Below are 111,552 nucleotides of genomic sequence, written 5' to 3' on the forward strand. Positions count from 1 at the left end.
TGGCCGGCCGACTCTTGACCGACGAGGCCCGTGTCGCCTGAAGGGAACTACCGGATGGTTGTGCGAGCGCGGCGCCGAAGCTGGCGCGTGGCATTACGCCGGGACTGGCAGCTGTACTCGCTCGCCGTCGTCCCGCTGGCCTTCTTCGTCATCTTCCGGTACCTGCCGATGGCCGGGAACGTCATCGCATTCCGCCGCTACCGGCCGGGCGGGGACCTGTTCGGCACGAAGTGGGTGGGGCTGCACTACTTCGAGATGTTCTGGGACGACCCGACGTTCTGGAAGGTCTTCACCAACACCCTCGTCATCGGCGGGCTGACGCTGCTGTTCACGTTCCCGCTGCCGATCGTGCTGGCCCTGCTGCTCAACGAGGTCCGGTCCCGCTTCTTCAAACGGTTCGTGCAGACCGTGTCCTACCTGCCGCACTTCATGTCCATCGTGGTCGTCGCCGGCCTGGTGTTCCAGCTGCTCGCCCTCGACGGTGCGGTGAACGCGGGCATCAAGGCGGTCGGCGGGGACGCGATCCCGTTCCTGCAGCAGCCCCAGTGGTTCCGCTCGGTCTACGTCTCCTCCGAGGTCTGGCAGACCGTGGGCTGGGGCACGATCCTGTACCTCGCGGCACTGACCACGGTGGACGACCAGCTGTACGAGGCCGCGCGGATCGACGGGGCCGGGCGATGGCGCCAGACGTGGCACGTGACGCTGCCCGGCATCCGCCCGACGATGATGACCCTGCTGATCCTCAACGTCGGCACGTTCATGGCGGTCGGGTTCGAGAAGATCCTGCTGCTGTACAACCCGCTGACGTACCCGACCGCTGACGTCATCTCCACCTATCTCTACCGGGTCGGCGTGGTGTCGGGCAGCTTCAGCTACGCCGCCGCGATCGGGCTGTTCGAGTCGGTGATCGGGCTGACGCTCGTGCTCTCGACCAACTTCATCTCGCGCCGCGCGGTCGGGGCGAGCCTGTGGTAGCCGTGGGCCGGTCGTACCGGGTCTTCCAGGTCGTCAACGCGGTGATCCTCACCGGGGTCGTGGTCCTGACGCTGTTCCCGTTCGTCAACGTCATCGCGCGGTCGTTCAGCGGGGAGGCGTACATCCAGCGGGGCGAGGTGAACTTCTGGCCGCGCGGGTTCAACACGACGACCTACGAGCGCGTCATGAGCGACCCGGTGTTCTGGCGCAACTACGGCAACACGGTGCTCTACACCGTCGTGGCCACCGTGATCGCCATGCTGCTGACCACCACCTACGCCTACGTGCTGTCCAAGCCCGGGCTCAAGGGCCGCACCGCGCTCATCGGCATCGCGGTGTTCACGATGTTCTTCAACGGCGGCCTGATCCCCAACTACGTCCTGGTCAGCTCGCTCGGCCTGCGCAACACCCTGTGGGCGATCGTGCTGCCCAACGCGATAAGCGTCTTCAACCTGCTGGTGATGAAGGCGTTCTTCGAGGCGATGCCGGCGGAGCTGGAGGAGGCCGGCGCCGTCGACGGCCTGAGCACCTACGGCAACCTGCTGCGCATCACGCTGCCGCTGTCGAAGGCCGTCATCGCCACGATGACGCTGTTCTACGCCGTGTCGTTCTGGAACTCCTGGTTCTCGGCGTTCCTGTACCTCGACGACGCGAACCTGTTCCCCGTCACGATCTACCTGCGCAACCTCATCGCCGGGGCGACCGGCGGCACGGACATCTCCATGGCCAGCGACCTGACATTGCAGATCGCCGCCAACATCCAGGCGGTCACGATCGTGCTGACCGCGCTGCCGATCGTCATGGTCTACCCGTTCATCCAGCGCTACTTCGTCACCGGGGTCACCCTCGGCGCGGTCAAGGGCTGACGCGCCGCCCCGCCAGTAGGACCGAGGAGTCCAGATGAAGCTCTCCAGACGCGCCGTGCTCGGCGCCGCCGGGGCCGCCGCGTTCACTACGCTCGCCGGGTGCTCCGGCGACGACGGCGAGACCGACAACACCAAGGCTCAGGACTACAGCGCCAACCGCGAGGGAGCCATGGACTCCTACGCGGTCGGCCAGCAGTTCAAGGCCAGCGCCCCGCTGACGTTCCCGATCATGATGCTCAGCAACGCCGGCTACCCGTACAAGGAAGACTGGCTCTTCTTCAAGGAACTGACCAAGCGCACGAACGTCACGCTGCAGTCCACGGTGGTCCCGGGCAGCGACTACAACCAGAAGCGCAGCGTCCTGGTGTCCTCCGGCAGCGCGCCGACAATCATCCCGAAGACGTACCACCCGGATGAGGAGGCGTACATCGCCGGCGGCGCGATCCTGGCGGTCAGCGACCACATCGACCTGATGCCGAACCTCAAGGAACAGATCACCAAGTGGAACCTGGAGCCGGACCTCGCCGCCTGGCGGCAGGAGGACGGCAAGTACTACCTGCTGCCGGGCACCCACGAGGAGGTGTGGCAGGACTACTCCCTGGCCGTGCGGACCGACATCCTGCAGCAGCTGGGGCTGTCCATCCCGAAGACGTGGGACGACTTCCACCAGATGCTCAAGGCCATGAAGCAGGCCCACCCCGACGTGTACCCGCTGTCGGACCGCTGGAGCACCCCGCCCCAGCCCGGCGGCAACAACCTGCTGCAGCTCATCGCGATCGCCTACGGGTCCAAGGCCGGCTGGGGCTTCCAGCACGCCAACTGGGACCCCAAGGCCAAGAAGTTCGTCTACACGGGCGCCCAGGACGGGTACAAGCAGATGCTGCAGTACCTGAACACCCTGGTGAGCGAGAAGCTCGTCGACCCCGAGAGCTTCACGCAGTCCGACGACCAGGCCAAGCAGAAGTTCGCCAACGGCAAGTCGTTCGTCATGAGCTGCAACGCGCAGACCCTCGTCAATGAGATCCGCAAGAGCATCGCGACGATCCCGGGCGCGACGGTCCTGAAGATCCCCGTGCCGCTCGGGCCGAGCGGGGCCGTCCTCGACGCGTCGCGGCTCGAGTCCGGCGTGATGATCTCGGCCAAGGCCCGCGAGAGCAAGAACTTCGTGGCCCTCATGCAGTTCATCGACTGGCTGTGGTACTCGCCCCAGGGCAAGATGTTCGCCAAGTACGGCATCGAGGGCCAGACCTACACCGGCAGCGTCGACGACGGCACGTTCAAGCTCGCCCCGGACGTCAACATCGCCGGGCTCAACCCGGCGGGCACGAAGAACCTGCAGACCGAGTACGGCTTCTTCAACGGTGTGTTCGTCTACGGCGGCACCACCAAGCTGCTCAACTCCCAGTTCTCCAAGGAGGAGCAGCAGTTCCAGGAGGAGATGAACAAGCGCAAGCCGATCGAGCTGGCGCCGGCGCATCCGCTCAGCGCCGAGGAGCGCGAGCAGGTGACGCTGTGGGAGACGGGGCTCAAGGACACCGTCTACCAGCAGACGCTGAAGTTCATCCTGGGCACCCGGCCGCTGTCCGAATGGGACGCCTACGTCGGCGAGCTCAAGAGCAAGAACATGGACAAGTACATCGAGGTGCACAACACCGCCTATGAGCGGTACAAGAAGGCGCACGGCTGACGTGCTCGTTCCGGAAAGGCCCGCGGGCCGGTTCTCCGACGCCTGGCGCCGCTGTGTCGGCGCCGGGCGGTTCGACCTGGCCCTGCGCAGCGACTACCGCGACTCGCTCGCGCTGGTGCAGCAGGAGATCGGCTTCCAGTACATCCGCCAGCACGGGCTGCTCAGCGACGGGGCCGGGATCTACCAGCCCTACACGCGCGGCGGCTCGCCGGGCCTGGCGTACACGTTCACCTACGTCGACCAGATCGTCGACGCCTACCTGGCGCTCGGGGTGCGGCCGTTCATCGAGCTCGGCTTCACCCCGGCCGCACTGGGCTCCGGCCCGCAGACGGTGTTCTGGTGGCAGGGCAACGTGACCCCGCCCGCGTCGCCGGCCGAGTGGGCGGCCCTCGTGCGGACCACGATCACCCACCTCATCGACCGCTACGGCCTCGACGAGGTCCGCACCTGGCCCATCGAGGTGTGGAACGAGCCGGACCTGGACGTCTTCTGGCCCGCCGGCGACCAGGACGACTACCACCGCCTCTACGAGCTGACCGCGTGCACCGTCAAGGAGATCGACGCCTCCCTGCAGGTGGGCGGCCCGGCACTGTCGCCGGGCGCCGACGCCGAGTGGCTCAAGCGGTTCAGCGCCTTCATCGAGGACCGCGCCGTCCCGATCGACTTCGTGAGCCGGCACGCCTACACGTCCGGCCCCTCGCAGCCGGTCCCGTTCGGCACCTACCAGACGCTGATGCCGGCGGCGACGCTCCTCGACCAGTTCGCGGCGCCCCGCCAGGAGCTCGCCGGCACCGCGCTCGCCGGCCTGCCGGTCCACATCACCGAGTTCAGCTCCTCCTACCGCCCCGACAACCCGATCCACGACACCGCCTTCCACGCCGCCTACCTCGCGCCCGTCGTGGTCGCGGCCGGCGACCTCGTGGACTCGTTCTCCTACTGGACGTTCAGCGACGTGTTCGAGGAGGCCGGCGTGCCGGCGAGCATGTTCCACGGCGGCTTCGGCCTGCTGACCCACCGCCAGATCAAGAAGCCGACCTTCCACCTGTACTCCTTCATCTCGCGCCTCGGCCGCGACGTCCTCGCCCGCGGGGACTCCTTCGTGGTGACCCGGGACCCGGCCGGGCACATCGCGATCCTGGCCTGGGCGCCGGTCGACCACACCGGACGGTCCTTCGTGGACGGCCACCGGGTGCGGCTGTCCGTGCCGGTCGGCCCGGGCTCGTCGGCGTTCATCGCGCGGTCCTCGGTGGGGGAGGAGGCGGGCAACGCCCGGGCCGCGTGGGCGGCGATGGGGCGCCCGGCCTCGCCCCGGCCCCGGCAGGTGGACGCGCTGCGCGAGGCCGCCGAACCGGTCCGGACCTATCGGAGCGTGCCCGTCGCCGGCGGGCGCGTCGAGCTGGACCTGGTGCTCGGCCGGCACGAGGTGACGCTCGTCGAGGTGAGCCCGGTGGTCGACGAGACCCCGCCCTGGTCCGACGACGCCCGGCTGTTCGGGAGGGCCGGATGAGCGCCTTCGGGGAGGGCACGCTGTCGCGGGGCTCCGCCCTGGTCTACACGCTGCTGGTCGTCGAAGGCCTGTTCCTGCTCACCGCGGCGCCCGGGTTCGCGCTGTTGCTGCTGCTCGACCGCGACGGCAGCAACGTCGCGTTGTTCGCACTGTGCGCCGTGCCGCTCGGACCGGCCGTGTCCGCCGCCGTCTACGCCCTGCACCGGCGCCGGTCGGACCTCGCCGACCTGCATCCGGCGGCCGCGTTCTGGCGCGGGTACCGGCTCAACGCGGTGGGCGTGCTGAAGGTCTGGCTGCCGACAGTGGCCCTGCTGGCGGTGCTGGCCGTGTCACTCGTCAACCGGGCGGCCTCGGGGGTGCCGCTGTGGTGGTCGGCCCTGCTGCTGGTCATCGGCGCGGCGGTGGTCCTGTGGAGCGTCAACGCCCTGGTCATCGCCTCGCTGTACGTGTTCCGGACCGGCGACGTGGCCCGGCTGGCCGCGTACTTCCTCGGCCACCGCCCCGGGGTCGCCCTCGGCAGCGCCGGGCTGCTGCTGACCGCCGGCGCGATCACGGTGTTCGCCTCGGAGGCGGTGGCCCTGCTGCCCGCCTCGCTGCTGGTCGGCGGCCTGTTGCTGGTGGCCCGGCCGATGTGCGTCGAGATCGAGCAGCGGTTCATCGACCGGGCGGCGCCGGCCTCGGCGGCGGACAGGCGGCCGGCCGGCGGCGGCCTCGCATGAACGCGCGGATGGCCGCGTTCCGGGAGCGGCTCGGGGGCTTCGCGTTCGGCGGGGACTACAACCCGGAGCAGTGGGACCCCGCGGTGTGGAAGGAGGACGTCGAGCTCATGCGCCGGGCCGGCGTCAACCTGGTCACCGTCGGCGTCTTCGCGTGGGCCTCCCTGGAGCCGTCGCCCGGCGAGTTCACGTTCGGCTGGCTCGACGAGGTGCTCGACCTGCTGCACGCCGCCGGGATCAGCGTCGACCTGGCCACGCCCACGATGGCGCCGCCGGTGTGGCTCTCCCACGGACACCCAGACGTGCTGCCGGTGATGGAGGACGGCGAGACCTTCGGCTTCGGCAACCGGCTGCACTTCGACCCGACATCGCCCCGGTACCGTTCGCACGCGGTCCGCATCGCCGACCGGCTGGCCTCCAGGTATTCGCAGCACCCCGCGCTGGCCATGTGGCACATCAGCAACGAGTACGGGCCGACCTCCTACGGGCCCCACGCCGCGGCCGCGTTCCGGGTCTGGCTGCGCCGGCGCTACGCCGACCTCGACGCGCTGAACGACGCCTGGTACACCCGGTTCTGGGGCCAGCGCTACACCGACTGGGAGCAGGTCGCACCGCCCGAGGTGCCGCGGTCGTGGTCGAACCCGGCCCGCCGGCTGGACTTCAAGCGCTTCATCTCCGACGCGCTGCTCGAATGCTTCATCGCCGAGCGGGACGCCGTGCGACGGTACCGCGACGACATCCCGATCCTCACCAACTTCATGCGCTTCTACCGGCACGCGGACTACTGGCGGTGGGCGCCGCACGAGGACGCGGCCGCCCTCGACATCTACCCCGATCCCGGCCGGCCCGGCTCGCACGTGTCCGCGGCGCTCAACTTCGACCTGATGCGGTCGCTGCGCGGCGAGCCCTGGGTGCTGATGGAGCAGGCCGCCTCGGCGGTGTCGCAGTGGAAGGTCAACAACGTGAAGCGGCCGGGGCGGATGCGGCTCGGCTCCTACCAGGCGATCGCGCACGGCGCCGACTCCGTCCTGTTCTTCCAGTGGCGGGCCGGGCGCGGCGGGCACGAGCGGTTCCACTCGGCCATGCTGCCGCACTCGGGCCCCGCCGCCCGGACCTTTCTCGAGGTCGCCGCGCTGGGCAACGAGCTGCCGCTGATCGCGGCCGTGGCCGGCGCCCCGTCGTCGGCCGACGTCGCGGTGCTGTTCGACTGGGACGCGTGGTGGGGCCTCGAGGTCACGCACGGGCTGCCGCGCAACGACTTCGACTACACCGCGATCGTCGAGAGCGCGTATCGGCCGCTGTTCGAGGCGCACTACGCCGTCGACCTGGTCTCGTTCGGCTCCGACCTCTCGCGCTACCGGATTCTTGTCGTACCCAACGCGTACCTTGTCGATGACGGGTTCGTGGCCGCGGTCGAGGCGTTCGCAGCGGCCGGCGGGACCGTCGTGGTGTCCTTCTTCTCCGGTGTCGTCGACGTGAACAACCAGGTGCGCCAGCCCGCCTACCCGGGCGCGTTCCGGCGGCTCATCGGTGCATACATAGACGAATACTGGCCGGCGCGGGAGGGGGAGACGTTCGAGGTCGAGTTCGCCGACGGCACCACCGCGATCGCCGACTGGTGGCAGGACAGTCTCCACCCGGAGACGGCCACGGTGCTGGGCACCTACACGACCGGCGACCTGGCCGGGCGGCCCGCGCTGATCCGCAACGACCACGGCTCCGGCTGCGTCGTCTACATCGGCACCCGCCTGGAGCCCGCCGCGCTGCGCGACACCCTGCTCAGCGCCGTCCGCGCCGCCGGCGCCGCCCCGGTGGTGGAGGGCGCCCCGCCGTACGTCGAGGCCGCCCGCCGCGACCGCTACCTGTTCCTGCTGAACCACTCCGACGCCCGCGCGGCCACGGTGACGGTGCCCGGGCCGGGCCGCGACCTGCTGACCGGCGCGGCCGTGACGGACGCCGTCGACCTGCCGCCCCTCGGCGTGGCCGTGCTGGAGCTGTCATGACCGCCCGCCGCCGGCCGCCCCCGGCCCCGCTCCCAGCGGGACCGGCCCGCCCGCCGCATGCGTTCGCGCCGATCCGCGTGAGGCCGGCGCGTGCACGGGCCCGGACCGTGCCGGCGTCGGCGACGGCCGGCGGGGCGGCGCCGTTCGTGCACGTGCGGCGCGCGGCGGGGCTGTCCGTGCGCGTGCGGGGTGGGGCGGCGACGTTCGTGCGCATGCGGGGTGCGGCGCGGCTGTTCGTGCGCATACCGGATGCGGCGGGGCTGTTCGTGCGCGTGTGGGGTGCGGCGGCGTCCCCGATGTGGATCGGAGTGATGGTCGGCGGGCCTGCCGGGTGCCGGCCGGGGCTTGCGGTGGCGGGCGGTGGGTCCGGGCGACCCGCGGCCATGGATGCGGAGGCGGCGGCATGAGCGGTACGGAGCGAAGCGGGGTGGGCGCTCATCGGTGTTGCAGGGTGGAGCTTGCGGAGGCGACGGCATGAGCGGGGTGCATCCGGCGTGGCTCGGGGGGTTGGGCGGTGGGTCCGGGCTCGGCGACGACGTCGTGCTGACGCGGGACCCGCTGTGCGGGCTGGAGGCGGAGGCGTACACGATCGCGCGGTCGGGTGGGGTGACCACCGTGGTCGCGGCGGACGAGGCCGGGCTCATGTACGGGTCGTTCCACGCGCTGCGGCTCGACGGGGAGCTGGCCGCGCAGACGCACCGGCCGTTCGTGGCTCGGCGGATGGTGCAGCACTGGGACAACGTGTTCGTGCACCCGGTGATGGGGCAGGTCGAGCGCGGGTACTCCGGCGGGTCGCTGTTCTGGGAGGACGGGGCGCTCACCGACGACCTGGACCGGGTCGGCGACTATGCGCGGCTGCTCGCGTCGGTCGGGATCAATGCCGTGTCGCTCAACAACGTCAACGTCCACGCGGGGGAGGCGCGGCTGCTGACGGATCGGCTCAGTGAGGTGGCGGCGCTGGCGGCGCGGTTCCGGCAGTACCATATCCGCGTCTATCTGTCGGTCTCCTTCGCCGCGCCCATGGTGCTCGGCGGGCTCGACACCGCCGACCCGGCCGACGAGCGCGTCAAGGATTGGTGGGCGACGGCGACGCAGCGGGTGTACGCCACGATCCCGGACTTCGGCGGCTACGTCGTGAAGGCCGACTCGGAGGGCCAGCCCGGACCGTTCGCGTATGGCCGGACCCACGCCGACGGCGCCAACGTGCTGGCCGCCGCCCTGGCCCCGTTCGGCGGGGAGGTCTACTGGCGTGCGTTCGTGTACAACCACCGCCAGGACTGGCGCGACCGCAGCACCGACCGCGCCCGCGCCGCGTACGACCACTTCACGCCGCTTGACGGCGAGTTCGCGGCGAACGTCGTGCTGCAGGTCAAGCACGGCCCGATCGACTTCCAGCCCCGCGAACCCGTCTCCCCGGTCCTGCTGTCCATGCCGCGTACCAGCCTGGCCGTGGAGTTCCAGGCCACCCAGGAGTACACGGGCCAGCAGCGCCACGTGTGCTACCTCCCGCCGATGTGGAGCTCGGTGCTGTCCACTGTGGCCGGTGCCGTCGACGCCGTGGTCACGGTCTCCAACGCGGGCGACGACCGGTACTGGACGAACCACCCCCTGGCCCAGGCCAACCTGTACGCGGCGGGCCGCCTGGCCTGGGACCCGGCCCTCGACCCGACCGCACTGCTCGACGAGTGGATCGGGCTCACCTTCCCCCCGGCCGCCGCCGGCGTCGTGCACGAGCTGATGCGCGACTCGTGGGCCGTGTACGAGGGTTACACGTCCCCGCTGGGCGTCGGCTTCATGGTCCACCCCGGCGACCACTACGGCCCCGACGTCGACGGCTACGAGTACAGCCGCTGGGGCACCTACCACTTCGCCGACCGCGACGGCGTCGGCGTGGACCGCACCCGGGCCACCGGCACCGGCTTCACGGGCCAGTACCCGCAGCCCCTGGCCGACGAGCACGAGTCCCTGGCCACGTGCCCCGACGAGCTGCTGCTGTTCTTCCACCACGTGCCGTACACCCACGTCCTGCACTCCGGCAAGACCGTCATCCAGCACATCTACGACACCCACTTCCAGGGCGCCGCCGCGGTCGCCGAGATGGTCGGGCGCTGGGCCGCCCTGCCCCCGGAGACGGTCGGCGAGGACCTCCACGCCCGCGTGGCCGACCGCCTGCGCGAGCAGGAGCGCTCGGCCAACGAATGGCGCGACCAGATCAACACCTACTTCCACCGCAAGTCCGGCATCCCCGACGCCCAGGGCCGCCGCATCTACTGACGCCCGGCCGGCCGCCGGTCCAGCCACCGCAGGATCGCCTGGTTCGTCTCCTCCGGCATCTCCTGCTGGATCCAGTGGCCGCAGTCGAGGCTTACCACCTCCACCCCGGGCACGAAGTCGGCCAGCCGCTCCGCGCGCACGATCGGGTCCCGGTCGCCGTAGATCATGAGTGCGGGCGACCGGACGACCGGGTCGGCGCCGGCCAGCAGATGCCAGTTGCGATCGAGGTTGCGGTACCAGTTGATGCTGCCCGTGAAGCCGCTCGACTCGAAGGCGGCGACGAAGACGGCCAGCTCGCCGTCGCTCATGACGGGCTCACCGACGGGCGTCTCGGCCAGCGCGAGCTCGATCATCACCATCCCCGGCGACGGCGGCCGCGGGGCGGTGGGCCGGCGGAACAGGTTGCGCAGGAACCGGCCCGGGTGCGCGTCGAGCACCGCGTCGGCGACCCCCGGCCGGCGGTTGAAGTGGACGAAGTAGAAGTCGTCGCCGAGCCCGGCCGCCATGGACTCCAGCCACGGCCTCTCCCCGCGCTCCTGGTACGGCAAGCTCAGCGCGACCACGCCGTTGACCCGGTCGGGGTGCAGCAGGGCCAGGCCCCAGACGACGAACGCGCCCCAGTCGTGCCCGACGAATGTCGCGTCCGCGTAGCCGTAGTGGTCGAGGAGCGCGACGAGGTCACCGGCCAGGTGCTCGATGTCGTAGTCGGTCACGCCGGCCGGGCGGGACGAGTTGCCGTAGCCCCGCTGGTTGGGGACGATGACGTGGTAGCCCGCCGCGGCCAGGGCCGGCACCTGGTGGCGCCAGGAGAAGGCGTGCTCGGGCCAGCCGTGGCAGAGCACGATGGGCCGCCCGGCATGCTCGCGGCCCGCTTCGAACACCTCGAGCTGCACGCCGTTGACGTGGATGATGCCGGGTTCGGGAAAGTCGGTCATGCCGCCATCGTGGCGAGGTAAACAGGCCACCCCCTGACCGGTTTGCCGTGCGAGTGTCGCCGTATGCGAGCCGACCGGCTGATGGCCGTCCTTCTCCTGCTGCAGCGGCGCGACCGGGTGACGGCGGCGGACGTCGCCCGGGAGCTGGAGGTGTCCGAGCGCACCGCCCGCCGTGACCTGGACGCCCTGGCCATGGCCGGCGTCCCCGTCTACTCCACCCAGGGCCGCGGCGGCGGCTGGCGCCTCGTGGGCGGCGCCCGCACCGACCTGTCCGGCCTGACCGCGGCCGAGGCCCGCGCCCTGTTCCTGGTCGCCGGACCGGCCTCGGCGGCGACGCCCGCGGTGCGAGCGGCGCTGCGCAAGCTGGTGCGGGCCCTCCCGGAGCCCTTCCGTGCCCAGGCCGAGGCCGCGGCGTCAGCGGTGCTCACGGACCCGCAACGATGGGGTTCGAGCCGCGTCGAGCCCCGGCCGCCGCACCTCCTCGACGACCTGCAGGACGCGGTGATCCGGGGCACCCAGGTCCGGCTCGGCTACGCCGACAGCACCGGCGCCGCAACGGAGCGGACCGTGCATCCGCTGGGCATCGTCGCCAAGGGGCCGTTCTGGTACCTCATCGCCGACACCCCCGCCGGCCGCCGAACCTTCCGCATCGACCGGGTGTCCACCGCCGTCCCGACCGGCGACCCGGTCCACCGCCCCGCCGGCTTCGACCTCGCCGCAAGCTGGCGCGCGATCGCCGACGAGGTCGAGCGCCGGCGCACGCCCCTGGAGAGCCGGGCCACCTGCGCACCCGACGGCCTGGCCCGGCTCCGGATGATCCTCGGCGACCGCCTCGACGTCGGCGGCCCGACGGCCGACGGCCGCGTCGAGGTCGTGATCCGCGGCTACAACGAGTACGCCCTCGCCAGCGAGCTGGCCGGCCTGATCGAGTGGCTCGAGGTGACCGGCCCGCCCGGCGTCCGCGCCCACCTGGCCGCGATCGGGGCCGCGCTCGCCGCCCGGTACGCCTGAGGCCGCCCTCCGGAGCGGCTCGAGCCGGTGCACCGGTATTCCTCAGTGCTCCCGCCGCAGCCGGGCAGTGACATGGAGAAATCGAATCTGCGGTTCGCGGCCACGCCTCGGCGCGCCAGGTCGGGAACGATCTTCGGAAGCGCTCCAGTACGCTACCCGCAGCCGGAGCCCCTGACGAATGATCAAATCGTTCGGAGGGCGGATCCCCGAGGTCGAAGGCGCCATCGTGTCCTGATGATGAAGACCGCCGGTTTCGTGAATGATCCCGAAGATATGTTGACTATTGAAGTGTTGCTGGAGCCTCGATGACGAATCCCCGCCCGCCGTCGGCCGACGATCTTGAATACCCGCAGACGCTCGCCGCTCGGCCCAAGCGTCCATCCGGGGAGCGCGGCCGGTTGCGCCAGGACGAAGCGCCGCATGTGATCTTCGAACTCCTGAAGGCTCGCGCACCGCTCGCCGGGCCGACCTACGCACCTCACCCCGCAACCGGCCCCGATCCGGTCAATGGGCCCGGAGAGGTGCGATCAAAGCCGACGTCATCGCGGCCTGCGCAGCCGAAGTGGCTTCGCTGGCCGGTGATCGCGGTCGTCCTCCCGCTCGTCGCGGGCGTCGCGGTCGCTGCACGGCCATGGGATCGCGGGTCCGGGTCGAACTCGACACAGGCGCATGCTGTCGTCTCCGCGGTTGCCAATCCGCGAGCGAATCAATCGGCGCCGTCGACTCCCCTGGCGGTGCCCGGGCCCGTCCACGGATTTGCCGGCATATATGAGGGTGAATTCAGGAACCTGGTAATTGCCGGCACCCGCCGGTCCCCCTATTCAAATTATGTCTCACTAGCCGAGACCGACGTGAAGAATTGCATGAACGTCGGTCTGGACGAGCGAATGATGCCGGGTATGTTCGGCGCCTGTTACTCGGGCCTGTGGAACGGGGAACCGAGCTTGACAGGGCAGGTGACAGGCGGGCCGGTGTACTTCAGGAATGCGAACATCGGTGGGCGACTGGCCGTTTACGGCGTTGAGAAGGACGGATCATGTCTGACGCAGGACTATGCCGCGGTGGTTGAGGGGCAGGGTAGGCCGACATACAGCGGGACATGGAAGTGTGGCAATGCGACCCGCGACCACGCGGACTTCAGGCTGATTCAGATGTCTCCCTCGAGTTAGGTCCGTCTGCGGGGGCGATGCCGTGAGGCCGCCGCTGGCGAGCGCTACCTCCAGGGAATCTGCGGCGAGCGGTAGAAGTTGATGCCCAGCGCGCGCCACAGCGGAGCCTGCGCGGCCAGCCGCAGCCGGAACGCCGACCAGTCGTGGGTCGACGGCGGCGACCAGGCCAGCTCGGCCAGCGCCGGCAGCCGTGGGAACGCCATGTACTCGATGTCCGCCGACGTCCGCAGCGTCTCCGTCCACAGCGGACCCTCCACGCCCCGGATGGCCGACGGCGGCGCGCCGAGGAGGTACGAGCCGGGGTCCCAGCCGTACGCGTCGCGGACCTCGATGAGCGCGGCCCAGTCCTGGCCCAGCGGTGTCGACGGGTTGTACTTCATGTCCAGGTAGGCCAGGTTGGCCGGCGACAGCACGACCCCGGTGCCGCTGCGCGCGGCCGCGGCCACCGCCGGGTTGTCGTCGGTCGTGTCCCAGTACTGCGCGACGGTCGTCGGCAGCGGGGTCGCCGCGACCACGTTGTGCCACGCCTGGACCTTCTTGCCGTGCGCGGCGACGATGCCCTGGACGCGGTTCATGAACGTCACGTAGTCGGCCGGGCTCGTCGAGTGGGCCTCGTCGCCGCCGATGTGCAGGTACGGGCCGGGGGTCAGCGCGGCCAGCTCGCCGATCACGTCGTCCAGGAACCTGTACGTGATGTCCTTGTTCACGCACAGCGTGCTGAACCCGACCTCCGTGCCCGTGTAGAGCGGCGGCGCCACACCGTCGCAGTTCAGCTCCGCGTACGACGCCAGGGCCGCGTTGACGTGGCCGGGCATGTCGATCTCGGGGATGATCGTGACGTACCGGTCGGCCGCGTAGGCGACGAGCGCGCGGTACTGGGCCTGCGTGTAGTAGCCGCCCGGGTCCCCGTCGACGGCGGTGCTCCCGCCGAACGTGGCCAGCCGCGGCCAGCTGTTGATGAACAGGCGCCAGCCCTGGTCGTCCGCCAGGTGCAGATGCAGCGTGTTTATCTTGTACAGCGACAGCTGGTCGATGTACCGCTCCACCTGCGCGACGGTGAAGAAGTGCCGGGCCACGTCGAGCATCGCGCCGCGGTAGGCGAAACGCGGCGCGTCCGTGACGTGGCCGGCGGGGACGCTGCGCCCGGCGAGCAGCTGCCGCAGCGTCTGCACACCCGCGAAGAGCCCGGCCGCCCGCCCGGCGGTCAGCGTCACGCCCCGCCCGTCGACGTCCAGGCGGTAGCTCTCGTCGCCGGTGTCCGCCCCGGCGAGCACCAGCGCGATCGTGTCGCCGCCCCGCCCGGGCCGGACGATCGGCAGCGGGCGGCCGGTGGCCGGGCGCAGGACCCCGGCGAGGTACTGCGCCACCCCACGCGCGGAAGGCCCGGCCGAGATCGTCGTGCCCCGGCCGATCGTGAAGCGCCCGGCCGCGGTGTGCGCGGACACCGGCGCGGGCACGATGTCGGCGTAGCCGGTGCCGGTCGTCGCCGCGACCGGCTCGGCGACCACGGCGGTGGACACGCCCGCGGCGACCAGGCCCGCGAGCACCAGCCTGAGCAGCATGGCCGCCTCCCGACTGTAAACAAGGCTTCTAAATCGACAATCGTCACCATATGACCGGGCCCGGGGCCGCGCAAGGCCGAGACGTCCGGGAACCGTCCCGGCCAAGCATCGCACCGGGTATGCGATCGTTCACGGGGATCTGTTGCGTGCTCCTCCTCGCGGGCTGCGCCCCCTCCGCCGAGCCGGCCGCTGTACGACGCCACACCCGGCCCGGGCCGCCGGCTGGTCGTGGTGGCCGGGGTGCAGCACGGCTCGGACCTGCTGACCCAGGCCGCCGAGGGCACCGCGAACGCCGCCAGGGCCGTCGACGACTTCCTGCGGACCGTGCGCTGAGCGGGCCGCACCTCGTCCCGCCGCGAATTTCCGGTACGCGTCGCTTGACGGTGTCGACTATCCTTCGCGCCGTTGATCTGGATCGCTCGATGCACGGGGGAAAGCGGATGCCACGTCACACGTCGTTCCTGGCCGTCCTGGTGCTGGCCGGAGTCGGGACCTCGGGCTGCCTGGGGATGCCGCAGCCGGATCCCCACCCGGTGCGGCCCACCACCACCTCCTCGAAGGCCGCGCCGTCGCCGAGCCCGGCCCCGGCCAAGGACGACGTGGTCGCCGCGCTCAACCGGCTCGCCGGGGCGCAGTTCACATACCACGTCAAGAGCAACCTGCCCGCCGACACCAAGGGCACCGCCACCGGCACCGTCGACGCCACGGGCGGCTTCGACCACGCCGGCAAGGTCTTCGAGGAGACCGTGACCGTCGCCGGGACCGGCACCGACGACGGCACCCATCACCGCATCGTCGTGGGCACCGACTCCTACGTGCTCACCAAGGAGAACACGAAGTGGGTCCACCTCGACCTCGGGCGGCTCAAGAGCCAGACCCTGTACGGGATCGACATGGAGGACCCGATCGGCCTGGTGGCGTTCACCGGTGCCGTGACGGAGGCGAGCGCGGGCGGGCCGCACGAGTACAAGGGGCAGTTCAAGCCCGGGGCGAAGTACAACTTCCTGCCGGTCGGGCGGCCCAGCATCGTCGCCATCTACGGCGGCACCGCGCCGTTCACCGTGACCACCGATGACCAGGGCAACATCACGAGCCTGCACATCGTGCTGGACGTGAAGGACCAGACCATCGACATGACGACGACGTTCGCCGGCCACGGGCAGCCGCTGGCCACCAAGCGGCCCGCCAAGAACAAGACCGCCGAGGCGTCCGACATCTACTACGGCTGAGGCGCACCCGGCCCTTTCCTACTTGTTCTATATATTTACATGACTCGAACACCGGGCTCACCGTTGCGGGCCCGGTGTTCGACGATTGTGGATGGCATGCGTAGATTTCCTGCCGTCCTGGCCATCGCCGCGCTGGCGGCCACCGCCGGCCTGGCCGCCTCCGGCGGCCCGTCACCGGTCGCCGCCGCCGCCGCGACCCCGCCGAACATCGTGTTCGTCCTGGTCGACGATCTGGCGTGGAACCTGGTGCAGTACATGCCGAGCGTCAAGCGCCTGCAGTCGGACGGCACGACGTTCACCGACTACACGGTCGCCGACTCGCTGTGCTGCCCGTCCCGGTCATCGATCTTCACCGGGAAGTTCCCGCACGACACGGGGGTCTTCACCAACGAGAGCCCCGACGGCGGCTTCGCCGTCTTCCACGACCGCGGCAACGAGGCGCACACCTTCGCCACCGCGCTGCAGGCCCAGGGGTACACCACCGCGTTCATGGGCAAGTATCTCAACGGCTACCTGCCCAAGGATCTGTACACGCCGCCGGGCTGGACCGAGTGGTACGGCGCCGGCAACGCCTACGGCGAGTACGACTACAACCTGAACGAGAACGGCACCCTGGTGCACTACGGCGACACCGACGCCGACTACCTGACCGACGTCGTGGGCGCCAAGGGCCGCTCGTTCATCAAGCGCACGGCCGCGGCGCACAAGCCGTTCCTGCTGGAGATCTCCACGTTCGCCCCGCACGCCCCGTTCACCCCGGCCCGCTCGGACCTCGACAAGTTCCCCGGCCTGACCGCCCCGCACACGCCGGCCTGGGACACCCGGCCCACCGGCGCGCCGGCCTGGCTCGCCGGCAACGGCCCCCTGACGGCCGCCGAGATCGAGAAGATCAACACAGACTACCGCAAGCGCGCACAGGCCGTGCAGGCCGTCGACCGCATGATCACCGGCCTGCGGCAGCAGCTCACCGACTCCGGCGTCACCGGCAGCACGTACGTCGTGTTCAGCTCCGACAACGGCTTCCACATGGGCGATCACCGCCTGGTCGAGGGTAAGCAGACAGCCTTCGACCACGACGTGGTGGTCCCCCTGGTGATCGCCGGCCCGAACGTCCCCGGCGCCGTCAGCCGCCCCCAGGCCGTGCAGAACATCGACCTGGCCCCCACCTTCCAGCGCATCGGCGGCGCCCCGGTGGCCGGCGACGTGGACGGCCGCTCGCTGCTCACCCTGGCCTCCGGCGGTCAGACCGCTCCGTGGCGCACCGCCTCCCTGATCGAACACCACGGCCCCGGCGCCAGCCCCGACGACCCGGACGTCCAGGACGCCCGCAACGGCATGCCGACGACCTACGCGGCCCTGCGCACCGCCACGTACACGTACGTGGAGTACGACGACGGCGAACACGAGTACTACGACCGCACCACGGACCCGTACCAGCTGACCAACGCCTACGACACCCTCCCCGCCGCCCGCCGCACGACCCTGCACGCCGACCTGAACGCCCTCCAGCACTGCCACACGGACACCACCTGCTGGGCCGCCGGCCACACGAGCTGACCGGCCCCCACCCGCCGGGCCGCTCGTCGCACTGCCGGGCGGCCCGGCCGGACGCCGGCGGCGGCTATGGGCCAGGCGCGCCGGCGGCGGAGCCGGGAGGCGCAGCGTTGGCCTAGAGTGCGGTGGGTGGATCTCTCGCATCTCGGCGTGCCCGTCCGTCCGATGGTCCGGGTCCACGGCGGGTTCGCCAACCGGATGTACCGGCTCGACACCGAGCAGGGGTCGTTCGCCGTCAAGGCACTCAACGTCCTCGACCGGCGGGTGGCCTACCGCGCCGAAGACGTCTTCCGGTTCGAGCGGGCCGCCTTCGCCGCCGGCATCCCGATGCCCGAGCCCGTCTCGATGGGCCCGGACACGCTCGTGCACCGCTGGGTCGAGGGCGAGAAGGTGCCCGAGGCCCCCGTGACCCGGCAGTACGCGTTCGCGATCGGGGAGATCCTCGCCCGCGTCCACGCCCTCGACGTGCCCTGGAGCGACGCCGAGGAGGAGGAGCCGGTGGCCCGGGACTGGCCCGAGCTCGCCGCGCGGGCCGCGGCGACCGGCCAGCTGTGGGCGGGCGAGCTGGCCGCCCGGGTCGAGACGTTCCAGGCGATCGCCGACCTCGTCGAGGGCTGCGAGCGGCCCGGGCCCGTGGTGCTGACCCACCGTGACATCCAGCCCTGGAACCTCCTCGCGCGGGACGGGAAGCCGGTCCTGCTCGACTGGGAGCTCTCCGGGCGGCTCGACCTGGCCGGCGAGCTCGGCTCGACAGCGCTCGGCATCGCCAAGGGGCCCGGCTTCGACGACGTCCAGCCGGCCGTCTTCGCCGCGGTCCTCGACGGGTACGTCGCCGGCGGCGGGGTGCTGCCGCCGTGGGGGCCGAGCTGGTTCGTGTACATGATCGGCGGCTGGCTGGGGCACACGCGGTGGAACATCCGCCGCTGCCTGGACGGCGCCGAGACCGGTGTCGAGGCCGGCAGCGGGCCCGGGCTCGCGCTGTCGCAGGCGTCCGCCCAGGGCGGCGTCCGCGGCCTCCCCGACCTCTTCGACCGCCTGCCGCACCTGCTGCACCTGCTCCGGCCCGACGGTGGATGACGTGGTCGCGGCCGGGGTGCCGGCGCTCGCCGGTGCCGTACGGGCGGGCCACCCGGGCCGGGTGCGCTACGGCAGTATGTCGGCGTGACCCTCACGCGCGTCGTCCCGGCACGGCAGGGCCGGGACGCGCAGGTGCGGGCCGGGCTCCTCGCCGCGGCCCTCGGGGTGGTGTACCTGCTGCTGCCGCGCATGGGCACTGACCTGTCGGCGCAGGTCGCGCGGGCCGACTTCTTCGCCGCCCACGCCGGCAGCTCGGTGGACCTGCGCTGGTACGGGGGAGTGGACCAGTTCGGCTACAGCCTCGTGGCCCAGGCGGTCATGGCCGCCATCGGCGTCCGGGTCACCGGGGCGGTCACGCTCGTCGCGGCCGCCGTCACGCTCGCCGCGCTCCTGCGCCGCACCGGGGCGGTCCGCCCGGTGCCGGCCGCGCTCCTCGGGGCGGTGGTCCTGGCCGGCAACCTCGTGTCCGGGCGGGTCACCTACGGCCTCGGCGTCCTCTTCGGGCTGCTGGCCCTGCTCGCCCTGACCTGGCCGCGGGCCCACTGGGCAGCCGCCGGCGCCGCCCTGCTCGCGTCGGCCACCAGCCCGGTCGCCGGGCTGTTCGTGGGGCTCGCCGGGGTGGCCCTGGTCATCGCCCGCCGGGTCCGGCCCGGCCTGCTGGTCGCGGTGCCGGCGGCCGTCCCCCTGGCGCTGTCGGCCGTCATGTTCGGCAACGGCGGCTGGATGAACATCGGCCACTGGGAGGTCGTGCGGGCGGTCGTGACGAGTCTCGTGGTCGCCGCGCTGGTGCCGCTGCGCCCGGTCCGCGCGGCCGGTGTCCTGTCGGGCGCCGGTGTGCTCGCCGCGGCGCTCGTGCACACGCCGGTCGGCCTCAACGCGACCCGTCTGGTGGTGATGTTCGCCCTGCCGGTCCTGGCCGGATACGCGACGGCCCGCGGGCTCGACCGGGCCCGGCTGATCGCGGTGCTGGCCGCGGTCTGCTGCTGGCAGCCGCCGGTGGTGCTCGGCGACGTCGCCGACATCGGCAACCCGGCCGCCGACCCGGCCTACTTCACGCCGCTGCGCGCCCGGCTGGGCGAGGCGCCGCTGACCGGGCGGGTCGAGATCCCGCCGACCCGCGACTCCTGGGAAGCGGCCTCGATGGGCGCGGTCCCGCTGGCCCGGGGCTGGCTGCGCCAGGCCGACATCGGCCGCAACCCGCTCTTCTTCACCACCGTCCCCGGTGCGGGCGGCACCGGCGTCCCGCTGACCGCCGACACCTACCGGGCCTGGCTGGCCGACCAGGCGGTCCAGTTCGTGGCCGTCCCGGACGCGCGGCTGTCGTGGCCCGGGCAGGCGGAGGCGGCACTGGTCCGCGCGGGCCTGCCCTACCTGACCCCGGTCTGGTCCGGCGCGCACTGGCGCCTCTACGCGGTGGCGAACCCCCGCCCGATCGTCGGGCCGCCCGCCGCCCTGGTCGATCAGACCGCGGCGACGCTGACGTTCGACGCCCCGGCGGCCGGCGCCGTCCCGATCCGCGTGCGCCACCATCGCCGCCTCCGCGCAACGGGCGGCGCGGCGGTGCTGCCCGACGGCGACTGGACGGTGGTCCGCGTCCCGGCGCCCGGCCGCTACACGCTCGTCAGTGACCGAACGTCTTCATGAGGTTCAGGAACCCGGGCCCCAGGATGATCACGAACATGGCCGGGAAAATGCACAACAACACAGGCAACAGAATCTTCACAGGTACCTTCTGCGCCATCTCCTCGGCCCGCTGGCGCCGCTTCATCCGGGTCTCCCGCGAATGCTCGCGCAGCACGTCGGCGATCGGGATGCCCAGCTCCCCGGACTGCAGCAGCGCCGTCAGAAACGTGCGCAGCTCGCGGATCGTGGTCCGGTCGGCCAGCGCCCGCAGGGCTGTCGCCCGGGCGCTGCCGATGCGCATCTCCTGCAGCGTGCGGGTGAGCTCGGCCGCGACCGGGCCGGTCGTGTAGGTGGCCACCTGCGCCATCGCCGCGTCCAGGCCCAGGCCGGCCTCGACGCCGATGACCAGGGCGTCGAGCGCGTCCGGGAGGTGCTTGAGCATCTGCTCCTGGCGCTTCTGGGCGGCGTTGAGCAGCAGCAGGTCGACGAGGTACGCGCCGATCGCCGCGCCCAGCGGCACCCCGGCCACCAGGCCCGCCACCCCGGCCCAGGCGGTGCCGAAGAACAGGCCGGCGGCGACCCCGCCGCACAGGCCCAGGCTGCGGGCCCGGATCAGGCGGGCCAGGGGCCAGGCCGGCGGGCTGCCCGCGTACTCGAGCCAGCGCTGCAGCCGGCGCACCGCGCGCGGGCCGGTCATCGCGGGGCCGGCCGCGCCGAGCGGGCCGTCGGCGAGGCGGGCCAGCAGCGGGGCCGGGCCGGCGGTCAGCCGGGCGGCGGCCAGCGCGGCGGGGAGCCGGCCGAACGGGGTGAGCGCGGCCATGACCCGCTCCCGGGCCGTCGGCGGCAGCCCGACCGCCACGACCATGAGCGCACCGGCGGCGGCCAGCGTGACGATCGCGAGGACGGCCGGCACGTCAGACGTCGATCCGGATCACGACGCGCAGCCACAGGGCACCCGCGCCGAGCGAGAGCACCGCGTACACCAGCAGCGCGATGCCGATCGGCTCACTGATCAGCGGGCGGATGTACTCGCTGCGGAACACCAGCAGCCACGCGCCGATGACGATCGGCAGGGCGAACAGGATCGCCGCGGACAGCCGGCCCTCCGCCGACAGCGTCCGGACGTGTCGCTGCAGCTGGGCCCGCTCGCGCATGGTGTCGGTCGTGGTCTGCAGCACGTCGGAGAGGCTGCCGCCGACCTCGCGCTGGATGCGGATCGCCATGACGAGCCAGATCACGTCGTGGTTGGCGGTCCGCTCGGCCAGGCGCTCCAACGCGTCCTCCAGGCGGCCGCCGAGGCGGGTCTCGCTCAGCACCCGCCGCAGCTCGTCGGCGACGACGCCGTCGCCCTCGTTCGCCGCGGCCTGGATGGCGTGCTGCAGCGTGAAGCCGGAGCGCAGCGAGCTCACCGCCAGGCGCAGCGCGTCCGGCAGGTCCTGGGCGAAGACGGCCTTGCGGCGGGCGACGCGGGCCCGCAGCACCACACCGGGCAGCACGGCCCCGGCCAGCAGGGCGAGCGGCAGCGCCACGAACCACGGCACCTCGATCATGAGCGCGGCGAACGTGACGACGACGAGCGCGGCCCGGGCACCTACCCACTGCCACTCGGTCAGGGGCACCGCCGCGTGCTCGAGCCGGGCCCGGGTCCGCAGCTGCCAGTCCCGGCCGGGCGCCGTCGCCGCGCGCCGCAGTGCCCCGGCCGGCTTGAGCCCGGACCGGCGCCCGAGCAGCCGGCGGCGGCCGAAGCGGCGCAGCTCGTGCAGGCGGCGCTGCATGGGCGTGCGGAAGATCAGCGGCAGGGCGATCCAGGCGGCCAGGAACGCCGCGGTGGCCACGGCCGCCAGGGCCAGCCGCGCGGTCACCGCCGGCCCTCGGTGAACGTCCCGGCCGGGACGGTGACGCCGTGGATGAGCAGCGAATCCAGGAGCCGGGGCCGGATGCCGGTGGCGGCCAGGGCGGCACTGCCCTGGTCGTAGAGGAAGATGTCCTGGAGGCTGATGATCTCGGCCTCCATGCCGACGATCTCGCTGATGTGGGTCACCCGGCGGCTGCCGTCGCGCAGCCGGCTCACCTGGATGACCAGGTGGACGGCGGAGGCGGTCTGCTCGCGGATCGCCCGCAGCGGCAGGTCCATGCCAGCCATGAGCACCATGGTCTCCAGCCGGGCCAGCGCGTCGCGGGGCGAGTTGGCGTGCAGTGTGGTCAGCGAGCCGTCGTGGCCGGTGTTCATCGCCTGGAGCATGTCCAGCGCGGCGGCGTCGCGGACCTCCCCGACCACGATGCGGTCCGGGCGCATCCGCAGCGCATTGCGGACCAGGTCGCGGATGCTGATCACACCCCGGTTCTCGAAGTTCGGCGGGCGCGACTCGAGCCGGACCACGTGCTCCTGGCGCAGCTGGAGCTCGGCGGCGTCCTCGACCGTCACGATCCGCTCGCCGCCGGGCACGAAGCCGGACAGCACGTTGAGCATCGTCGTCTTGCCCGAGCCGGTGCCGCCGCTGACGATGATGTTGGCCCGGCCGCGCACGCAGGCCCGCAGGAAGTCGGCCGTGCTGCGGGTCAGGGTCCCGAACCGGACCAGGTCGGTGACGGACAGGGGCTGGACCGCGAACTTGCGGATCGTCAGCGACGAGCCGTCAAGGGCGATCGGCGGCACCACGGCGTTGACCCGGCTCCCGTCGGGCAGCCGGGCGTCGACCATCGGGCTCGCCTCGTCGACCCGGCGGCCGACCCGCGAGCAGATCCGGTCGATGATGCGGCGCAGGTGGGCCTCGTCGTCGAACTCGACCTCCGCGGGCTGGATCCGCCCGGCCCGCTCGATGAACACCGAGTGGGGCCCGTTGACCATGATCTCGCTGACTGTCGGATCGCGCAGCAGCCCCTCGATCGGGCCGTGGCCCAGGATCTCGTCGGTGACCTCCTGGGTGATGCGGGCCCGGTCGGCGCCGGCGAGGGGGGTCTCCTCGCGGGCCAGGAGGTCGGCGAGGGTCTGCCGGACGCGCTGCTCCAGGTCTTCGGCGCCGTCGGCCTGCCCGCCGTACAACGTCGGGCCGAGAATCTCGGCGAGCGCACGCTGCATCCGCGGGCGGACCTCGGCGACGGGGTCGGCCGCCGTGCGCGCGTTGAACCGGTGGCGCTCGACCGGCGCCGCCACCACGTCGGCGCTCGGCTCGATCATCGGCGTCGGCCAGGCACTCTCACCCTGCGTCCGCTGCGCAATCCGATCCGACAGGCTCATGCCTGTACCTCCGCAGGCTCCGGCGCCGCCCTGAGCTCCACCCTGTAACACTGATGAGCGGCCACTCCGCTTCGCTCCGTACCGCTCATGCCGGCACCTCCGCAGGCTCCGGCGCCGGCCTGAGCTCCACCCTGTAACACTGATGAGCGGCCACTCCGCTTCGCTCCGTACCGCTCATGCCGGCACCTCCGCAGGCTCCGGCGCCGGCCTGAGCTCCACCCTGTAATACTGATGAGCGGCCACTCCGCTTCGCTCCGTACCGCTCATGTCGCCTCGCTCCGGGCGGTCTTCTTGCTGACGTTGCGCCGGCCGAACAGGAGCGCGCCGCGGCGGACCCGCTCGGGCTCGCGGTCGATGCCGGCGCAGCGGTCGGCGAGGCCGCGTACGGCCCGGCTGACCGGGTGGCCGGGGTTCTCCAGGATCAGCGGCGTGCCCTTGTTGACCGACGTCGGCACGTCCCGCGACGAGGGCATGTGGGTCGACAGCGGCGCCCCGACCGCCTCCTCGACGTCCTCGATGCTCAGGCCGACCTGCGAGTCGGCCCGGTTGAACAGGATCAGCCGCTGGTCCGGCGGGTACGTGAGCAGGTCGAACATCTCCACCGTGAGCCGGATGCTCTTGAGGGTCGGCAGGTCGGGGGTGACGACCAGGACGTACCAGTCGGAGCTGTCAAGCGCCGCGAGGACCTGCTCGGTGACGGCCGAGGAGGTGTCGATGACGATGAAGTCGTAGAGCGGGCGGGCGGTGGTCAGCAGCTCGGTGACCAGGTCCCGGCTGATCTGGTCGGCCGAGGCCGGGTTGGCCGGTGCGAGCAGCGTGTCGCAGCCGGGGATGTAGTGGGTGATGAGCGAGCGCAGGCCCGACTCGTCGAGGCGGCCGGTCATCGGCACGGCGTCGGCGATGCCGCGGGCCGGGGCCAGCTTGAGCATGATGGCGACGTCGCCGAACTGCAGGTCGAGGTCGATGAGCAGCACCCGGCGGCTGCCACCGGCGGCGAGGGCGACGGCCAGGTTGGTGGCCACGACGCTCTTGCCACAGCCGCCCTTCCCGGCGAAGACCGTGATGACCTTGGCGGTACTGTCGGCCGTTCGCGCCGGCCGCACGGTCGTCTGCATCGCCTTGCCCACCTCGATCGCGCGCAGGCAGGCGGCCCGGATGTCGGTCTCGTCGTCGCGCACGACCTCGCGGATCCCGGCCCGCAGGGCGCTCTGCAGCAGCGCGTTGGTGACCCGGGTGCGCACCAGCACGATGCCGAGCTCGGGCCGCTGGACCCGCTGGTAGGCGCTGAACTCGAGGACCTCGTCGAGCTCGACGGCGGCGCCGAAGACGACGAGGAGGCAGTCGGGGTGGCCGTTGAAGTACCGCTGCAGCTCGATCATGTCCGGCACTGTCTGGTATCCGGAGCGGAGCAACTGCTCGGCGTAGCGCTCCCGTTTGATGGCGTCCGGTTCGACGTAGATCTGCACGTGTCGTCGGTCCCTTCACCGGAAGAGGCGGTCGGTGTCGACGCGCCCGCCGGGCGCGACCCAGGTGTCGGGGCTCAGCAGCGCCGCGTAGAGCGTGCCGGTCTTCGTCGCCAGCACCACCCGCTGGGCGTCCTCCTGCTCGACCGCGAGCGTCAGCAGCACCGTGGCGTCGGAGTTGTTCGGGTCGAGCGGCTCGGGGGCCTCCGAGCCGACGGGTCGCACGCCGACGGCGAGGACCCGCACCCGGGACAGCAGGACGCGGGTGGCCATCCGGGTCGCGGAGACGACCGGCGACGGCCCGGTGCCCTCCGGGTCGCCCGCGGTGAGGAAGACCGTCACGTCGGCGCCCGCGCGCACGTAGTCGGCCACGGCGCCCTCCAGCTTGACCGGCACGCTTACCGCGAGCATGCCGTCGGGCACCGACAGGCCGCCGGTGACGACGGACGTCCGGTCGAACATGCCCCGCATCAGCAGCTGGCCGCGCTCGACCGGCGCGGTGAGCACCAGCGCCTCGATGGCCGGTCCGATCGAGGTCAGGGCGTCTGCGGGTACGGTCGATGCCGGCATCACCACCAGATCGGCCAGCCCGTTGTCGCGCAGTGCCTTTGCGGCGGTGCCGGCCGCCACCCGCTTCGCGGCGACGTAGACCCGCACCGGTTCGCGATCGGCCACGGCGCGCTCGTCGGCCCGCCGGGCGTAGGCGGCCATGAGCGCGACACTCAGGCACGCGAGACCGAACGCCACGAGAGCGAGCAGCAGCCGGCGACGCATCCTTGTGTCCTTTCCGTCACCCGGACCGGGCGATGACCTCGACGCCGCGGTCGGCGCCCGCCGCGGCGGTGGCCGAGGCGAGCGCCCTGATGTTGGCGGGCGTGAGCCCCTTGGTGAAGTAGCCGTTGACGCAGTTGGTGAGGCCCAGCAGCGTGCAGTTGTTCGCCGCCACCATCGGCGCCTGGTAGACCGGCGGCAGCGTCGCGAAGTAGTAGCCGGTGACGACGAACGCGGCGAACCCGGCGACGTGGAAGGTCGGCGGCACCGAGACGGACACCGAGTCGTAGATCGGCACCAGCAGCGGCTCCCGGGCCGTGTACGCGGCGGCGATCGCACTGCGGCACGGGGCGGTGCCGGCGGGCAGGATGGTGCCGACGGGGAGGTTGTCGCCGACCGACACGGTGTTGAGCAGGCAGCTCGTCGCCGACGCGGTGAGCCAGGCCAGGCCGCCCAGGGTGATGCCGGGGCAGAGCGACACGAGGGAGCGCACCGGCACCACGCCCTCCTGCACGGGCCCGGTGACGCCCTTGGCCGGCGGGACCGTGCCGGGCGTGGTGACGTGCTGGGCCACCGGCGCGACGGGGCCGAAGACGGTGCCATTGGTGGTGATGGTGTTGTAGGAGCACTGGGCGATGCCGAAGGCCATCACCGTCGCCCCGGTCTTCATCGGGCCCCACTGCACCCGTGAGCAGCTCTGCGGGTAGGCCGCCTTCGCCCCGACCGCGCCCGCGAAGTAGGTCGGGGCGGCGCTCGACCCGCCCGGTCCGCGGCTGTACGTGGTCGCCTTGACGAAGTTGCCGCTCGCCGGATCGCTGCCCAGGCACGGGCGCAGGTTCGTCGTCGAGCGGGCCGAGCCGGCCGGGCACGCGGTGAGCGCGTTGAAGGAGCCACAGACGCTGATTTCGGCGGTACCGTCGCGGGCGTTGCCGGTCGCCGCGGGGAGCCCGGCGGTGCGGGCGGTGGCGCTGGTGCAGCCCGTGTTCGCGATGCAGAACTGGGCGGCGGCCCAGGCGGCGCCGTCGGCACCGTTGGCCAGCTGCCCGCGCTCGTCCAGTGCGGCGCCGACGTCGATGACGATCGTCGCCAGGCCGAGCAGGACGCCGGCCGACAGCAGCACGGCGAAGACCGTGACCACCGCGCCGCGGTCGCCGTCCCGGTCGGACGCGGACCCTGGCCTCAGCCGACGCACGCCATGATTCCCGTCGCGCTCATCGACGACCAGCCGATGCTCTTGCCGAAGAGCCCGGCGATGCTGCTGATCTGCGTGGCCGGGGTGAAGGTGGCGGTGACCACCACCTTCGCGGAGACGTTCGTGGCGGCGCCGGCCGGGCACGCCACCGTCACGGTGGCCGTCGCCTTGCCCGAGCCGCCCATGACGTTGTCGACCTGGGTCTGCGCGGACAGGCCCACGGCCTCCGCCCGGGCCCCTTCGCGGGCGGCCTGGTTGAGCAGCAGCCGCTGGTTGTAGGCCCGCCCGAAGTCGACGATCGCGAAGACGATCAGCAGCAGGACGGGCAGCACGATCGCGAACTCGACAGCGGCCGCTCCGGTGTCGTCACCCCGCAACGCACCGACGCCGCCCCAGCGACCGGACCAGAGGCCCGGCCGGCTCGGGCGGCGCGGCGGCGGCATTTCGGCAGACGACCCCGGTCAGACCTTGGCGGCGATCTGGTTGAACAGCGTGCTGAGGTTGTTGCCCAGCAGCGTGACGGCGGTGACGATGACCACGGCGATCAGGGCGACCAGCAGGCCGTACTCCACCGCGGTGGCCCCGTCCTCACCCCGCGCCCGCACGGCGGCGATACGAGCAGCCATCCAGTTGCTCACCTCGTTGAACATCCTTGCTCCCTCCGACGCCGTGGACCATTCCGTGGCCAGTCGCAGAGAGTATCGGCGCGACTACTCTAGGCTTAAGGGGAAGTCGCGATCAGACGGGGAACAGATGTTGGGCACTCGAGATGAGCCGTCCGAGCACGTCGCGCAGCTGCTGCGCCAGGCGCGCAAGTCGCTCGGGCTGAGCCTCGCCTTCATCACGCGGATGGACGGCACCACCCAGCACGTCGAGGTGGTCGAGCCGCGCGTGCCGCCCCTGCTGCGCGACAACCACCTCGCCTTCCCGGACGAGACGACGATCTGCCGGGCCATCCTGGCCGGCCGCCTGCCCGCGCTCATGCCCGACATGCGCGACATTCCGGAGGCGATGGCCCTGCCCGCCGTGCGCAAGATGCACCTGCGCGCGTTCGTCTCCGTCCCGATCCACCTCGCCGACGGCACCTTCTACGGCACCCTGTGTGCGGCCGGCTTCCGCCCCGCCACCGGGCTCGGCCCCGAGCACGAGCAGCTCATGCGCGACCTGGCCGACGCGACCGCCGAGATCATCGAGCCCGGCGCGCGCGGCCGGCTGGCCGAGGACGCGCTGCGGGCCCGGATCGAGGTCGCGACGGCCGAGGAGGCCCGGCTCCTGCTCGACCCGGTGGTCCACCTGACCGGCCGCCGCCGGATCGGCGCCTGCGCGGCCGCCCTCGGCGGCGAGCACCCCGAGCCCCTGGAGGCGCTCCTGGCGGCGGCCCGCAACCTCGGGGAGCAGGACCGGATCGCCGTGCGGGCCCTGCGCCGGGTCGGGTCGATCCTGCCCCGCACGGCCGGCTACGTGGCGCTGCCGGTCGCGGCGGCCACGCTGCGGCACAAGCCGTTCGTGCGCACACTCGCCGCCCTGCCGCTGGGCCGGATCGTCCTGGAGTGCGCGGCCGACGAGCTGGCCGACGACCCGGAGGCGGCGGCGCACGCGCTCGAGCCGCTGCGCGCGGCCGGACTGCGCCTGACCGTGCGCACCGCCGGGCCGGTCGCGCTCGGCCACCTCCAGCCGGAGCTGGTCAAGCTCGAGTCCCCGGCCGCGGCCGCGGCCGGCCCGCTGATCGAGGAGGGCCCGGTCCGCCCCCGCCTGGTCGCCGCCGGCGTCGACAGCGAGGCCGACGCGGCGGCGCTCCCGGACCTCGGCGTCCAGCGCGGCCAGGGCCGCCTGTTCGGGCCGCCGGTCCTGCCCGAGCTGCTGCGCGACAGCTACTGAGCCCCGCCGCCGGACGCCGGCGTACACCGTGGAGGATGGCCGGCGCTCACAGGTGCCCGGCGCGGTGGCGTTTCAACGAGCGGGCGGCCAGCGAGACGATCAGATTGACGCCGCCCAGGAGGGTGCCGAGGTAGATCGCGGCGGGGACTGTCTGCCGGGCGTCGGCGACCCGGTCGGCTGGGGAGTCGACCGCGTCGATGTGGATGCGGTCGCCGTCGAGGCGGATCGGCACGCCCTGGTACACCGTCACCTGCACCGGGGTGCCCGGGACGTAGCTGTCGATGCGGTGCAGGGACACGGTCATCGTCAGCGGCCGGCCGTCGACGTCGACGAGGGCCTGCCGCAGGCTGAGCGCCGTCATGGTGCCGGCGACCGTCGCGCGGCAGGAGGTACCCGAAAAGATCTGGGTGGCCGCACACACCGGGGCCTGCTCGGCTCGGCGCTGCTGGGCCTCGGCCTGGCGCTGGGCGATGAGCGCCACGCCGGCGACGGCCCAGCCCAGGGCCAGGACGGCCAACGAACCCCACACGGGCAGCACGATCGGGCGCCGCTTGAACACCCGGCCAGTGTGGACCATCCGCGCAACTACGCCGGGCGGCGCCCCCAGGCCGAGATCAGCGGGGCCAGTGTGAGGTCGAGCTCGCCGGCGTCGACGGCGGCCAGGTGCGCGTCGATCTCGGCGTCGTCGGCCAGGCCGGCGGCTAGCAGCTCGGGCCGGACCATGCGCACCGTCGACGCCTCCAGCCGGTCGCAGGCCGGCCCGCCGACCGGGAAGCAGCCGGCCGCCGCCACATCGACCAGGCCGGCCGCCCGCAGGGCCCGCGGCAGGGTCCGGCCGTAGCGCAGGTCGGCACCGCGGCGGGTCATCAGCTCCCGGACGGCCCGGCGCAGGCGGTTCGCCCGCTGCTGGGCCGGGCCGGTCTCGTCGAGGCAGGCCAGCGGCTGCAGTTCGGTGTCGGCGTCCTCGACGAGCAGCCAGCCGCCCGGCCGCAGCGCCGCCACCATCGCCGCCAGCGCCCGGGCGCGGTCGGGCAGGTGGACGAGCACGAGCCGGGCGTGGACCAGGTCGAAGGTGCCCGGCGCCGGCGGCGGGTCCGCGACGACATCGTGCCGGAGCATCTCGTATCCGCCGCCATGCGGGTCCAGCCAGGCCGGGTTGATGTCGGTGGCCAGCACGTACCCGGCCGGTCCGACGGCCGCGGCCAGCGCGGCGGGGACGCTCGGGCCCCCGGCGCCGACCTCCCAGCAGCGCGCGCCCGCCCGCAGCCCGAGCCGCTCGAGGTGCCCACGGGTGACGGCGTCGAACAGCTCGGCCAGCCGGGCGAACCGCTCGCCGGCCTCGGTCCGGGCGTTGTCGAGCAGGTAGCGGTGATCTGGCATAGCCCACATTCTGCTCCGGTGCCGAAGCCGCCGGGCCCGCCGCCCCGCGGATACGCCACCGGCGATCGACGGCGGTGTGCTGCACTAGGGCATGCAGATGCGTCCGGCGGAGTTGGCGGCGATCCGGGCCGGGGACGTCGACGTGGCGTTCCGGCGGTGGGACCGGCCGCGGGTCAAGGCCGGCACCCGGATGCGGACCGCCGTCGGGCTCGTCGAGGTCACCGCCGTCGAGCGGGTGCCGGTGCGCTCGCTGACCGCGGCCGACGCGCGCCGGGCCGGGGCGGTGTCGCTGGCTGCGCTGCGGCAGGCCCTGGATCGGGTGCACGCCGAGCGGCCGGTGTACCGGATCGGGCTGCGCTATGCGGGCGCCGATCCGCGGCAGGCGCTGCGCGAGGCGGTGCCGGACGCGGAGGAGATCGCCGCCCTCGTCGCCTGGCTCGACCGCCTCGACCGGGCCGCGCCGGCGGGGCCGTGGACGCGGGCGACGCTGCTGCTGATCGACGAGCTGCCGGCCACCCGGGCGCCCGACCTCGCGCGGCGGATGGGGCGCGAGACGCTGCCGTTCAAGCAGAACGTGCGCAAGCTCAAGGAGCGCGGCCTGACCGAGTCGCTCGACATCGGCTACCGGCTCTCGGCCCGCGGCGCCGCCGTGCTGGATCACGAGGGCCATCCCCGGGCGGTGCGCGGCACGCCGGTGCGGGCGCCGGGCACGCCGCTGCCGCGCCTGGGCGCCGGGGCGACCCGGGCGCTCACCGCCCGCGGCCTGGTCAGCCTCGAGCAGGTCGCCGAGCTCGGCGCGGCCGAGGTCGGGGCGCTGCACGGCGTCGGGCCCTACGCGCTGGGCAACCTGCGTGCGGCGCTCGACGCGGCCGGGCTGGCCTTCCGCGCCTGACGGCACCGCCGCGGCCCCCGTGGTGCCGGCCCGCGGCGCCGCCGCGGCGACGTCGCGGGCCGGTGGGCGTTCAGGGCAGGAGCTCGATGTAGCCCTCGGTGCCGTGCACCCGGATCCGCTGCCCGTCCGGGATCAGCCGCGTGGCCCCCACGACGCCGACGACGGCCGGCAGCCCGTACTCCCGGGCGACCACGGCCCCGTGCGTCATCACCCCGCCGACCTCGGTCACCAGGCCCGCGATCGCCACGAACAGCGGCGTCCAGCTCGGGTCGGTGTAGGCGGTGACGAGGATGTCGCCGGGTTCGACGACGGCCGCGGCCATGTCCAGGATGACGCGGGCCCGCCCCTCGACGGTCCCGGCCGAGACCGGCAGGCCGAGCAGCGCCCCGGCCGGCAGGTCCCCGCGGTGATATGACCCGTTGAGCCCCTCGCCGTCGGAGGTGAGCACCCGCGACGGGGTGAGCGCCTGGAAGGTCCGGAACTCCTCCCGGCGCCCGGCGATGAGCCCGGCGTCGGCCCGCCCGGTGCGCACCACGTCCCGCAGCTCCGCGAAGGTCAGGAAGAAGATGTCCTCCGGATCGCCGATGACCCCGCGTGCGGCCAGGCGCCCGGCCTCGTCGAGCAGGGCCCGCTTGTAGATCCAGTAGCGGCTGACCATGCCGTACTTCGGGTACTCCCGGTAGCCGATGAACGTCCGCACCAGCTCGATCTTCGCCTGCGTCCGCTCGGCGTCACCGTCCGGCAGCGCGCGCAGCCGCTCGACGACCTCGCCGGCCTTCGCGAGCGCCTCCAGCCGCCCCTGCTCGAAGCGCCGCCGGCTCTCGCCCGGCTCGAAGTTGCGCACGTTGCCCAGCAGCAGCGGCACGAGCGTCGAGGGCCGCTCCCGCCACCGGGGCCGGGTGATGTCGATCTCCCCGGCGCAGCGCATCCCGTACCTGTCGAGCCACGCCTCGATCGCCGCCCGCACCGGCTCGGGGAGCCGCTCCAGGAAGTCGTCGCCGGCGTCCTCCAGCACCGCCACCGCACCGGGGTGGGCGCGGACCACGTCGGCCACGTCGAGCAGCGCCAGCCCCATCTCCGAGGTGACGTTGTCGGGCACCGACTGCGAGAGCGTGTCGGCGACGTTCTTCTCACCGAGCCGCGCCTCGATGTGCTCGTTCAGCCACCAGGTGGCCTCCATCGCGGACATGTACACCCGATGGCCGCGCCGGTCGAACAGCACCCGCCGCAGCTCCTGGATGTCCGCCTGGATGAAGTCGAGCAGGTCGGCCCCGGTCTTCCCGCGGATCTCCAGGGCCGCGGCCGCGATCGACGCGTCGGTGGCCGCGATCAGCTCGGCGACGATGGCGGGGTCGGTCTCGATCGGCTCCGTCGGGCCGCCCAGCAGCGGCGGGGGAGCGGCCGCGTCCGGCCGCTCCCGGATGTACCCGTCCCGCTCGAGCACGCTGCGCAGCGCGTCGCCGGTCAGCGGATCGCCCTTGCCGATCAGCTCGAGCAGCGCCGCCCGGCCGCCCGGCGTCGCCACCCGCTGCGTGACGTCGACGAACAGCCGCCCGCCCGCCTCGGCCATCGGCGCCGGCGTCGTCATCTGCCAGAACGACAGCCCGAGCGGCTTCATCGCGTCGGTCATCATCTGCTGATGCCCCACGGAGAGGTACACGTGGTGCTCGTCGTCGCCGGTGGCCGGGACCGGGAACAGCGTCGTGATGGGCCGGCTCTGCACCACCTGGAACCCGTCCGCGTCCAGGCACCACTCGATGTCCTGGGGGCGCCCGAAGTACGCCTCGATCCGCCGCCCGAGCCGCACGAGCTCGGCCGTCTGCGCCTCGGTCAGCACCGCACCCGGGGCGTCGGGGTCCACCCGCCCGGACACGAGCGCGTCACCGAGCCCGTGCACGGCCTCGACCCGGGCCACCGTCCGGTTGCCGGACAGCGGGTCGGCGGTGAACAGCACCCCGGCCGCCTGCGCCTGCACCATCCGCTGCACCACAACCGCCATGCGCACCGCACCGCTGTCGATCCCGTTGTGCTCGCGGTAGGCCACGGCCCGCTCGGTGCCCAGCGAGGCCCAGCACCGGCCCACGTGCTCGACGACGGCGTCGGCGCCCACGACGTTCAGGAACGAGTCCTGCTGCCCGGCGAACGACGCGGTGGGCAGATCCTCGGCCGTGGCACTGGACCGCACCGCGTACGCCACACCGTCCTCGACCCGCTCCCGGATGGCCGCCGCCACCTCGTCCGGCACCGCCGGGCCGTCGGCGCGCGCGAAGGCCGCCGTCGTCACGCAGAACCCGGGCGGCACCCGCACCCCCTCGATCCGCCGCAGCGCCCCCAGATTCGCGCCCTTGCCACCGACAGCGCCGATGAACGTCTCGTCGACCTCGTCCAGACCCAGCACGTACCGCTCGCTCACGTGACCCCCGCGTCCTCGCCCGTTTGTGGTCCGGCCGACGATTCTGCTGCGCCACCCGGGTCTTGTGGCAAGCCCCCTGACCTGCTATATGTTAAATATGGCAGGGAGTTGCATCTCCCTGCCTTTGTCATTTCCCCGCCCGGTCCCGACGGCGTCGCGCTCGCGTCGGCGCCCGGCCGGGGTACGCCGAGCCGGTGGCGAGCTCGCGGACGGGCAGGTGCAACGACTCGGGCGGCCGGACGATACTCGGCCGACTCGTCGGCATATCGAGCATTTCGGCGGCATTGCGCGGCGTTTCGGCGGTTCCATACCGGTTCTGCGCTGCCGACGATGCACTGGTGGACGCGCATGCAGAAGACGTCATCGAGGTCGAGCGGTCGAAGGCGGCCACCGGGGCCGTCCACACGGTGACGCTCGCCGGTGGCCGGCCGGTCACCGTCAACGTTCCGCCCGGCGTCAAGGAAGGCACGCTGCTGCGCCTGCCGCGGCAGGGGCCGGGCGGGGCCGATGCGTTCGTCCGGGTGCGGCTCACCCGGCCCGCCGGCCCGTGGCGCGCGATGCTCGGCTCGCGCGGGGCCAGGGTTGCTCTCGTCGCGGCGGCCGCTGTCGTCGTGGCCGGGGTCGCGGTCGGCGTCGCGGTCAGGGCCCAGCACTCCACGGACGGCACGGCCCAGCCGGCGGCCGAGCCGCAGCTCAGCGCGAGCGTGGTGGCCGATCCGCTCGGCGACCTGCGGGACCGGGACTGCCTGCACAACGAGGGCACCGACAGCGAGCCGGTCATGGACCGGGCGGCCTGCACGAGTGGCAACTACCGGGTGCTGAGCCGGCACCCCGGCACTGTCGACGACGCGATATGCGACCTGGAGGCGGGCACGACGCACAGCTACGTGTCCAAGAGCTACTGGGTGTACAGCACCGGCGTGAAAACCCTGAACACCGCCCAGTCGTCGGTGCTGTGCCTGGAGCAGGTCGGGTAGCCGGCTACGACGCCGAGAGATTGAGCTCGTAGTGGCGGATGATGTCGACCACCTCGTCGGCGGCTGCTGTCAGCTCCGCGATCTCGGTGTCGGTGAAGGTGTGAGCCTCGCCGCTCATCGCGCAGTGGGCGCCCAGGATGTGCCCGGACGGCAGCCGCAGCGGGATGCCCGCATAGGAGCGGACCAGGCCGACCTGCACGACCGGGTTGGTGCCGTGGACCGGGTCGTCGCGGAGGTCGTCGACGACGTACGGGGCCTCGTCCAGGACGACCTGCGGGCAGAAGGTGAACTCGTTCGGGCCGCCGCCCGAGCTGACCAGGTCGTGCTCGGGGTCGGAGGCGGCCAGGGTCGCGGTGGCCGTGTCGAGGACGGCCTGGACGGCGGCGATCGGGACGTTCAGCCGGCCGGCGCTGCGCCGGCAGACCACCTGCAGGCGGTCGTGCAGGTCGGGGTTGAACAGGTCGTAGGCGGCCAGGCCGCGCATCCTGCCCAGGTTGGCGATCTTCTCATTGGACCGGTTCATGATCCTCGGGTCACCTCTACTCGGCTTGCGCAATCGTGGTCGGGTTGTCGAGTTCGCGCTCGCGGGCGCGGATCAGGTCGTGGACGGCGGAGAGCCGGACGAACGTCGCCGCCCGGATCGCGAGGCTGCGGCCGCACAGGGCGGTGACCGGGTCGGCCGCCAGCATCGCGGCGACCAGGCGGTCCAGGGACTCCGGGTCGCTCTCGCGGCCGGAGAGCCGGGCCTTGGCCAGCAGGTCGCCCCACAGCTGCTCGGCTCCGGCGCCGTAGAGGTTGTGCAGCGCCTCGCGGGCCTCGGTCAGGTCGGGGCGGGACATCTCGTACGGCCCGGTGTTCACAACGGTCACTACTGCCTCGCAATCCGCGCGGGCCCGGAGGCCGGTGATCAGTACGTGAACCTGGCGACCATGTTGTTGAGCCGGTCGGCCAGTCCGGACAGGTCGTCGGCGGCGCCCTGGCTGGAGTGGGCCGACGTCGAGGTGGCCGCCGTCACCTGGGCGACCGCCGAGAAGTTCGACTGCACCTCGCCGGCCCCGCGGGCGGCGTCGGTGATCGAGCGGGTCATCTCGTTCGTCGTGGCCGACTGCTCCTCGACGGCGGCGGCGATCGTGTGGCTGAACTCGGTCAGCTGCCCGATCACCTCCTCGATGCGCTGCATCGCCGCGCTGGCACCGTCGCTGCCGGCCTGGATGGCGCCGATCCGCTTGGTGATGTCCTCGGTGGCCCGGGCCGTCTCCTGGGCCAGGTCCTTGACCTCGCTGGCCACGACCGCGAAGCCCTTGCCGGCGTCGCCGGCCCGGGCCGCCTCGATGGTGGCGTTGAGCGCGAGCAGGTTCGTCTGCTCCGCGATCGACGTGATCAGGCGGACGACCTCGCCGATCTCGGCGCTTGACTGGCCGAGCGTGGTGAGCTGCCCGGTGGCCGTGCGGGCGATGTCAAGCGACTGGTTGGCGACGTCCGCGGCCCGCGAGGACGTGGTGGCGATCTCCTGGATCGAGGCCGTCATCTCCTCGGCGCCGGCCGCGACCGACTGGATGTTCACGTGGACCTCATCGGCGGCGCGGGCGGCCATCGACGCCTTGCCCGAAGCCTCGTCGGCCCCGACGTTCAGGTCGCCGCTGACCTTCGACAGTTCACCGGCGGCGCTGGAGAGCGTGTTGGCGGTACCCGCCAGATCTCGAACTGTCGCCCGGACGGACTCCATTGCCGAATCGAGGTCGCGGCTCATCTGGCCGAACTCGTCGTTCGTCGTGAGCCCGCTGGACACGGTGAGGTTCCCGGCGGCCAGGGCCGTGATCGCCGCGCGCACCCGGTCGACCCGGTGGCTGGTCTGCCGCGTGATCATCACGGCGGCCACCGTCATGCCGGCCAGCAGGACGATCACGCCGATGACGATGGAGGTCTTCGTGCGGGTCTCGGCGCTGTTCGCGGCGGCGGCGCGCTCCGAGAGCAGGCTGGCCTCCTCGTCGTACATCGCCGCCGTCAAGGTGCGGATCTGGTCCATCAGCGCCTTGCCCGCGTTGGTGAGCACGATCTTCTGTGCGGCCTCGAAGCCCTCCGCCCGGCGCGTGTCGATGACCTTCTTGAGGGAGGCCAGCCGGGCCGTGATCAGCGGGGCCAGCTGGTCCAGGCGCTGCTGCTGCCTGGGGTTGTCGGCGGTGAGCGAGCGCAGCTTGGCCTGCTCGGCGTCCACCTGCGGCAGCGCCTTCGCGTACGGGTCGAGGTACGCGTCCTCCCCGGTGATCACGTAGCCGCGCTGGCCGGTCTCGGCGTCCTTGATGCTGGAGTTGAGCGCCTCGACCTGCCCGAGCACCTCGTACGTGTGCTTCACCTTGCCGTTGGTCGCGACCAGCGAGTCGACGGACAGGTACGCGACAGTGCACACGGCTCCGAAGACCAGCGCGATGCCGACGAAAATCAGCATCAGCTTGCGGCCGATGGTCATGCTCGTCATGTCCGGCTCTTCGGACTGCCGGGCGCGCGGCTGAGAGAAACTCCGCAACCGCTTTCCACCGAAACGCACCCGACAACCGGCGCCGGCGGGTGCTAGCCTCGCTTCGCCACTTCGTCCTGGAGGATGGCGCGCGGGTGCTGGACGTGCCGTGCGGCAGCGGCCGGCACAGCATCGCCCTCGCCGGCCGCGGCTACCGGGTCACCGGCCTCGACATCTCGGCGGAGGCGATCGGGCACGCCCGCTCGCGACCGCGGGCACCCGCGAGTTCGTGGCGGCGCCGGCCCGCACGGTGCGGCCCGGCGGCGGCCTGGTCGTCGACTTCAGCGCGGCCGCCGAGTCGGTGCTGCCCGGCTTCACCGGCGCGCCGACCGGGTCATGCACACCGGCGACATCACCGTCGAGGCGCGCACCGAGTACGACCCGGTGGACAGCCGCATGCTCAGCCACTACCGCTTCATCCGCGGCGCCGAGGTCCATGCGGCGACGGCGGCGCACCACGTGTACACCAGCGGCCAGATCGGCGACTTCCTGACGGACGGCGGGTTCGGCGAGATCCGCCGCTTCGCCGGCCCCGACGGGTCACCGTTCACGCTCGGCTCACCCCGGCTCCTGGTGACGGCCCGCCGGGTCGAGTAGCCGGACGCCCGTCCGCTCCTCGGAGACCGCCCACAGCCGCCGGGCGGTCTCCGGGTCGCGGGCCGCCGCGGACGGCGGCACGACACCGGGCGCGCCGCGCATCTCGCCGAGCCCGGTCGGCCCGATGAACTGGCCGCCTTCGCCGCTCGTCGCGGCGAGCACGATCGGCCGGGCGCCCTGCTCCGCGCTGACCGCCAGCAGCGGGTTGCCGAGCTTCATCAGCGCCCACCGGTACAGGCCCGGCTTGACCGTCGCCTGCAGCCCGGTCGCCGCGTATCCGGGGTGAGCCAGCACGCTGCGCACCGGCGAGCCCGCGGCCGTCAGCCGCCGGTGCGGCTCCAGGCCGAAGATCGCGTTGGCGAGCTTCGACTGGTTGTAGGCGCCTGTCGCGCTGTAGGCGCGGGCGCCGTCGAGGTCGTCGAAGTCGATGCGGCCCTGGCGGTGCAGGGTCGAGCTGACGGTGACGACGCGCGGGTCCGCGCCGGCGGCCAGCCGGTCCAGCAGCAGCCCGGTGAGGGCGAAGTGGGCCAGGTGGTTGACCGCGAACTGCAGCTCGTACCCCTGCGCGCTGAGCGTCCGCGGCGGCGCCATCACGCCCGCGTTGTTGATGAGCACGTCGACCCGCTCGACCCCGCCGGCGAACGCCCGGACCGAGTCGAGGTCGGCCAGGTCGACCACGCGTACCTCGGACGACGAGCCGCTCGCCAGCTGCGCCTGCGCGGCCCGGCCCCGGCCGGGATCGCGCACGGCCAGGATCAGGTGCGTGCCGTCCACGGCGCTGAGGAGCCGGGCGGTGGCGAGGCCGAGCCCGCTGCTCGCCCCGGTGATCACGAATACGCGTCCGGTCGTCATGCGCACCATCATGGCCGTCGACTTCTGCGCCGATCACCACGACCCGGTGAAGACGCTGGCGGTGGTCCGGCTGATCCAGCGTACGCCGGCCCTGCGCGCCCGGACGCTCGAGCGGCAGTCCCGCTGGCAGGCCGATCTCGCGGAGGTCCTGGCCGAGCGGCTCGGGCTGCCCGCCGACGACCTCTTCCCGGACCTCGCCACCCGGATGGCCCTCGCCGCCTTCGACGCCGCCATGGAGCGCTGGGCCCTCAGCGACGGCGCCGCCGACCCGCGCGCCCTGACCGAGCGGGCGTTCGCCCTCCTGGAGCCGGCCCTGCGGCGCTGAGGCGCCGGGGGCGGTCGCCCTAACGCAACCTCAAAGCGATCTTTGGTCGGTCTTTGGGCGTTGACCCGGCGGCAGTGATGGGCTTAGTTTTCACGCACATCGATCGTCGATGAAAATTCCGACCGCCAACGGAATGCTTCAGGGAGGCTTCGCCATGCCCATCAGGCTCACTTCGCCACGTCCGATCCTGGCCGTGGCCGCGCTGGTCCTCGGGACCGCACTCGGCGCGGTCGCGGTCACCGCGGCGACCACCGGCCAGGCCGGCGCGGCCGCGAACAGCTGCGGGAACGTGTTCGACGACTTCAACTACGCCTCGTCGAGCGACTCCGGGTTCACCGGGCACGGCTGGGTGCCCCGCGGCAACGCCGGCGGCCCCGGCGTGCCCGGTGCGACCTGGTCCCCGGCCCAGGTCACGTTCCCGACGTCGGGCGGGCAGAAGGTGATGCAGCTGACCGCGTCGACCGACGGCACCGGCGCCGGCACCCGCCAGGCCGAGGTGCTCTCGGCGCAGAAGCGCTACTTCGAGGGCACCTACGCCAGCCGCATCCGCTTCACCGACGCGCCCACGAGCGGCAACGACGGCGACCACGTCAACGAGACGTTCTTCGCGATCAGCCCGCTCAACGGCGACCTCGACCCGACGTACAGCGAGCTCGACTTCTCCGAGTACCTGCCCAACGGCGGCTGGGGGGAGGCCGGGCCCATCAACTACCAGACCAGCTGGTACACGTACCGCCCCGACCCGTGGTACGCCGACAACACCCACTCCCAGCAGCAGCGCAGCTACGACGGCTGGCACGACCTGGTGGTGCAGGTGTCCGGCGGCCACGCCAGGTACTACATCGACGGCACGCTTGTCGGCGACCACTCGGGCAAGTTCTACCCGCGCCAGACGATGACCGTGAACTGGAACCTGTGGTTCATCGATACGGCCGCGCACACCGGCGGCACCGCCACGTACGTCCAGCAGGTCGACTGGTTCCTGTTCGCCCGCAACCAGGTCCTGTCCCCGTCCGCCGCGACGGCCCAGGTCGCCGCCTACCGTGCGGCCGGCAGCACCTTCACCGACACCTTCGACACCGCCCCGGCGTGCGGCGCGAACGGCAACACCGGCGCCATTGTCGGCAATGGCAGCAACCGCTGCATCGACATCCCGTCGGCCAACGCCGCCGACGGCAACCAGCTGCAGATCTGGGACTGCAACGGCACGAACGCCCAGCAGTGGACCTTCAACGCCGACGGCTCCGTGGGCGCCATGGGCAAGTGCATGGACGTCTCCGGCGGCTCCACCGCCGACGGCGCCACCATCCAGCTCTGGACGTGCAACGGCACCGGCGCCCAGAAGTTCACCCTGACCGCCGCCGGGGACCTGGTGAACCCCCAGTCCAACAAGTGCGTGGACGTCGAGAACGTGGCCACCGCCAACGCCTCGAAGCTGCACCTCTGGACCTGCAACGGCGCCAGCAACCAGAAGTGGCACCGCTGACCGACGCCGACCGACCGGGGACCCCACCGCGCGACCGGTGGGGTCCCCGCGGCGCGGGGCCGGCGCGGGGCCGCTATTCCCTATTGAAACGATCGGGAATGCCGACTATGGTCACGGCGTGCACACACCGAAGACCATTTCTCGCCGGGCCCTGCTGACGGCCGCTGCCGGCGCGGGTGCGGCCACCGTCCTGACCCCGTCGCCGGCCGGGGCGGCCGGGCCCGGGGTCGACACGCTGCTCGAGTGGTACGACGTCACCGCGGCCGCGGTCGGCGTCATCACCGGGCCGCAGCAGGTGACCAACAGCCGGACCTGGGCCATCGCCTGGATCGCCGCCGGGCGCGCGATCGCGGCCGCCCGTCCCGGGCCGGAGGCGGAGCTCGCGCTCGCCGGTGCGGTACACGAGACGCTGCTCGTCACCAATCCCGCGGCGGCCGCCACCGTGGACGCCGCGTTCGCGGCCACGCTGGCCCGGCTCGACGTCCGGCGTCCGGAGCGGGCCGTCGCCGCCGGTGCCGAGGCCGCCCGCGCGGTGCTGGCCGAGCGGGCCGGGGACGGGCTCGACCTGGCCTCCGTCAACCGGCCGTTCACGCCACCGCCGCCCGCGCCCGGGGTCTGGCAGCCGACGCCGCCCGCGTTCGCCGCGGCCGTGCAGGCCGGGCAGGGCGACGGGCGGCCGTTCCTGGTGCGCGGCGTCGATCCGCTGCTGCCGGGGCCGCCGCCGGCCCTCGGCAGCGACGTCCACCTGCGGGACCTGGCCGAGTCGCGGGCGGTCGGGGCCGCGGACAGCGCCGTGCGCACGCCGCAGCAGACCGCGGTGGCCCGGTTCTGGGCGCAGACCTCACTCAACGGCTTCACCGGCGCGCTGCGCACGACCGTCGCCCCGGGCGGCTCGCACGCCGCCGGCCGCCGTCCGCTGGCCCGGCGGGCCGAGCTGATCGCGGTGTTCCACGCGGCGACGATCGACGCGCAGATCACGACGTACAAGGCGAAGTACCGCTACCTGGCCTGGCGCCCGGTCACCGCGATCCGGACCGGCTCCGTCACTCCGGACCCGGCCTGGACGCCGCTGCTCAACACGCCGGCGCACCCGGAGTACCCGTCCGGGCACACCACCTACGCGGGCGCCGCCCAGGCCGTGCTCGACACGCTCGCCGGGCCGCCGCGCGCACCGTTCACGCTGACCAGTCCGGTCGCGGCCGACGTCACGCTCACCTACCGCCGGTGGTCGGAGCTGACCCGGGACAACATCGACGCCCGGGTCTGGCAGGGCGTGCACTTCCGGCACACGGACGAGGTCGGCGCCGCCGTCGGGCGGCGGGCGGCCCTGGCCGCGCTCGAGCGCCGGCACGGCGGGCCCCGCTAGGCGTCATCGCCGCGGGTCTATCAAATTGTGATGCAACTTCCGGGCCGGTTCGAGGATCGCAACGGTATGCGCATCATCGCGGGGATCTGCTGTGTCCTGCTCCTGGCCGGCTGCGGCCCGGCGGCGGACGAGCCCGGTGCGGCCCGCCCGTCGTCGACGCCGAGCCGGGCCGCCGCCGCGCCCAGCCCGACCCGCGGCCTGTGCGGCGACGCCGCGCTCGACGACAAGCAGGTGACGTTCCCCGGCCCGACCGGCACCTACCTCGCCGGGTACGTCCTCGGCGCGGGCGACGTCACCCTCGTGCTCGCCCCGCAGGCCGGCGCGACCGGCTGCTCGTGGCTGGCGTGGGCGCGGGAACAGGCGGCGGCCGGGTATCGCGTGCTCGCCTTCGACTTCAACGGCGAGGGCCGCTCGCGCCGGGCCGACACCGGCCGCAACTCCGGTGACGTCGCCGCCGCGGCCGCCTATGCGCGGGCCGGCGGTACCGGCAAAGTGGTATTGATCGGGGCGTCTCGCGGTGCGACGGCGACACTTGTCGCGGCGGCGGCGCTGAACCCGCCGCCGACCGCCGTCATCAGCCTCTCCGGCCCGGCGACCTACGGGGGCGAGGACGCCGCGCAGGCCGTGGCCCGGCTGAGCGCCCCGGTCCTGTACGTGGCGGCGAAGGGGGACAGCGCCTTCGCCGCGAACGCGCAGACGATGTACGACGCCACGCCCGGCTCGGCCCGCCGGCTGGTCCTGGTCGAGGGCGCGCTGCACGGGACCGGCCTGCTCACCATCGCTGACGTCGGCGCGGCGGAGGCGGCCAAGGCGGTCGGCGACTTCCTGCGGACCACCACTCGGGTGACGTGATCTTCGGCTGATTCTCAGGATCGGCCGGGCAGGATGCGGGCGTGGATCGACGGACACTGCTCCTGGCGGCCGGTGCCGCCACCCTCGGCGGCTGTGGGGAGCCGCCCAGGGCGCCGGTGGCGGCGCCATCCCCGCAGCCGGCCGGCAGCCCGGTCCCCTCGAGCCCGGCCGCTTCGAGCCCGGCGCCGCGGACGCTGCCGGCCGAGGTCGACAGCGGGCCGCGGGACGTGGCGGCGGTCGCGCTGACATTCCACGGGCAGGGCGAGCCGGGCGTGGTCGGCGGGCTGCTCGACGCCCTCGCCGCCGCGCAGGTCAAGGCCACGGTGCTCGCGGTGGGGACGTGGCTGCAGCAGCAGCCGCAGCTGGCCCGCCGGGTCGTCGCCGACGGCCACGAGCTCGGCAACCACACGCTCAACCACGCCGACATCAAGAGCATGAGCGACGACAAGGCGTACGCCGAGATCGCCGGCTGTGCCGAGGCGGTGCGCTCGGTGTCGGGGCAGATCGGCCGGTGGTTCCGCCCGTCGCAGACGCAGCACAGCACGGCGCGGATCCGGGCGCAGGCGGCCCGGGCCGGCTACGCGACATGCCTGTCGTACGACGTCGACTCGCTCGACTACACCGACCCGGGCCCGGACGCGGTCGTGCGCACCACGCTGCAGGGCGTGCGCAACGGGTCGATCGTGAGCCTGCACTTCGGCCACGCCGGCACCGTCACCGCGATCCCGAAGCTCCTCGCCGGCCTGCGCGACCGCGGCCTGCGCCCGGTCACGGCCTCGGAGCTGCTCGCATGACCGCGCGGCTGGTCACGGGGCGGATCGTGGCTGTTCTCGTGCTCGTCGGGTCGCTCGTCGCGGCCTGCTCCGCGGCGAAGGCCCAGGACGAGCAGCCCGCCGGGCCGGGCGACGACAACGCCCCGGCGAACATGACCGGCATGCCCGGCATGAGCGGTGGCCCGGCGCCGAGCGGGAGCGCCGCGACCAGGCCCGGGGACGGGCTGGCCGGGATGCCGGCGCTGCTCGACCCGCACGACGTCTACGCCGCGGACCGGCCCAACGCGCTCTCCGACCAGGTCCGCAACGACCCGTCGCGGGTCTACGTGCCGAACCTGGGCAGCAACACCGTCTCGGTCATCGACCCGGCCACGTTCAAGGTCATCAAGACGGTCCCGGTCGGCGGCGGGCCGCAGCACGTCGTGCCCGCGTGGGACCTGCGCACCCTGTGGGTGAACGACAACACCGGCAACCAGCTGGTGCCCCTCGACCCGGCGACCGGCACGTTCGGCAAGCCGGTGAAGGTCGACGACCCGTACAACCTGTACTTCACGCCGGACGGCAAGTACGCGATGGTCATGTCCGAGGCCCGCCACAAGATCGTGTTCCGGGACCCGCACACCATGGCGATCGTGAAGGAGCTGACCGTCGACTGCGCTGGCGTCAACCACGCCGACTTCTCGCCGGACGGCCGCTACTTCATCGCGACCTGCGAGTTCTCCGGTGATCTGATCAAGGTGGACGTCGTACAGCAGAAGGTCATCGGGCAGCTGCACCTGCCCGACGACCACGCGATGCCGCAGGACATCAAGATCTCGCCGGACGGCGGCACCTGGTACGTCGCCGACATGCACACCTCCGGCGTGTGGATCATCGACGGCGACCAGTTCACGGTGCGCCGGTTCCTCGCCACCGGCGCCGGCGCGCACGGGCTCTACGTCAGCCGGGACTCCAAGCACCTCTACATCGCCAACCGCGGTGAGGGTTCGGTGTCGCTGCTGGACTTCGCCACGGGCGCGCTGAGCGCCAAGTGGAAGATCCCCGGCGGCGGCAGCCCGGACATGGGCGGCGTCTCGGCCGACGGCACGGTGCTGTGGCTGTCCGGCCGCTACAACGGCGAGGTGTACGCGCTGTCAACGACCGACGGGCACCTGCTCGCCCGGATCAAGGTCGGCACCCAGCCACACGGCCTCTGCGTCTGGCCCCAGCCCGGCCGCTACTCCCTGGGCCACACCGGCATCCTGCGCTGACGCCGCGAACGTCTTGCGGTAGGCGCGCGGTGGCACACCGCGGCGGCGCACGAACTGCTCGCGCAGCGTCGCCGCGGTGCCGAACCCGACCCGCCGGGCGACCTCCTCGATCGAGAGGTCGGCCGTCTCCAGCAGCTCCTCGGCACGGTGCAGCCGCTGGCTGAGCACCCAGGCGTGCGGCGTCGACCCGGTCGCGGCGCTGAACCGGCGGGCGAAGGAGCGCTGGCTCATCAGCGCCCGGGTCGCCAGGGTCTCCACGGTCAGCGGGCGGTCGAGGTTGGCCCGGGCCCAGGCCAGCACGCCGGACAGCCGCTCGTCGTCGCAGCCGGCCGGCACCGGCGCCGACACGAACTGGGCCTGGCCGCCGTCGCGGTGCGGCGGCACGACCATGTCCCGGGCGATCGCGTTGGCGACGGCCGCGCCGTACTCGCGGCGCAGCAGGTACAGGCACATGTCGACGCCCGCGGCGCCGCCCGCGCCGGTGACGACCCGGCCCTCGTCGACGTAGAGCACCTCGGGCAGGACGGTGACGGCCGGGAACCGCTCGGCCATGGCGCCGGCCCACCGCCAGTGGGTGGTGGCCCGCCGCCCGTCGAGCAGCCCGGCCGCCGCCAGCACGTAGGTGCCGGTGCAGTAGCCGGCGACGATGGCGCCCCGCGTGTGGGCCTCCCGGATCGCCGCGAGGGCCTCCGGCGGCGGCTGCAGCTCGAACGCGTCCCACGACGTGACGAGCACCAGGTCGGCCCGGGCCAGCCGGTCGAGGCCGTGCTCGATCAGCATCTTGAGCCCGCTGTCGGTCGTGACCGGGCCGGGCCGGTCACCGCACACCGTGAAGTCGAACCCGGGGCTGCCGCGGTCGCGCCGGTCGAAGCCGAAGATCTCGCTGACGATGCCGATGCCCAGCGCGCCGGTGCCGTCGGCCGCATAGGCGGCCACGCTGCGAAAGGGGGTACCCACCGAATCATGATGGCAGAAAACCCGCGATCGTATGCAGGTCTGCCACTGGTGACCATGTATCGCCGCGGCGCAGGCTGAGGGCATGTTCGTCATCGACTGCCCGGCTCACCGTTCCCGCGTCGTGCTCTCCGAGCGGCGCATCCGCTGCCTGCGCAACACCGACGCAGGCATCCTGCTCGACCTCGAGTGCTACTGCGGTCACATCGAGCGCATCCTCACCGGCCGCGCCCGCCACGCGCGCGTCTAGGGGCTGGACTCCGGCTGCAGGTAGATGTGCCGGGCCGCGGGGACGAAGTCCCGGATGTGCGCGCGGGCCCGGTGCAGGGCGGCGGCCACGTCGGCGTCGGCGGGCAGCCCCACGCGGGCGGTGACCATCAGCTCGTCGTGGGCGAGCCGGACGACGTGCAGCTGCCCGACCGTGCGGATGTCGGCGGCCAGCAGCGCCAGCTCGATGCCGTCGGTGTCGGCGGGTGCGGCCGGGGCGAGCACGGCCAGGCCGACGAGCCGGGCCGCGAGGAGCAGGTCCACGCCGGCGATCACGGCGGCGACGGCGCCCGCCGCGACGGTGTCCAGCAGCCGGGTGTGGCTCATGTGGCAGGCCGCGACGCCGGCCAGTGTCGCGAGGGTGGCGGCCGGCGCGGCCACGTGCACCGCGACCGTCAGCGAGGTCCGGATTCGCGGATTGTGCCGGAGGTAGGCCCGCCACGATGCGCGGTTGCGGTCCCGGTTCGCCGCCCGCAGCACCACGGCCGCGGCCCCGGCCTGCACCGCGAACGCCAGGCCGAGCGCGGCGCGGGCGGCGCCGGACGGCTCGACGCACGGGATCGGCCCGGCCGGGGTGACGGCCGCCCAGACGACGGACAGCGCGGCCAGGGTGGACCCGGCCACGCTCGCCGTCAGCGGCAGCAGCAGCCGGTCGCGCCGGGGCACCGGCACCGGCGCGGAGGAGCGCGGCAGCTGCGTGACGAGTGCGGCCAGCGCGAGCGCGGCGACCGCGACGATCATCGTGGCCGCGGTCGCCGCGTATGCGGCGAGCAGCAGCGCGATGGCCGCGGTGGCGCAGCCGAGGCTGACGCGGCGAACTGTCCCGAAGGTGCGCACCCGCCCATCTTGGACCGACGCCGCAAAGGTGCCAACGACCGCCGGGCGGGCCGGGTTGCGCGGCCGGCGGCGGGCCAGCCGTGCGGGCTCATCCGATCCGGCAGACCTGGTCCGCACCGGCGGTGATCGATGCGGATCGGCCCGCTCCGGCGGCCTGAGCGGTTTATGGTCCTGCGCATGCACTTAGCCCGATACGTCCGCAATGTTCGACCCCGGTGGCGGTGGCGCCTGCCGATCCTCGCCGCCGCGCTCACGGTGCTCGCCGGCGTGCCCGCGATCGCCGTGGTCGCGCCCGCCGCGCTGCCGGCCCCCTCGTTCGACGGCCCCGTGTATTCGGTGGCCTACCGGGGCGACGTCGTGTTCGTCGGCGGCCAGTTCGCCGCCGCGGTCGTCGCCGGGCGCCGGATGCCGCGCCAGCACCTGGCCGCGTTCGACGCGCGCACCGGCCGGCTGCTGGACTGGGCCCCGCCGGCCGACGGCACGGTCCAGGCCCTCGCCGTGGCCGGCGGCACCGTGTACGCCGCGACGGACTCCGGCCTCACCGGTCTCGACGCCGGCACGGGTGCGGCGAGCGGGTTCAAGCACCGGGTCGCCGGGCGGGTGACGACGCTGGCCGCCGGGGCCGATCGGCTGTACGCCGGCGGCCGGTTCAGCGCGGTGGACGGGGTGAAGCGGGGCAACCTGGCCGCGTTCACGCTCGCCGGCGGTGCCCTCGACCCGGCCTGGACGGCGGGCGCCGACGATGCGGTGAACGGCCTTGCCGTCGACGGCCCGCGGGTGTACCTCGGCGGCCGTTTCCACCGCGTGAACGGCTCGAGCGCCCTGCGCCTGGCCGCCGTCGACGCCTCCACCGGCGCACTCGACCGCGGCTTCCGGCCGAACCCGCCCGCGGAGATCCTCGGCGTCGCCACCGAGGCCCGGCCCGGCGAGCGCGGCGGGGCGGCGGTCGCCGCGGCGATGGGCGGCCAGGGCGGCCGGGCCGCCGGATACAGCGCGGCCGGTGCCGTGCGCTGGCAGCGGGTCTTCGACGGCGACGTCCAGACGGTCGCGATCCTCGACGGCGTCACCTACCTCGGCGGGCACTTCGACGCCGCCTGCACCACGACCCGCAACGGGGCCCACGGCATCTGCACCGACGGCGCCGCGGCCCGGGTCAAGCTCGCCGCCGTCGACCGGTCCGGCCGGCTGCTGGACTGGGCGCCCCAGGCCAACGGCATCGTCGGCGTGCGCAGCCTCGCGGCCGGGGCGGCGACCGGCACCGTCACCGCCGGCGGCGAGTTCACCACGATCGGCGGCATCGTGCAGAAGCGGGTCGCGATCTTCGGCTGACCCGCTCAGCGGTCCACGACGTTGCGCAGCGGCGCTCCGGACCGCAGAGCCAGCAGGTTCTCCGCGATGAGCGCCGCCGCGCCGATCGGGCGGCCGCCGGCGGCGTGCGGGGTGATGATGACGTTCGGCTCGTCCCACAGGCCCGAGGCGGCCGGGAGGGGCTCGGTCTCGAAGACGTCGAGAGCGGCGCCGGCCAGGCGGCCCGCGCGCAGGGCGACCAGCAGCGCGGTCTCGTCGACGGTGGCGCCGCGGCCGACGTTGACGACCCAGGCGTGCGCGGGCAGCAGCGCGAGCTGCTCGGCGCCGAGGGCGTGGGCGGTCTCGTCGGTGGCGGGCAGGATCATGACGAGCACGTCGGTCGTCGCGAGGACCGTGGGGAGATCGGCGGTACCCACGACGGGAAATCCACTGCGATCGCCGGGCGTGCGGGCGATGCCGGTGACGGTGGCGCCCAGGGCGGCCAGGTGCGGTGCGAGCGTTGCGGCGATCCCGCCGAAGCCCCAGATGGCGACCCGGGCCCCGCGCAGGGTGCGGAACGTGCCGGTCGGGGCCACGGGCTGCAGGCCGCCCAGCTCGCCCGCCCAGCGGTGGCCGACCTGGGCCCGGACCAGCAGGTTGAGCCGGCGGGCGGCCGCCAGGATCAGGCCCAGCGTGTGCTCCGCGACGGTGAGGTCGTGCAGCGAGCGGCCCGACGTGACCACGACGTCCGGCGCGAACCCGGCGGCCACGACCGCGTCCGGCCCGGCGGCCAGCGTCTGCACCCAGCGCAGCCCGGCCAGCCGCTGTGCGGCGTCGCGCAGCTGGTGGCCCGGGTTGCCCCACACCACCAGCGCCTCGGCGTCGGTGTGCTCGGCGGGGATCGGGTCGGCGACGGCGTAGCGGACCGCGGTGACGTCCGCGGGCGCCTCGAGGTCGAGCTCGACGCTGTCCGGCAGCAGCAGCTTCATGCCACATATCTAACGCGGGCGCCGGCCCGGTGATCTCGACGGGGCGTGCACGAACACGCGAATCGCCTGTCGTGCCGCGAAGCGGCACCGCCGGTCAGAACCGGGCTGCTGCTGATCGCACACGCCGCGTACCGGGGCCAAAGCGGTCCGTGTGGGGCGATCACGATCACACGTCAGATAACGGACGGACCCTCGACGAACTGGCCTCCAGCCGGTAGCACTACCCGGTACGCATTCAACGGGAGGCACGAAACACCATGACCACACCACCCCAGCAGCAGCCGCCGGCCCCGGGTCAGCCGGCTCCGGGCCAGCCGCCCCAGCCGCCGCAGGCGCCCCTCGCGGCTCCCGGTCAGGCCCCGGCCGCGCCGGCCAAGAAGGGCATCAAGGTTCCGCGGCTGGTGATCTCGATCGTCGTCCTGATCGTGCTGGCCGGCGTCGGCTGGTACCTCAGCCGGGACGACGCGCTCAACGCCAAGACCGGTGACTGCCTGCACCAGAAGGGCGCGAACGACCTCGCGATCGTCAAGTGCGACAGCAGCGACGCGAACTTCAAGGTCCTCGGCCGGGTCGAGGACAAGACCGAGTCCGAGACCAACGCGGACGACATCTGCGCCCAGTGGGACGCCACCACGGCCACCTACTGGGAGGGCAAGTCGGGCCAGAAGGGCACCGTGCTCTGCCTGCAGGCCAAGTAAGAACCCTGCGGTTGTACGTCCGGCCGGGCGGCGCTGTGCACAGCAGCGCGGCCCGGCCGGTGGCCTGTCAAGATCCCTTCGTCCGATCGGGCGCGTCGGATTGCCGACGTCCGGATCGATCTTCACGCCCGTCCTCCTCTCGACCGGCACGGCAATGAGGAGGAAACGATGGGCACAGCAACGACATCGGCGCGGCGGTGGTTCGGGGCCGCACTGTCGGCGGCGCTGACGGCGGCGGTCCTGACCGTGGGCGGCGCACCGGCCACGGCCGCGGTGACGCCGTGCACGGGGACCAACAACACCGACACCGCCATCCCGGACCTGGGCTCTGTGGACGACCCGATCGCCCTGTCCGGCTGCGCGAGCACCGCCTCGGCCGCCAGCACCGTCGAGGTGCACATCGTGCACACCTACCGCGGTGACCTCGTGGTGACGCTGGTGGCGCCGGACGGTTCGGCCTACGTGCTGGCCAATCGCCAGGGCGGCAGCGCCGACAACATCGACCAGACCTTCACCGTCAACCTGTCGGCGGAGAACCCGAACGGGACCTGGAAGCTGCGGGTGCAGGACGCCGCCGCCAGCGACACCGGGTACGTCAACACGTGGAGGATCGACGCGGCCTTCGCCCCGCCCGGCTGCGCCGGCACGAACGCCACCGACTTCGCGATCCCCGACCCCGGCACCGTCGAGAGCGCCGTCACCCTGGCCGGCTGCCCCGCCGGCACCGCCTCGAACGTGAGCACCGTCGAGGTGCACGTCGTGCACACCTACCGCGGTGACCTCGTGGTGACGCTGGTGGCGCCGGACGGTTCGACGTACGTGCTGGCCAATCGCCAGGGCGGCAGCGCCGACAACATCGACCAGACCTTCACCCTCAACCTGTCCAGCGAGACCCGCAACGGCACGTGGAAGCTGCGGGTGCAGGACGCCGCGGCCAGCGACACCGGGTACGTCAACACCTGGACCATCACCACCTGATCACCTCTCCGGGTGAACCGGGCCCGCCTGCGCACACCGTGTGCGTCGGCGGGCCCGGCCGTGGTTGCTGCAATGGCGCAATGGCGACGGTCGATCATTTCTCCCACGGCGCGCTGAACCCGGCGTTCGCCTTCGGGCTGGCGTTCCTCGGCAGTGGGCTGGCGCTGAGCTGCGCCGCGCGTGGCCGGGCGGCCGGCTCGGCGCACCGGAAACGCTGGCTCACGCTTGCCTCGATGTCCCTCGGCGGCGGCATCTGGATCATGCACTTCATGGCGATGCTGGGCTTCGACGTCCCCGCCTCGCCGGTGCGGTACGACGTCGGCCTGACCGCGGTGAGCGTGCTGATCGCCGGCGTCGTGGTGTTCGTGGGCCTGTTCGTCGCCGGCACCGGCCGTCCGACACCGGTGCGCCTCATCTCCGGGGGCGTGTTCACCGGCCTCGGCGTCTCGGCCATGCACTACACCGGCATGGCCGCCGTCCGTGTCGCCGGCACCCTCACGTACCAGGCCAACCTGGTGCTGGCCTCCGTCCTGGTGGCGATCGTCGCGGCGATCGTGGCGCTGTGGCTGTCGGTGGTGGTCCGCGGCCGCGGCCAGGTGTTCGTCGCCGGCGGCGTGATGGCGTTCGCGGTGTGCGCCATGCACTACACCGCGATGGCCGCCGTCCGGGTCGACCTGGACGGCCACTGGCCCGACTCGGTCCACGGCGTGACCCCGATCAGCCTCGAACTGCCGATCACGCTGCTGGCCTCGGTCACCGTCGTGATCCTGGCGTTCGTCGCGCTGCACACCGTCTCCGCCGAGGACCGCAACCACCCCGTCGACCTCACGCCGATCCGCCCGCCCGGCAAGTGGCTGGCGAAGCACGCCCCGGCCCGCTGACCGGTCCACCGGTGGCCGCGGACGCCGACGGGTGCGATCATCCTCGCTATGACGGGGGCACCGCAGACTGCGGACGAGGACATGCGGGCGCTCTTCGGGCCGTCGGTCGCGGTGTTCGCCGCGCTGCGCGGGCCGGAGCACGCGGTCGAGGAGGCGAACCCGGCGTTCGCCGCCACCATCGGTGCCGCCCCGGCGACACTGCAAAGCGAGCTCGACGAGGTGTACCGCACCGGCGAGCCCCGCACCGCCCACGACGTCCGGATCGGTGAGCTGTCCTTCGACTTCACCTGCGAGCCGCGCCGCGATGCCGGGGGCGCCGTCACGGGCGTGCGGGTGATCGGGGTCGACACGACCCAGGTCCGGCAGGCCCAGTGGCTGATGGCCGAGCACCGCGCCCTACTGGAGCAGATCGCCCGGCAGGCGCCGCTGGCCGAGGTGCTCGACGGCATGGCCCGCTGCATCGAGCAGCTCGCCCCGGAGGAGGTGCTCGTCTCCGTCCTGCTGGCCGACGCCGACGGCCGGCACCTGCACCACGGCGCCGCGCCGAGCCTGCCCGCCTTCTACAACGAGGCCATCGACGGCATCGCCACCGGTGACGGGGTCGGCTCCTGCGGCACCGCCGCCCACCGGCGCGAGCCCGTGATCGTCAGCGACATCGCCGCGGACCCGCTCTGGGCCGACTTCCGCGACCTCGCGGGCCGGGCCGGGCTGGCCGCCTGCTGGTCCACCCCGATCCTCGGCCGGGACGGCGGCCTGCTCGGCACGTTCGCGATGTACCACCGCGCGCCGCGGGTGCCGCAGGAGTCCGACCTCGCCCTGGCCCGGGTCTTCGCGGGTACCGCAGCGCTGGCCATCGAGCGCGCCGAGGCCGACCGCCGCGCGGCCGCCGCGGCCGAGCTCGCGGCCCGCGTCCGCACCGCCGCCGCGGCCCTGGCGGCCCGCCCCCGCCCCGAGCACTGCCAGCTCGGCGGCGCCGACGGCTGCACCGCCGCGGCCGAGCTGAAGATCGCCGACTCGTGGGGCGACTCGGCGTGGGGCTGCCCGGAGCACGTCGAGGAGGCCATCCTGCACGTGCGCTCGGTCTTCATCGCCAGCGAGGACCTCGGCGGCCTGGTCGCCTACGTCAACCGGTGAGACACGAGCCCTAGCCCGCGCAGGGCGCCGGGGTCGCCCGCCGCGAGCACGACCGGCGGCCACTGCAAACGGGCCGGCGGCGAGCCGGGGTGCGGGTCAGCCGGACGCGGTCGCGACAAGCGTCGCGCGGGCCAGGGTGTGGCCGAGCATCAGGAAGCCCAGCATCGCCGGTGTCGCGTCCGGTGCCACGCCGATGTCCTCCACGTCGAGCGCGTGCACGGTGATGAAGTAGCGGTGCTCGCCGTGGCCCTCCGGCGGGGCGGCGCCCACGTACTGCGGCAGCCGGGCGTCGTTCGGCAGCTGCACCGCCGGCGGGGCGATCCCGGCGCCGGCGGGCAGCGTGGTCGTCGTGGCCGGCAGGTTGGCGACGGCCCAGTGCCAGAAGCCGGAGCCGGTCGGGGCGTCGGGGTCATACACGGTGACCGCGTAGCTGCGGGTCCCGGCCGGCGCGCCGCCCCAGCTGAGCTCGGGAGACACGTTGTCGCCGGGGAGCGTGCCGCCGGGCGCGACAGTCGCGCTGGTCAGGGTGAAGGCCGGGACCTCGGGGATGCGGGCGAAGGGATCGTTGCCAGTCGTCATAGTCGATCACAGTACATATAATCGATTATTTGCGGTAGTGTGAGGACCGTGACACAGCCCTCCGAGCGCATGTACGCGTCGCTGCGCACGGCCATCCTGCACGGGCGGTTCGCGCCCCAGGCCGCGCTCAAGCCGCAGGAGCTGGCCAACGAGCACGGCGTCAGCCTGGCGGTGGCGCGGGAGGCGCTGCTGCGCCTGGTCGGGGAGGGGCTGGCCGAGCGGCTGCCCAACCGGGGGTTCGCGGTGCCGGCGACGGGAGCGCAGCGCTGGCAGCGCATCGCCGAGGCCCGGGCCACGATCGAGCCGGCCGTGCTGGTGCTGGCCATCGAGCGCGGCGATCTGGAGTGGGAGAGCCGCGTCCGGGCCGCGCACCACCGCCTGGCCGGGACGCCGCCGTACGAGCGCGAGGGCGACGCCCACTACAGCGACGAATGGGCCGAGGCCCACCGCCGCTTCCACCGCACGCTGCTGGAGGGCTGCGGCAACGACGTCCTGCTGGCCACGTTCGACCGGCTGTGGCTCGACAGCGAGCTGGCCCGCCGCTGGTCCGCCCGGCGCACCCCGGGCCGCGACCACCGCGTCGAGCACCGCGAGATCGAGGCCGCCACCCTGGCCCGCGACGCCCCCGGAGCCGCCGAACTGCTCCGCCGCCACGTCGGGCGCACCGCCGAGGCCCTGGCGTGAGAGCCCGCCCGGCCACCAACGAGGCGGCCCGCCGCTTCTACGAGGCCGGCGGCTGGCACCCCGACGGCACCACCCGGACCGAGGACTTCGACGGCGAGCCGGTCGAGGAGCTGCGCTACCGCCGCCGATCTACCATCGCGGAGTGACCGAGCGATTCATCGACGTCCCCGGCGGCTACCTCTACAGCCGCACCACCGGCACCGGCCCCGACGTGGTCCTGCTCCACGCGGGCGCGGCCGACTCCCGCATGTGGGACTCGACCGTCGAGTGGCTCGCGCCTATTGCCCGGGTCACCACGCTCGACTTCCGCGACATGGGCCTGTCCTCCCGCGCGACGGCGCCCTACCGCGAGGTCGACGACATCGCCGCCGTCCTCGACGCCGCCGGCATCGAGCGGGCGGTCGTGGCCGGGGTCTCCGACGGCGCCCGCCGCGCCGTCGCGTTCGCCTGCGCCCACCCGCAGCGGGTGGCCCACGTGGTCGCGGCCGGCGCCGTCTTCGGCGAGTTCCCCGACCCGACGCCGCAGGAGGCGGCCGCCCGGGCCGAGCTGCACGCGCACTTCGCCCGGATCGTGCCGCTGCTGGAGTCCGAGGGCATCGCCGCCTACGCCGCCGCCGACATCGCCATGTGGGGCCCGGCCCTGGCCCCGGCGGACCGGCGCAAGATGGAGGCGCTGCAGATCGCCAACGCACACTGGATCGAGCTGCCCGAGTCCCTGGGCGCCGACCTCGACCCGCCGGTCACCGCCCGCTTCGCCGAGGTGACAGCTCCGATGGACGTCATCGTCGGCGGCCACGACCTCGCCGGCACCCGCCTGTGGGCCCGCCGCCTGGCCGCCGGGGCGCCGAAAGCGACGCTCGTCGAGCTGCCCGGCGCCGACCACTTCCCGTTCCTCTCCGCCCGCCCCGACTTCGAACGCATCCTGCGCGCCGCCCTGGCGGTCTAGCGGCGGCGGGCGTCCTTGACGTCGCCGCCGGGTTGGGGCAGGTTCGGAGCGGTCCCGTGCCCGCGCAACCGCTAGGAGCACCGCATGTCCGCAATCGGGTACTGGGTTGCCCTCGACTCGCCGGTCTCGACCGAGCGGATCGCCCGGCTCGGCTACGACTACGTCTGCCTCGACCTCCAGCACGGCCTCATCGGCTACGACGGGATGGTCCGGGGCCTCATGGCGATCGACGCCGCCGGCCTGTCCAAAGGGTACGTCCGGGTCGGCGCGAACACGCCCCTGGAGATCGGGCGGGCCCTGGATGCCGGGGCCGTGGGCGTGATCGTGCCGCTCGTGGACACCGTCGAGGACACGGTGCGGGCCGTCGCGTCCTCGAAGTACCCCCCACACGGCTTTCGCTCCTACGGCCCGATGCGCTCGGGGCTGCGGATCGGGCCGGTCCCGGCCGCGGCCGACGCCGCCGTCGAGTGCTTCGTGATGATCGAGACGCCGGCCGGGCTGGCGAACGTCGAGGCGATCTGCGCGGTGCCGGGGCTCACCGGCGTGTACGTGGGGCCGTCGGACCTGTGCCTCGCGGTCGGCGGCGCCTACCCCGGCGACCCGGCCGTCGCGGACGTCTTCGCGGCCGCGCTGACCCGCATCCGCGCGGCCGCGGCCGCCGCCGGGGTCGCCGTCGGCATCCACACCTCCGGCGGTACCGATGCCGCGGGCCGGCTGGCCGAGGGATTCACGTTCGCCTCCATCTCCTCGGACCTCACCCACCTGGAGCAGGCCGCCGCCGAGCACCTGCGCGCCGCCCGCTGACCCGGCGGCCGGAAGGCACCGGCCCCGGCGGCCTCGTCCGGATCTGAGGGAACCTTTGCCCGGCCCCGGGAGTGGAAGGGGTGACAGGGGAGGGCAGGCGTGATCGAACAGCTCTACGGGGCGGCGTTCCAACGGCTCGTCGTGCAGTTGTACGCCGTCACCGGCGACCTCGGCGAGGCGCAGGAGGCGGTGCAGGAGGCGTTCGTCCGCGGGATCCAGGCGGGGCGGCGCTTCGAGCGTCTCGACAACCCCGAGGCGTGGCTGTGCCGGGTCGCGATCAACGTGAGCCGCAGCCGCCACCGCCGCCGGATCTTCCTCGACGGGCTGCTGCGCCGGGCCGGGCCGCCGCCGGTCGTGCCCGACCACTCGCCGGAGCACCTGGCGCTCATGGCGGCGCTGAAGCGGCTGCCGGTGCCGCAGCGGCACGCCATCGCCCTGCACTACCTCGTCGACCTGCCCGTCGACGAGGTCGCCGACGTGCTCGGCGTGTCCCTGGGGACCGTCAAGTCGCGGCTGTCCCGGGGCCGGCGCGCCCTGGCCGCGCTGCTCGACGACGTACGCCCGCTGACGACCGAGGGGAGCCACAGTGCCTGAGGAGTACCCGTTCCGGGCGGCCGTGGTCGCGACCGCCGTGCGCCCACCGGCGTTCGACGAGCTCTACGCCGAGGCCCGGCTGCGCCGGCGGCGCCGGCAGGCGCTGATCGCCGGTGTGTTCGTCATCGTCGTGCTGGCCGCGATCGCGCTGCCTCTCGCACCGCGGGGCGGCCAGGTCATCCCCGAGGTGCCCCCGACCGCCGACGCGCCCCGGGTGAGCCGCGTGCTCGCGCTGTCCACCAGCACAGTCGTCGCCGTGTCCTACCGCGAGTGTGACTCGGCGCTGGCGGTGACCACCGACGGCGGCCGCACCTGGAGCGACTGGCAGTACACCCCGCCGCCGGCCACCTGCACCGGTCCGCGGTCCGGCCCGATCGAGATCCTGCCCCTGGACGAGCACACGTTCCTGCTGACCCGCGAGGACGAGCAGCCCGGCGGCACGTTCCAGCGCCACCAGGACCTGAGCGTCGACGGCGGCCGGACCTGGCGGCCGCTCGCCGAGACGGCCCGCGACGTCACCGCCCTGCCGGCCACCGCCACGGTTGTCGACTGCGGCGCGAACCAGTGCTTCGGCCACGGCAACGACATCTTCGCGATCGACCCGTCCGCGGGCACCGTCTACCGCCTGACGGCGCGGCCGGGCGGGCTCGCCATCACCGGCTACACGGCCGCCGGCGGCGTCCTCTGGGCCGTGCTCAACAGTGGGCAGGCGCTCGCCTGGAGCACCGACCGCGGGGCGAACTGGCACGTCGAGCCGACCCCGGAGATGCACGGGGCGGAGGGGGTCTTCGCGGCCGACGCCGACCACGCCTGGCTCCTCTACCTGACCGACGACGGCAAGCCGCCGCACATCCGGTACACCACCGACGGCGGGCGCGGCTGGCAGGACACGGCGACCAACCTGCCGGCGGCCGTGATCGATGCGGTGCCGCTCACCGGCACCGCCGACGGCGCACTGCTGAGTGGGGGATGGGTGTCGCGCGACGGGGGCGCCACCTTCACCGCGCTGCCGATCCCGCCGGGTCCCGACACGCCCGTCTTCAGCGCCGGCCGTGGGGTGATGGTGGCGCAGTCGGGCGGAAAGGCGTACCTGACCGGTGACGGCGATCGATGGGTCACGGTGCCGCTGCCGTAGGACGTAGGCTCGGGCGATGCGGTGGAAGCTGGCATTCGGCGCGCTCGCCCTGATCGTGGTGGTGGCCGGCGGGTACTTCGCGTTCCGGCCCGGCCCGGCGGCCCGCCCGGCGGCCGCCGACCAGTCGGCCGGCTCCTCGGGCTCCGTCGCCGCGCCCGGCCCGGCTCCGGCTGACCCCGGCGGGCGGGCGGGTATGGGGGCGGCCTCGGCGAGCGCGAGCCCGGCGGCGGTCTGCGGCACGAAGGCCAACGTTCCCGGCGGGCGCGACCCGGCCGGCGGGTGCTTCCCGGGCCCGGACAACACGGGCGTGCCGGCCGGGGTGACGCTGACCAGGTACACCGGGCCGTGCTCGATCACCAAGGCCGGGACCGTGATCAGCGCGAAGCAGGTCACCTGCGACCTGGAGATCCGGGCGGCGAACGTCACGATCGAGAAGAGCCGGGTCGACGGTACCGTCAACGGCGCGGGCGTGGCCTTCACGATCACGGACTCGGTCATCAACGCCTCGCCCGACGGCATCCGCCAGACCACCGGCGTCGGCGAGTCCAACTTCACCCTGCGGCGGGTCGAGGTGCTCGGCGGCAACCGGGGCGTGTACTGCGCCTCCAACTGCACCATCGCCGACTCCTGGGTCCACGGCCAGAGGATCAAGGACGACTGGCACGCCTCGGCCGTCCGGATGGGCGAGCGCACCACCGTCACCCACAGCTCGATCGTGTGCGACGCCCCGATCCAGCCCGACCCGGAGGGCTCCTGCTCCGGCTCGCTGACCGGCTACGGCGACTTCGGCCCGATCCGCGACAACACCATCCGCGGCAACCTCTTCATGGCCACCCCGACCGCCGCATACTGCGCGTACGGCGGCTCGACCAAGGGCAAGCCCTACTCGGGCCAGACCGCCCGCATCGTCTTCGACAACAACGTCTTCCAGAAGGGCACCGGCAGCGTGAGCTGCGCGATCTACGGCCCGGTCGGCGACTGGGACCCGGCCGCACCGGGCGGCGTGTGGGCCAACAACCGCTTCGACAACGGCACTGTCATCCCGAACAAGGCGTCCTAGTTGCTGTAGACCCGCGCGGGCTCGACCAGCACGGCGGTCCGCCGCTGCTCCACCATCACCCGGTCGTACTCGTCCCAGTCGTCATGCGCTCCACCGGCCGCGGTGAACACCTCGCGCAGCAGCAGCCGGAGCCGCTCAGCGTCCACCCCGTCGGCCGGGTCGTCCGGCCCGATGAGCGTCACCGAGCCCTCGACGGTCGCCCACTCCCAGCCGGCCCGAGCCGTGACCGTCGCCTGCGGCCGGTCCCGGAGGTTGCCGAGCTTCACCCGGCCGTAGGTGACGAACCCGACGACCGGTACCCCGGTCAGCGGATGCGCGAGGACCCCCGCATTCACCACCGACGCCTGCACGGTCCCGCCACCGCGCAGCGTCGAAACGACCACCAGCCCGTGGTCCCGAGCCGCAAGCGCGGCAAAGCTCTCAAGCGTCGTCGCACCCATGCACGCAGGATAGCCAGCCACGGACCGCCGCCGGCACCGCGCCACCGCCCGGGCGGGCGGCACGATCGCCGAGGTTCGTGCGGGCGCGGCGCTAGCGGCGGTGCGGCACCGAGATGCTCTGCTCCCGCACCAGCGAGTCGACGGCCTCCTGGGTCGAGCGCAGCCGGTCCATGGTGGCGTTGATCTGCTGGATGCTCTTCACCGCCTCGCCGGTCTGGGTGCGGATCTGCTTGATCTGCACGCCGATCTGCTCGGTGGCCTGACCCGTCTCGGTGGAGAGCTCCTTGACCTCGCCGGCGACGACGGCGAAGCCCTTGCCGGCGCTGCCCGCGCGGGCCGCCTCGATCGTCGCGTTGAGGGCGAGCAGGTTGGTCTGGGCGGCGATGCTGGTGATGAGGTTGCCGACGTTGCCGATCTCGATGCTGCTCGCGTCGAGCTTGCCGATCGTCGCCGCCGCCTCGTCCGCCCGCGCGGCGGCCGCCGTGACCGCCTGGCTGAGCTCCTGGCTGACCTGGGCGAGCTTCGCCGCCGAGCCCGACAGCTGGGCCAGCTGGTGCTCGGCGGTGGCCATGAGCGTCTTCTCGTTGTCGATGTCGAACAGGGCGCCGGCCACCCGCAGCGGCTTGCCGGTGTGGTCGCGCTTGGTCGCGCCGGTGGCCCGGAACCAGCGGTAGCTGCCGTCCTTCAGCGCGAGGCGATACTCGATGTTGTACGGGATGCGCCCGGTCCGGTCGTTGAGGTGGTTCATGAACGCGGTGACCACCCGGTCGACGTCGTCGGCGTGCAGGCGCGAGGCCCAGCTGGACAGGATGTTGGGGAAGTCCCGCTCGTCGGTGAAGCCGAGCATCCGCCGGAAGTCCTGCGACCAGTTGAACGTGTTGTTCGGGTTCACCGGGTCCTCGGCCACGACGTCCATGTCCCACAGCCCGATCCCGGCCGCGTCGGTCATCAGCTGGAAGCGCTCCAGCGCGGCCGACTCGTTGGCCCGCAGCGACGTCACCTCCGCCCGCAGCGCATCCCGCTCGGCGGTCACGGCGGCGAGCTGCTCACCGTCCCGCGGCGAGTACCCGGTGTCGGCCGCCGCTTTCGAACCCCGTCCCCACGCCATGTCGCCACCCCATCGCCGATCGCCACCAGATGCTCTCAGCCCATCGGCCGGTCCGGGACCGAGCTGACCTTTACGGCGCGACCGCCGCCGCGCGGGTGCGGGATCGTCGCGGCCCGGGTGCCCGGGCGGGGCGGCCGGTGCGGTTGAGGTTCGTGCGGCCTCCGGGGGAGTAGGTCGCGGCCGACTGGGTACCCCTGTGATGTACGGAGAGACGGACAAGACAGGGAAGGAACTCCCCCGTGACTGCCAACTCCCCCAACATTGCGGCACTGCAGGGCCAGGACGTGTACGACCGGGAAGGCGCCAAGGTCGGCACCGTCGGCCAGATCTTCGCGGACAGCGCCGGCCAGCCGGCGTGGGCGAGCGTCAACACCGGGCTCCTGGGCATGCACCACACGCTGGTGCCGCTCAACGGGGCCAGCCCCCGCGAGGACGGGCTGCAGATCGCGTTCGACAAGGCGACCGTCAAGGCGGCGCCCAACGTCGACTACTCGGCCGACGAGCCGCTGACCGGTGACCAGGTGCAGGAGCTGTACCAGCACTACCAGCTGCAGTGGGACGCGACGAGCACCGAGGACTACGAGCGCGGCTACACCGCGGGCGCCGAGCAGACCCGCGACTCCTACGAGCACACCGAGTCCGGTGCGTACGACAGCACGGCGCCGCAGGGCACCTACGAGCGGACCGTGCCGGGCGCGTACGACAACACCGCGCCGCAGGGCACGTACGAGCGGACCGCGCCGTCGGAGGACTCGGCGTACCGGGCTCCCCAGAACGACCCGGGCTACCGGGCCGCGCAGGAGCGCGACGACGAGCTCCTCGACACCAGCACGGAGCAGGCGCGCATCGACCGGGCCGCGCCGAGCGAAGAGGAGCGTCACCGCCTCATCTGATCGACCGCGACAGTGCCGCTCCGGGCTCCCGGGGCGGCACCGTCGTGTTCAGACGGCCGTCGCGGTCAGCGAGGACACGGCGGACAGGCGCAGCAGCGGCCACGACGGCGCCGTCCCCGGCTCGAGGCGCCAGCCCCGCCGCTCGGCGGTGTCGAGGACCCCGTCGGCGTACGCGGCGAGCCGGACCACAGGCATCCGCCCGGACCGGTCGGCTATCGCCTCGCGCACCTCGGCCGCGTGCTGGTCGACGGCGGCCGCGAACCAGCTCGCGCCCGCACCCAGCCCGGCGACCGCCGCCTGCACCCGTTCGCCCAGCTCAGCGAGGCGGGCCCGGGCCTGTGGCGCGAACGCCGGCTCGTGCATCTCGTCCATGGGCGACCAGCTTAAGAACGGATCATTACGGGAAGGTTGCGTGCGTGATTTCATGTTGTACTGCAACCGTGACCGAAGGTTGATGCGTAGGAGCTGATCAATGGGGAAGGTGATCCACCGTGCAGGGGCATGGGCGGGGGCGGACGCTGGGTGGCCGGTACCACCTCGATGACGTGCTGGGCGTCGGCGGCATGTCGACGGTCTGGCGCGCCCATGACCCGGTGCTTGGCCGCGACGTGGCGGTGAAGCTCCTGTCCGGGCGCCACGCCACCGACGCCGAATCCCGGCAGCGGATCCGCATCGAGGCCCGGGCCGCCGCCGCCCTCGCGCATCCGAACATCGCCCAGGTCTACGACTTCGGCGAGACTGTCGAAGACGGGCAGCGCACGCCCTACGTGGTGATGGAGCTCGTGCCCGGCCTGACCCTGGAGCGCCCGGCGGGCTCGCCGCTGCCGCCGCAGCGGGTGTTCCGCATCGGCGCCGAGGTCGCCGCGGGCCTGGCCGCCGCGCACGCGATCGGGCTCGTCCACCGCGACGTCAAGCCCGCGAACGTGCTCCTCGGCCCGACCGGTGCGAAGGTCGTCGACTTCGGCATCTCGGCCCCCGCGGGCGCCGGCGAGTCGGGCGACGAGCTGCTCGGCACGCCCGAATACCTGGCCCCGGAGCGGTTGACCGACGATCCGGTCACACCCGCATCTGATGTGTACTCCCTCGGCGTGGTCCTGTACCGCCTGCTCACCGGCCGCCTGCCCTGGCCCGCCTCGATCCCGGCGGACCTGCTGGAGGCGCACCTGTGCACCCCGCCCGCCCCGCTGCCCGAGCTGCCCGGCCTGCCGCCGGAGATCGCCGACCTGTGCCTGCGCTGCCTGGCGAAGTCGCCGGCCGAGCGCCCGTCCGCTGTCGCTGTCGCAACGGCCCTGGCGGCCGCGGCCGGTATCCGCACCGTCGCCGACGAACCGGCCTACGAGGCCGCGCCGCCGGCCGCCGACGGCGGACCGTCCACCATCCTGGTCCGCCCGCCCGGAGCCGACGCGCCCCTGGCCGTCGCCGACTCGTCTTCGGCCGTCGCCGACTCGCCCCTGCCCAGGGCTGACTCGCCCCTGGCTGTCGCCGACTCGTCTGCGGCCGTCGCCGACTCGTCTGCGGCCGTCGCCGACTCGTCTGCGGCCGGCGATGGTTCATCTGCGGCCGGCGCCGGTTCCCCGCCCCCGGCCGCCGGGGACCGCCGTCGCCGCGTCTACGCGCTCGTGGCCGTGGCCGTCGTGGCCGGGGGCGCGCTCGTCGCCTGGTCACTGGTGCCGGAGCCGGGCGGGCGGGCACCGGCCGCCATCGCCGGCACCTCACCGTCCGCCGCGGGCGGCCCGGCGCCCGGGTCGAGCGCGCAGCCGGGCGCGGGGCCGGCGGGCGGGGCGGCCACCGGTACCGCGGCCGCCGCGAGCCGCCGCCCACCGTCCGAGTCCGCCGCCGCCGACACCGGCACCGGCACCGCGGCCGCCGCCACCACTGCCACCACGACGTCGGCGGCCACCGGGGCACCCCCGGCACCGAGCGGGCCGCCGCCGCCGACGCCGGGCCGGCCCCAGACCTTCACGTCGGCCGCCGGCCGCATCGAGGCCGGGTGCACGGCCGCCGGCCAGGCCAGGATCACCTCGTACCAGGCGACAGTGCCGTGGCGGGTCGACTGGGTCAACCCCGGCCCGGCCACCGCCGCCACTGCCGCGTTCACCCGCGGCGCCGAGACGATCGACATGACCGTCACGTGTGACGGCACGGAGCCGTCCGTCGCCACGAGCACCCACACGAAGCAGCCGTAGCGGCCGTGGAGACGACCGAGGACGGGCGCTTCGTCGTCATCGACGGGCGGCGGTGGCGGGCGACCGACCCGGCCATCCCCGAGGACGTGGCGAAGGTGCTGCGCAAGGTGCTCATGGCGGCGCGGCGCGACGTCGGGGCGGCGCTGCGGGCGGGGCAGGACCCGGCGGCGGCGCGGGCGCGGGTGCAGGCGGCGAAGGTCGCGCTCGGCGAACGGGGCACGCCGTGGTGGGAGCAGAGCCTCGTCCAGCGCCGCGAGCGGTGGGAGGCCGGGCTGCCGGCGCCGGAATCCGGCTGACGGGCGATTACCGTCGTCGATTGCGGGTACCCCCGAAGAAGCATTGAAGGGAGACGGCGATGAAGTTCGTGTTGAAGAAGGCCAGCAACGGCCAGTACCGGTTCAACATGGTCGCGAGCAACGGCCAGACGGTGGCGACGAGCGAGACGTACACCCGCAAGGCATCGGCGATGGACACCATCGCGTCGATCCAGCAGCGCGCGGGTGGGGCCACGATCGACGACCAGACGGCCAACTGACCGTCCGCTTTCCCGACCCGCCCGATGGCTCCGGCCGCCGGGCGGGTCAGCCGTCTGTGCCGCCGGGCGTCCACCGGGCGGCCGGGCGGTCGCCGCCATATCCGCGGGAACGTCCGGCTGCGCGGCGAGCGCCTGGTGCGCCTGGCCCGGCTGCTGGTGCGGGACCGGCACCTGGCCGAGGACCTGGTGCAGGAGGTGCTCGGGCGGGCGTACGTGCGCTGGGACCGGGTCAGCCGGGCCGACGACATCGACGTGTACGTGCGGCGGATGCTCGTCAACCGGCACATCTCCTGGCTGCGCCGCCGCTCGTCTTCCGAGATCGCGACGGACCGGTTCGCCGACCGCCCGACCGGCACCGACATCGGCACGCAGACCGCGGAGCGGGAGGCCGCCTGGCAGCTGATCGCGGACCTGCCGCCGCGGCAGCGGGCCACTGTCGTGCTGCGCTACTACGAGGACCTGGACGACGCCAGGCACCGCCGCAACCGGCACCTGACCCTGGGCGCCGCGGTTGCGGTGCTGGGGGTTATCGCCGGGGCCGCACTCGTCCCGCACCGCACCCCGGCACCGCTTCCCGGGCTCCCGCCCTCGGCCACCCCCGGGACCTCGGCGACGGGCGCCGCACCGACGCCGTCGGCGTCGCCGCTGCTGCGCCCGCCCGCCGCCGAGGGCCGCCGCCCGCTCGCCGACGGCGGCCGGCCGGGCGACGGGCTCCAGCTGCACCTGGACACGGACGACCCGGAGACGCTGCTGCTCACCTACAGCGCCGCTCCCGGGACCGAGTCGCTGCGCGTCGTGCGCTCGAAGACCTCGCCGCCCGGCGTCGACGGATACCTGCTGGCGGTCGGCGGCTCCGTGGCGGAGCTCGACGCGGCCCTCGAACCGCGCCTGGGGGCCGGTGCGACGTGGCAGACCCAGGACGTCGTCAACGGCTGGGCGGTGCGCGTCTGGCAGCCGCGCGCCGGTCTGTGGGCCGCCGCGGCCGTGGAGCTGGCGAAGAACCCGAAGGTGTCCTCCCCGCCCGATGCGGTCGCGGAGGCCGCCGCCCGGCTGGCCCTCGACCGCGTCCTGACCTGCACCCTGGGCGTCCGGCTGACCTGGGCCCCGCCCGGGACGAAGACCGCCGGCTGCGGCCTGACGTGGGCCGGGCGCTCCGGCTTCGCGGGCCTGTCGTTGCAGGCACCGTCGGGCGGCTACTTCTACCTGTCCGAGGTCTCGGCGGGCGACTTCCACCCGAACACCACCTACGCCGGCGTCCCGGTCCAGAACGACCGCGACGGCGCGACGGCGGTGATCGGCGAGCACACCTTCGTGATCGAGGCGGCCGCCTCGGGCCTGCCCCGCGACGCGCTCCTGCACGTGCTGACGGGCATCCGCCTGGCACCCGCAACCACCGACCCACTGGCGTCCTGAGTGGCAGAGCTCGACGCGTGCTGCGCAGGCGGCTCCGCCACCCGACTCAACCGGCGTGGTAGTCGATGAGGCGTTCGTCCTGCCACGGCGGGCGGTTGGCGCGGCGGCCGAGGAGCCACCCCAGGGCGCCGGCGACCGGGTTGGCGGCCATGGCGATGAGAGGCAGGCTCACGGCGAGGCCGGTGGCGTCGCGGACCTGGGCGCTCTCCGCGGTGCCGATCTTGCAGAACGTTGCGAGGTGCTCGCAGTTGTTGTTCAGCAGGTGGTACTTCGCGTGCTTGCCCGAGTTCGACAGCTGCAACAGCCGCTCGGCGGTGGCGCAGGCCTCGCCGGGGCTGTTCAGGTCGACCTCGTCGGCGTCGTAGCTGCGCACGTAGAGCGGGCTGCCGGCGACGAAGTCGGCGAGCGAGGTCCGCCGGATCGCCGCGCCGCGCTTGTTGTTCGGCTGGCCGGTGAAGTGGATGACCGACCCGCGGCCGACGTAGATGCCGTGATGGGTGAAGGCCCGGCGGTCGGCGACCAGATGCCAGCCCGGCTCGATTCGCACCATGCCGATATCTGACGGACGGCGCGTGGCAGGGTGGTCAGGTGGCTCCGGGCTGGCTTGTGGGATGGTGCCGCGAACGGCTCGGTGCCGAACCGGTCGCGGTGCTGTTCGAGGTGGTGCAGACGTCGGCCGTGTTCGGGCTCCGGCTGTCCGACGGCGCCGAGGTCGTGGTCAAGGCGCGCGACGACGACAACGGGCGGGCCGCGGCCTGTGTTGCCGCCCAGGCGCAGCTGGCCGCCCGGGCCTTCCCCTGCCCGCGGCCGCTCACGGCGGCCGTGCGGGTCGGCGCGCTCGCGGTGCACGCCGAGGAGTACCGGCCCGGTGGCCAGGTGCTCGGCGGGGATTCGCCGGGCGTGGGCGTGCGCTACGCGCGGGTGTTCGCCCGGCTCATGCGCGAGCTGGCCACTGTGGACACTGCGCCGCCCCGCCCCAGTCCCCGGTGGGTACGCTGGGACCACCCCGGCCCCGGCCTCTGGCCCGCGATCCCCTTCCTGGACGCCCTCGACCAGAGCGCCGTCCCGGCCCACATCACCGGCCCGGCGGCTCGGGCCCGCACCCGGCTCCTGCGCGACGGCTCGCCGTGCGTCCTCGGCCATGCCGACTTCGAGGCGCAGAATCTTCGGTGGTACCGCGGGCGGCCCCGGACGATCCACGACTGGGACAGCCTGGCCTGGCAGCCCGAAGCGGCGCTGGCCGGTGCTGCCAGCGCGGCGTTCGCCAGGTCGTCCGGGCCGCCGACGCTGCCGCCGGTCGGCAGCTCCGCGGCGTTCCTCGCGGCCTACCAGGACTCACGCGGGCGGGCGTTCACCGCGGCGGAGGTCGAGGTGGCGTGGGCGGCCAGTGTCTGGCCGGCGGCCCACAACGCCCGGTGGGAGGTGCTGCACGGCCGGCCGCCCGTGTGCGGTGACGCGCTGCGGGCGCAGGCGGCCGAGCGGCTCCGGCTGGCCGGCGCCTGAGCAGTCGGCGATTCGTCACCGCGGCGCCGGCCTGAGCGCGGCCGGGCCGGGGTCAGCGGGCCTCGGCGGCCGGGGGCTCCAGGCGGGCGATGAGCCGCTTGAGGCGGTCGATCTCGGCGGCCAGGGCGGCGTGGCCGGCGGGGGTGAGCGTGATCCAGGTGCGGCCGCGCTTGCCCTCGTAGCCCTTCTCGACCTCGACCAGGCCCGCCGTCTCCAGGACCGTGACGTGCTGGGAGAGGTTGCCGGCGGTCAGGTCGAGCTGGGTGCGCAGGAAGCCGAACTCGACCCGGCCGGCCTCGTGGGCGATGGTGAGTACGCCCAGGCGGACGCGCTGGTGGACCACGTCGTCCAGGCCGTTGACGGGGTGCAGGTCCTCGGCGGTCACCGCGACAACCCCCGGCGGTGGGCATACGCGAAGCCCGCGCTGCCCAGCAGCAGCACGGTGCCGTTGATGACCAGCTGCGGGACGAACTGCGTGTCACCGTGCCAGCCCGCGCCCCAGCCGAAGTTGACCGGCACCAGCACGACCACCAGGTAGATGGTGGCGAACAGCAGCAGCGTGACGCGGCGCTCCAGCCAGGCCAGCACCAGCAGCGCCAGGCCGATGATGCCCGTCGGGTCGAGCGTGCGCAGCAGGAGCTCGGCCGACCGGGACGGGGTGCCCGGATACGGCAGCGGGTTCGCGACGACGAACACCGCCGTGATGGCGGCGGAGAGGGCCACGAGGGCGAGGCCGGCGAAGACGTACGGGCGCACCCGCGGGCCCAGGCCGCGGCGGCGGGCGACGCGCAGGAAGCCGGCGGCGATGACGATGTAGGCCACCGTGAGCGCGGTCCACCAGTAGATGGACGGGGCGATGTAGAAGGCCCGGCAGACCTCGCCGTTCGGGATCGCCCGGCAGTCGCTGAGAATCGGGTGGCTGAGGAGGTACACCGGAATCGCGCCAAATGTCACAAGCCCCAGGATCAGCAGGGGTAGCCAGGTCACGCGCTGGGCGATCCGGACCTGGCGGGTCAGGTTGTGCACATCGGCCAGCAGCCGGCGGGGATCACCGCCGACGGGCACCGCATCGGAAGTCATACCAACAGGTTTGCATTCCAAACCGATTGGCGCAAGTACCGCTCCAGCGCAGCGCCCCCGCGGCCGGGTCGGGCCCGATGCGCTCGGGCGCGACCCAGTGCTCGGCCCGCACGCCCGCGTGCAGCGCGGCCTGATCGCCGTCGCCGTCGACCTCCATGACGTGGCGCTCCACCCTCCGGATGCGACTACGTGTCGTCGACGTCATGACGGTCCGTCGCAAACGACAAATCCGCCGCGTGCCCCGGCAGCTCGACCCGGAACGTGGCGCCCCCGCCCGGCGTGTCGATCGCCTCGATGCGCCCGTGGTGGGCGGTGACGACGGCCTCCGCGATCGCGAGGCCGAGACCGGTGCTCGTCGGGCCGCGACCGGTGTGGGTGCGCGGCGCATCGGCGCGGTAGAACCGCTCGAAGACGCGGGCGGCCGGCCCGGCGGCCAGGCCCGGCCCCGTGTCGACGACCTCGATGACGGCCGTCTGCGGGTCGCCACTCAGGCGCACGGTGACGGCGCAGCCCGGCGGGGTGTGGGTGACCGCGTTGGTCGTCAGATTGGCCAGGACCTGACGCAGGCAGGGCTCGTCGCCGCGCACCACGAACGGGCCCGGCCCGGCGAGCTCCAGGCCCACCGTGTGCGCCGGGGCTCGACGGCGCGCATCCTCGACCGCGTCGATCGCGAGCGCGAGCAGGTCGACCGGCCCCGCGGCCAAGGGTCGGCGCTCGTCCAGCCGGGCGAGCAGCAGCAGGTCGTCCACCAGAAGGCTCATGCGCTGCGACTCGTCGGCTATCCGGCGCACGAGCCGGCTCACCGCGGCCGGTCACCGGGATCGAGTGGCGCCAATGCGTGGCGGACCGGCCTATGCTCTCGGGCATGACCGTTGAGGAGCCCGGAGCGGCCGAGAAGCCCGTCCCGCAGGTCAGGGCCGGCATGGTCATCAGCCTCGTCACCCGCGAGGACGTTGTCGTGATGGACCCCGACCGGTTCATGGCCGCGGCACGCCGGGCCTATCTGGCCGGTGAGCCGGACCGCACCGAGGGCGACGCCGTGGCGGCCGTGGCCGATGTCTACGACGCGGTCTTCGCCCTGGTCGGCCGGTACGGTTCGCTGGCGTCGGCCGACCCCGAGGTGGCGGCCGGCGCTACGGTGCTCGAGCGCATGAGCGGCGGGCTGGGCCACCTTCCCGGCGATCGGGTGACCGGCCGGGCGGACGGCCTGTCGCCGGCCGGTGCGGTAAGCAAGGTCCTGGTCGACAGGTCGGCGCCGCTGCAGGACTACGGCTGCTTCCTCCCCGGCGACGAGGAGCTGTTCGCGGCCGCCGACGAGTGAGGGCGCGGCGGAGGGGTACAGCCTGCGCTACCGCGGGCGGGTAGTGCGCTGGATCGATCGGGGCCGATCGGGGCCATAGCGTTGCCGGTATGACGAAGAAGCTGAAGCGTTCCGCCATCGCCGCCGGGGCGGCCGTCGTGACCGCCGCCGCCGTGCTGTCCGCGCCGCAGGCGTTCGCCGATGAGCGGCTCAAGGCGCTCGACCGGCTCGTTGCCGAGGACGGGTTTCCGGGCGCGCTGGCGTCGGTGCGGGGTACCGCGGGCGCGGTGCGCGACTACACGGCGGGAGTGCGGGACCTGCGGACGCGGCGGGCGGTGCCGACGAACGGGCAGGTGCGCATCGGCAGCAACACCAAGACGTTCACCGCCGTCGTCGTCCTGCAGCTCGCCGGCGAGGGGAAGGTCGACCTGGACCAGACCGTCGAGCACTACCTGCCGGGGATCGTGCGCGGCAACGGCAACGACGGGTCGAGGATCACCGTGCGGCAGCTGCTGCAGCAGACGAGCGGGCTGCCCGACTACGACGACGTGCTCTTCACGAAGCCCGAGGATCTGGCCGGGCTCGCGCACACGTACTTCGACCCGCGCCGGCTCGTCGACGCGGCCATGACGAAGGCGCCGTCGTTCCCGCCCGGGGCGCGGTGGGAGTACAGCAACACCAACTACGTGCTCGCCGGGCTCATCGCCGAGCGGGTCACGTCCCGGCCCATCGGTGAGGAGATCACCCGGCGCGTCATCGACCCGCTCAGGCTGCGTGACACCTACTGGCCGGGCGTGGGGGAGCAGCGTCTGCGCGGTACCCACGCGCAAGGGTATGTCGCGGTCGGACCGGGCGCGCCGTGGATCGATGTCACGCAGATGGACCCGTCGCTCGGCTGGTCGGCCGGGCAGCTCGTCTCGACGCCGTCGGACCTGCGCGTGTTCTTCGAGGCGCTGATCGGCGGGCGGCTGCTCCGGCCCGCGCAGCAGCAGGCGATGCTCACCACCGTGCCGGCGCCCGGGTTCGAGCCGACGCCCGGCTGGGAGTACGGGCTCGGTGTCGCCCGGCACGCGCTGTCCTGCGGCGGGTACGGCTGGGGGCACGGCGGGGACATCCAGGGGTACGAGACGCGCAATCTCGTCACGACCGACGGGCGCAGCGCGGTGGTCGCCGTGACCGGGCTGCCGACGTCGGAGCGGATGGTCACCGACGTGGTCGATGCGGTCGACGCCGCGCTCTGTGCGTGAAACTTTCGGGGCGCGCGCTCCCGGTGTTTCGGATTGCCACCGCCACCTTGCCGAAAAGGTTTTCGGTCGACACAGTGACTGATGCCTTATCGGAGTACTTGGATGGAAGGAGGGTTGCGTTGCGCCGTCAACAGTTTCGCAGCCTCGTGGCCGTCACCGCCGCCGTCGGGCTCGCCGCCGCCGGGGCGAGCGTCGCCTCGATGGCCAGTGCCGCCACCGCCGGCTGCCGGGTGACGTACACGATCAGCTCGCAGTGGCAGGGCGGCTTCGGCGCCACCGTGGCGATCACGAACCTCGGTGACCCGATCACGGCCTGGACCCTGACCTGGAGCTACGCCAACGGCCAGACGGTCGCCCAGGCGTGGAACGCCACCGTCACGCAGCGCGGGCCGGCGGTGTCGGCGACGAACGTGTCGTACAACGGCGCGCTGGCCACGAACGGCAGCGCGTCGTTCGGGTTCAACGGGTCGTGGACCGCCACCAACCCGGTGCCGACCGCGTTCACGCTCAACAACGTCGCCTGCACCGGCGGCACGACAGCACCCACCACCGGCTCCTCGCCGACCCGGCCGGCCTCGCCGTCGCCGTCGGTGTCGCCGACCCCGACCGGCGGCGGCACCGGGCCGGCGCTCAAGACCGTGCGGGTGTTCTGGCTCAAGCCCACCGACGTGGCGTTCGACAAGCGCTATCCGGACGGCATCGCGGGCGTCATGCGCGAGGCGCAGCGGTACTACAAGCAGGAGCTCGGCAAGACCTTCACGCTCAACAGCACGGTCGTGGAGGTGGTCAACGGCGAGCACGATAAGCAGTGGTACATCACCACGAACTGCGGCGGCAGCGACCACTACTGGTGCGTGGTGGAGAACATGCAGGCCGAGCTGATGCGCCGATTCGGCATCAGCGGCCAGGACGGCCGCTGGCTGTGCGTCGGCGAGATCAGCGCCGAGGAGGCCGGCAAGTCCGGCGGCGGCGGCGGACCCGGCTGGGTGATCCTCAGCGGTCACGACGCCGACGGCGGTGCGGGCCTCAACGGCGCGATGAACCGCTGGTACGGCGGCATGGTCCACGAGCTCGGCCACGGCTTCGGCCTGCCGGACGCGACGTCGACGGACGGCACCCCCATGTCCGCCTCGTTCTACGGCTACCCGGACACGCACTTCAGCCAGGCCCAGAAGAACGCCATCCTGGCCGGGCCGTACGGGAGCTTCCTGTCCTGAGCCACACCGGCCGGCCCCGTCGCCGAGCGCGCGCAGGGGGCCGGCCGCGCTCCACCGGGTAGGGTGCTGCCGGTGAGCCTGGGCATGGTCGGGCCGGCGGCCGGACTGTTCGCCGTGACGAACGTCGACGACCTCGTCGTGCTCGCGCTGTTCTTCGCCCAGGGTGCCGGGCGGCGCGGTGTGACGCGCCGGATCGCCGCCGGGCAGTACCTCGGCTTCGCCGCAATCGTCGCCGTGGCCGTGGCCGCCGCGTCAGGGGCGACGCTCCTGCCCGCGCGGGTCATCCCCCTCCTCGGCCTGGTGCCGCTGGCGCTCGGGGTCCGCGCCGCCGTCCAGCTGTGGCGCGACCGCGGTCGGCCGCCGCCCGCGCCGGAGCCGGACGAGCGGCCCGGCCCCGGCGGGCCCCGGGTGCTGGAGGTCGCCGCCGTCACGTTCGCCAACGGCGGCGACAACATCGGCGTCTACGTCCCCGTCCTCGCCACCGCGGGCCCGGCCACCATGGGCCTCTACGTCGCCGTGTTCCTGGCCCTGGTCGCCGTCTGGGTCGCCGCCGGCCGCTACCTCGCCACCCGCCCGCCGGTCGCCCGGGCCCTCGAGCGCTGGGGTCACCTCGTGCTGCCGGCCGTCCTCGTCGGCGTCGGCGTGCTCATCCTGCTGGGTTGAGCCGGACGGGTGCGCAGAGCCCGGGCACTCAACCTTTTCCGGCGCCCTTTCGTCCTTGCCGGTGACGAAGGGAGTGCACGTGCCATGGAAAGACCGTGACTTCGACGGCCTCAGCGCGCTCGTCGCCGAACGGGGCAGCGCGCTGCTCGGGACCGCGGTCCTGCTCACCGGGAGCCGGGCGGCGGGTGAGGACCTGGTGCAGGCCGCGCTCGAGCGGCTGATGCGGTCGTGGGGCCGGGTGCGCGACGACCGCGAGGGCTATCTGCGCCGCACCATGTACCACCTCGCCATCGACGACTGGCGGCGCCGCCGCAGCCGGCCCGAGGTCCTCGCCGAGGTCGAACCGCCGGCCCGGCCCGACACCTCCGACGTGGTGGCCCTGCGGCAGGTGCTGATAACCGCACTCGCCAAGTTGCCCCCGCGGCAGCGGGCCGTGTTGGTGCTGCGGTACTGGGAGCAGCACACCGAGGCCGAGGCCGCCCGCGTCCTCGGCTGCAGTGTCGGCTCCGTCAAGTCGCACGCCTCGCGCGGCCTCGCCCGGCTGCGTGAGATCACCGCCGATTGGGACCTGTTCGTGAACGGAGCCGCACGATGAATCTGGAAGACCAGCTCACCATCGGGATGCAGGAGCACGCGACGGGGCTCGCGCTCGAGTCCGACGTGCTGGCCCGGGCCGGGCGCAACCACCGCCGCCGGGTGCTCACCACGCGCCTCGGCGCCGCCGGCCTGGCCGGGCTGCTCGTCGCCGGCCTGGCCGTGGGCGTGCAGCTGCAGGGCCAGCAGCCGCGCTCGCAGCCGGCGGCCCCGCCGGTGGCGATGGAGCAGCCGTCGGTGCGCCTGGCCAACGCGGCCGCGGCCAGCGACGACATCAGCTACAGGTTCACGCTCACCGACGGCCCCGTGGTCTACGCGGGCGCCTTCGACCCGAAGACCCGCACCGGCTACCTCCACAGCGACAACGAGGCCGGGACGCTCGTCGAGCTGCTCATCGCCGGCACCCGGTACATCGGGACCGAACCGCGGGCCGGCGTGCAGGTCACGGGCAACCACGAGGCGTACAGCCGATACGGGCAGTACCCCGGCACCTACGACCGGCTCTCGTTCGGGCTGACCGGCGACGCCACCTACGGGCCCGGCAGCGCCGACCCGACCGAGCTGTTCAAGGCCCTGCGCGCGGCCGGCGCCGCGATCACGCAGAACCCGGACGGCACCCTGCACTACCGCATCACCACCGATGACGGCCAGTCGAAGTCGGTGCTCGACGGCGACGTCTCGCTCAACGCCGACGGCCGCATCGCCCGGATCGTGGTCGCCGGGGCGTGGTCGTCGACCGCGAAGGGCCGCCTCGACCAGGGGCAGCTGGCCCGCACGGTGGAGCTGTCCGACTACGGGCTCCCGGTCACCGTCCAGCGCCCGGCCCAGGTGGTGCCGGTCAAGTAGCGAGCGGGTGCTGCCGGCCCGGTCCGCCTCCGCCACCGGGGCGCCCGTGGCCGGCAGTACGCGTGCGCACCGGCTCCCGCACTGCCACTCCGGGCGACTCAGTCGTCGGACTCGAGGGCGAAGGTGTTGCCGTCCGGGTCCTGGATCCAGGCGATCCGGCCGCCGCCGGCGCGGGCGGTGATGCCCCGGGCGTCGTGCACCAGCCCGTCGTAGCGCACGCACTCGACCCCGGCCGCGGCCAGCTCGTCGACGAGCCGGTCGAGGTCTTGGACGTACCATGTCGCAAGCGTTGCCGTCGTCTGCCCGGCGGTGGTCGACTGGTAGACGTTCAGCGCCGGGCCGCCGCCGGAGCCGTAGACGCGGCCGCCGTCGGCGATGCGCGCGCTCGGGCCCGACCGCAGCACCGGCAGGCCCAGGCGGCCCTCGTAGAACTCGACAGCCCGCCGGATGTCGGACACGGCGACGGAGGCGCGCAGTTCGTAACGGCTCAATGACATACCTGGATTCTCACCCACCCCGCCCCGCCGCGCCGCCGGTTGCGCATCCTCGGGGGGATCGCCCGCAGCTACAGCGCCCGCGCGTTGCCCCGCGTCTCGGCGTCGGCCGGGAAGAAGCACTCGATCCGCAGCTCCTGCAGCGTGATGTCCTGCGCCGTGCCCAGGGTCGTGACGGTGGAGAAGTAGCCGAAGCGGCGCTCGTCGCGGCGGTAGCGGGTGCGGTGCCTGTCGTGTACATCGGATACGTCGTCATGCCTCGACACTGCTCGCCCGGTGGATACGGAACAATTCCCTCCGAGGTAATACGGTTGGCGCGGTGAAGTTCGTCCACCTGAACGGCCCACCGGGGATCGGCAAGTCCACCCTGTCGGCCCTCTACACGGATCGGCACCCCGGCACCCTGAACCTCGACATCGACGCCCTGCACCGCCTGGTCGGCGGGTGGCGGGGCGAGGTGATCGACACGTGGCCGCTCGTGTGGTCGCTGGCCCGAGCGATGGCGGCGACCCACCTGACCGGCGGCCACGACGTCGTCCTGCCCCAGTATCTCGCCACGACCGGCGAGGTCGCGCAGCTCGAGCAGCTCGCGCACGAGCACGGGGCAGCATTCCGCGAGGTCGTCCTGCTCGACGACCGGGCGGCGGCGATCGAGCGGTTCAACCGCCGCGCCCGCGACAGCGACGACCCGTGGATCCGCCACCATCACCGCCTCATCGAGCTCGGCGGCGGCCCGCGCGCGCTCGGCGCCATGTACGACAACCTGATGGAGCTCGTCCGCCGACGCCCGGCCGCCGTGGTGGTGCCGAGCCCGCCCGGGGCCGTGGAGGTCGCCTACGAGCGGCTGACGGACGCCTTGCGCCAGCCGCCCTCCCCGCCTACCGCGTGATCCGGGCGTGAGTCCGCGGGCGGGCGGCCTCAGGCGCAGCCGGGCAGGCCGCCGAGGACGCCGTTGCGGAACGCGCCGATGCGGTCGAACGCGCTCGCGTCGGCGGTGGCGGCGGCGCGGCCCAGGACCAGCAGCGTTGCCACGGCCTCGTCGAGGTCGCCGGGGGACAGGCGCAGCCCGTCGCCGGCCGGGCGGCGCAGCAGGTCGTTGGCCCACGTGCCGGCCAGGCAGTCGACGGTCAGCTGGCCCGCGCGGCCCTCGGCGGACTGGCCCCGCCGCACCTGCACCGCCCGGGCGAACAGGTCGCCGAGCAGCATGCCCACGGCGTTGTCGCCGATGTGCCGGTACAGCTGCGGCCCGAGCTGCCGGTTGTCGAACGCGACGAAGTCGCCGCTGGGGCAGTAGAACGCCGACTCGGCACCGGCCGGCTGGCGGTCGCGGCACTGCGGTGCCGCGGACGGGTCGAACGGCTGGATCTTCAGCGGCGGCCAGGCCGAGCCGCTCAGCTGCGGGAAGACCCGCTTCCAGTAGGCCTGCACGTCGTCGCCGAGCTCGGTCACGGCCCGCCCGTAGGGCAGGTCGCCGCCGCTGGCCGCCTCGTCGCGGCTGCTGAACGGGATCTCGGTGACCGGCAGGTTGTCGGCGGAGTAGGCGGCGCACCGGGCCGGGCCCTGCTCGATGCCCTCCTGCAGCGCCCGGACCCGGTCGAAGGCGTTGCCGTGGGCCTGCGGCGCCTGTGCCGACACGCCGGGCTGGTCGCGCAGTGAGAGCAGCCCGGCGACGGTGTTGTCGAGCTGCTGCGGCTGCGGGGCGGCGAACGCGTCGGAGTGCCCGGCCGCCACGTCGGCGATCCAGCTGCCGGCGAAGCAGTCCGCCTGCTGCTCCAGCACGATCGTCGGCTGCTGGGTGAGGCCGAGCCGCTCCTGGACGGCGTGGCCGTATTCGTGGGCGACGACCACCGCGACGAGCAGCCGCCCGTAGTCCGCGGCGAGCTGCGGGATGAGCACCTCGGCGTCCCAGGCGATGAAGTCACCGTCCGGGCAGTAGAAGGCGTTGGGCTGGTACTCCGGCCGCTGCTGCCCGCAGGCCGGCGGCGGCTCCTGTCTGGTGTAGGGGTGGTACCCGCCCGAGACCTTCTGGAACGCCGCGCCGCCGGACAGCTTGGGGTAGGCGGCGCTCCAGAAGCGCTCGACATCGCCGATCGCGGCGCGGACGGTGGCGTTGGCCTCGTCGGCGGACGGTGCCGAGCCGCGGTCGGCCACGCCGTTGCCGTCCCCCGGCGACGGGAGGTTGCCGATCGCGCAGCCGAGCCCGAAGGCCAGCGTCAAAGCGGCGGCGGCGACCCGTCCGAGCCGTGTCTTGACCATATGCGTCGCACACCCCTCATCGGCGGACCTCACATGGCTCGATATCCCGCCGGGGCGGGGTCAAACGTCGCCGTCACGATCGGGGTGCGACGGGCCGGGCCCGCCGCACACACCCCGGCTGGGTGGACGCGGCGGGCCCGGTCGTGCTCACTGCTCGACGAGCGCCTGGCCGCCGGGGCCGAACGCCTGGACCTCGGCGATGCGGACCTGGTCGCGGTACGGGTTGTTCGTCGCGCAGTCGGTGCCCGCCTGCGGGTCGTTGTCCTGCTCCCCGGCGTAGAGCGGGTTGCCGGTGCACTGGCTGGCCAGCACCACGATGCGCAGGTGGGTGGCGCGCGTCGGGCGGATGTCGAAGCTGCGCAGGTTCAGCTGCGGAGCCATGGGGCGCACGAGCTCGGCCGGGAAGGCGTCGGAGCGGCTGCGGTACACCTCGTGGAATCCGGCGTCGGTGGAGCAGTCGGAGCGTTCGGCGTTGCACGTCTGGATCGAGAACGACCGCAGCGCGCTGAACCGGTTCTGCGGGCCCGGGTCGGGGTCGCCGGCGATCGCGGGCCGCAGCAGGGCGCTGACGTTGACCGCGGTGACGTCGACCGCCCGGTCACCGGCCAGGTCGATGGTGACCTGCCGGCCCGCGACGCCGTCGAGCGAGGCCCAGTCGGTCGCCTCCGTGTCGTCGTTGATCCGGGCGGCGTTGACGCCGGTGCCGGAGGCCACCGCGCCCCGCGTCGCCGAGGCCAGGTTCGGGGTCACCCGCAGCCGCAGGTCCTGCGCCCGGCCCGGCTTGAACGAGGCGGTGAAGCGCTGGGTGCCGTACCCCTTGCCGTTGACGACGAAGTGGAAGTCGGTGCCGGGCACGATCTGGAACGTGTCGGGCAGCGCCGTGGCCGGGTCGGTGTCGGCCACCGGTGTCACCCGGGCCTCGTAGTCGCCGACGTACAGGCTGATGACCGCGCCGTCCTTCGGGCGCAGCGTCACCGTGGCGTTCCTGGCGTAGGGCGAGTGGAAGCTCGGGGTCGGGTCCACGTCGGACGGCCCGCCCGTCGCCCCCTCGCCCAGGCCGGACTCGGCGAACGCCTGCCAGATGATGTCCCGGTCGGCGCCGCCGAATCGGACCAGGTCGGCCGCCAGCAGGTTGTCGCGCATGTTGACCATCGTGGCCTCGCCGGCCGCCTGGAGCAGGAACGAGTCGAACATCAGCTGCATCCAGCGCCGGTTGCCCGGGCACTTCGCGGCGTCGGCGCGGCCGTCGGCGCACGCCTGCTGCAGCGCGGGGTTGCCCAGCCCGTAGCGGTCGACGAACTGCTTGCGGACCCGCAGCATCGTGGCGACCCAGATCTCGCCGTCGGCGTGGACCTCGGGGCCGATCAGGTCGAAGCCGAAGTCGGAGTAGTTCAGCGGGCTGCGGCTGCCGTCGTAGTTGCGGATGCCCGCGTGCGGGTTGCCGGAGACGTAGCCGCCGGTGACGAACGGGGTGTCGCCCGGGGCGCGCAGGTTGTTCTCGAACAGGTACTCGGCCGCGGTCAGGTCGCCCCACGCCTCGCCCATCGAGCCGCCCTGCACGCCGGTGAGGCCGGTGTCCGGTCCGGCGATCATGCGGTTGGTGATCGCGTGGGTGTACTCGTGCCCGATGATCGTCATGTCGAAGTCGCCGTCGGCGCACGGCGGGTAGCCGACGCCGGCGACCGGCTGCCACAGGTACATGTCGGTGACCGGGGGCTCGCCGTCGGGGCCGGTGGCCTGGTAGGCGTTGTTGCGGCTGCCGCTGAGCGCGCCCGACTGGGCGTGGCCCTGCTCCGCGTCGTTGCCGAGCCCGCCCGGCTGGAGGTTGACGACCTGCATGTTCCACGCGGACTCGGTGAAGCCCAGGTGGTAGCTGAAGTCGTGCATCCGGTTGTGCATGGCGAAGAGGTTGGCGACGGCCGCGTCGGCGTCGTTGCGGCCGGCCGAGGTGAGCGCGTCGGGGTTGCACTTCGACCGGCGCCACTGGTCGGCGAACGGGTAGGCGTACGCGCGGCTGGGCTTGGCGGTCGCCGGGAAGGTCGGCGAGTCGGCGCCCCAGAACACGACGTCGCCGGCCGAGTTGCCGGCCGAGGTGAACGTCGGCTGCCCGGTGGTCCGGTCGACGTCCCACGCCTGCCCGGACGCGGCGTCGCGCACGGTCTTGGCGCAGCCGATCTGGGGCGAGTAGCACCAGGTTGTCCGGGGCCCCTGCGGCGTGGCCGGGAACACCGCCCAGGACGGGTTGTCGGCGTCGAAGTCGACCTGGTCGTCGCGGACCAGGACGCCGCCGGTGCGCGCGTCCACGAACGTGGTGTACGCGGCCGGGTTCGCGGTGTCGGTGGAGACCAGGGTGACCCGGTAGGCGCTGCGCGGCCCGTCCTGCGGGGTGGGCACGGCGACGGCCGTCGTCTCGGGGCGATACACGTGGTCGGCGTTGAGCCCGGCGTCGCGCAGGGCGGCGGCCGTGGCATCGCCGGCCGAGAGGGTGGCCGGCGCGGGGGCCTGGGTGTCGCGCGAGAGCGAGGACGACACCCACACGACCTTGCCGCTGTCGAGCAGGATCGACACGAGCCCGTCGTGGCCGGCGGGCAGGCCGCCGAAGCGCTGCCGCAGCAGCACGACGGTGCCGGTGCCGATGGGCCGGACCATCAGCTGGTCCATGGCGGCGACGGCGGTGGCGTCCAGGCCGTACAGGTCCTGGTTGTCGACCAGGTAGCGCCGGGCCGCGCCGGCCGAGTCGGCGGTCAGGCCGGTCGGGACCGGCGCGTTCGGTGCGAGCGCCTCCGGCTCGCCGAACGCGTTCCAGCGGACCGGTCCGGCGCCGCTGCGGCCGGCGGCGTCGCGCTGCCTGTCGCTGGGGGCCTTGGTGCCGTGCCGGTTGTCGACGTCGCGGGGCGCCCGCGCGTCGAGGTCGTGCGGTGTGACGGGGCCGGGCTTGGGGTCGGCGGCCGCGGGTGTGGCGTTCACCGTGCTCGAGGCCGCGACGGCCAGGACGGTGAACGCCACTACGGACCAGCCCCGCCATTGAGCGGTGCGTTCCATCAACACTCCCTTGTCGACGTGTGGGGCGCGAGACGTTGCGAGGACTAGCCCTTGCCGAACACGTGCGGGGTCAGGCGGTACAGCAGCGAGCGCAGCTCCTCGACGGCGTCGTCGGGGACCTCGCCCAGGCCGCGGGTGACCACCTCGGCCGGGTCGAGCACGCCGTAGGCGAGGCCGGCCAGCCCGGCGGCGGTGAGGGTGGCCGTCTTCGCGGTGCCGGACCCGGGGCCGATGTCGATCGCGCCGCCCGTGCCGTCGAGGCGGTACCGCCCGGCCAGCAGCCGGTCGTCGACCACCTCGATCTCGACCCGGCCGGGGCCGCAGCGCGCACCGCGCAGCGCCTCCACCGACAGCAGCCGGGCCATCAGCGGCGGCGAGGTCGGGAACGCCGCCTCGGCCTCGGTCCGGACGGTGAGCCCGGTGACCCAGGACTCCGGGTACTCGTCCGGCGCGACGGTGACGACGACGCTCGACACCTGGTGGATGTGCGTGGCGATGAACCGCAGCAGCAGCGCGCGCCCGAGGAACGTGGAGTAGAGCAGCTCGTCGGCGCGCAGGGTGCCGCCGTAGCCGTCGATGTGGTAGGTCAGCACGCCGACGACCGCCCCGTCGACCACGGCCGTGGCGAGCCACCGGTTGGCCGGGTCGAGGGCGCGGGCGGCCCGGTAGTCGGCGGTGTAGGTGTAGCCGTGCCGGTGCGCCATCAGCTGCCGCTGGAACGCCCGGTAGTCCTCGAATCCGTCCCGGATGCTGCGCTGGGTCACCTGGCCCGGCAGCTCCACGCCCAGCAGCGGGGCGAGGGCGGCCGGGGGGAACGTCGCCGTCCGGTTGAGCGGCAGCCCCACGTAGCCGAACCGCTCGTAGAACGCCGGGTGGAACGGGTAGAGGGTGGCCAGCAGGTGCCCGCTGTCGAGCAGCTCGGCGTGCAGGCGGTGCATGAGCCGGCTGCCGTGACCCTGCCGGCGGGCGTCGGGCTGGGTCGCGACCCAGCCGATCCCGGCCATCGGCAGGACGTTGCCGCGCAGGTTCTGCTGCGCCGGGAACGCCGAGGCCGTGGCGACCGTGCGGCCGTCCTCCTCGGCGACGAGCGTGGTGTTGTCGCGGTGGTAGGGCAGCAGGGCGCGCAGCTCGTCCTCGGTGCCGGGCGACGGGGTGGCGTCGAAGGCGTACGGGTACAGGGTGAACGCGGTGCCGAGCCGCTCGTCCCCGTGGACGCGGCGGATGGTGCTCATGAGGCTTCACCTTTCGGTTTCATGCCGAGCAGGGCGAACAGCGCCGCCACCTGCGCCAGGCCGCCGCACAGCCACCAGATCCCGTTGCCGAGGGTGGTCCACGCGGCGACGCCGAACAGCGGGCCGATCGCCATGCCCAGGCCGAATGTGGTCTGGTGGGCGCTGATGTAGCGGGCCTTGACGGGGGCCGGGAACGTCGCCGGGTAGGCGAACATCGTCGGCCCGTTGATCATGATTCCGAAGACGAGCACGACGGTGGATGCGACGAGCGCCACGGCGGAGTCGCCGCTGAGGCCGTAGCTGGCGGCGGCGACGCCCATCAGCGCCGTGCCGGCGGTCGCCGCGACGTACCCGGGCCACCGGGAGACGTAGGCGGTGACCTTGAGTTCGCACACGATCAGCACGATCGCCGAGGTCACCAGGACCGCGCTGTAGAGATCGGTGGAGTGGCCCGCGGCGCTGATCTTCAGCGGCAGGGCGATGGTGTACTGGACGTAGATGACGGTGCCGATGAGTACCGAGGCGAGGAACAGCCCGTACCGCCCGTCGCGCAGCAGGACGGCATACGCGGCCCGCGGCCCGGTGCGGGCCGGGTCGGGGCTCTGCCGGTCGGTGCGCACGTCGGGCAGGAACGACCGGGCCAGGACCGCATAGGCCAGCGCGGTCGCGGCGTCGAACCAGAACAGCAGGTTCCAGTCCAGCAGGATCAGCCCCGCGGCGATCAGCGGGCTGAGCGCGCCGCCGAGATTGAGGGCGATGCGCATCATGGAGAAGCCCATCACCCGGATGTCGGCCGGCATCAGGTCGCTCAGCAGCAGCGCCGCGGCCGGCCGATAGCTCTGGGTGGACAGCCCGGCCAGCACCAGGGCCAGCAGCAGCGCGCCGAACAGCCGCGAGCTGCTGAGCAGGGGCACGACGGTCAGCACGACGGCGGAGCCGAGCATCGCCGTGGCGATGGTCGCGCGCGGGCCGATCCGGTGGATCAGCTCGGCGCCGGCGAGGCCACCGAGCACGGACCCGACGCTGTAGGCGGTGATCGCGATCCCGGCCTGCCCGGCGGAGAAGCCGCGGAAGACCAGGTACAGCACCATGAAGGTCTGCACGAACGCGCCGAGCTGGTTGACGAGCACTCCGCCGAGCAGGTAGCGCACCGGTGCGGGGGTGCGGCGCAGGGCGGCCAGCACGCCGGTGGGTCGGTCGATGGTCGCGGTCACAAGGCTTCCTCCAGCGGTGTGGTCGGCGCTGCCGCCTGTCCGATCGTGCAAGACATTGAAGCGTGTCGATTGATTGGCCGACAGTTCGGCCCGGCCGGCAAATCAATTGGTGCTCAGCGGCTCGCGTTCAGGTAGCCGATGATGATCGCGCCCCACCAGCAGGCCTGCGAGACCGCCGACGTCACACCGCCCCAGAGCAGTAAGGGCATCGGCGGTGTTCCACGCAGCGTGCTCATTCGCTCGCCCAGCGCCATTGCCTGCACGCCGTTGAGGGTCAGCGTGGCGACAAGCGCGAGTTTCAGAATGGTGGCGCCCGACGTGAGATCCGGCCGCAGCAGTACGCCGCTGACGACCAGGCCGCACAGTCCGGCCCAGATCAGCGGATGGAGCTTCGCCGTGCTGGCCACGGCCTCCGCGAACGTGGCCCGGCGCAGCACCCACAGGGCGAAGGAGTAGTCGGCGACGAGGACCGCGCCGAAGCCCAGGGTCATGAAGCCGAGGTGGGCGAAGAGGGCGACGCGGTGCCCGGTGGGCCCGGCGTCCACCAGCGTCGACAGCCAGATCGCGATGCCGAGCGCGATTATCGCGCCGCCGGCGGCGACTGCGTATCCGCGCGACCGGATGGGCCGCCGGCTTTCCGAAACGTCCGTTATGGTGGCGTGGTTGGCCTGCCTGCTGTCGTTGAGCATGCTGGTGTCTTTCTGTCATTCGTTCACATTGAAAATGGCGACCCGGTTTTGCTCTCGGTGCGATTGATGACGACGCCGACAAGTGGCCTTTGATTGGCATGACCAACAAAGGCGAAAGAACTACTCGGTGGGGTACTGCGAGTGGTGCGCGCTATTACGATCCGGCGACGAGCGGCATGTCGCGCGCCATGGCTCCGGCCATTTCCAGCGCGAACGCCCGCACGAGAGGCGAGAGCCGTTGCGGAGCGGGCTCGGGCGGGGCGTGCACGAGCAGTCCCGCGTCGATGAGCTCGTCGGCCAGCTCGTCCTCGTCGGAGCGCAGCGGCCCCGCGTCGCTCCCGGTGATCCGGGCCAGCCAGTGCAGCAGCATCCGGGCCGGCTGGCTGAGGGTCAGATAGGCGGAGCGCAGCGTCTCGCGCATCGACAGGTCGCCGATGCACAGCCAGCTCAGGGCGCTGCCGTTCTGCTGCCAGCCGTCGAGCAGCTGGCGCAGGACCATCTGGGGGCGCAGGGCGATCCTGCGTAAGGCGATGTCGAGCGCCAGCGGCAGGTCGCCGCAGACGTCGGCGAGCCGGTCGACGTCGTCGGGCTCGGCCACCACGCTGGGCGGCAGCGCGGTGGTGATCATGGTGACAGAGTCGGCCCGGGTCAGCGGCTTGACGTGCAGCCGGCGCACGTCACGCAGGCCCAGCAGGCGCTTGCGGCTGACCAGGACCGTCTTGCTGGCGTCGGTCTCCACCAGCAGCGGCCGCACCTGGCGCTCGTCCCAGACGTTGTCGAGCACCACGAGCAGCCGCCGCTCGGCGAGCAGGGTCCGATACAGGCCGACCCGATAGCCGGGCGTTCCCGACAGCTGGTCGCCGGGAACCCCAAGGGCGCGCAGGAACCCGTCGAGAATGTCGTAGGGGCTCGGCGGCTCCTGCTCGTCGTGGGAGGCGCCGAGGTCGGCGTAGAGCTGTCCGTCGGTCATCTCGGCCGCCTGTCCGTAGGCGTAATACAGGGCCAGATCGGTCTTGCCGGCCCCGGTCGGGCCGCTGATGATGACGGGCGTGTCACCGGGCGTGCGCAGCCACGCGAGTTCCCGCTGGCGCCCGATGAAGCCGCGTGGTCGCTGGGGCAGCTGGGCCGGGTACTGCTGACCGTCGCTGCGCCGGTTCGGTGTTCGCTCCCGGGTCGGGAGCCGTGTATAGCCACCGGTGACGGCGAGCCAGCGCTGCCGCCACTCCTCCTTGTCGCCCCGGCAGGCGGCGACGAAGGCGAGCGTCACCGGCAGCGAGGGGAGCCGGTTGCCGCTCGCGGCGCTGGACAGCACCGAGGACGAGAACCTGGCGGAGCGGGCCATCTCCCGGTAGGTCGGGTTACCCGCCTGGGCGCGCAGCTGGCGCAGGTTGGCGGCGAACTGCGCGGCGAGGCCGCCGGCGTTGTTGACGGGTTTCTCTGGACGGCCCATCGTGGATCCTTCCCACAGTCGTCAACCTGGCATAATTGCGTGCCTTGAGGGAAACGTCTGGGCTGACTACGACCAGCGGGGCTTCACCAATATTGCGGCTCTCCGGGTAATTCGCGGCCGGTTGGCACGAGTGATCGGGATTGTCGGATTCGTGGGGACCGGCCGGTCGGTGGGCGGGCCGGTGCTCTGGGGGCTTTAGCATGTAAGATCCATCTCAATCAATGCGATATCGTACTGTTCAGGTGGGGAAATCGGGGGTGGTGAATAGGTGACATTGATCAAGGTGGCAACCGGCGCCACCGATGCGCTATAATTCACCCTCTTCAATGGGAAGTCGTTTTCGCCGGTCAGAGCGCCTCACCCCAGTGGCCCGGGCCGGACAGCTCGACCGCCGTGGTCCGCTGGTCCAGCACCGCGTGGTATCCGCCGTGGACGAACACCAGGGTCGGCTGCCGGGCGTCGTGCCCCGCGGCCAGGACCTCGCCGACGACGAGCGTGTGGTCGCCGAGCTCGAACTGCTCCCGCACGCCGCACTCCAGCCAGCTGGTGCCGGCCAGGATCAGCGCGCCGGACCGCTCGCCGGTCCGGGTGACCAGCTCGTTGACGTGCGCGGCCCGGGCGGCCGAGGGCCGGGCCAGCCGGCGCGCGATCTCCTGCGCGCCGGCCGGCAGGATCGAGACCGCCCAGTGCCGGCTGGCCAGCAGGTCGGCGAGGAACGTCGACTCCCGGTTGAAGCACAGCGACACCAGCGGCGGGTCGAGTGAGATCGACCCGAGCGAGTTGACGGTGACCGCGTCGTGGCGGCGCCCGTCGGGAGTGTCGCGGTAGGTGGTGGCGATGCACACCCCGGTGGCGAAGGTACGCATGGTGCCGCGCAGATCGGGACGCATTCGGGCCTCCGCTTCGCGTGGACGGTCAGATGGCTTGCGGGAAGGTGAAGAACCGGTCGGGGTCGTACCGGCGCTTGACGGCCGCGAGCCGCTCGGCGTTGGGTCCGTAGTAGGCCCGGCGCCAGTCCTCGAGGTCGGGGTCGGTGAAGTTGACGTACGCCCCGTCGGTCGCGAACTCGCCCGCCGCCGCGTACACGGCGTGCAGCCACTCCAGGTTGGCCCGCACGACATCCGGCGGGTCGATCGCCGCCCAGGACGTGTCGAGGCTGAGCAGGAAGCGGGTGTCGCGGTGCGGGAACGCCGTGTCGGTGACCGGGACGTCGTTGATGACGCCGCCCCAGGCGAACAGCGCGGCCCCGGCCCCGTCCGGGTTGCCGCTGCCCGGCCACTTCTCCACGGCCCGGACCAGCGTGGCCAGCCCGTCGTCGTCGATGGCGTGGGGCGTGCACCGGGTCCGGACCGCGAACGCGCCGCCGACGCTGCTGTGGTGCAGGTAGGTCGCCGCGTCCCAGAAGCTGCGGTCCTCGACGTCGGCGCGGTCCGGCCGGGCCACGGCGAACGCCGGCGCGAGCAGCTCACGCAGCTGCGCCGCCGGCCCGAGGTGGTGGCCCACCACTGACACCACGCCCTCCTGCGACCCGGAGCGGGCGATGCCGATGCGGGCCGAGAAGCCGTCCGGCGCCGTGCGCATGATCTCCTGCATCGCGGCGAGCACCTCGACCGCGTGCGGCCACGCCCACAGCACCAGGCAGGTCGAGCCGGCCGGGGCGGTGCGGGTGCGGAACGTGAAGCTCGTGTTGACGCCGAAGTTGCCGCCGCCCCCGCCCCGGCACGCCCAGAACAGGTCCGGATGCTGCTCGGCCGAGGCCGTGACGGTCGTGCCGTCCGCGAGCACCACCTCGGTCGAGACAAGCGCGTCGCAGGTGAGCCCGTGCGCCCGGGAGATCGTCGTCACGCCGCCGCCGAGGGTCAGCCCGCCGATGCCGACGGTGTCGGAGTTGCCGAGCGGGAACGTGACGCCGTGTGGGCGCAGCGCGGCGTACAGCGCCTTCATCGGGGTACCGCCGCCCACCGTCACCTGCCCGGTGCCCGGGTCGAACCGGACCTCCGCGAGGTTGCGCAGGTCGAGCACCAGCCCGCTGGAGGCGCCGAAGCCCGCGTAGCTGTGGCCGCCGCCGCGCACGACCGGCGACACCCCGGCCGAGCGCGCCCAGGTGACCGCCTTGGCGACGTCCGCGGCGCCGGCGACGGCCAGCACGGCGGCCGGCCGGGTGTCGAGGTAGCGCTGGTTCAACGCCTGCCCGGTCCCGGCGGGCCGCAGGTCGCCGTCGACGAGGTCCGCCAGGGCCTGCCAGTCCGTCATCGGGGAATCTCCTCGAGATAGGACACGCCGGTGGCGGCGTGCTCGCCGTAGCGCTCCCAGACCTCGCGCAGCACGAGCGTCCCGCCGACCCGCTGGGGCCAGTTGGTGCTGTGCCCGGCGATCACCTCACCGGTCTGCAGCACCATCGTGTACGCGAAGCGCAGCACGCCGTCGGCGTCGCAGGTGCCGATGACCGTGCCCCGCCGCACGTGCCCGCCCTCGAACTCGGACCAGACGAGGTCGCCGCGCTGGTTGTACTGTGCGCAGACGCCGTCGCCGCCGTTGAGTGCGCGGAAGCGGCGCCCGTCGTAGTTGATCGTCATTCGTCCACGTCCAGCAGGCCGGCGGGCATGGTGAGCACGGTGCCGGGCGGCGGCGGCTCGACAGGCGTCGCGTCCACCTCGACGAGCGCCGCCGCGCCGGCCAGCCGGTCGGCGCAGGCCTGCGGGTCGTCGGCCGAGCAGATGACGAACGAGTGCCGGGCGATGTAGCCGCCGGGCGGCAGCCGCAGCGTGGTCTCCGGCTCCACCATCGGCGAGGCCAGGACGAGTCCGGGCGCCTCCTGCGGGACGGTCACCGAGTGCACGATGCAGTCGTGCTCGGGGTAGCCGAACCGGATGCCGGCGACCCGGGTGCGGGTGTGCGTGACGTCGGGGCGCTGGCCGGTGGCGACGTCGTAGAGGGCGCTGCCGGGCTCGATGCCGGTGGCGACCTGGCCGAGGAGCGGGATGAGGTCACCGCCGAGGCGGCCGTTGACCTCGATGATCACCGGCCCCTTCGCGGTCAGCCGGACCTCGGTGTGGGTGATGCCGTTCTCGATGCCGAGCACTTGGTGCGCGGTGACCAGCACGTCGAGCAGCGCGGCGTCGCGCAGCAGCGGGTCGGCGGCGTCGACGACGTGGCCGACCTCCTCGAAGAACGGCGGCTGGCCGGTGGTCTTGCGGGCCACGAACATCGGCTCGTACTCGCCCTTGTGCACGGTACCGTCGATGCTGATCTCGGGGCCGTCGGCGAAGCCCTCGATGAGCGCGCCGCCGCGGTACGGTTCGTCGCCCACGAGGCTCGCCTCGTGCGCGACCCGGAAGGCGAACTCGAGCTCGCGCTCGTCGGCGGCGAGCGACACGCCCATGCTCGCGCCGAGCGCCCGGGGCTTGACGATCACCGGGTAGCCGAGGTCGGCGGCGATGCGGCGGGCCTCGTCGGCGTCGGCGGCCAGCGCGAAGCCGGGCTGCGGCAGGCCGGCCGCGGTCAGCCGGGTCCGGCTGCTGAACTTGTCGCGGCAGCCGTGCACGCCCGGGATGCTCAGGCCGGGCACCTTGAACTCGGCGGCCAGCTCGGCCGCGGGCATGACGAGCGGCTCGTCCCAGCACATCAGCCCGGTGAAGGTGTAGCGTCCGGCCAGCTCGCGGGCGGTGGCGGCCAGCAGCGGCCAGTCGAACACGTTCGTCACGGTGATGTCGTCGAAGTACTCCTGCTGCCAGGTCGGCCGGAGGTTGTTGATCAGTACCAGCCGCACCCCGTCCTCGCGGGCCCGCTCGGCCACGGCCCGGACGATGTACTCCCGATAGAGCTTGAGGCCGCTGCCGATGACGAGGATGGCGGCCGGAGATCTGGTGGTCATGCTCGATGTCCTTAGGGTCGGATCGGGTGTCACGAGATCGATGCGCGAGCCAGTTCGCCGACGAGCGCGTCGACGGCGAGCGGTGCGGTGCGGAAGCCGTCGCCTCCGCTGGCGGGCCGGGCCCAGACCGCCGGGCCGACCCGGACGAATCCGGTGCCGCCGTCGGCCCGGGTGGCGTAGTGGCACTGCCGGGCCCGCATGACGTCGTACCGGTCGATGTCCCGGATCGCGCCGGCCGACAGCACCCGGGCGGCCCAGCGCGCCTGGTTGCCCGGGTCGGACAGGTCGTGCACCTCGTGCCGGACGGCGTCGGTGCTGATCTTGAGCAGGGTGCCCGCGACCGAGGGCAGCAGCCAGGCCCGCCCGTCGGCGCCGAGCCCGCCGGCGACCGGGGTCGCCGCCCAGCGATGGACCAGCCCGGCCGGTGGCCGCAGGTACACCATGGTCTGGCGGTGCAGGGTGACCGGCACGTCGACCAGGCGCGCCGACCAGGGCCCGGCCGCGACGAGCACGGCATCCCCGGAGACGGTCGTGCCGTCGGCGAGCCGGACCCGCCCGCTGTCCGGCCCCACGTCGACGACTGTCCGGCCGGGCCGCAGCTCGGCCAGCGGGTGCCGGCGCAGCCACCGGACGGCGGCGTGCAGGAAACGGTCGGCCAGCAGCACACCGCCCTGCGGCTCGAAGACGGCGGCGGTGCCCTCGGCGAACCCGACGTGCGGATAGTCGCCCGGATCGGCGACCCGGGCAGCCAGCCCGGCGGCGCCGGCCGTGGCCAGCGCCTCGGCGACCGCGGCCGGGCCGGGCAGTGCGCTCAGCACGCCGACGCGCCGATAGAGGGCCCCCGACAGGCGGTCGGACAGCAGGGAGTCCAGCTCGCGCCAGCGGCGGTGCAGCTGCACCGCCCGCCCGGTGCCGGCCGGGTCGTCGGCGACGAGCGCACGCAGGGCCCGGTGCTGGTCGAACGACGTCGAGCCCGGGTGCGGGATCGCGCCGCCGTCCAGCACCACCACGCGGTGCCCGGCCAGCACGCACCGGACCGCGGCGAGCAGCCCGGTGATGCCGGCTCCGACGACGACCACGCGCAGGAGCTCGCCGTCCGCCGGTCGGGGGCCCTGGGTCATCGCCCGGCCCCGACCGCGACCAGGTGCGGCAGCGTCACCGGTGTGATCTCGGTGGCGGCGCTGCCGGTGTCGTGCGCGAGCACCGCCGCGGCCAGGTCGATCAGGATCGGCGCGGCCGCCCGGACGAGCTCGCGGACCTCGTAGCAGTACCCACCGGCGTCCTCGTCGCTCACCACCCGCCGGTCGAGCCGGCCCAGGTGGTCGGCGATCGCCTCCGCGGCCCGGTTCAGGCTGAACCCGGCCAGCTCGTACGACGCCGCGAACCGCTCGGCCACCAGCGCCGCGGCGTGCCGCGAGCGCTCCGGCACCGGCAGCGGACCGCGCCCGGCCCAGCCGTTGACCCGCTCGGCGATCCGGTTCCAGGGAGCCACCAGGCGCAGCTCCGTGACCCGGGCCAGCGCGTCGGCGTTGAAGCTGGTCCGCTGGTGCTCCGGGCTCGTCGTGGCCAGGAAGAAGCGGATCAGGTCGCGCGGCACCCGGGCGGCCAGGTCCCGGCCCCACACCACGTGTCCCCGGCTGGTCGAGAACTTCTGGTGGTCCAGCTCGTAGAACTCGTTGGTGAGGTACCAGGTCGGCAGCTCGTAGCGGCCGTCGAACGCCAGCAGCATGGCCGGGCCGGCGATCGCGAACGGGTAGATGTTGTCGAAGCCCAGGAAGTACCCGATCTGCGAGCCGCCGCCGGCCAGCCACAGCGCGTCCTCGCCGGCCGTGTCCGCGCCCCGGTGCTCGGCCGCCAGCGTCGAGGCGTGCATGCTCCACGCCATCGGCTCCGCGTTGGGGTTGACGACCTGCCCGGCGACCTCAGCGAACGGCACCTGGATGCCCCACTGGATCGGGTAGGTGACCGGGAAGTCCGGCAGCGGCCGGGACAGCATGTGCGCCATCGCCTGGGCCATGTGCGGCCGCATGCCGCCGGCGTTGGCCTCGAAGTGGGCGCGCAGCCGCTCGCGGTAGCGCTCGACCGGCAGGACGAGCACGTCGGCCTCCCGCAGGGTCACGGGGTCGGACGGGTCCAGGGTGGACCGCACGCCGACCAGCTCACCCGCGGCGACCAGGTGCCCGCAGCTCTCGCACAGCCCGGCGCAGCCCTCGGCCAGGCAGTGCGGGCACCCGCCCGAGGCGAAGCCGTCCACCAGGAACCGGCCGTCCCGCTCGGAGTACGGGAACGTCATCGTCCGCAGCTCCAGCCGGCCCGCGGCGTAGAGCCGGCCGATGAAGTCGACGACCCACTTGGTGAACCGGTCGTCGTCGCCGGTGTAGCCGTCGATGCCGATCCCCATCGTCTCCAGGGTCGACGCGATCTGCTCGGCCGAGGTGGCCACCAGCTCGGCCGGGGTGACGCCGCGGCGGTGCGCGGTGGTCACCACGAACGTCGAGGTGTCCTGGAACCCGGTGCCCAGCAGCACCTCCCGGCCCTGCGCCCGGGCGTAGCGGGTGTACACGTCGGCGGCCAGGAACGGACCGGCGAGGTGCCCGAGGTGCAGATCCCCGTTCGCGGTCGGCGCCGGCGTGATGATCACCGTCCGCCGGCCGGCCGGCGCCTTCTGACCGCTCATGCTCCGGCCGCCTCGTGCCGGGCGGCGAACCGGGCCGCCATGTCGGCGTCCCACCAGACGCCGTAGTACTCGAAGTCGCCCGCTCCGGTGTTCACGACGTGGTGGCTGGAGCCGGGCGGGAGCCGGACGATGTCGCCGGCCACGAACGGCCGCCGCTCCTCGCCGATGACGATCTCGGCGGTCCCGGTCAGGGCGATGAAGATTTCGTACTCGTGATGCGCGTGCGGCGTGGACTCGGTCCCGGCGCGCAGGACGCACCAGGCCCCCTCGAACGGCGCGTTCAGTGCCGGCCAGGGCAGCAGCCGCTGCCCGACGAGGCCGTAGGCGGGCTCGAGGTGGTCACGGTCGAGCCGGCGAATGTCGATCATGCCGGCACCGCCAGCTGGGCCCGGGTCGCGGCCGCGCTCGTGTCGACGTCCGCCCCGCCGGCCTCGGTGTCGGCCCGCCGCTGCAGCACGTCGCCGACGATGTGGGCCGAGCGGTGCGCGAGCACGCTGATGAGCGAGTCCGAGATGCCGTGCGTGGCCTCGTTGACGCCCTGGAGGTACAGCCCGCCCCGGGCACCCTCGCCGAGGTCGACGCGGTAGCTGCGGTTGACCGACACCTCGGGCAGCTTCATGGCCTCGGTCAGCCGCCGGACCATCGCGGGCATCCGCTGGTCGTAGCCGGTGCCGAGGAACACCGCGTCGCAGCGCACCGGCTCGACGCGGTCGGTGCGCAGGTCGCGGACGTCGAGCACGACCTCCTCGCCGCCGCCGGCCGCGGGCTCCATCCGGGCGCCGACGATCTCGGTGAGCCCGCGGATGGCCGAGACGGGCTGGCCGAGCATCTTCTGCCGGTAGATCATCGTGTACAGCTCGTCGAGGAACGGCGCGGCCAGGCCGGCGTAGTTCGTCAGCCGCATCTCCTCGAGCACCTTGACGCGGGTCGGCTCCGACATCGCGTAGAACTCGTCCACGAACGACGGGAAGAACAGCGCGTTGACGAACTTGCTCGTCTGGTAGTCCTTCAGGCCGATCGAGCGCATGAGCATCATCGGCGAGGAGCCGGGCGCGTCCTGGTGCAGCGCCATGAACACCTCGGCCGCGCTCTGCGCGCCGCCGACGACCACGGGGCGCAGCGGCCGGCCGGGCTGGGCGAGCGCGTTGACCGCGGCGACGCGGCTGCCGTACTGCGAGCTGTGCACCACGCGCTCGGCCGGCAGCCCGGCGAACACCGGGGGCACCGCGGCGTCCCGGCCCGCCCCGATGACCAGGTCGCGGCAGATGACCGTGTCACCGTTGGACAGCGAGACCGCGAAGCCGAGCACCGTCGAGTCCTCGCCGTAGATCGGCAGGATGTCCCCGGCCCGGGCGCCGTAGCGCACCTGGACGTGCTCCAGCGAGTCGGCGACCCACTGCTGATAGGCCGACAGCTGCCAGCGGAACGGGTTGAAGGTGCTGAGGTTGACGAACTCGTCGAGCTCGCCGCGCTCGTGCAGGAAGTTGAGGAACGAGAAGCGGCTGCGCGGGTTGCGCAGGGTCACCAGGTCCTTCACATAGGACACCTGGCTGCGGGCCCAGGGCAGCAGCAGGTTGCGCTGCCACTTCACGTCTTCGTGCTGCTCGATGATGAGCGCCCGGCCGGCGACCTCCGGTGCGCCGCACTCCTCGAGGGCCACGGCCAACGCGAGGTTCGAGGGTCCCGCACCGATCATCACGATTTCAACGTCGTGGACTGACACGTGTTTCCTTTCTCGCGTGCCGGCGCACCGCGACGGGTGCGCCGCACGGCTGAGGAGGGCGAGCTACTTGCCGAGGGTCACGGTGGTGAACTCGAGCTCGCGGAATTGGGTCGGCTGGGCGTTGTGCACCCGGGTGGACCAGGCCGCGGTGGCGGACTGGTACCAGATCGGCACGGTCTGCATGTCGTCGAGGGCCTGCCGCTCGGCCTCCTGGTAGAGCGAGAAGGCCTGGCCCTGCGACGGCGCCGCGTCGGCCTTGGCCAGCAGGGCGTCGACGCGCGGGTTGGAGTACTGCCCGACGTTGCCCGAGCCGTTCGTGCGGAACAGCGGGTTGAGGAAGTTCTCGATCGACGGGTATCCGGCGACCCAGGCGGTGCGGTAGATCTCGTGGATGGACTTGTTGGTCAGGGCGGTGCGGAACGCGCCGAGGGTGGTCTGCGGCTTGAACTCACACGGGCGGCCCAGCGCCTGCTGGATGGAGCGGCAGGCCACCTCCACCCACTCCTGGTTGCCGGAGTCCACATTGGACGTCAGGGTGACCGGTCCCTGGAAGCCGCTCGCGTCGAACAGCTCCTTGGCCTTCTGCGGCTGGTAGCTGCACAGCTCACCGCACTGGTTGGCCACGTAGCCCTGCGCGTTCGGCGGCACGATCCCGTCGGCGGGCGTGCGCTTGCCGTTGAACACCTCCTTGATGAGCGCGGTCCGGTCGATGGCCATGGAGATCGCCTGGCGCACCCGCTTGTCGGAGTAGCGCTGGTCGAAGAGCGGGAACGCGATCGCCTGGTGGCCGACGTAGGCGTAGCTGGCGCGGCGCGACGCGGGCAGGTCCTTCTCGATCTTGTTGCCCTGCGACGCTGTCCACGGCGTGAACGAGAGGTAGTCGAGCTTGTCGGCGAGCACGTCGGCGTACGCCTTGTCCAGGTCGGTGTAGAAGCGGAAGTCGATGCCGCTGACCTTCGCCTTCTGCGCACCGGCGTAACCGTCGAACCGCTTGACGAGCAGGTTCGTGCCCTTGGTGTAGGAGACGAACTGGAACGGCCCGTTGCCGACCGGGTGCGCCTCGTAGGCCTTGCGGTCGGTGAAGAAGCTGGCCGGCATCGGGTAGAACGCGGCGAAGCCGAGCTGCAGGCCGAAGCCGGAGAAGGGCGCGCTCAGGGTCGCGGTGAACGTCTGGTCGTCGACGACCTTCAGGCCGGACATCTCTTTGGCCGGGGGCAGGGTGGCCGGCTGCTTGCCGTCCTTGCCGATGTTGTTGACCTGGTCGAAGCCCTGGATGTGCGACATGTAGCTGGCGTTCTTCATGAGGTTCGGGGAGTACGCGGTGTAGTTCCACGCGTCCACGAAGCTCTTCGCGGTCACCTTGGTGCCGTCCTGGAACGTCCAGTTCGGCTTGAGCTTGATGGTCCAGACCTTCGAGTCGGGGCTGTTGATCGACTCGGCGACCGCGTTGCGCGGGGCGGCGGTCTTGGCGTCGTACTCGATCAGGCCGTTGAACAGCGCACCCAGGATGCCGATGCCGCCGACCTCGGCGGTGTCGCCGGGCACGAGCGGGCTCGCCGGCTCGGTCTCGTTATAGCTGAGGACCGAGTCGCTGTTGGCCGCGGCGCTTGGCGTGGCGGCGGTGTCACCGCCGCCGGTGCAGCCGGCGAGCAGCAGTCCCAGTGCGGCGGTGGTCGCGCAGGCGGCGACCGTGAATGTTCGCATGGTGCTCCTCCTTCAGGAAGCGAAAAGTCGGGGGAGGGCTCAGCGCTGGGGCCCGGTGATACCGAGCGCCAGCGGGAAGGTGGGCCGGCCGCCGAGCAGATGGGCGCCGGCGGTCTGCAGAATGCGGTCCTGGGCCACGACGTGCTGGCACATCGTCGTGGTGTCGCGCAGCCACCGGTCCAGCGGCGAGGGCCGGTAGATCGCGGAGGTCTGGGCCAGGTCGTAGAGGCGGGTCAGGATCGACCGGGCCGTGCGGAACGCGTGCCGCCGCGACAGCGGCAGCGCGGCCCGCTCCAGCGCGGTCAGGTCGTCGAGGGTGCCGCCGGCCGTCAGGACCTCGTGCTGGCGGCGCAGCGCGCCGTACACCGCGTGGCGGGTGGCGGCGAAGTCGGCCTCGCAGTCGGCCAGGACGATCTGGCTGCGGTAGTCGTCCGAGCGCCCGGTGGCCACGACGACCTCGCGGGCGTGGTCGAGCGCGGCGCGGGCGACGCCGAGCGGGACGCCCGGCATGTTGCGCATGTGCACCTCGGGCTGGGCCAGCAGGCCCGGCCGGCTGCGCACGTCGGAGAAGTACAGCGTGTGCTCGTCGGGCACGAACACGTCGGTGATCGTGTAATCGCAGCTGCCGCTGCCCGACAGCCCGGTGGTGTGCCAGGTGTCGATGACCTCGACCTGCGCCCGCGGCACCATGAGCAGGACCGAGCCCGGCCCGATCCCGCCCGGCCCGGGCTCGGCGATCCCGTCGCTGTAGCGGAACGCGCCCGAGATCACCCAGTCGGCGTGCGTGATGCCGCTGCCGAACTGCCAGCGACCCGTGAGCCGGAAGCCGCCCGGGACCCGGTCCGCCCGGCCACCGGGGAACAGCATCCCGGCGACCACCATGTCCAGAGACGGAAACATCCGCTCGACGACGTCGGACTCCAGGAACGCGGCGTAGAGGCCGCTGTCCGACCCGATCATCGAGCACCAGCCCGCTGACGCGTCGCCGTAGGCCAGGGCCTCGATGACCTCGGTCTGCTCGATGGAGCTGAGCTCGAGCCCTCCGAGCTCGCGGGGGAAGCCCATCCGGAAGACCCCGGTGGCCTTCAGCGCCGCGACCACGTCCGCGGGCAGCCGGCGGTTTCGTTCGATGTCCTCGGCCCGGTCTCGGAGGACGGGAGCCAGCGCTTGTGCGCGGCGGAGCACTTCGGCGGCGTCTGCGGGCGGACTCGCCGTCTCGCCGTCGCCGCCTTCCCGCAGCCCGGCAACTATCATCCTGCATCACTTCCTCATGCCTCGGGCCTCCGGAAACGGATCTGTTCCGATCGGCCGGACTCATTCAAGGCGATGAATTGGATTGGTAGGAACCATTGACCGTCAGAAACAATCAATTGCCGAACACGGGCGCCTTCGCGCCGGTAGCGCTGTGGAGTTTGTCCAGCTAGCCACCCGGAAGGTGGCGCCCATGATGGCCCCGCAAGGTGGTTGATCGAGTGTCGGACGGGTGAACCGGCAGACTGAATAAATCAACGTCCGACTATGTTAATTAGGCGAAAACTCTTGTTGACCGCACTGGATTTGCCGCGCGTTTATGAGCTAATGCATCACGCGCGATCGGCGACCGGGGCAGGTCGGGCGGCTTCGGCGCGGGTGCACGTGCGCCGCCGGCGCCGACTGTCGGCGGGTCGCCGGGGTGGGGCGGCGGCGACGCTCGCCACCGGGTAGGTCCGGGCGCTGCCGAAGCGCCGGGCGGCCGGGGTGGCTCGCGACCCGGGCCACGGCCGAGCACCCACTCCAGCGCGTCGATCGCCGCGGGCCGGTGGCGTGATCGACGGTGGAGACGGCGTTCCGCACCGCTTGCGTGACCCCGCTCGGCGTGGCGGGTGCCGGTCGCGGCGTCGTGCCCGCGGCATGGGCGGGCGGTGGCGATGGTGTCCGCACCGCTTGCGTGACCTCGCCCGGCGTGGCGGGCGTCGTGCCCGCGGCATCGGCGGGCGGTGGAGATGGTGTTCCGCACCGCTTGCGTGACCCCGCCCGGCGTAGCGGGTGCGGCGGTCGCGGCGGCGATGCCGGTGTCGTTGACGGCCGCGGCGCGCCCGGCTGCGGGGTAGGCGGCGATGGTGCGTGCAGACTCGAGCCGGTGGGGGCGGCGTGCCTGACGGTCGGGTGTGGCGGTGGTGCGGGTGGTGGCTGCTGTCGTTGGGTGGCGGTGGTGTGCTCGGACTCGAGCCGGTGGCGGCTGCGTTCGGTGGGTGGCGGTGGTGCGTTCAGATTCCAGCCGGTGGGGGCGGGGTGCGCAGGTTCTGGCGCGTGTGGAGGGCGGCGGCGGCCAGGAGGGCCAGGGCGGTTGCGGCGAGCAGGGTGCCGCCCAGGGCGCTCTGCGCGGCCGCGAGTGTGGTGCCGGCGCCGACGACGAGGAGGGCCAGGCGCAGGCGGCGGCGGGTCGGGGCGGTGCCGATCCGCAGGAGCCGGGCGGCGAACCGGGTGAGCTGGAGGGCGATGTACGTGAGCGTCGCCCAGTAGTAGGCGAGCAGCAGGACGCGCAGCGGGCCGTGCGGGTGGTCGACGAGGCCGCTGTCGGCCAGGGCGAGCATGGCGATCGCCGCCGCGGCCGGTCGGGGCAGTGTGCGGGCCGCCGTGGCGACGACGTGGCGGATGGGGCGGTGCCGGGGCGGCAGGGGTGCGGCGAGTGCGGTGCCGGCGAGGATCGGCAGCAGGCACCAGCCGCCCGCCGGCGCGGAGGATCGCAGCAGGAGTGCGGCCACGGCCGTGACCGCGAACAGCGCGGCGGCGAGGACGCGGCGGGTCTGGCCGGCCGTGGTCTGCGGCCAGTCGTCCGGGTGCAGCCACAGGCGGGCGGCGCCGGCTATCGCGTCCGGCCAGCTGCGGGCGCCGCCCTCGGCTACCTCGCGGCCGATCTCGGCGCCCCAGCGTTCGCGGACCGCGGGCGGGTAGAGCGCGACGATGACGGTCGGGGCGCTCATGCCGCTGTCGTCCCGGGCGCCATGACGGTGTGGGCGTGGATGCTCTGGGCTGCTGCCGTCGTGTGCGCCGTGACGGTGTAGGTCCGGATGCTCCGGCCCGCTGCCGTCCTGTGCGCCGTGACGGTGTGGGCGTGGATGCTCTGGGCTGCTGCCGTCGTGTGCGCCGCGACGGTGTAGGTCCGGATGCTCCGGCCCGCTGCCGTCCTGCGGGCCGTGACGGTGTGGGCGTGGATGCTCTGGGCCGGTGTCGTCCTGTGCGCCGTGGCGACGAGGGTCCGGATGCTCCGGATCGGCGCCGTCCGGAGCGCCGGGGCGGTGCTCATGCCGGCTTCGCCCCGAGGGCGCGCAGGCCGGCCTGGGCGACGCGGGCCAGCTGCTCGAGTTCGGTGCGCAGTGTGGTGCGGCCGGTGTCGGTGATCTGCATCGTGCGCTGCCGGTCGGCCGGCTCGCCGTCGGCGGTGGCGGGCTCGATCAGGCCGCGCGCCTCGAGGCGGGTCAGGGCGCCGTAGAGGCTGCCGGGACCCAGGCGGCGGCCGGTGAGCTCCTCGATCGCGGTGTTGATGGCGTAGCCGTGGCGCGGGCCGTCCGCGAGCACGGTGAGCACGACCATCTGGGCGTCGGTGCTGTGCATGGTCCCACAATACTCCATGCCTCGTAGTACTTGCCTCGTACTACGAGGCGCGTACTATGGCACCCATGAAGCTCTCCGCACTGTGGGCGGTGGCGGCGATCGCGGCCGTGTTCGAGGTGATGGCGCTCGTCGTCACCCAGGATGCGGCCGTCCGCGCGACGAGCCCGTGGCAGGCCGATCCGTATGCCGCTGTGGTGTCGTTCGCGCTGCTGGCGGTACCGACGCTGGATCTGGCTCTGATTGTGCGACTGCCGGCCTGGCGGGCTCCCGGGGGCGCCGATCGGGCGCAGCAGACGGCGCGGGCGGCCGGAGCGCTGCTCGCCGTCATCGGCTGTGCGCTGGCCGCGGGCTGGGCCGCCGTCATCGTGCGCGGCAGTGCGCCGGCGCCGCTCGTCGCCGGGCTCGTGGTGCTGTCGGTCCTGGCCGCCGGCGGTGGTGCCGCACTGTGGTGGCAGCGGGCTCCGCGGGGTCCTGCGCGCGGCTGGCGGCACGACTGGCTCGGCGACATCCCGCTGCTCGGGCGGTGGTTCCCCGGCCTCGCGCCGCGGGTCAGGGCGCACGCCACCGCGGTGTTCGCCGTGCTCAGCCTGGTCGCCGCCGCCGGTGTGGTCGGCGCTCAGACGGTCGGTGACGGCTGGAGGGACCCGGTGCTCATCGGCTGGGCGCTGGTCGTCGAGACGGCCGTCCTCTTCTCGTGCTGCGTCGTGGCCAACGCGGTCGCCGGGTTCGTCGCCCGGCCGGCCCGGTCGCGCGCGGCCGGCGTGACGGAGCGCGCGGTGGTGGCGTTCGCCTCGGGGCTGGCGGCCATGACCGCGCTCCGAGATCCACTGTGGACGGCGGTGACCGGGGCGCCGGTGACGACCGTGCCGACGCTCGTCGGGCTGACCGTCGGGGCCGGGCTCGTCGCGGCCGCGGCGACGGCGGCGGTCCAGATGTGGAGGACCGCCGCATGATCCGCGTCGAGTCGCTGTCCAAGCGCTACGGCCGCGATATCGCCGTCGACCGCCTCAGCTTCACCGTGGAGCCCGGCCAGGTCTGCGCGCTGCTCGGGCCGAACGGCGCCGGGAAGACCTCCACCATGCGCGTCCTCGTCGGGCTGTCCACGCCGAGCGCGGGCCGGGTCGGCATCCTCGGCGAGCCGGTCGGCCTCGGCGCCCCGGTGCTGCGGCGGGTCGGTGTGCTCATCGACGGGCCGGCGTTCGTCCCGCACCTGTCCGGCCTGGCCAACCTGCGGCTGCTGTGGTCGGCGACCCGGCGGGCCTGGCCGCCGCCGGCGCTCGACGAGGCGCTCGCGCTGGCCGGGCTCGGCGCGCACCTCGAGCGCCGGGCCGGCAGATACTCGATGGGCATGCGGCAGCGGCTCACGCTCGCCCAGGCGCTGATGCGGGATCCGGACGTGCTCGTGCTCGACGAGCCCGCCAACGGGCTGGACCCGGCCGAGGTGCGGGCGCTGCGCGAGCACCTCGTGGCCCGGGCCGGCCGCGGCGGGACGGTCCTGGTCTCCAGCCACCAGCTCGCCGAGGTGCAGCAGGTCGCCACGCACGCCGTCGTCATGGACCGCGGCCGCCTCGCCGCCGCCGGCCCGCTCGGCGACCTGCTGGCCGGCCGGTCGCTCGAGGACGCCTTCCTGGCCATCACCGAAGGGAGCACCGATGCTGCGGGTTGAGCTCACCACCCAGCTGCTGCGGCTGCGCACCGTCATCGCGCTCGCCGGCCTCGCCGCCGTGCCGGTCGTCGCCGGGCTGGCCACCGCCTCCTCGGCCGGGCAGCGGCTGCACGGGCAGGACGGGCTGTTCGGGGCCGCGCCCTACTCGGCCCTGAACCACGCGATGGCGAGCCTCGAGTTCGCCGGGCCGCTGCTGCTGCCGATCGTGGTGGCGCTGCTCGCCGCGGCCATCGGGTCGGCCGACCGGGACTGGGGCATCCTGCGATACCTCTACGTCGCCCCCGTCACCCGCGGTCGGCTGCTCGCGGGCAAGCTCGCGGCCGTCGTCGTCGCCACCGCCGCCGCGGTCGCCGTGGTCCTGGTCGCCGGTGTGCTCGCCGGGCTGGCCGTGTTCGGCTGGCACCCGTTCCACGTCCTCGGCGGCCCCGACCTGTCCGCCACGGCCACGCTCGGGCGTGTGCTCGGCGCGTGCGGATACCTGACGCTGTGCATGCTCAGCATCGCCGCCATCGCGTTCGCCCTCGGGCTGCTGCTGCCACGCGGGGCCGAGGCCGTGGCCGCGGCGATCGCTTTCGTCGTCGTGGCCAGCATCCTCAACGGCCAGGCGGACCAGCAGCGCGGCCTCCTGCACGCGGTCGCGGTGGCGCTGCCCGTGCACTACTGGCAGGCGTGGCCGGCGCTGCTCACCCACGGCCCCGCCGCCGACCTCGGCCCGGGGATCGCGGTCCAGGCGGTCGCCGTCGTCGGTGCGGCTGCGCTCGCCGCGTTCGTGCTGCACCGGCGCGACCCGGCGGCCTGACGGTGCTCGGCCGGGGCCGGAGCGGGCCGCGCACGTTTCAGAGGCGGTCGCCGTCGCCGGTGCGGCTGCGCTCGCCGTGCTCGTGCTGCACCGGCGCGACGCGGCGGCCTGACGGTGCTCAGCCGGGGCGGGCCGGCCACGACTCACAGGCGGTCGCCGTCGTCGGTGGGGCTGCGTTCGCCGTGCTCGTGCTGCACCGGCGCGACGCGGCGGCCTGACGGTGCTCGGCCGGGGTCGAGGCGGGGCGGCCACGATTCAGGCCCCGTTCAGCTTCGCGGCCGTAACGTTCCGGGTATGCGGCGACACGCGGAGCGGATACGGCAGCGGCTCGGGGTGCGGATGCGCTCCGCGCTCGCCGCATCCGCCGTCGTGGCTGTCGCGTCGGTGCTGACCGGGGTGGCGTTCGTCCTGGCGGCGCGGTTCATCCTGACCGGCGACGCGGACCAGGACGTCGACGACCGGGCGGCCCAGATCGCCGGGACGCTCGGCGACGAGCAGGCCCTGGCGGCGATGATCCAGCCGTCGCTGCGGGACAGCGCGGTGGTGCAGATCCTCGGTGCGGACGGCGCCGTGCTGCGGTCCTCCACGCTGCTCAACGGCGCACCGCCGATCTCGGCGCTGCGGCCGGCGGCGGGGGAGACCCGGCGTGAGCAGCGGCGCCTGGCCGTGGCGCACGACGACGCCTTCCGGATCACGGCGCTCGGCGTGGCCACGGCGGACGGCCCGCGTACCGTGCTCGTCGGCCGGTCCCTGGACGAGATCGACGACGGGACCGAGGCGGCGATCGGGGCGCTCGCCATCGGGCTGCCGCTGCTGACGGTGACCGTTGGCGTGGCCACCTTCCTGTTCGTGGGCCGCTCCCTGCGGCCGGTCGACGCCATGCGCCGCCAGGCCGACACGATTACGGGCCGGAGCCTGCACACCCGGCTGCCTGTACCCCCGGCCGCCGACGAGATCGCCGCGCTGGCCGCCACCATGAACGGGATGCTCGACCGGATCGAGGCGGCGACCACGGCCCAGCGCCGGTTCGTCGCCGACGCCTCGCACGAGCTGCGCAGTCCACTGTCGACGGTGCTGGCCGGGCTGGATCTGCTGGGCGAGGGCCCGCACCTGGACCGCATGCGCCGGGAAGGCGACCGGATGGCCCGGCTCGTCGCCGACCTGCTCCTGCTGGCCCGGGTCGACGAGAAGGGGCTGCAGTTGCGGCGCGAGGACGTGGACCTCGACGACCTGGTGTACCTGGAGCGCGAGCGGCTGGCCGCCGAGCACCCCGGCCTGCAGGTGACCGCGAGGACGGCGCCGGTGCGGCTGAGCGGCGACCCCCACCACCTGCAGCGCGTGCTGCGCAACCTTGTGGACAACGCCGCCCGCTACGCGAAACACACGGTGGAGGTGACACTGGAGGCCCGCGACGGCACCGCCGAGGTCACCGTCACCGACGACGGGCCGGGCATCGCCCCGGCCGACCGGAGCCGGGTCTTCGACCGCTTCGTGCGCCTCGACGCGGACCGCTCCCGGTCCGGCGGCGGCACCGGGCTGGGGCTGCCGATCGCCCGGGACATCGTGACCGGGCACGGCGGCACCCTCACGGTGGAGGAGGCCCGGACCGGCGGCGCGATGCTGCGGCTGTGCCTGCCGCTGACGCGCTGACGGGCCGCGCCAGCACCACCCGCCGGACCCGGCCGCCGTCGAGCTCGCCGGTTCGCCGCCCGCCGAACCCGCCCAGCCCGAGCCGGTCCAGCCCGAGCCGGTCCAGCCCGAGCCGGTCCAGCCCGAGCCGGTCCAGCCCGAGCCGGTCCAGCCGGAGCGGGTCCAGCCGGAGCGGGTCCAGCCGGCTCGTGGCGGCTTCGTGGGCCGCGCGGCGACGGACCCGGTCAAGCAGCAGTGGCAGAGCGATGTTCCCGGCCACCGTCAGCTCCGGCGGCAGGTGACCGGACACGAACCGGAACGCGGCCCGCCGCAGCGGCGTCCACGCCGGCTCGGGCAGCGTGTCGAGCCGCCGTCGGGTGTGCAGATGTCGGGCGGCAGCGGGGCAGCGCCGAGCGGCCGGGCCCGGTCACGATCTCGCCCGGCGCCTCGGCAACCGTCGCGTCGCGCAGCACCGGGGCGCGATGCGCACCGCCGCGCGTCCAACTGTGCTCCGGCACCGGCCGGGCCGTAGGTACGGCGATGCGGCGGCGTCTTACCAGAGGGGTACGCCTCGGCCCGGCGCCGGGCGGCGCGGTCACCGAGGTTAGTTGACATGTCATCAAGATGCTCGGTAGGCTCGGCGGCATGGCAATCAAGGGGTCGTCCGTGCGGCGGCTGACGCCCGATGACGTCGGCCCGGTCACCGTGCTGCAGCGGTGCTGCTGGGTGGACGAGGCCATCGTCAACGAGACCCTCGCCATCCCGGCGCTGCACGAGACGCTCGACGACGTGCGGCGGTGGCTGGGGGAGTGGGACACCATCGGGCTCTGGCTCGACGGGCGGCTGCTGGGTATGGTCCGCGGGCGGCGGATCGGCGACGACTGGCACCTCGGCCGGCTCGCCGTCGTGCCCGACCTGCGCGGGCAGGGCGTCGGGCGGTGGCTGCTGCAGGCCGGTGAGGCGGCCGCCGACCCGCAGTGCCGACGGGTCGTGCTGTTCACCGGCGTCAAGAGCCAGGGCAACATCGAGTTGTACCGCAGCGCCGGCTACGCGCCCATCCCGTCGACCGAGCCGGGGACCGTCAGCCTGGCCCGGGTGCTGCGCGGCGACTGATCCCGGCCGCGGTGTTGGCCGCGTAAGCCGCGTATTGCTCGTTTTGCTCACGGGTCCGCCGCGGGCATCCCGGCGGTACGCTCCCGGTCATGTTCCGGCTGCGTCACGCCCCCTTCGCCCAGCAGGCGCTGGCCCTGCAGGTGGGTGTGCTGGTCGTTGTCGTCGGCGTCGGGTTCGCGCTCGTGGGCTGGCTGTTCGACGACGAGCTGACCCAGCAGTACGGCACCCGCGCCCTCGCCGTCGCGCACACCCTCGCCGCCGACCCGGCGATCGCGGCGGCGGCCGCGGCCGACGACCCCGACGGCATCCTGCCCGGCCGGGCCGAGGCGGCGAAGACCGCCAGCGGGGCCCTGTTCGTGGTCATCACCAACCGGCTCGGCATCCGCCTGGCCCACCCCAACCCGGACGGCATCCGCCAGCCGGTCAGCACCGACCCGTCCGAGGTCCTCGCCGGCAACGACACCATCAACGTCGAGCAGGGCACGCTCGGGCTGTCGGCCCGCGGCAAGACGCCACTGCGCGACGCGGGCGGCGCGATCGTCGGCGAGGTGAGCGTCGGGTTCCGCATCGCCGACGTCCGCGGGCACGTCAACCGCGAGCTGAGCGTGGCCGCGGCGTTCGCGGGCGGCGCACTGCTGCTCGGCTGCGTCGGGGCGGTCCTGCTCGCCCGCCGGCTCAAACGGCTGACGCTCGGCCTGGAGCCGCGGGAGCTGGCCGAGCTGGTCCAGGAGCGCGAGGCGGTGCTGCACGGCATCAGCGAGGGGGTGCTCGCCCTGGACGCCGACGGGCGCGTCTCCGTGTGCAACGACGAAGCGGCGCGCCTGCTCGGGCTTCCCGGCGAGGGCGCGGCGACCGGCAGTACAACCGCTGCATTGGCTCTTCCGCCTGTCCTGCGGGAGGCCGTGGACCGGCGCGACGCCGTCGACAACGTCATCACCGTCGCCGGCGACCGGGTGCTCGTCGCGAACTATCGGGCGGTGCGCCGGGAGGAGCGCGATCTGGGCGGCGTGCTGACCCTGCGCGACCGGACCGATCTGGAGACGATCACCCGCGAGCTCGACTCGGTGCGGACGCTGAGCACGGCCCTGCGGGCGCAGCGCCACGAGTTCGCCAACCGGCTGCACGTGCTGTCCGGGCTCCTGCAGAACGGCCACGGCGGCGAGGCCCTCGAGTTCCTGCACGCGGTGTCGGACCCGGCCGCGCCCGTCGGCGGGCACACGGTGGACGACCCGTACCTGCAGGCGTTCGTCGACGCGAAGAGCGCCGAGGCGGCGGAGAAGGGCGTGCGGCTGGCGCTGGCCGACACCAGCTGGGTCGGCACCCGGGTCACCGCGCCGGTCGAGGTCACCACCGTGCTCGGCATCCTCGTCGACAACGCCCTCGAGGCGGCCCGCCGCGGCGCCCGCCGCCCGGCCTGGGTGGACCTCGCCCTGCTCGAGGACGGCGCCACACTGCACATCTCGGTCGTCGACTCCGGCGACGGCGTCGCCGCCGACCTGGCCGGGCGCGTGTTCGAGGCCGGGGTGTCCACAAGCGCCGAGGACGGCCGGGGCATCGGGCTGGCCCTGGCCCGGCAGTCGGCGCGCCGGCTCGGCGGCGACGTGCGGCTGGCCGCGGCGACCGGCGACGACCACGGCGCCGTGTTCGAGGCCCGGCTCCCCAAGGCCCTGCGACCGCCGGTGAGGCCCGCATGACGATCCAGGTGCTCGTGGTCGAGGACGACTTCCGGGTCGCCCGCGTCCACGTCGAGTTCACCAGCCGCATCGACGGGTTCACCGTCGCCGCGACCGCCCGGACCGCGGCCGAGGCGCGCCGCGAGCTGGCCACCCGGCGGGTCGACCTGGTGCTGCTCGACACCTTCCTGCCCGACCAGTCCGGGCTCGACCTGCTGGCCGAGATGACCGTCGACGCGATCATGCTGACCGCGGCCAACGACGCCGCCACCGTGCGGGCCGCCTACGCCCGCGGCGCGCTCAACTACCTCGTCAAGCCGTTCACCGCCGAGCAGCTCGCCGACCGGCTGGCCGCGTATCGGCACTACCGCGCGCTCGTCGCCGCCGACCGGCCCATGACCCAGGTCGAGATCGACAGGTGCGCGCGGGTCGTGCACGAGGGCGATCGCCCGGCGCCCCCGAAGGGCCAGTCGGCGGTCACGGCCGGGCTGGTCAGCGAGGCCCTGCGCGGCGCCGCCCGGCCCCGCACCGCGGCGGACATCGCCGACGAGCTCGGCATCTCCCGGGCCACGGCGCAGCGGTACCTGGCCGAGCTGGCCCGCGAAGGGGTGGCCGAGGTGCAGCTGCGCTACGGGGGCGCCGGGCGGCCGGAACATCAGTACTGCATCCCGCCGGGCCGCCCGGTGCGCTGAAGATCGCCTGGTCGGTAGAGTCGTCGTGTGGCAGAACCAGTGCGTTCGCGCGAGGACGCGGCGATCGAGGCGTTGCGCGCGCTCGTGCGGATCCCCACCGTCAGCCGCCGCCGGCCCGAGGACGTCGAGGCGGGTGTCTTCGCGCGCTTCCACGCGGAGCTGCGGGCCCGGTTCCCGCTCGTGCACGAGCGCCTCGAGTGCACGGCGATCGGCGCGGCCGGCCTGCTGTTCCGCTGGGCCGGTCCGAGCGCCGAGCGCCCGGTCGTGCTCATGGCCCACCAGGACGTGGTGCCGGTCGAGCCGGACGACCCGTGGCAGCACGACCCCTTCGGCGCCGAGGTCGTCGACGGCTGGGTCTGGGGCCGGGGCACGCTCGACGACAAGGGCCCGCTCGTGGCGGTGTGCGCCGCGGTCGAGAGCCTGCTCGGCGCCGGCTTCACCCCGGCGCGCGACGTGTGGCTCTTCTTCGGCTGCGACGAGGAGGTGGCCGGCGTCTCGGCCCGGCTCGCCGTCGAGGAGCTGCGCCGGCGTGGGGTCGAGCCCTGGTTCGTGCTCGACGAGGGCGGTGCCGTCGCGTCGGGCACGGTGCCCGGCGTCGCCGTGGCCCAGGCGGTCATCGGCGTGGCCGAGAAGGGCATCACGAACGTCGAGCTGCGCGTGGCGGGCCGCGGCGGGCACGCCTCGGTGCCGGCCCGGCTGGGGCCGACCGCGCGTCTGGCCCGGGCGGTCGGCCGGGTCGACGCGATACGGCACCCGGCGCACGTGCCGGACGCGACAGCCGAGTTCTTCCGCCGGCTCGCGCCCCACGCCCCGGCGCCGCTACGCCCGCTGCTGCGCCGGGCCGGGCGGCTGCGCCCGCTGCTCGCGCGGGTCCTGGGCCGGCTCGGGCCCGAGTCGTCGTCGATGACCCGCACGACAGCCGTGGTCACGACGCTGTCCGGCTCGCCGGCGCTCAACGTCGTCGCCACGAGCGCGGTGGCCGGCGTCAACGTCCGGGTCATGGTGGGCGACAGCGTGGACGCGGTCCTGGCGCGCATGCGCCGGGCGGTCGCCGACGACCAGGTGCGCTTCGAGATCCTCGACCGCAACGAGCCGTGCCCGCTCTCGCCGGTCGACGACGACGCGTTCCGGCTGCTGGAGGCGACGGTCGGCCGGGTCTTCCCCGACGCCGTCACGGTGCCCTACATCATGATGGCGGCCACCGACTCCCGGCATTTCACGGCGATCTGCCAGCGGGTGTACCGGTTTGCGCCGCTGCGCATGTCGAAGGAGCAGCGGGCGGCGATCCACTCCTACGACGAGCGGGTCGGCGTGCAGGACTTTCTCGACGGGGTGGAGTGGTACCGGCTTCTGCTGCAGAATCTCGACTGAGCGCGGCGCCGGTGAGCGGCCCGCGCGGAGCGAGAGGAACCGGCAATGGGCCGACCCGAGCCGATCACCGATCCCGGACGTCCCGGCGTTGCCCGGCCCGCGGCCGAGAGGCTGGTGCGCATCGTCGGGTTCCTGGTCTGTGTCGAGATCGCCAGCGGTATCCTGCAGGGCTACTACACGCCGATCTGGACCGACATCGCCGGACATCTGGGGATGAGCGACGCCGACGTCAACTGGTTCGAGGCCGCGCAGCTGATCGTCGCCACACTCGCCGTGCCGCCGCTGGCCCGGCTCGGTGACATGGTCGGGCACAAGCGCGTGCTCGTCGCCTCGACGGCGGTCACCGCGCTCGGCTCGTGGGTCCTGGTGTTCGCACCGAACTTCGCGACGTTCCTCATCGGCTTCGCCGTGCAGGGCGCCTACATCGTGTGGCTGCCGATCGAGATCGCGATCGTCTATCGGCGCACGGCCGGCCGCCCGCGCCAGGGGACCCTCACGCGCTACGCCGCGGCCGTCCTGGTCGGTGCCCTCGAGCTGGCCGTGATCGTCGGCGCGCTGACGAGCGGGGCCCTTGTCGAGTCGGTCTCGATGCCGGTGGTCCTGGCCCTGCCCGCCATCGCCGTCACACTGGTGCTGGTGCTCGTCATCGCCGGCATCGAGCACGTGCCCGGGGCCGGCCTGAGCAACCCCGACCTGCCCGGCCTGGGCCTGCTGATCGCCGCGCTCGGCCTGGTCATGGCCGGCCTCATCGTGATCCGGCTGCAGGGGCTCGCGAGCATCCCGGCCTGGGTGCTGCTCGCCCTCGGGATCGGCGTGCTCGCCGCCTTCGTGCGCTTCGAGGCGGCGCGGGAGCAGCCGTTCATCGACGTGCGGCTGCTCGCGCTGCCCGGTCAGTGGCCCGTGCAGCTCACGGCGTTCCTCTTCGGCATGTCGGTGCTCGGCGCGCAGATCCCGCTGTCCACCTTCGCGCGGACCGATCCGGCCGTCGCCGGCTACGGGCTCGGCGCCGGCGCCTCGTTCGTCTCCACGCTCATCGGCGTGTACGTCATCAGCCTGGCCGCGGGGGCGTTCACGTTTCCCGTCGTCGCCCGGCTGCTGGGCACCCGCCGGGCCCACGTCCTGTACTGCCTGCTCGTCGCCGCCGGGTATGCGCTGTGGCTGCCGTTTCACGCCACGACGCTGCAGGCGGTGACGAACATGGTGATCGCCGGCCTCGGCTCGGGCGCGCTCGTGGCGGCGCTGCCGGTCGCGGCCGCCGCCGGTGCCCCGCCGGCCGCCACCGGCCTCGCGACGGGCATGACGAACGCGACGAAGACCGTCGGCGGCGCGATCGCATCGTCGATCTTCGCCATCGCGCTGTCGGCCACCGGCTCCATCGACGATCCGGCCGCCGGGCACGCGTCGCTGTCCGGATACCTCACTGTCTGGTCGGTGTGTGCCGTCGCGGCGCTCCTGGCCGCGCTCGCCCTCGCCCGCCTCCCGGTGGACCGCGGCGAGGTCGTCGAGCCCGCCGGCTGAACGCCCGCGCCGGCGTGCCGTTACGCCGGGAACGGCGTCAGGTGCTGAGCGTGCGGTAGCGGCGTAGCCGCCGGAGCCCGTCGGTGTCCGGCCGTTCGGCCGGCGTGCCCGCCACGGCGTCCAGGCGCTGCTGGGCGGCCGGCTGGTCCAGGTGGGCGCCGATGGCGACGAGCTCGCCGACCGGTGGCGGCTGGGGCAGCGGCGTGACGTGGATGAGCGGCCCGACGACGTTGACGAGGTAGCCCTGCTCGGCGCGGGTGCCGTACACCCGGACCCGGCCCTTGATCCGATACGCGCCGGCCGGTGGGCTCTCCAGCAGGTCGAGCAGCAGGCCCGCCGAGATCGGCCGGGTCAGCGCCGTGGAGGCCGCGCGCGCGTGCTCGTGGTCGTCGGTGTGGTGGTGCTGATCGCGGTAGAGCTGGGCGAGGGGGAGCTCGTCGGCCGGGTCCTGGTCGGTGGCGGTGTCGAAGACGAGCGCCGGATCGATGCGGCCGTGCCGGGAGATGACGATCTGCGCGTGCGGCTGGCGCCGGCGCACCCGTTCCTGGATCCGGGCGAGGACATCGTCGCGCTCGCCCGGCGGCAGCAGGTCGGCCTTGTTGATGACGACGAGTGTCGCCGCCGCGTAGCGGGCGGGTGGCTGCGCCGAGTGGTCCACGGTGCCGAAGTGCTGTACCGCGTCGATCACCTCGACGAGGCCGCCGGGCCGGATGCCGCGCACACGGCTGCCCCTGATGAGCCGGTGCAGCGCGACGGGGTCGGCCGCGCCGCTGGCCTCGACAAGTATCGCGTCCATCCGCAGCCGCGGCCGGGACAGGCGGTGCAGCGCGTCCTCCAGGCCGCCGGCGTCCGGAAGGTGGCACAGGCAGCCCCCGGAGATCGACACGGCCTCGTCGATCTGGCCGGTCACGAGGGCGGCGTCCACGTTGAGGGCGCCGAAGTCGTTGACGACGACGCCCAGGCGCGCGCCGGGCCGGCGCAGGAGATGGTTGAGCAGTGTCGTCTTGCCGGCGCCGAGATACCCGGTCAGCGCGACCACCGGCACCCTGTCCACCCGGACAGCCTAGTCCGGGCCCGTCACCGGCGGGCGACGGGCCCGGCTGGTCAGGCCTTCGGGACCTTGGCGGCGAACTCGGTGGTGTACCCCTTCGCGACGTCGATGCGCCCCTTGCCCGCGGCGACCTCCGGGATGCCCACGGCGAGGACCTCCACGACGTTGCGGGCGCCGTCGGGGTCGATGACGCCGTCGGCGGTGAAGCCGTCCTTGGTCTCCTGGATCGAGGCGACGTACAGCTTCGGGTTGCCGCCGGCGTAGTCGGCCGGCATCTTGCCCGCGATGGCCTCGGCCGGGTTGCCGGCGATGAACCGCAGCGTCTTCACGAACGCGTTGGCCAGCTTCTGCGACTCGCGCGGGTGCGCCTTGATCCAGTCGCACGGCATGTACAGCGAGCTGGCCGGGTAGAGCCCGCCGAGGGCCTTGCGCGTCGCGTCCACAGTGGACAGGTCGACGAGGGTCGTCGCCGAGCCCTTGTCGATGAGCATCGTCGACGTCGGCGGGGTGGTCATGCCGGCGCTGATCCCGCCGTTCTCGATCGAGGCGATGAACGTCGACCCGGCCCCGGCGGCGACGCCGGTGAAGTCGCTCTCCTTGACGCCGGCCTTGCCCATCAGCGAGTTGACGAGCGCGTTCGTCGAGGAGCCCTTGCTGGTGAAGCCGACCTTCCTGCCCCTGAGGTCGGCCATCGACCTGACGGCCGTCTCCTTCGCCGACACCATCACCTTTTCGAGGGGCGTGTTGGCGAACTGCACGACGCTCTGCACGCACTTGCCCTTGAGCTGGAGGGTGTAGGCGTGGTCCATGAAGCCGACGACGCCTTCGAGGTGCCCGGCGAGCATCTCGTTCTCCTGGTTGACGCCGTTCTGCTCGTCGGAGAGCTGGACCTCGAGCCCCTCGTCCTTGAAGTAGCCGAGGCGCTCGGTGAGCATCGCCGGCAGGTAGATGACCTTGTTGATGCCGCCGACGCCGATGCGGACCTTCTCCAGCGGTCCGTCGGTCCTGGCCGCGGCGGGCGGCTGGGCGGTACTGCACGCGGCCAGCCCCAGCAGCAGCGCGGCGCCGGCGATCGGGGCGAACTTCCTCATCATGGTGCGCTCCATCAGACGTGGACGGAGTCGGTGGCGGTGGGTGGTCGCCAGCGCAGCAGGCGGCGCTCGACGGCGGTGAGCAGCCACTCCGCGATCAGCGCGACGACCGTGATGACGATCATTCCGGCGTAGATGCCGGCCGCGTCGAACGTGCCCTGGGAGTGGGCGATGAGCAGGCCGAGGCCGCGCCTGGCCCCGATGACCTCGCCGACGACCGCGCCGATCAGCGCGAAGCCGAACGCGACGTGCAGCGACGCGAGAATCCACGACGTCGCGCTCGGGATGACGATCGAGGTCAGGACCTTGGACCGGCTCGCCCCCAGGATCCGGGCGTTGTCGACGAGGTTGCGGTCGACCTCGCGGGCGCCCTGGAACGCGTTGAAGAAGACCGCGAAGAAGACCAGGACGACGGCCGTGGCGATCTTCGAGCTCAGCCCGAGCCCGAACCAGATCACGAACAGCGACGCGAGCACGATGCGCGGGATGGCGTTGGCCGCCTTGATGAACGGCGCGAGCACGTCGGCCAGGAACCGGGCCCGGCCCAGCAGCACGCCGAGCACGACCCCGCCGAGCGAGCCGATCGCGAAGCCGGACACGGCCTCCCCCATGGTGACGCCGATGTGCTCCCAGATCGGCCCGCTGCTCGGCCCGACGGTGAACCAGTCGACGAGCCGCTGCCAGATCTGCGACGGCTGCGAGTAGAAGAACTGGTCGAGGGCCCAGCGCTGGGCGTGGTCCTTCCAGTCGAGGGGCTTGCTGAAGTGGGTGGTGCCGTCGAAGTCGACCCAGTAGCGGGCGGCGAGCTCCCACGCGCTGAGGCCGAGCACGACGACGAGGATGCGCACGCCCCAGACGGCCGCGCCGCGGCGGCGCTGCCGGGCCGCGGCCTGGCGGATGACGGCGTCCAGGGCCGCCTTGGCGAGCGTGTCAGTTGCCACTGAGCGTCGCCCCCCGCCGGGCCCGGGCGACCTCGTCGCGCAGCGACTGCCAGACCTCGCGGTAGATCTCCAGGAACGCGGTGGTGAGGCGGATCGCCTCCACGTCCCGGGGCCGGGGCAGGTCGATCGCGAACTCGGCCTTCATCGTCGCGGGCACGGCGGTGAGCACGACGACCCGGTCGGCCAGGGCGATGGCCTCCTCGAGGTCGTGGGTCACGAAGATGACGGCGGCGCCGGAGCCCTGCCACAGCCGCAGCAGCTCGTCCTGCATGAGCCCGCGGGTCTGCACGTCAAGCGCGCTGAACGGCTCGTCCATGAGCAGGATCCGCGGATCGTTGACGAGCGTCTGGGCCAGTGCCACCCGCTTGCGCATGCCGCCGGAGAGCTGGTGCGGGTAGAACCCCTCGAAGCCGGCCAGGCCGACCCGGTCGACCCAGGCGGCGGCGGCCTGCCGGGCGTCCTTTTTCGAGCTTCCACGGTACCGCGGGCCGGTCGCCACATTGTCGAGCACACTTCTCCAGGGCAGGATCGCGTCCTGCTGGAACATGTAGCCGATCCCGGCCGGAATCCCGCGCACGGGCTCGCCGTGGACGATGACCTCACCGGACGACGCGGGCTCGAGCCCGGCGACGAGCGACAGGGTCGTCGACTTGCCACAGCCGGTCGGCCCGACGACGGCCACGAACTCGCCCGGGCGGATGCTGATCGTCAGGTCCTGGACGGCCGTCATGATGCCGGACGAGCCGCGAAAGCGCTTCGTCGCCTCCCGCAGCTCGATGGCGGGTGTACTCACGTCTCC

110 protein-coding genes and 3 pseudogenes are annotated in these 111,552 nt (G+C 73.2%); 59 read left to right on the top strand and 54 right to left on the bottom strand.

Annotated elements, in window-relative coordinates; genetic code table 11:
• Window positions 1-87 precede the first annotated feature (87 nt).
• The 7 genes from Dvina_RS25050 to Dvina_RS25080 all read left to right on the top strand — a co-directional run bounded on the left by Dvina_RS25050 (window position 88) and on the right by Dvina_RS25080 (window position 10,028).
• A complete protein-coding gene (locus Dvina_RS25050; protein WP_246656427.1) occupies window positions 88-975 on the top strand; it encodes an ABC transporter permease in 888 nt (295 codons plus the stop codon).
• A 2-nt stretch (window positions 976-977) separates the two neighbouring features.
• Window positions 978-1,841, top strand: a complete 864-nt coding sequence (locus Dvina_RS25055; RefSeq protein ID WP_246656428.1) for a carbohydrate ABC transporter permease — start codon at window positions 978-980, stop codon at window positions 1,839-1,841.
• A gap of 34 nt (window positions 1,842-1,875) precedes the next feature.
• Complete coding sequence (locus tag Dvina_RS25060; RefSeq protein WP_223104896.1) at window positions 1,876-3,528, top strand: ABC transporter substrate-binding protein; 1,653 nt, start codon at window positions 1,876-1,878, stop codon at window positions 3,526-3,528.
• A 1-nt stretch (window position 3,529) separates the two neighbouring features.
• A complete protein-coding gene (locus tag Dvina_RS25065; protein ID WP_246656429.1) occupies window positions 3,530-5,035 on the top strand; it encodes a GH39 family glycosyl hydrolase in 1,506 nt (501 codons plus the stop codon).
• Window positions 5,032-5,754 carry a YesL family protein gene (locus Dvina_RS25070; protein WP_223104898.1) on the top strand — a complete coding sequence of 241 codons (723 nt, stop codon included), beginning with the start codon at window positions 5,032-5,034 and terminating at the stop codon, window positions 5,752-5,754. The genes Dvina_RS25065 and Dvina_RS25070 overlap by 4 nt, the downstream gene beginning before the upstream one ends.
• Window positions 5,751-7,754, top strand: coding sequence for a beta-galactosidase (locus tag Dvina_RS25075; RefSeq protein WP_223104899.1), 2,004 nt, complete (start codon window positions 5,751-5,753; stop codon window positions 7,752-7,754). The genes Dvina_RS25070 and Dvina_RS25075 overlap by 4 nt, the downstream gene beginning before the upstream one ends.
• Before the next feature lie 474 nt (window positions 7,755-8,228).
• Entirely contained in the window at window positions 8,229-10,028 is a 1,800-nt protein-coding gene (locus Dvina_RS25080) for an alpha-glucuronidase (protein ID WP_246656430.1), read from the top strand.
• Here the strand turns inward: Dvina_RS25080 and Dvina_RS25085 are convergent.
• Window positions 10,022-10,963, bottom strand: coding sequence for an alpha/beta fold hydrolase (locus tag Dvina_RS25085; protein WP_223104901.1), 942 nt, complete (start codon window positions 10,961-10,963; stop codon window positions 10,022-10,024). The two genes, Dvina_RS25080 and Dvina_RS25085, sit on opposite strands and share 7 nt — an antisense overlap.
• A 63-nt stretch (window positions 10,964-11,026) precedes the next feature.
• Between Dvina_RS25085 and Dvina_RS25090 the strand changes: the two genes are divergently transcribed.
• Window positions 11,027-11,974, top strand: coding sequence for a helix-turn-helix transcriptional regulator (locus Dvina_RS25090; protein WP_223104902.1), 948 nt, complete (start codon window positions 11,027-11,029; stop codon window positions 11,972-11,974).
• A 305-nt stretch (window positions 11,975-12,279) separates the two neighbouring features.
• Window positions 12,280-13,143, top strand: coding sequence for a hypothetical protein (locus tag Dvina_RS25095; RefSeq protein ID WP_223104903.1), 864 nt, complete (start codon window positions 12,280-12,282; stop codon window positions 13,141-13,143).
• Between the two features lie 44 nt (window positions 13,144-13,187).
• On the opposite strand, the gene Dvina_RS25100 is transcribed toward Dvina_RS25095, so the two are convergent.
• A complete protein-coding gene (locus Dvina_RS25100) occupies window positions 13,188-14,705 on the bottom strand; it encodes a beta-N-acetylhexosaminidase (RefSeq protein WP_223104904.1) in 1,518 nt (505 codons plus the stop codon).
• 440 nt (window positions 14,706-15,145) lie between these two features.
• On the opposite strand from Dvina_RS25100, the gene Dvina_RS25105 reads away from it, so the two are divergent.
• The 4 genes from Dvina_RS25105 to Dvina_RS25120 all read left to right on the top strand — a co-directional run bounded on the left by Dvina_RS25105 (window position 15,146) and on the right by Dvina_RS25120 (window position 20,209).
• Window positions 15,146-15,934: a hypothetical protein gene (locus Dvina_RS25105; protein ID WP_223104905.1), complete on the top strand. Its 789-nt coding sequence runs from the start codon at window positions 15,146-15,148 to the stop codon at window positions 15,932-15,934.
• Window positions 15,935-16,030: 96 nt separating this feature from the next.
• On the top strand, window positions 16,031-17,491 hold the full coding sequence (locus Dvina_RS25110) for a sulfatase family protein (protein WP_223104906.1): 1,461 nt from the start codon (window positions 16,031-16,033) through the stop codon (window positions 17,489-17,491).
• A gap of 126 nt (window positions 17,492-17,617) precedes the next feature.
• A complete protein-coding gene (locus tag Dvina_RS25115; RefSeq protein WP_223104907.1) occupies window positions 17,618-18,565 on the top strand; it encodes a phosphotransferase family protein in 948 nt (315 codons plus the stop codon).
• Window positions 18,566-18,754: 189 nt separating this feature from the next.
• On the top strand, window positions 18,755-20,209 hold the full coding sequence (locus Dvina_RS25120; protein ID WP_246656584.1) for a hypothetical protein: 1,455 nt from the start codon (window positions 18,755-18,757) through the stop codon (window positions 20,207-20,209).
• Here the strand turns inward: Dvina_RS25120 and Dvina_RS25125 are convergent.
• The 8 genes from Dvina_RS25125 to Dvina_RS25160 all read right to left on the bottom strand — a co-directional run bounded on the left by Dvina_RS25125 (window position 20,187) and on the right by Dvina_RS25160 (window position 27,502).
• Window positions 20,187-21,101 (bottom strand): type II secretion system F family protein, encoded by a 915-nt coding sequence (locus tag Dvina_RS25125; RefSeq protein WP_223104908.1) that lies wholly within the window; start codon window positions 21,099-21,101, stop codon window positions 20,187-20,189. The genes Dvina_RS25120 and Dvina_RS25125 overlap by 23 nt on opposite strands.
• 1 nt (window position 21,102) lies before the next feature.
• Window positions 21,103-22,050: a type II secretion system F family protein gene (locus tag Dvina_RS25130; RefSeq protein WP_223104909.1), complete on the bottom strand. Its 948-nt coding sequence runs from the start codon at window positions 22,048-22,050 to the stop codon at window positions 21,103-21,105.
• Window positions 22,047-23,426: a TadA family conjugal transfer-associated ATPase gene (locus Dvina_RS25135; RefSeq protein ID WP_223104910.1), complete on the bottom strand. Its 1,380-nt coding sequence runs from the start codon at window positions 23,424-23,426 to the stop codon at window positions 22,047-22,049. Before Dvina_RS25135 ends, Dvina_RS25130 begins: the two co-directional genes overlap by 4 nt.
• 263 nt (window positions 23,427-23,689) lie before the next feature.
• Window positions 23,690-24,892 carry a CpaE/TadZ family protein gene (locus Dvina_RS25140; RefSeq protein ID WP_223104911.1) on the bottom strand — a complete coding sequence of 401 codons (1,203 nt, stop codon included), beginning with the start codon at window positions 24,890-24,892 and terminating at the stop codon, window positions 23,690-23,692.
• A gap of 15 nt (window positions 24,893-24,907) precedes the next feature.
• Complete coding sequence (gene cpaB / locus Dvina_RS25145; RefSeq protein ID WP_223104912.1) at window positions 24,908-25,663, bottom strand: Flp pilus assembly protein CpaB; 756 nt, start codon at window positions 25,661-25,663, stop codon at window positions 24,908-24,910.
• A gap of 16 nt (window positions 25,664-25,679) precedes the next feature.
• Window positions 25,680-26,852, bottom strand: coding sequence for a pilus assembly protein TadG-related protein (locus Dvina_RS25150; protein WP_223104913.1), 1,173 nt, complete (start codon window positions 26,850-26,852; stop codon window positions 25,680-25,682).
• Window positions 26,840-27,295, bottom strand: coding sequence for a TadE/TadG family type IV pilus assembly protein (locus tag Dvina_RS25155; protein WP_223104914.1), 456 nt, complete (start codon window positions 27,293-27,295; stop codon window positions 26,840-26,842). Before Dvina_RS25155 ends, Dvina_RS25150 begins: the two co-directional genes overlap by 13 nt.
• Before the next feature lie 18 nt (window positions 27,296-27,313).
• Complete coding sequence (locus tag Dvina_RS25160) at window positions 27,314-27,502, bottom strand: Flp family type IVb pilin (RefSeq protein ID WP_246656431.1); 189 nt, start codon at window positions 27,500-27,502, stop codon at window positions 27,314-27,316.
• A 103-nt stretch (window positions 27,503-27,605) separates the two neighbouring features.
• On the opposite strand from Dvina_RS25160, the gene Dvina_RS25165 reads away from it, so the two are divergent.
• A complete protein-coding gene (locus tag Dvina_RS25165) occupies window positions 27,606-28,730 on the top strand; it encodes a GAF domain-containing protein (RefSeq protein ID WP_223104915.1) in 1,125 nt (374 codons plus the stop codon).
• 46 nt (window positions 28,731-28,776) lie between these two features.
• Here Dvina_RS25165 and Dvina_RS25170 read toward each other — a convergent pair whose 3' ends face one another.
• Both Dvina_RS25170 and Dvina_RS25175 read right to left on the bottom strand, forming a co-directional pair.
• Window positions 28,777-29,289 (bottom strand): hypothetical protein, encoded by a 513-nt coding sequence (locus Dvina_RS25170; protein WP_223104916.1) that lies wholly within the window; start codon window positions 29,287-29,289, stop codon window positions 28,777-28,779.
• A gap of 26 nt (window positions 29,290-29,315) precedes the next feature.
• A complete protein-coding gene (locus Dvina_RS25175) occupies window positions 29,316-30,110 on the bottom strand; it encodes a class I SAM-dependent methyltransferase (RefSeq protein ID WP_246656432.1) in 795 nt (264 codons plus the stop codon).
• Between the two features lie 91 nt (window positions 30,111-30,201).
• On the opposite strand from Dvina_RS25175, the gene Dvina_RS25180 reads away from it, so the two are divergent.
• On the top strand, window positions 30,202-31,002 hold the full coding sequence (locus tag Dvina_RS25180) for a hypothetical protein (RefSeq protein ID WP_223104918.1): 801 nt from the start codon (window positions 30,202-30,204) through the stop codon (window positions 31,000-31,002).
• A 70-nt stretch (window positions 31,003-31,072) separates the two neighbouring features.
• Here the strand turns inward: Dvina_RS25180 and Dvina_RS25185 are convergent, their stop codons facing one another.
• Window positions 31,073-33,415 carry a phosphoenolpyruvate synthase gene (locus Dvina_RS25185; protein WP_223104919.1) on the bottom strand — a complete coding sequence of 781 codons (2,343 nt, stop codon included), beginning with the start codon at window positions 33,413-33,415 and terminating at the stop codon, window positions 31,073-31,075.
• A gap of 338 nt (window positions 33,416-33,753) precedes the next feature.
• Between Dvina_RS25185 and Dvina_RS25190 the strand changes: the two genes are divergently transcribed.
• Window positions 33,754-34,392: an LppU/SCO3897 family protein gene (locus Dvina_RS25190; protein WP_223104920.1), complete on the top strand. Its 639-nt coding sequence runs from the start codon at window positions 33,754-33,756 to the stop codon at window positions 34,390-34,392.
• 4 nt (window positions 34,393-34,396) lie between these two features.
• On the opposite strand, the gene Dvina_RS25195 is transcribed toward Dvina_RS25190, so the two are convergent.
• Genes Dvina_RS25195 through Dvina_RS25205 form a run of 3 tightly spaced genes read right to left on the bottom strand, consistent with a single transcriptional unit; the run spans window position 34,397 to window position 36,868 of the window.
• Window positions 34,397-34,915 carry a GAF domain-containing protein gene (locus Dvina_RS25195; RefSeq protein ID WP_223104921.1) on the bottom strand — a complete coding sequence of 173 codons (519 nt, stop codon included), beginning with the start codon at window positions 34,913-34,915 and terminating at the stop codon, window positions 34,397-34,399.
• Between the two features lie 16 nt (window positions 34,916-34,931).
• Window positions 34,932-35,261 (bottom strand): hypothetical protein, encoded by a 330-nt coding sequence (locus Dvina_RS25200; protein WP_223104922.1) that lies wholly within the window; start codon window positions 35,259-35,261, stop codon window positions 34,932-34,934.
• A gap of 38 nt (window positions 35,262-35,299) precedes the next feature.
• Window positions 35,300-36,868, bottom strand: coding sequence for a methyl-accepting chemotaxis protein (locus Dvina_RS25205; protein ID WP_223104923.1), 1,569 nt, complete (start codon window positions 36,866-36,868; stop codon window positions 35,300-35,302).
• Between the two features lie 134 nt (window positions 36,869-37,002).
• On the opposite strand from Dvina_RS25205, the pseudogene Dvina_RS54450 reads away from it, so the two are divergent.
• Together Dvina_RS54450 and Dvina_RS25215 are read left to right on the top strand one after the other, a co-directional pair.
• Window positions 37,003-37,077: pseudogene (locus tag Dvina_RS54450) on the top strand (class I SAM-dependent methyltransferase); the annotation flags it as partial.
• Window positions 37,078-37,243: 166 nt separating this feature from the next.
• Complete coding sequence (locus tag Dvina_RS25215) at window positions 37,244-37,504, top strand: hypothetical protein (protein ID WP_223104924.1); 261 nt, start codon at window positions 37,244-37,246, stop codon at window positions 37,502-37,504.
• Here the strand turns inward: Dvina_RS25215 and Dvina_RS25220 are convergent.
• Window positions 37,466-38,356 (bottom strand): oxidoreductase, encoded by an 891-nt coding sequence (locus Dvina_RS25220; RefSeq protein ID WP_246656433.1) that lies wholly within the window; start codon window positions 38,354-38,356, stop codon window positions 37,466-37,468. The genes Dvina_RS25215 and Dvina_RS25220 overlap by 39 nt on opposite strands.
• Between Dvina_RS25220 and Dvina_RS25225 the strand changes: the two genes are divergently transcribed.
• From Dvina_RS25225 to Dvina_RS25250, 6 genes are all read left to right on the top strand, one after another.
• Window positions 38,355-38,681 (top strand): acyl-CoA-like ligand-binding transcription factor, encoded by a 327-nt coding sequence (locus Dvina_RS25225; RefSeq protein ID WP_223104926.1) that lies wholly within the window; start codon window positions 38,355-38,357, stop codon window positions 38,679-38,681. The two genes, Dvina_RS25220 and Dvina_RS25225, sit on opposite strands and share 2 nt — an antisense overlap.
• A gap of 154 nt (window positions 38,682-38,835) precedes the next feature.
• Complete coding sequence (locus Dvina_RS25230; protein ID WP_246656434.1) at window positions 38,836-40,167, top strand: glycoside hydrolase family 16 protein; 1,332 nt, start codon at window positions 38,836-38,838, stop codon at window positions 40,165-40,167.
• Window positions 40,168-40,285: 118 nt separating this feature from the next.
• Window positions 40,286-41,533: a vanadium-dependent haloperoxidase gene (locus Dvina_RS25235; protein WP_246656435.1), complete on the top strand. Its 1,248-nt coding sequence runs from the start codon at window positions 40,286-40,288 to the stop codon at window positions 41,531-41,533.
• A gap of 30 nt (window positions 41,534-41,563) precedes the next feature.
• Window positions 41,564-42,385: an alpha/beta hydrolase gene (locus Dvina_RS25240; RefSeq protein WP_223104927.1), complete on the top strand. Its 822-nt coding sequence runs from the start codon at window positions 41,564-41,566 to the stop codon at window positions 42,383-42,385.
• Window positions 42,386-42,426: 41 nt separating this feature from the next.
• A complete protein-coding gene (locus Dvina_RS25245) occupies window positions 42,427-43,179 on the top strand; it encodes a polysaccharide deacetylase family protein (protein WP_223104928.1) in 753 nt (250 codons plus the stop codon).
• Window positions 43,176-44,408 carry a YVTN family beta-propeller repeat protein gene (locus Dvina_RS25250; RefSeq protein ID WP_223104929.1) on the top strand — a complete coding sequence of 411 codons (1,233 nt, stop codon included), beginning with the start codon at window positions 43,176-43,178 and terminating at the stop codon, window positions 44,406-44,408. Before Dvina_RS25245 ends, Dvina_RS25250 begins: the two co-directional genes overlap by 4 nt.
• Here the strand turns inward: Dvina_RS25250 and Dvina_RS25255 are convergent.
• Window positions 44,292-45,365: a GlxA family transcriptional regulator gene (locus Dvina_RS25255; protein ID WP_246656436.1), complete on the bottom strand. Its 1,074-nt coding sequence runs from the start codon at window positions 45,363-45,365 to the stop codon at window positions 44,292-44,294. The genes Dvina_RS25250 and Dvina_RS25255 overlap by 117 nt on opposite strands.
• A gap of 82 nt (window positions 45,366-45,447) precedes the next feature.
• On the opposite strand from Dvina_RS25255, the gene Dvina_RS25260 reads away from it, so the two are divergent.
• The gene (locus Dvina_RS25260; RefSeq protein ID WP_223104931.1) at window positions 45,448-45,612 is read left to right on the top strand and encodes a hypothetical protein; all 165 of its coding nucleotides are present in this window, start codon (window positions 45,448-45,450) and stop codon (window positions 45,610-45,612) included.
• Here Dvina_RS25260 and Dvina_RS25265 read toward each other — a convergent pair.
• Window positions 45,609-46,466 carry a hypothetical protein gene (locus Dvina_RS25265; protein WP_223104932.1) on the bottom strand — a complete coding sequence of 286 codons (858 nt, stop codon included), beginning with the start codon at window positions 46,464-46,466 and terminating at the stop codon, window positions 45,609-45,611. The two genes, Dvina_RS25260 and Dvina_RS25265, sit on opposite strands and share 4 nt — an antisense overlap.
• Window positions 46,467-46,643: 177 nt before the next feature.
• Between Dvina_RS25265 and Dvina_RS25270 the strand changes: the two genes are divergently transcribed.
• A complete protein-coding gene (locus Dvina_RS25270) occupies window positions 46,644-47,795 on the top strand; it encodes an outer membrane protein assembly factor BamB family protein (RefSeq protein ID WP_223104933.1) in 1,152 nt (383 codons plus the stop codon).
• A gap of 5 nt (window positions 47,796-47,800) precedes the next feature.
• Here the strand turns inward: Dvina_RS25270 and Dvina_RS25275 are convergent, their stop codons facing one another.
• Window positions 47,801-48,742, bottom strand: a complete 942-nt coding sequence (locus Dvina_RS25275) for a phosphoglycerate dehydrogenase (protein WP_223104934.1) — start codon at window positions 48,740-48,742, stop codon at window positions 47,801-47,803.
• Window positions 48,743-48,999: 257 nt separating this feature from the next.
• Here Dvina_RS25275 and Dvina_RS25280 point away from each other — a divergent pair, with 257 nt between their 5' ends.
• From Dvina_RS25280 to Dvina_RS25295, 4 genes are all read left to right on the top strand, one after another.
• Entirely contained in the window at window positions 49,000-49,440 is a 441-nt protein-coding gene (locus Dvina_RS25280) for an LppU/SCO3897 family protein (RefSeq protein ID WP_223104935.1), read from the top strand.
• Between the two features lie 168 nt (window positions 49,441-49,608).
• The gene (locus tag Dvina_RS25285) at window positions 49,609-50,418 is read left to right on the top strand and encodes a proprotein convertase P-domain-containing protein (RefSeq protein WP_223104936.1); all 810 of its coding nucleotides are present in this window, start codon (window positions 49,609-49,611) and stop codon (window positions 50,416-50,418) included.
• An 80-nt stretch (window positions 50,419-50,498) separates the two neighbouring features.
• A complete protein-coding gene (locus Dvina_RS25290; RefSeq protein WP_223104937.1) occupies window positions 50,499-51,299 on the top strand; it encodes an MHYT domain-containing protein in 801 nt (266 codons plus the stop codon).
• 48 nt (window positions 51,300-51,347) lie between these two features.
• Entirely contained in the window at window positions 51,348-52,433 is a 1,086-nt protein-coding gene (locus Dvina_RS25295; protein ID WP_223104938.1) for a GAF domain-containing protein, read from the top strand.
• A 96-nt stretch (window positions 52,434-52,529) separates the two neighbouring features.
• On the opposite strand, the gene Dvina_RS25300 is transcribed toward Dvina_RS25295, so the two are convergent.
• Window positions 52,530-53,012, bottom strand: a complete 483-nt coding sequence (locus Dvina_RS25300; RefSeq protein WP_223104939.1) for a YbhB/YbcL family Raf kinase inhibitor-like protein — start codon at window positions 53,010-53,012, stop codon at window positions 52,530-52,532.
• 48 nt (window positions 53,013-53,060) lie between these two features.
• Between Dvina_RS25300 and Dvina_RS25305 the strand changes: the two genes are divergently transcribed.
• The 7 genes from Dvina_RS25305 to Dvina_RS25335 all read left to right on the top strand — a co-directional run bounded on the left by Dvina_RS25305 (window position 53,061) and on the right by Dvina_RS25335 (window position 58,235).
• Window positions 53,061-53,696: a GntR family transcriptional regulator gene (locus Dvina_RS25305; protein WP_246656437.1), complete on the top strand. Its 636-nt coding sequence runs from the start codon at window positions 53,061-53,063 to the stop codon at window positions 53,694-53,696.
• Window positions 53,693-53,842 (top strand): hypothetical protein, encoded by a 150-nt coding sequence (locus Dvina_RS25310; protein ID WP_223104940.1) that lies wholly within the window; start codon window positions 53,693-53,695, stop codon window positions 53,840-53,842. Before Dvina_RS25305 ends, Dvina_RS25310 begins: the two co-directional genes overlap by 4 nt.
• Window positions 53,839-54,642: an alpha/beta fold hydrolase gene (locus tag Dvina_RS25315; protein WP_223104941.1), complete on the top strand. Its 804-nt coding sequence runs from the start codon at window positions 53,839-53,841 to the stop codon at window positions 54,640-54,642. Before Dvina_RS25310 ends, Dvina_RS25315 begins: the two co-directional genes overlap by 4 nt.
• Window positions 54,643-54,726: 84 nt before the next feature.
• The gene (locus tag Dvina_RS25320) at window positions 54,727-55,446 is read left to right on the top strand and encodes an HpcH/HpaI aldolase family protein (protein WP_223104942.1); all 720 of its coding nucleotides are present in this window, start codon (window positions 54,727-54,729) and stop codon (window positions 55,444-55,446) included.
• Between the two features lie 99 nt (window positions 55,447-55,545).
• Complete coding sequence (locus Dvina_RS25325) at window positions 55,546-56,040, top strand: SigE family RNA polymerase sigma factor (protein WP_223104943.1); 495 nt, start codon at window positions 55,546-55,548, stop codon at window positions 56,038-56,040.
• Window positions 56,033-57,175: a sialidase family protein gene (locus Dvina_RS25330; protein WP_223104944.1), complete on the top strand. Its 1,143-nt coding sequence runs from the start codon at window positions 56,033-56,035 to the stop codon at window positions 57,173-57,175. Before Dvina_RS25325 ends, Dvina_RS25330 begins: the two co-directional genes overlap by 8 nt.
• A gap of 16 nt (window positions 57,176-57,191) precedes the next feature.
• On the top strand, window positions 57,192-58,235 hold the full coding sequence (locus Dvina_RS25335; RefSeq protein ID WP_223104945.1) for a right-handed parallel beta-helix repeat-containing protein: 1,044 nt from the start codon (window positions 57,192-57,194) through the stop codon (window positions 58,233-58,235).
• Here the strand turns inward: Dvina_RS25335 and Dvina_RS25340 are convergent.
• Together Dvina_RS25340 and Dvina_RS25345 are read right to left on the bottom strand one after the other, a co-directional pair.
• A complete protein-coding gene (locus Dvina_RS25340; protein WP_223104946.1) occupies window positions 58,232-58,675 on the bottom strand; it encodes a TIGR03618 family F420-dependent PPOX class oxidoreductase in 444 nt (147 codons plus the stop codon). The two genes, Dvina_RS25335 and Dvina_RS25340, sit on opposite strands and share 4 nt — an antisense overlap.
• Before the next feature lie 91 nt (window positions 58,676-58,766).
• Window positions 58,767-59,783, bottom strand: a complete 1,017-nt coding sequence (locus Dvina_RS25345; RefSeq protein WP_223104947.1) for a methyl-accepting chemotaxis protein — start codon at window positions 59,781-59,783, stop codon at window positions 58,767-58,769.
• Between the two features lie 239 nt (window positions 59,784-60,022).
• On the opposite strand from Dvina_RS25345, the gene Dvina_RS25350 reads away from it, so the two are divergent.
• Entirely contained in the window at window positions 60,023-60,676 is a 654-nt protein-coding gene (locus Dvina_RS25350; protein WP_223104948.1) for a PRC-barrel domain-containing protein, read from the top strand.
• 48 nt (window positions 60,677-60,724) lie between these two features.
• Here the strand turns inward: Dvina_RS25350 and Dvina_RS25355 are convergent, their stop codons facing one another.
• Window positions 60,725-61,048: a DUF6401 family natural product biosynthesis protein gene (locus tag Dvina_RS25355; protein WP_223104949.1), complete on the bottom strand. Its 324-nt coding sequence runs from the start codon at window positions 61,046-61,048 to the stop codon at window positions 60,725-60,727.
• Between the two features lie 119 nt (window positions 61,049-61,167).
• On the opposite strand from Dvina_RS25355, the gene Dvina_RS25360 reads away from it, so the two are divergent.
• The 4 genes from Dvina_RS25360 to Dvina_RS25375 are packed head-to-tail and all read left to right on the top strand — an operon-like array spanning window position 61,168 to window position 64,810.
• Window positions 61,168-62,862 carry a serine/threonine-protein kinase gene (locus Dvina_RS25360; protein ID WP_223104950.1) on the top strand — a complete coding sequence of 565 codons (1,695 nt, stop codon included), beginning with the start codon at window positions 61,168-61,170 and terminating at the stop codon, window positions 62,860-62,862.
• Between the two features lie 5 nt (window positions 62,863-62,867).
• On the top strand, window positions 62,868-63,158 hold the full coding sequence (locus tag Dvina_RS25365) for a hypothetical protein (protein ID WP_223104951.1): 291 nt from the start codon (window positions 62,868-62,870) through the stop codon (window positions 63,156-63,158).
• A 59-nt stretch (window positions 63,159-63,217) separates the two neighbouring features.
• Window positions 63,218-63,397 (top strand): YegP family protein, encoded by a 180-nt coding sequence (locus Dvina_RS25370; RefSeq protein WP_223104952.1) that lies wholly within the window; start codon window positions 63,218-63,220, stop codon window positions 63,395-63,397.
• 24 nt (window positions 63,398-63,421) lie between these two features.
• Window positions 63,422-64,810 carry a SigE family RNA polymerase sigma factor gene (locus Dvina_RS25375; protein WP_223104953.1) on the top strand — a complete coding sequence of 463 codons (1,389 nt, stop codon included), beginning with the start codon at window positions 63,422-63,424 and terminating at the stop codon, window positions 64,808-64,810.
• Window positions 64,811-64,856: 46 nt separating this feature from the next.
• Here Dvina_RS25375 and Dvina_RS25380 read toward each other — a convergent pair whose 3' ends face one another.
• A complete protein-coding gene (locus Dvina_RS25380) occupies window positions 64,857-65,360 on the bottom strand; it encodes a lecithin retinol acyltransferase family protein (protein WP_223104954.1) in 504 nt (167 codons plus the stop codon).
• 38 nt (window positions 65,361-65,398) lie between these two features.
• Here Dvina_RS25380 and Dvina_RS25385 point away from each other — a divergent pair, with 38 nt between their 5' ends.
• Window positions 65,399-66,313 carry a hypothetical protein gene (locus Dvina_RS25385; protein WP_223104955.1) on the top strand — a complete coding sequence of 305 codons (915 nt, stop codon included), beginning with the start codon at window positions 65,399-65,401 and terminating at the stop codon, window positions 66,311-66,313.
• 52 nt (window positions 66,314-66,365) lie between these two features.
• Here the strand turns inward: Dvina_RS25385 and Dvina_RS25390 are convergent, their stop codons facing one another.
• The 3 genes and pseudogenes from Dvina_RS25390 to Dvina_RS25400 all read right to left on the bottom strand — a co-directional run.
• Window positions 66,366-66,698 carry a winged helix-turn-helix domain-containing protein gene (locus Dvina_RS25390; RefSeq protein WP_223104956.1) on the bottom strand — a complete coding sequence of 111 codons (333 nt, stop codon included), beginning with the start codon at window positions 66,696-66,698 and terminating at the stop codon, window positions 66,366-66,368.
• Entirely contained in the window at window positions 66,695-67,393 is a 699-nt protein-coding gene (locus Dvina_RS25395) for a hypothetical protein (protein WP_223104957.1), read from the bottom strand. Before Dvina_RS25395 ends, Dvina_RS25390 begins: the two co-directional genes overlap by 4 nt.
• 185 nt (window positions 67,394-67,578) lie before the next feature.
• A pseudogene (locus Dvina_RS25400) lies at window positions 67,579-68,205 on the bottom strand (sensor histidine kinase); the annotation flags it as partial.
• 53 nt (window positions 68,206-68,258) lie between these two features.
• Here Dvina_RS25400 and Dvina_RS25405 point away from each other — a divergent pair.
• From Dvina_RS25405 to Dvina_RS25430, 6 genes are all read left to right on the top strand, one after another.
• A complete protein-coding gene (locus tag Dvina_RS25405) occupies window positions 68,259-68,714 on the top strand; it encodes a hypothetical protein (protein WP_223104959.1) in 456 nt (151 codons plus the stop codon).
• Window positions 68,715-68,803: 89 nt separating this feature from the next.
• On the top strand, window positions 68,804-69,940 hold the full coding sequence (locus tag Dvina_RS25410; RefSeq protein ID WP_223104960.1) for a serine hydrolase domain-containing protein: 1,137 nt from the start codon (window positions 68,804-68,806) through the stop codon (window positions 69,938-69,940).
• Between the two features lie 119 nt (window positions 69,941-70,059).
• The gene (locus Dvina_RS25415; protein ID WP_246656438.1) at window positions 70,060-71,157 is read left to right on the top strand and encodes a cellulose-binding domain-containing protein; all 1,098 of its coding nucleotides are present in this window, start codon (window positions 70,060-70,062) and stop codon (window positions 71,155-71,157) included.
• A 72-nt stretch (window positions 71,158-71,229) separates the two neighbouring features.
• Entirely contained in the window at window positions 71,230-71,820 is a 591-nt protein-coding gene (locus Dvina_RS25420; RefSeq protein WP_246656439.1) for a cadmium resistance transporter, read from the top strand.
• A 79-nt stretch (window positions 71,821-71,899) separates the two neighbouring features.
• Complete coding sequence (locus tag Dvina_RS25425; protein ID WP_223104961.1) at window positions 71,900-72,415, top strand: SigE family RNA polymerase sigma factor; 516 nt, start codon at window positions 71,900-71,902, stop codon at window positions 72,413-72,415.
• Window positions 72,412-73,260, top strand: coding sequence for a hypothetical protein (locus tag Dvina_RS25430; protein WP_223104962.1), 849 nt, complete (start codon window positions 72,412-72,414; stop codon window positions 73,258-73,260). Before Dvina_RS25425 ends, Dvina_RS25430 begins: the two co-directional genes overlap by 4 nt.
• 98 nt (window positions 73,261-73,358) lie before the next feature.
• On the opposite strand, the gene Dvina_RS25435 is transcribed toward Dvina_RS25430, so the two are convergent.
• Window positions 73,359-73,757: a VOC family protein gene (locus Dvina_RS25435; RefSeq protein WP_223104963.1), complete on the bottom strand. Its 399-nt coding sequence runs from the start codon at window positions 73,755-73,757 to the stop codon at window positions 73,359-73,361.
• 68 nt (window positions 73,758-73,825) lie between these two features.
• A complete protein-coding gene (locus Dvina_RS25440) occupies window positions 73,826-74,020 on the bottom strand; it encodes a hypothetical protein (protein WP_223104964.1) in 195 nt (64 codons plus the stop codon).
• 53 nt (window positions 74,021-74,073) lie between these two features.
• Here Dvina_RS25440 and Dvina_RS25445 point away from each other — a divergent pair, with 53 nt between their 5' ends.
• Complete coding sequence (locus Dvina_RS25445; protein WP_223104965.1) at window positions 74,074-74,643, top strand: AAA family ATPase; 570 nt, start codon at window positions 74,074-74,076, stop codon at window positions 74,641-74,643.
• A gap of 29 nt (window positions 74,644-74,672) precedes the next feature.
• Here the strand turns inward: Dvina_RS25445 and Dvina_RS25450 are convergent, their stop codons facing one another.
• From Dvina_RS25450 to Dvina_RS25540, 19 genes are all read right to left on the bottom strand, one after another.
• Complete coding sequence (locus Dvina_RS25450; protein ID WP_223104966.1) at window positions 74,673-76,010, bottom strand: neutral zinc metallopeptidase; 1,338 nt, start codon at window positions 76,008-76,010, stop codon at window positions 74,673-74,675.
• A 147-nt stretch (window positions 76,011-76,157) separates the two neighbouring features.
• Complete coding sequence (locus Dvina_RS25455; RefSeq protein ID WP_223104967.1) at window positions 76,158-79,052, bottom strand: M36 family metallopeptidase; 2,895 nt, start codon at window positions 79,050-79,052, stop codon at window positions 76,158-76,160.
• Between the two features lie 44 nt (window positions 79,053-79,096).
• Entirely contained in the window at window positions 79,097-80,284 is a 1,188-nt protein-coding gene (locus Dvina_RS25460) for a GNAT family N-acetyltransferase (protein WP_223104968.1), read from the bottom strand.
• Window positions 80,281-81,498, bottom strand: a complete 1,218-nt coding sequence (locus Dvina_RS25465) for an MFS transporter (RefSeq protein ID WP_246656440.1) — start codon at window positions 81,496-81,498, stop codon at window positions 80,281-80,283. The genes Dvina_RS25460 and Dvina_RS25465 overlap by 4 nt, the downstream gene beginning before the upstream one ends.
• Before the next feature lie 113 nt (window positions 81,499-81,611).
• The gene (locus Dvina_RS25470) at window positions 81,612-82,187 is read right to left on the bottom strand and encodes a hypothetical protein (RefSeq protein ID WP_223104969.1); all 576 of its coding nucleotides are present in this window, start codon (window positions 82,185-82,187) and stop codon (window positions 81,612-81,614) included.
• A 154-nt stretch (window positions 82,188-82,341) separates the two neighbouring features.
• Window positions 82,342-83,637, bottom strand: a complete 1,296-nt coding sequence (locus Dvina_RS25475; protein WP_223104970.1) for an ATP-binding protein — start codon at window positions 83,635-83,637, stop codon at window positions 82,342-82,344.
• Window positions 83,638-83,984: 347 nt separating this feature from the next.
• Window positions 83,985-84,527 (bottom strand): flavin reductase family protein, encoded by a 543-nt coding sequence (locus Dvina_RS25480; RefSeq protein WP_223104971.1) that lies wholly within the window; start codon window positions 84,525-84,527, stop codon window positions 83,985-83,987.
• Window positions 84,528-84,552: 25 nt separating this feature from the next.
• Complete coding sequence (locus Dvina_RS25485; RefSeq protein ID WP_223104972.1) at window positions 84,553-85,890, bottom strand: FAD-binding oxidoreductase; 1,338 nt, start codon at window positions 85,888-85,890, stop codon at window positions 84,553-84,555.
• A complete protein-coding gene (locus tag Dvina_RS25490; RefSeq protein ID WP_223104973.1) occupies window positions 85,887-86,213 on the bottom strand; it encodes an avidin-fold protein in 327 nt (108 codons plus the stop codon). Before Dvina_RS25490 ends, Dvina_RS25485 begins: the two co-directional genes overlap by 4 nt.
• The gene (locus tag Dvina_RS25495; protein WP_223104974.1) at window positions 86,210-87,511 is read right to left on the bottom strand and encodes an ATP-grasp domain-containing protein; all 1,302 of its coding nucleotides are present in this window, start codon (window positions 87,509-87,511) and stop codon (window positions 86,210-86,212) included. Before Dvina_RS25495 ends, Dvina_RS25490 begins: the two co-directional genes overlap by 4 nt.
• A gap of 29 nt (window positions 87,512-87,540) precedes the next feature.
• On the bottom strand, window positions 87,541-88,632 hold the full coding sequence (locus Dvina_RS25500; RefSeq protein WP_223104975.1) for an NAD(P)/FAD-dependent oxidoreductase: 1,092 nt from the start codon (window positions 88,630-88,632) through the stop codon (window positions 87,541-87,543).
• Entirely contained in the window at window positions 88,629-90,188 is a 1,560-nt protein-coding gene (locus Dvina_RS25505; RefSeq protein ID WP_223104976.1) for a class I tRNA ligase family protein, read from the bottom strand. The genes Dvina_RS25500 and Dvina_RS25505 overlap by 4 nt, the downstream gene beginning before the upstream one ends.
• Window positions 90,185-90,556, bottom strand: a complete 372-nt coding sequence (locus Dvina_RS25510; protein WP_246656441.1) for a cupin domain-containing protein — start codon at window positions 90,554-90,556, stop codon at window positions 90,185-90,187. The genes Dvina_RS25505 and Dvina_RS25510 overlap by 4 nt, the downstream gene beginning before the upstream one ends.
• Entirely contained in the window at window positions 90,553-91,884 is a 1,332-nt protein-coding gene (locus Dvina_RS25515; RefSeq protein WP_246656585.1) for a SidA/IucD/PvdA family monooxygenase, read from the bottom strand. The genes Dvina_RS25510 and Dvina_RS25515 overlap by 4 nt, the downstream gene beginning before the upstream one ends.
• Window positions 91,885-91,974: 90 nt before the next feature.
• On the bottom strand, window positions 91,975-93,615 hold the full coding sequence (locus tag Dvina_RS25520; protein WP_223104978.1) for a peptide ABC transporter substrate-binding protein: 1,641 nt from the start codon (window positions 93,613-93,615) through the stop codon (window positions 91,975-91,977).
• Window positions 93,616-93,654: 39 nt separating this feature from the next.
• Window positions 93,655-94,869 carry an acyl-CoA dehydrogenase family protein gene (locus Dvina_RS25525; RefSeq protein WP_223104979.1) on the bottom strand — a complete coding sequence of 405 codons (1,215 nt, stop codon included), beginning with the start codon at window positions 94,867-94,869 and terminating at the stop codon, window positions 93,655-93,657.
• A 992-nt stretch (window positions 94,870-95,861) separates the two neighbouring features.
• On the bottom strand, window positions 95,862-96,578 hold the full coding sequence (locus Dvina_RS25530; RefSeq protein WP_223104980.1) for a hypothetical protein: 717 nt from the start codon (window positions 96,576-96,578) through the stop codon (window positions 95,862-95,864).
• The gene (locus tag Dvina_RS25535) at window positions 96,575-96,901 is read right to left on the bottom strand and encodes a hypothetical protein (RefSeq protein WP_223104981.1); all 327 of its coding nucleotides are present in this window, start codon (window positions 96,899-96,901) and stop codon (window positions 96,575-96,577) included. The genes Dvina_RS25530 and Dvina_RS25535 overlap by 4 nt, the downstream gene beginning before the upstream one ends.
• Complete coding sequence (locus Dvina_RS25540) at window positions 96,898-97,209, bottom strand: PadR family transcriptional regulator (RefSeq protein WP_223104982.1); 312 nt, start codon at window positions 97,207-97,209, stop codon at window positions 96,898-96,900. Before Dvina_RS25540 ends, Dvina_RS25535 begins: the two co-directional genes overlap by 4 nt.
• 65 nt (window positions 97,210-97,274) lie before the next feature.
• Between Dvina_RS25540 and Dvina_RS25545 the strand changes: the two genes are divergently transcribed.
• The 4 genes from Dvina_RS25545 to Dvina_RS25560 all read left to right on the top strand — a co-directional run bounded on the left by Dvina_RS25545 (window position 97,275) and on the right by Dvina_RS25560 (window position 101,324).
• Entirely contained in the window at window positions 97,275-98,162 is an 888-nt protein-coding gene (locus tag Dvina_RS25545; protein WP_223104983.1) for a hypothetical protein, read from the top strand.
• Entirely contained in the window at window positions 98,159-98,875 is a 717-nt protein-coding gene (locus Dvina_RS25550) for an ABC transporter ATP-binding protein (protein WP_223104984.1), read from the top strand. Before Dvina_RS25545 ends, Dvina_RS25550 begins: the two co-directional genes overlap by 4 nt.
• Window positions 98,862-99,674, top strand: a complete 813-nt coding sequence (locus Dvina_RS25555) for an ABC transporter permease (protein WP_223104985.1) — start codon at window positions 98,862-98,864, stop codon at window positions 99,672-99,674. Before Dvina_RS25550 ends, Dvina_RS25555 begins: the two co-directional genes overlap by 14 nt.
• A gap of 294 nt (window positions 99,675-99,968) precedes the next feature.
• Window positions 99,969-101,324, top strand: a complete 1,356-nt coding sequence (locus Dvina_RS25560; protein WP_246656442.1) for a sensor histidine kinase — start codon at window positions 99,969-99,971, stop codon at window positions 101,322-101,324.
• On the opposite strand, the gene Dvina_RS25565 is transcribed toward Dvina_RS25560, so the two are convergent.
• Entirely contained in the window at window positions 101,260-101,613 is a 354-nt protein-coding gene (locus Dvina_RS25565; RefSeq protein WP_223104986.1) for a hypothetical protein, read from the bottom strand. The two genes, Dvina_RS25560 and Dvina_RS25565, sit on opposite strands and share 65 nt — an antisense overlap.
• A 341-nt stretch (window positions 101,614-101,954) precedes the next feature.
• On the opposite strand from Dvina_RS25565, the pseudogene Dvina_RS25570 reads away from it, so the two are divergent.
• The 5 genes and pseudogenes from Dvina_RS25570 to Dvina_RS25590 form a co-directional block, all read left to right on the top strand.
• Window positions 101,955-102,416: pseudogene (locus Dvina_RS25570) on the top strand (GNAT family N-acetyltransferase); the annotation flags it as partial.
• 89 nt (window positions 102,417-102,505) lie between these two features.
• On the top strand, window positions 102,506-104,110 hold the full coding sequence (locus Dvina_RS25575; RefSeq protein ID WP_223104988.1) for a sensor histidine kinase: 1,605 nt from the start codon (window positions 102,506-102,508) through the stop codon (window positions 104,108-104,110).
• On the top strand, window positions 104,107-104,781 hold the full coding sequence (locus Dvina_RS25580; RefSeq protein WP_246656443.1) for a response regulator: 675 nt from the start codon (window positions 104,107-104,109) through the stop codon (window positions 104,779-104,781). The genes Dvina_RS25575 and Dvina_RS25580 overlap by 4 nt, the downstream gene beginning before the upstream one ends.
• Window positions 104,782-104,808: 27 nt before the next feature.
• Complete coding sequence (locus tag Dvina_RS25585; RefSeq protein ID WP_246656444.1) at window positions 104,809-106,152, top strand: M20/M25/M40 family metallo-hydrolase; 1,344 nt, start codon at window positions 104,809-104,811, stop codon at window positions 106,150-106,152.
• Window positions 106,153-106,197: 45 nt separating this feature from the next.
• Window positions 106,198-107,670, top strand: coding sequence for an MFS transporter (locus tag Dvina_RS25590; RefSeq protein ID WP_223104989.1), 1,473 nt, complete (start codon window positions 106,198-106,200; stop codon window positions 107,668-107,670).
• Window positions 107,671-107,707: 37 nt separating this feature from the next.
• Here the strand turns inward: Dvina_RS25590 and Dvina_RS25595 are convergent, their stop codons facing one another.
• The 4 genes from Dvina_RS25595 to Dvina_RS25610 are packed head-to-tail and all read right to left on the bottom strand — an operon-like array spanning window position 107,708 to window position 111,546.
• Window positions 107,708-108,724 (bottom strand): CobW family GTP-binding protein, encoded by a 1,017-nt coding sequence (locus tag Dvina_RS25595; protein ID WP_223104990.1) that lies wholly within the window; start codon window positions 108,722-108,724, stop codon window positions 107,708-107,710.
• A gap of 50 nt (window positions 108,725-108,774) precedes the next feature.
• A complete protein-coding gene (locus Dvina_RS25600; protein WP_246656445.1) occupies window positions 108,775-109,815 on the bottom strand; it encodes an ABC transporter substrate-binding protein in 1,041 nt (346 codons plus the stop codon).
• 11 nt (window positions 109,816-109,826) lie between these two features.
• Complete coding sequence (locus tag Dvina_RS25605) at window positions 109,827-110,753, bottom strand: ABC transporter permease (protein ID WP_246656446.1); 927 nt, start codon at window positions 110,751-110,753, stop codon at window positions 109,827-109,829.
• Window positions 110,743-111,546, bottom strand: coding sequence for an ABC transporter ATP-binding protein (locus Dvina_RS25610; protein ID WP_246656447.1), 804 nt, complete (start codon window positions 111,544-111,546; stop codon window positions 110,743-110,745). The genes Dvina_RS25605 and Dvina_RS25610 overlap by 11 nt, the downstream gene beginning before the upstream one ends.
• Window positions 111,547-111,552: the final 6 nt, after the last annotated feature.

The organism is Dactylosporangium vinaceum (genome assembly GCF_019904175.1).
Classification (GTDB): Bacteria; Actinomycetota; Actinomycetes; order Mycobacteriales; family Micromonosporaceae; genus Dactylosporangium; species Dactylosporangium vinaceum.

Excerpts from the sequence above, each read along its gene's own strand:
- Dvina_RS25060 (WP_223104896.1), top strand. The coding sequence starts at position 1,876 with ATGAAGCTCTCCAGACGCGCCGTGCTCGGCGCCGCCGGGGCCGCCGCG.
- Dvina_RS25070 (WP_223104898.1), top strand. The coding sequence starts at position 5,032 with ATGAGCGCCTTCGGGGAGGGCACGCTGTCGCGGGGCTCCGCCCTGGTC.
- Dvina_RS25075 (WP_223104899.1), top strand. The coding sequence starts at position 5,751 with ATGAACGCGCGGATGGCCGCGTTCCGGGAGCGGCTCGGGGGCTTCGCG.
- Dvina_RS25080 (WP_246656430.1), top strand. The coding sequence starts at position 8,229 with ATGAGCGGGGTGCATCCGGCGTGGCTCGGGGGGTTGGGCGGTGGGTCC.
- Dvina_RS25085 (WP_223104901.1), bottom strand. The coding sequence starts at position 10,963 with ATGACCGACTTTCCCGAACCCGGCATCATCCACGTCAACGGCGTGCAG.
- Dvina_RS25090 (WP_223104902.1), top strand. The coding sequence starts at position 11,027 with ATGCGAGCCGACCGGCTGATGGCCGTCCTTCTCCTGCTGCAGCGGCGC.
- Dvina_RS25095 (WP_223104903.1), top strand. The coding sequence starts at position 12,280 with ATGACGAATCCCCGCCCGCCGTCGGCCGACGATCTTGAATACCCGCAG.
- Dvina_RS25100 (WP_223104904.1), bottom strand. The coding sequence starts at position 14,705 with ATGCTGCTCAGGCTGGTGCTCGCGGGCCTGGTCGCCGCGGGCGTGTCC.
- Dvina_RS25105 (WP_223104905.1), top strand. The coding sequence starts at position 15,146 with ATGCCACGTCACACGTCGTTCCTGGCCGTCCTGGTGCTGGCCGGAGTC.
- Dvina_RS25110 (WP_223104906.1), top strand. The coding sequence starts at position 16,031 with ATGCGTAGATTTCCTGCCGTCCTGGCCATCGCCGCGCTGGCGGCCACC.
- Dvina_RS25120 (WP_246656584.1), top strand. The coding sequence starts at position 18,755 with ATGGGCACTGACCTGTCGGCGCAGGTCGCGCGGGCCGACTTCTTCGCC.
- Dvina_RS25135 (WP_223104910.1), bottom strand. The coding sequence starts at position 23,426 with ATGAGCCTGTCGGATCGGATTGCGCAGCGGACGCAGGGTGAGAGTGCC.
- cpaB (WP_223104912.1), bottom strand. The coding sequence starts at position 25,663 with ATGCGTCGCCGGCTGCTGCTCGCTCTCGTGGCGTTCGGTCTCGCGTGC.
- Dvina_RS25155 (WP_223104914.1), bottom strand. The coding sequence starts at position 27,295 with ATGCCGCCGCCGCGCCGCCCGAGCCGGCCGGGCCTCTGGTCCGGTCGC.
- Dvina_RS25160 (WP_246656431.1), bottom strand. The coding sequence starts at position 27,502 with ATGTTCAACGAGGTGAGCAACTGGATGGCTGCTCGTATCGCCGCCGTG.
- Dvina_RS25165 (WP_223104915.1), top strand. The coding sequence starts at position 27,606 with ATGTTGGGCACTCGAGATGAGCCGTCCGAGCACGTCGCGCAGCTGCTG.
- Dvina_RS25175 (WP_246656432.1), bottom strand. The coding sequence starts at position 30,110 with ATGCCAGATCACCGCTACCTGCTCGACAACGCCCGGACCGAGGCCGGC.
- Dvina_RS25180 (WP_223104918.1), top strand. The coding sequence starts at position 30,202 with ATGCAGATGCGTCCGGCGGAGTTGGCGGCGATCCGGGCCGGGGACGTC.
- Dvina_RS25195 (WP_223104921.1), bottom strand. The coding sequence starts at position 34,915 with ATGAACCGGTCCAATGAGAAGATCGCCAACCTGGGCAGGATGCGCGGC.
- Dvina_RS25205 (WP_223104923.1), bottom strand. The coding sequence starts at position 36,868 with ATGACGAGCATGACCATCGGCCGCAAGCTGATGCTGATTTTCGTCGGC.
- Dvina_RS25215 (WP_223104924.1), top strand. The coding sequence starts at position 37,244 with ATGCACACCGGCGACATCACCGTCGAGGCGCGCACCGAGTACGACCCG.
- Dvina_RS25225 (WP_223104926.1), top strand. The coding sequence starts at position 38,355 with ATGCGCACCATCATGGCCGTCGACTTCTGCGCCGATCACCACGACCCG.
- Dvina_RS25220 (WP_246656433.1), bottom strand. The coding sequence starts at position 38,356 with ATGACGACCGGACGCGTATTCGTGATCACCGGGGCGAGCAGCGGGCTC.
- Dvina_RS25230 (WP_246656434.1), top strand. The coding sequence starts at position 38,836 with ATGCCCATCAGGCTCACTTCGCCACGTCCGATCCTGGCCGTGGCCGCG.
- Dvina_RS25240 (WP_223104927.1), top strand. The coding sequence starts at position 41,564 with ATGCAACTTCCGGGCCGGTTCGAGGATCGCAACGGTATGCGCATCATC.
- Dvina_RS25250 (WP_223104929.1), top strand. The coding sequence starts at position 43,176 with ATGACCGCGCGGCTGGTCACGGGGCGGATCGTGGCTGTTCTCGTGCTC.
- Dvina_RS25260 (WP_223104931.1), top strand. The coding sequence starts at position 45,448 with ATGTTCGTCATCGACTGCCCGGCTCACCGTTCCCGCGTCGTGCTCTCC.
- Dvina_RS25270 (WP_223104933.1), top strand. The coding sequence starts at position 46,644 with ATGCACTTAGCCCGATACGTCCGCAATGTTCGACCCCGGTGGCGGTGG.
- Dvina_RS25275 (WP_223104934.1), bottom strand. The coding sequence starts at position 48,742 with ATGAAGCTGCTGCTGCCGGACAGCGTCGAGCTCGACCTCGAGGCGCCC.
- Dvina_RS25280 (WP_223104935.1), top strand. The coding sequence starts at position 49,000 with ATGACCACACCACCCCAGCAGCAGCCGCCGGCCCCGGGTCAGCCGGCT.
- Dvina_RS25285 (WP_223104936.1), top strand. The coding sequence starts at position 49,609 with ATGGGCACAGCAACGACATCGGCGCGGCGGTGGTTCGGGGCCGCACTG.
- Dvina_RS25290 (WP_223104937.1), top strand. The coding sequence starts at position 50,499 with ATGGCGACGGTCGATCATTTCTCCCACGGCGCGCTGAACCCGGCGTTC.
- Dvina_RS25295 (WP_223104938.1), top strand. The coding sequence starts at position 51,348 with ATGACGGGGGCACCGCAGACTGCGGACGAGGACATGCGGGCGCTCTTC.
- Dvina_RS25300 (WP_223104939.1), bottom strand. The coding sequence starts at position 53,012 with ATGACGACTGGCAACGATCCCTTCGCCCGCATCCCCGAGGTCCCGGCC.
- Dvina_RS25320 (WP_223104942.1), top strand. The coding sequence starts at position 54,727 with ATGTCCGCAATCGGGTACTGGGTTGCCCTCGACTCGCCGGTCTCGACC.
- Dvina_RS25335 (WP_223104945.1), top strand. The coding sequence starts at position 57,192 with ATGCGGTGGAAGCTGGCATTCGGCGCGCTCGCCCTGATCGTGGTGGTG.
- Dvina_RS25340 (WP_223104946.1), bottom strand. The coding sequence starts at position 58,675 with ATGGGTGCGACGACGCTTGAGAGCTTTGCCGCGCTTGCGGCTCGGGAC.
- Dvina_RS25345 (WP_223104947.1), bottom strand. The coding sequence starts at position 59,783 with ATGGCGTGGGGACGGGGTTCGAAAGCGGCGGCCGACACCGGGTACTCG.
- Dvina_RS25355 (WP_223104949.1), bottom strand. The coding sequence starts at position 61,048 with ATGGACGAGATGCACGAGCCGGCGTTCGCGCCACAGGCCCGGGCCCGC.
- Dvina_RS25370 (WP_223104952.1), top strand. The coding sequence starts at position 63,218 with ATGAAGTTCGTGTTGAAGAAGGCCAGCAACGGCCAGTACCGGTTCAAC.
- Dvina_RS25375 (WP_223104953.1), top strand. The coding sequence starts at position 63,422 with ATGGCTCCGGCCGCCGGGCGGGTCAGCCGTCTGTGCCGCCGGGCGTCC.
- Dvina_RS25380 (WP_223104954.1), bottom strand. The coding sequence starts at position 65,360 with ATGGTGCGAATCGAGCCGGGCTGGCATCTGGTCGCCGACCGCCGGGCC.
- Dvina_RS25395 (WP_223104957.1), bottom strand. The coding sequence starts at position 67,393 with ATGACTTCCGATGCGGTGCCCGTCGGCGGTGATCCCCGCCGGCTGCTG.
- Dvina_RS25405 (WP_223104959.1), top strand. The coding sequence starts at position 68,259 with ATGACCGTTGAGGAGCCCGGAGCGGCCGAGAAGCCCGTCCCGCAGGTC.
- Dvina_RS25410 (WP_223104960.1), top strand. The coding sequence starts at position 68,804 with ATGACGAAGAAGCTGAAGCGTTCCGCCATCGCCGCCGGGGCGGCCGTC.
- Dvina_RS25430 (WP_223104962.1), top strand. The coding sequence starts at position 72,412 with ATGAATCTGGAAGACCAGCTCACCATCGGGATGCAGGAGCACGCGACG.
- Dvina_RS25435 (WP_223104963.1), bottom strand. The coding sequence starts at position 73,757 with ATGTCATTGAGCCGTTACGAACTGCGCGCCTCCGTCGCCGTGTCCGAC.
- Dvina_RS25450 (WP_223104966.1), bottom strand. The coding sequence starts at position 76,010 with ATGGTCAAGACACGGCTCGGACGGGTCGCCGCCGCCGCTTTGACGCTG.
- Dvina_RS25455 (WP_223104967.1), bottom strand. The coding sequence starts at position 79,052 with ATGGAACGCACCGCTCAATGGCGGGGCTGGTCCGTAGTGGCGTTCACC.
- Dvina_RS25460 (WP_223104968.1), bottom strand. The coding sequence starts at position 80,284 with ATGAGCACCATCCGCCGCGTCCACGGGGACGAGCGGCTCGGCACCGCG.
- Dvina_RS25470 (WP_223104969.1), bottom strand. The coding sequence starts at position 82,187 with ATGCTCAACGACAGCAGGCAGGCCAACCACGCCACCATAACGGACGTT.
- Dvina_RS25475 (WP_223104970.1), bottom strand. The coding sequence starts at position 83,637 with ATGGGCCGTCCAGAGAAACCCGTCAACAACGCCGGCGGCCTCGCCGCG.
- Dvina_RS25480 (WP_223104971.1), bottom strand. The coding sequence starts at position 84,527 with ATGCGTCCCGATCTGCGCGGCACCATGCGTACCTTCGCCACCGGGGTG.
- Dvina_RS25485 (WP_223104972.1), bottom strand. The coding sequence starts at position 85,890 with ATGACGGACTGGCAGGCCCTGGCGGACCTCGTCGACGGCGACCTGCGG.
- Dvina_RS25490 (WP_223104973.1), bottom strand. The coding sequence starts at position 86,213 with ATGACGATCAACTACGACGGGCGCCGCTTCCGCGCACTCAACGGCGGC.
- Dvina_RS25495 (WP_223104974.1), bottom strand. The coding sequence starts at position 87,511 with ATGACCACCAGATCTCCGGCCGCCATCCTCGTCATCGGCAGCGGCCTC.
- Dvina_RS25500 (WP_223104975.1), bottom strand. The coding sequence starts at position 88,632 with ATGACCCAGGGCCCCCGACCGGCGGACGGCGAGCTCCTGCGCGTGGTC.
- Dvina_RS25505 (WP_223104976.1), bottom strand. The coding sequence starts at position 90,188 with ATGAGCGGTCAGAAGGCGCCGGCCGGCCGGCGGACGGTGATCATCACG.
- Dvina_RS25510 (WP_246656441.1), bottom strand. The coding sequence starts at position 90,556 with ATGATCGACATTCGCCGGCTCGACCGTGACCACCTCGAGCCCGCCTAC.
- Dvina_RS25515 (WP_246656585.1), bottom strand. The coding sequence starts at position 91,884 with ATGATCGGTGCGGGACCCTCGAACCTCGCGTTGGCCGTGGCCCTCGAG.
- Dvina_RS25520 (WP_223104978.1), bottom strand. The coding sequence starts at position 93,615 with ATGCGAACATTCACGGTCGCCGCCTGCGCGACCACCGCCGCACTGGGA.
- Dvina_RS25525 (WP_223104979.1), bottom strand. The coding sequence starts at position 94,869 with ATGATAGTTGCCGGGCTGCGGGAAGGCGGCGACGGCGAGACGGCGAGT.
- Dvina_RS25530 (WP_223104980.1), bottom strand. The coding sequence starts at position 96,578 with ATGAGCGCCCCGACCGTCATCGTCGCGCTCTACCCGCCCGCGGTCCGC.
- Dvina_RS25535 (WP_223104981.1), bottom strand. The coding sequence starts at position 96,901 with ATGAGCACCGCCCCGGCGCTCCGGACGGCGCCGATCCGGAGCATCCGG.
- Dvina_RS25540 (WP_223104982.1), bottom strand. The coding sequence starts at position 97,209 with ATGCACAGCACCGACGCCCAGATGGTCGTGCTCACCGTGCTCGCGGAC.
- Dvina_RS25545 (WP_223104983.1), top strand. The coding sequence starts at position 97,275 with ATGAAGCTCTCCGCACTGTGGGCGGTGGCGGCGATCGCGGCCGTGTTC.
- Dvina_RS25550 (WP_223104984.1), top strand. The coding sequence starts at position 98,159 with ATGATCCGCGTCGAGTCGCTGTCCAAGCGCTACGGCCGCGATATCGCC.
- Dvina_RS25555 (WP_223104985.1), top strand. The coding sequence starts at position 98,862 with ATGCTGCGGGTTGAGCTCACCACCCAGCTGCTGCGGCTGCGCACCGTC.
- Dvina_RS25560 (WP_246656442.1), top strand. The coding sequence starts at position 99,969 with ATGCGGCGACACGCGGAGCGGATACGGCAGCGGCTCGGGGTGCGGATG.
- Dvina_RS25575 (WP_223104988.1), top strand. The coding sequence starts at position 102,506 with ATGTTCCGGCTGCGTCACGCCCCCTTCGCCCAGCAGGCGCTGGCCCTG.
- Dvina_RS25580 (WP_246656443.1), top strand. The coding sequence starts at position 104,107 with ATGACGATCCAGGTGCTCGTGGTCGAGGACGACTTCCGGGTCGCCCGC.
- Dvina_RS25590 (WP_223104989.1), top strand. The coding sequence starts at position 106,198 with ATGGGCCGACCCGAGCCGATCACCGATCCCGGACGTCCCGGCGTTGCC.
- Dvina_RS25600 (WP_246656445.1), bottom strand. The coding sequence starts at position 109,815 with ATGATGAGGAAGTTCGCCCCGATCGCCGGCGCCGCGCTGCTGCTGGGG.